The sequence below is a fragment of the Bradyrhizobium monzae genome (genome assembly GCF_021458635.1).
Lineage (GTDB): Bacteria > Pseudomonadota > Alphaproteobacteria > Rhizobiales > Xanthobacteraceae > Bradyrhizobium.
In genome coordinates this window covers 57,672-173,014 of sequence record NZ_JAIRDQ010000012.1, presented here as the reverse complement: position 1 = coordinate 173,014, position 115,343 = coordinate 57,672, and the positions used below count along the sequence as shown (strand labels likewise).

Sequence of the window (115,343 nt, the reverse complement as noted above, 5' to 3'; positions counted from 1 at the left end):
GTAGTGAGGACAGGTCTCTACCGTCACGCGCACGCCACGGGCCTGTGCCTCGGCGGCGAGCACGGGACCCATACCGACGGAGGTGTGGACCAGATGAAGCGAACAGCCGGTCTTCTCGGCAAGGAAGAGCATGCGCCGGATGGTCTCCACCTCGCAGAAGGCCGGGCGGGATTCCGTGTATGCGCCGAGATCCTGACGGCCGGTTGCCGCGATCTCCTTTTTGATCCAGGACGCGATCTGGGTGTTCTCGCAGTGAACGTTGATTACCCCGCCGGGAACCTTCGACAAGATGCGCATCGCGGCATAGACCCAGCCGTCCGTGGCCGGCACGATGCCGATCGGATTGTCAGGTTCGTAACCGAAATAGCATTTGAAGGATTTGACGCCCGTCTTCGCGATGACATCTGGAATCTCGGCGATATGTTCCTCACGCTGGATACCAAAATGAAAGCCGAAGTCGATCACCGAGTTTTCCTCGCCGATCGCTTTGCGCTCCGCGTAGAACGGCAGATAGGACTCCTTGAGATTGCGGATATAGAGAAGAGCTGTCGTCACGCCGCCGGAGGCCGCAGCCGCCGTTTCGGTGCGCATATCCTCCGCGAAGGGAAACTTCACGCCCAGATGGCAGTGCGGGTCGATCAAGCCCGGCATCAACACCCGCCCCTCGGCGTCGATGGTGCGCTTGGCGTCGGGAAGGACTTCGTCAGCCCCGGTAAGGACGATCTTGCCGTCCTTCACCGCGACGCCGCCGTGGAATTCTCCGTCGTGGCGAACCACTCGCGCGTTCTTTATGACCAGATCCGCCTTCATTGTCCTTGCTCCAGTATTGCCTCTATGCGCCGGCTGATGCCCGTCCACTGGCTGCGGCCGACGGTGATCGGTGCACGCGCGCCCATGCCGCGCGCCCAGACAACCTTCAGCCCTAGTTCGACGGCGGCGTCCCGGTCGATCGTTCCAGGAGGCGCCGCGACATCGACCAGCAGCGCGTGTTTGGGCAGCAGAGCCAGTTGATCGCGCTCGAGCAATCGTTTTGGAACGCTGCCGATAACGATGTCCATACGATGCAGGACAGAAGACAATTGTTCGAGTGTCAGCGCCTCTGCACCGGTCGCATAGGCAGCTGCACGCTGAACCGGGTTGCGCGCCGCGACGTGGACATGAGCCCCGAGGCCGACCAACGTCTTCGTCAGAAGCGAGCCGATGGTGCCTTGGCCAACCAAGCAAACGTTGGACTTGTGGATGGTGATCTGCGTGTTCTCGATGATCACCTTCAATACGCCCTCGACGATCGCCGGCCCGCGCAGCAGCATGAGATCGACGTCCCATTCGTACTCGTGCAGTGCGATGCCGAGCGCGTTGCAATGGGTCTTTAGATTGTCGTCCGCCCAACCGAGTATGATGTTGCCGGGGCGCCTCATGCCGGCCAACATCTCGCGCGTCGGAATGATCTTTTGCGGACCCTTCGGCGCGAAGAGTGCGCCCTCCGTGCTGATGCCCGGAATCGGAAACAGCGCTATGTCGGCACCCTTCAATGCATCAGTTGCGTCCGCAGCATGATAGACGCCTTCGATACCCCCATCAGGCCATGGAAAGCCGTAGGCCCGAACGGCAGCTCCAGCCCGGACAGCACAGCGAGCGATCTCCTGTTCGCGTGCGTCGCCGGCTACGATTGCGATGACTGTATTCTGCCAACTCATGGGGCTCTTACCTTCTCAATGAGCTGATCCCTGGACATGCCGGTGATGCCCATTGCTTCTGCGGTCCGGCCACCGATCCTATAGTCAGTTCCGACTGCGGCCTGCGCCAGGCGATAGAGCGACGTCGCGACGGGCACGTTGACGTCGGCGATCCGCGCAAACTCCAGGAAGGGCAGCAGGCCGTGACCGAAATCCTCCTTGTAGTAGCGATATTCGAGCGAGTCCGGTCCCTTGATACGGCGATTGGCCTCGCCGCCCGCGATTGCGGCGCGGTAGTCGGTGACATCAGTCACGTCAGCCTCCACCGTGCCGAGCAGCTTCATCTCTTCAATCAAATTCGGCAGTTCATGCCCGAATGCCCGGGCGACCGCCAAGCGCTCGCCGTCCAGTTGCCGCATGACCCGGGCGACCCCGGGCGTCATGGCATCGACATAGAAAGTGAAGTTGCCGCCGGTCGCCTCGACCCAGGCGGCGCCCAGCACCGCCCCGGGGGGGTGCAGAACCATGTTCACGTTGGAGAGGTCGGAGGCGATAACGTCACGAACGGGCGTGACGCCCGGATACAATTTCGCAGCTACCTCCAGCGCCTCCGCTCCTCCTTTGAGAGCGGCAGCCTTCAGTTGCTTCGCCCGACCGCTAATGGTGACGCCGTCAGGACGATATTTGCGCGCGACGTACGTAAGGGTCGAGAACTCAACCACCGGCGGCACTGCCCGCTCGGTGCGGGAATAGGCCTCGGCGAATTCCAGCGCCCCTCCGGTGTGGCCGGGGTTAAGCACGACCGGTTTGTTCGACGGCCAACCGGCCGCGGCGAGTGCGTTGGCTATGGCCGAGTGCGAGAAAGTCGGCAGGACCACGACCGCCACGTCGACTCCGGAGATGGCCGACTTGAGATCTGTCGAAATCAGGGTAGGCTTTGCAACTCCTTCGCCGAGCTTGCCGTCGAATGCAACGCCGCCGAGCTTGATGTGCGGTTCAAGCGTTTCGGCCGAACGCGCCCAGAAATGAACGGAGTGGCCTGCGAGAACCAATTCTGCGACCGAGGCCGCGCCCCCCGCTCCTCCCCCAAGTACCGCAACCTTCATTCTGTTCTCCGCAGATCAAAGCGCAATCCGCGCCACCCGAGGGTCAATTTTGATCACAGCTTATGATCACAATTGCGATTGTCAAGCGAGAGAATTGCGGACGCCGCATGCAACCACTCGACGGTTAGACGGGCTACGTTGCCAGTCGGAGCCATTCCGTGATGCTGGGCCCAAATTCGCCGGCAAGGCATTCGGCAACCGTCTCCGCTGTTGCGGCCGAAAGGGTCCAGCCCAGGTGGCCGTGACCGGTGTTGTAGAAGATGCCCGGCATCCTGCCCCTACCGACACGCGGCATCATGTTCGGCATCATCGGACGCAACCCGGCCCAAGGCACGACGCGGTTGGTGTCGACAGAGGGGAACAGGGCTCGCGTCCAGTCAACCAGCGGCTTGATGCGGTCTTGGCGTATGTCGCGGTTCATGCCGTTGAACTCTGCCGTTCCGGCGACGCGAAAGCGCGTAGCGCCCAATCGACTGGTAACGATCTTGGCGCCATCATCGAGCAGGCTGACCCAAGGCGCAGCTTTCTGGCTCTGCTCGTCGTCAAGGTGCACGGTGATCGAATAGCCCTTTACAGGGTAGACATTGAGACGGTCGCCGAGCATCGCCGCGAGGTCGCGGCTTGCGGAACCGGCGCATATGACAACACTGTCGGCATCGATCTCATCGACACGAGCGCCGCCCGAAGGCTCGTCACGCGAATACTGGATGCGGAGAATTTCGTCCCGAGCGATCTCCCTCACGGTGGCGTCAAAAACGAAGCGCACGCCACGTCTCTCGCATGCCTTGGCGAGACCGCAAACGAACTTGTGGATGTCTCCGGTTGAATCCGATGGGGTATAGAAGCCTCCGAAGAAGTCGCCGTGCAGCGTCGGCTCGATCGACTTCACCTCTGCGGCCGTCACTGGACGACGGTCCAAGCCCCCCTCCACGAGAATGGCATTGACCTTCAGCGCGTGTTGGAAACTCTGCTTATCCCGATAGAAGTGAAGGATGCCGCGACGCTCGTGGTCGAAGTCGATGCCCTCGCGCTCGGCAATGGCGAAGAGATGCTTGCGTGCGGCGATGGCGAGCCGTGTCGTCTCAACCGTGTTGTCGCGATAGTTCCTGATGTTGAAGATAAATTCGCCAAGCCAGGAATATTTGTGCCAGGTCGGCGCTGGATTCATGAGGAGCGGCGCATCGCGCCTCAACATCCACTTCATTCCCTTGATGATCGTGGACCAGCTGTTCCAGACCTCCGCGTTGCTCGCGGAAAGTTGGCCGCCATTGGCGAACGATGTTTCCATGCCCGCGTAGCGCTGACGCTCGATCACCGTAACGGAATAGCCGCGATTGAGAAGGGCGTAGGCGGTGGTCACGCCGGTGATACCGGCGCCGATGACGACAACATGTGGCATTTCGCTCTCCGCGATCAAAGTTGGGAAGCGGACCGAAGCCCGCGGCTTATCCCCAATCTGTCGCTGTACCTGAGAGATTAACCGCGACGGCTCGGCCGACGCGGCGGTCCCCTTCGGTGGGCACTCGAAGTGCCACTCTCCAGATCGTTCAGCTGCACGGTCACTTTTGCCTGAGAGTTTCCTGGGGGTTGCTCCTTCGGCGCCGGCCAACACCGTTCACGACGGCGACCGATCTCTCCCATGCAGCCTATTGAACGCGATAGGTTCTTCTCTTGTGCCTCCGCAATGGGAGTCGGCCTGTCAATTGCCAACGTCGTAAAGAGTCGTGGTCGTCTCGACCGCTTCGTCATGCAGACCAGCGCGCTCTACCGCCGCCGCGGCGAGTTGCCGGGCTTTGCGCCGAATCTGCGCCTCGTCAACGCCCTGCACCTTGCCGTCGACATATGACGCCTTCCCATCAACCCAAGTCTGCACGATCGAAGCGGTCGATGCAGAGAATACCAAAGCCTGCAGTGGATCGTAGAACGGCGTCCATTCGACGTGGTCCAGGTCGAAAAGGACGAAATCGGCCTTCTTGCCGATTTCCAGCGAACCGATCTCGTCGTCCCACATCAACGCCTTCGCACCTTCGATAGTCGCAGCGCGCAGTGCTTGTCGTGCGGTGAATATGTCCGGTTGCAAGCGGGCGTCCTTGAACATGCCGGCGACGAGCAGCATTTGCCGCATGAGGTTCATGTTGCCGGCGGCCGACACGCCATCGGTGCCGAGGCCGACTTTAACGCCGGCCTTCACCATCTCTGGATATTTGCCGATCGCGGTTGCACCCTTCCCCAGCTTGAATGACGAGCATGGGCAGAAGGCGACGCTGGCGCCACGCGCGGCGAGCAGACGGACCTCTTCGTCGGAAACGGCCGCGCCGTGAGCGATGACCAGGTTCCTTCCTATGCCTCCGGCCCGATCGATGCGGGTGATCGGCCAACAGCCATATTTTTTCTCGCAAACCCTCGCCTCCTCGATCGAGGTGGCGAGATGATAGGTCGTGCCGACGCCCAACCTCTCAGCCAGTTTCACCGCTCCAACGTGGAGCTCGAGGCTACACGGTTCCTTGCCTTCGATATTGACCCAGCAACGGGCACGGCCGTCGAGGGCGCCATTGTAGCGGACCACACAATCCTCGAGCACCTTGAGTGCGGCCTCGGCGTTCGGGAAGAAATGATGATCCACCATTTCCTGGGTCCAGCCGCGGGGGAGCTCGGGCGGGGGATTGTCGGCCGCGTGCCGCCCGGTGATGCCGCGAATACCGACCTTTTCCATCGCGCGAACGACGATGCCGGGATCGTATTGCGATCCCATGTCGAGAAAACACGTGGTGCCACAACGCAGCATCTCGGTGATGCCCAGCAGCGCACCCCAATATTCGTCTTCCTCGGTGATGTGAGCGTAAAATGGCTTAGCCCAGTGGAACACCCAGGCGCGAGTATTGAGATTATCCGGAAAGACCGCGCGTGACAGCGTCTCCGAAAGGTGGACGTGGCTGTCAACGAAGCCCGGGCAGACGCCGAGCATCTTGCCATCGATCACCCTGTCGAAACTGACGTTCTTCTGCCGTGCGGCCACATCATCGGCCGGACCGATATCCGAGATGCGGTCGTTTTCGATCACGAGGCTGGCGTTGCGCACGACCGTGTCGTTCTTGTCGACCGTGAAGGCGAAATTCAAGTCCTTGATCAGCGTGCGCATGCTTCTTCACCCAATGCTCTACCATCACGACCGCGCCGCCGGCCCACCGCGCCGTTACGTCGGGCAATTTGGAGCGGCCTTCAACCAAGCTAAACAGCTCGTCCCCCTCGGAGCCTCCGTCAAGCGACGGCGGCCCTGCGCACGGTCTCGCCTCTCTTGGCCGTACCCACGGGAATCAACCGGTCGGTGTCAGCGTAGTCGGAAAGCAGTTCCGATCCATTGGCCGTCACCAGCAGCATATCCTTGTTCTGCATGCCGAAGCCATGGCCGGTGTCGTAACAAAGCGGCTCGAAACCGAGGACCATGTTCTCCTCGAGCGGCGCGTCGGTGCCCGGCTTGCCCAGCACCGGCGTCATTCCGAGGTAGGGATCTTCGTGCAGGTGCAGCCCAATGCCGTGGCCCACGAACGAGATCGGCGGCAGATCGAGCTTGGCGAGCTTCGCAATGAACGCATCGTAGACGTTGCGACAGCTCGCGCCCGGCTTCACTTTCTCCATGATTTCGTATTTGCATTCGACCAGATGCGCCCAGATCTTCTCGGCCATGGGCGGCGCCTCGCCGACGATCGCCGTACGGCAGACGCCAGCCTGATACCCCTCGATGACGGAGAAGATCTCCACCCGGCAGACGTCCCCACGCTTCAAGATGCGCTCCGACGGGCCGACGTTTGGCAAGACGCTACGCTCGCCGGTCGCCACGATCATCAGCTTGAAGTGATCGGCGCCAAGAGCATAGACATTGCGGGTCAGGTGGCCGGCGATGTCCATTTCGGAATTGCCCTCGTCGACGACGGCGAGAGTGTCGGTAATGGCCTGGTCGGCAATACGAGAAAGCTTGCGCAAAAGCGCAATCTCCTCCGAGGTCTTGATTTGACGGAGCCGCGCCAGAATCGGTTCGGCACGCTCGAACTTCGCGGCCGGCATGGCCGCGAGCAAACGAGCAAAATCACCTGCCGGCAGGTAATCCATTTCGAGTCCAATGCGAGCCTGAGCAAGTCCGAGCCCCGCGAGCTGGTCGGCGAGCACAAGCATGGGATCGTCCGAGAATTCCGCCCAAATGCGCGTCGGCACGTCCGGCTGGCGACGCTTGATCGTCGACGCCTCCATATCGACGCCGAACAATGCCGAGCGGCCGTCGGCAGTGACGATGGTCATTGCATGGCGGTGCCGGATGAGCGGTTGCGAGGGGACCACGAACCCCGCAGTGTACGAGAAATTCTCAGGCGAAGAGCAAATGATGGCATCCAACCCATGCTGAGACATTGATTTGACTTGTTTCGCGACAATTTCCGCCCGCATGACTGCTCCCTTTTTTCAACTTCTTGCTGCGCGCTTAATCCCGCACGCGGTACTTTTCGATTTTCTTCTGATCGACCTCGATACCCATTCCCGGTCCGGATGGAACGACGATTGCGCCATCTGCGACCTTCATCGGTTCGGCGAGCAGATCGTCCTTGTAGTAGATGCCGGCAACCTGACCGTGCTGGAACTCTGCCGGCGTCGAAATCGGAATGACGCAAGACACGGTCACGGAGGGTGAGGCTGCGGCGAGTTGAACGTTGGCGAGATTCCCGATCCCGGTCTCGATCGAACCGTTGACGTTACAGATGATGCCGGCTGCCCGGCACACCGCCCCGACCTCCATGGCTTTGTAGAGACCACCGGCCTTTGTCGTATAGATGGACACGATTTGGATGCCGCCGGACCGAACGATCTGGATCGAATCGTGCGCATTCCACGCCGACTCGTCGGCCATGACGGGTGCGTCGATGCGGCGACCTACCTCGGCAATGCGCTCGATGCCCATGACGGGTTGCTCGACATATTTCAGTCGATTCTTCTCCATCCGACGAACAACTTGAACGGCCTCGCCAGGCGTCTTGTAGCCTTCGTTGGCGTCCACGCAGATTTCGACGGCATTGCCGGCGACCTCGCGAACGGCATCGACCATTGCAACGTCTCGATCCGGTTCGACCCCGATCTTCACCTTGATGGTTCGCACCCCCTCCTGCACGAGCTTTGCAACCTCGACGCGCGCCTCTTCGATCGAGATCAAGCCGATGGAATGCGTAACGGGCACACGATCGCGCGCCCTGCCGCCGAGCAGGGTACTGACGGGGATATCGAGCCAACGACCGGCAAGGTCGTAGGCGGCGAACTCGACGGCAGCCTTGGAATAGGGGTAGCCCCTGATGACTGCGTCCATTCGCGCGTGCAGTTCGGCGATGTTCCCGAGCTCGACACCGACTATCGCGGGAGCCAGATAGGTGTCGATCACGACTCGCGTGATCAGAGCGGATTCGCCGAAATACCGGCCGAATTCACCACCCCAGTCCTTGAGCGCCGGCGCCTCGCCCCAACCAACGCGACCGTCGCTGTCGGTCATCTTGACGATGACGTATCGACCGATCACCTCGGTCAGACCTGCCCATTTGTGCTCTCGCCGCGTCGGCAGTTGGACAATCAATGTTTCGACGGATTTGATCGTGGGCAAATGGGCCTGCCTTATTTCGTTTTGGTTTCGCGCTCAGTTTGCTATGGTCGAAACCAAGATCATTTATCGTGATCACACTTTATGATCATAAACCGTAACGGTCAAGTGTCGCAGCGACCGCATTGCGCATGGCGTAGGCGCCGACGGTCCGCGGGTCAGAGGAGGAAAAATTGACGATCGTCGAAGCAACAAACTACTTCGCCAGGCAGGATCAGGCGCCGGCGGTGCTCCAACAGCGCCGCCAGGCAAGCGGCATCCGGCGCGAACTCGGCCTGGAGCCCGGCGAGATCCTTGTCCGGCGCGAGGGAAATGGACCCGACGTCAGATGGGAGTGCAGATTTCCCTCTTGCGCAGCATACGAGGCCGATATGGCAGCTCGAGCCGGCTCAGAGGCGTTTGTTCAAGCACGCCGGGTGATGCACACGCTGGTGGAACGGTTCGAGCGACACGTCTATGAAGTCGACGACAGCCGCTAAGATGCCGGGGATCCACGCGCCTCAGCGTTAGCGAGGATGTAGAGCCCATTGGCGCATCTCGGTCTCCCCTCCTTGGCATCGTGAAGGGCCGCTCAATCGGCGAACTATCGGAGATCCCGATAGTTTGCATTGAAAATGCTGATTTTTAAAACCGCTCTAATGGTGAGAGTTTCCTCCGACAGCCGTCCGACAGAACGGAGCAAAGAGGAGCCAATGTCATTCATCCAGAACACCTGGTACGCCGCGGCATGGTCGCGTGAAATCACACGCAGCTTGCTGTCACGAACCATCGCCAACGAGAGCATTGTCTTCTACCGCAAGGAAGCCGGAGATGTCGCCGCGCTTACTGATCGGTGCCCGCATCGCTTTGTCCCGCTTCACCTCGGGAAGCTCAAAGGCGACATCGTCGAGTGCGCCTACCACGGACTGTGCTTCGATCCGAGCGGCGCATGTACCCTCAATCCACATGGCGATGGCGCGATCCCGAGGGCAGCCAAAGTCAAGAGCTACAAGGTCGTGGAGAAACATGACGTCGCGTGGGTTTGGCTTGGAGACGCAAGCAAGGCCGACGAGTCCTTGATCGCGGACTTCAGTGTTCTGACAAACCCGAAGTTTCGCACGGTCAGTAGCTACCTCCACGTCCAGGCAAATTATCAGCTGGTTTCTGACAACCTGCTCGATTTGAGCCATGGGCAGTACCTTCATCCGATGTTCAAGAATGCGGAGGGGCCGCCCAAATTCGAGGCCGAAAAGGAACCGCAACCCAATGAGGTCTGGGCGAAATTCTCGCGTCCTAATCAACTGCCGAACAAGTATTTTCAGATGCTGGGGTTTCCAGGGGACCAGCGTGGCGACCATCGCAACTTCATGCGTTGGAACGCTCCCTCGCTCCTTCTGCTTGACGTCGGCATGACGGGCGTCAACAGGCCGGTAGAAGAAGGCCTTTCAATTCCAACGTCTCATCTGCTCACTCCGGAAACAGAAACGTCGACACATTACTTCTGGGCTATGTCGCGCGATTTCCGCCAGGATGAAGATGACCTCAGCCAAGAATTGCTAAAGGCCGGCGTGGCTCTCTTCGACGACGAAGACAAGCCGGTCATCGAGGCTCAGCAGCGCATGGTGAACACCCAGGACTTGATGTCGCTCAAGCCCGTTCTTCTACAGACCGACGGCCCGGCGGTCAGGGCACGGCGGATCGTGGAGGCTCAGCTCAAAGCCGAGCAGTCGTAAGGCATAGCGTTTGACACCTGATCGCCAGACAACGGGCGACGAGTTTCTCAAGCTACTCAGCAAGCAAGGTCGATCGTTTCCGCTGGCAGACCGGGCGTCTGCCCCTCCCTGACTTGGCCGCCGCATCAGATCGGCGGCTTTTTTTTGCAGCGCGCAGCGCGAGAACCAGCTGACTCTGGCAAGGGCGGGCCATGCGGGCGTCTGTTACAGTCGATCTGACACCTCCCTATCAGTGCCCACGCGCCATGCGCGTCTGCCAGATCGGCCGGTCGTCCAAGGGTACGACGGCGCAGGCGGATCGACTCGAACGCGCGATCCGGACTCGGCTAGACGTCGAGAATCAGTTCCTCGGACAAAGACCGAGAACAACAAATTGCGATCCTGTCGTTCATTTGCTTCTCGGCGTTGGTCTGAAAGGAATCCCTGTGCTCAGGTCGTCCCGCGAGGACTCTCGTAAGGCACGTTCCACAGATTCCTTGTTCGCAGGAAAGTTCGACGCTAATTCCATTCTGCTCGAGGACCGATGCGATCGATTTGTCGCCGGGCACAACAAGTCGTTGGCCGCTTCGTGAAGCCACAACCGTGAACGACGCCCCGCCCTTCACGTCGCCAGCGGAGAAGCTTTCGGTGTGAATCCTCTCCTCGAGGCAGCCAGCCCTTCTCGCAGCGGAGACGGCAAAGTCTATGAAGCCTCTCGGTCCACATATGTAGATGCGCGTGCTGGAGCACACTCCGTTGAGATCCAGTTCCGGCTGAAATCGCTGCTCCGCCGGCCCGTCGTCAACGTGGAGCCGAAATCGCCAAGCGAACGGCGAGGCCGAGATTTCATCGACGAAAGGTGCACGATCCCGGGTCCGAACGCACAGGTGGAAGTCGAAATCGTTGCCGATCGCCTGAAGCCGATAGGCCATCGAGAGCAGCGGAGTGATTCCGATTCCCCCTGCGAGGAGGATCGCGCGCCCGCCATCCTCAACAAGCCCGAAATTGTTGCGCGGCCGTCCTATCTTAACGATCATTCCCTCGCGAAAGGTCTCGTGGATCGCCCTGGATCCCCCTCTCGAGCCCGGGTCGTTGAGTATTGCAAGTCTGTAATAGCCTGACTGGGAGGGGTCATTGCAAACAGAATACTGCCGAACGATCTTGTCGGAGACATGGACATCAACATGCGATCCGGCAGAAGCAGGCGGGAGTTCATTTGACGTTGCGGATTCGAGCTCGATGCTCACTATATCGCAAGCAACGTAGTGGACCCTGCGAATCCTTGTTTCCATCGTATGTCCTGGATCGACCATCGTTCAAATCCGACGCATGCCATGAGCGACTTGCCCGCCATCGCCGCAATCACCGCCTATGGGCTGGATGTTATTCAATTCCAGAACAGCGCGGAAATCGGTTTCCTGGAGCCCAACTATCGGCCCGATCGATAGTACACCCGAAGCACCGCGGAGATACTCCGCTCGCTGCCTTCAGCGAGCCTATGCGCCTCGAATGTTGGCAACGAGGCGTTCAACGTCGACAAGCAGGCCTGCAGACTGCTTACTGAGGTCCTCGGCCGAACGGGACACGAGTTGCGCCGCTGCGCCGGTTTCGCCTGCCATTCGATTGACGCGAACGATGTTATCCGAGACTTGGTTGGTGCCGCGTGCCGCTTCCTGTATGTTGCGCGCGATCTGGCCAGTCGCAAGGCCCTGCTGCTGAATGGCCGCGGCGATAGCCACCGTGATCTCGTTGATCGAGACGATCGTGCTACCGATACCCTCGATGGCCTCGACGGCCTCCGTGGTCGCGACTTGCATGGCTTCTATCTGCGCGGAGATTGCCTCAGTCGCCTTGGCTGTTTGGCCTGCGAGCGACTTTACCTCGTTGGCCACCACCGCGAAGCCGCTACCAGCGTCTCCAGCACGAGCGGCCTCAATAGTTGCGTTGAGAGCCAGAAGATCAGTCTGACCGGCAATATTGGTGATCAATTTCACGACATCCCCGATCTTCTGGGCCGCGGACGACAACCCATGCACAACCTCGTTCGTGCGTTTGGCTTCATCCATGGCCTTTGAAGCAATCGTGGTCGATTGATCCACCTGGCGACCGATCTCATGAACGGATGCGGAAAGCTGCTCCGTTGCGGCAGCGACTGTCTGCACATTGGCGGAGGTTTGCTCTGCGGCTGCCACGACAGTCGTCGCCTGTTCGGTCGCCTCCTCCGATGACGTCGACATGCGCTGCGACGTGATATGCATTTCGCGCGCGGCCTTGGCGAGCGTATCCAGCGATCTCCTGATCTCGCTTTCGAATTCATCGGCCGTCTTGGTGATGAACAGCCTCTTCTCAGCTTCGCTCTGCTGCCTCAACTCATCCTGAGCGTGACGCAAACGAATGGTCTCGGTCATGCTCTCCTTGAAAACCTGGACGGATCTGGCCATTGCGCCAATTTCGTCTTTTCTGTCCTGAGCGGGAATTGTCACCTCGGTCCCCCCGCTCGAGAGCTCGAGCATCGCCGTCGTCATCGCCGCGATGGGGTTGGCCACGTTACGGCTAATCAGGAGAGATACTCCGGCCACGAGCAAGAGGATGAAGAAGACGATCCCTCCCAGGCGGCGCGCTTCTGTCCAGAAGATCTGATCGATATCGTCGATATAAAGGGCGCTGGTCAGAACCCATCCGTATATTGGAACTTGAGTGGCATAAGTGAGGGTCTGCACCGGCTCGCTGCCGCCGGGGCGCGGGAAGCTGAAAGTCACGAAACCGCCGCCGCGGGCAGCGGCCGCGACCGCATCACGAAAGAAGTAGACGCCATTTGCGTCTTTCGTTTGCGTCATATCTTTGCCCTCGACGGCCTGCTTGGGATGCACTTCGAGGATGCCTTCTTTGGTCGCGGCGTAGAAGGCGTTGTCGTTGTCGTAACGCAGCATGCGAAGCAGCGCTCTCGATCGTTCACGCGCCTCCAGTTCTGACAGGCCGGTTTTGCGCCCGGCTTGGTAGTCGGCTTCGATCGCGGAGCGAGCGAGCAGGACCAGCTCCTTCACCTTCGCCTTTCTATCCGCGAGCAAGGTATTCTTCAGGGTCGATAGGCCGATGCCGGCGGTGCCGACCATCCCGAGAATTGACAACAAGACGACGATCAAGAGCTTGGTGGAGATGCGAAGAGATCCGAACATGTAACCATTCTTCCCGCGCTGGCAGAGCTGAGAGCCCATACGTTCAGGAGTTCGCTGTTGACGTCGCATGCCGCACGATCATTCGCGGCTGCCTTGAGGACACTGACGCTCGCACGGCCTGAGCGAGCAAAACATTCGCTCTTCTCCGGCACCCGACCATGCACCTGCGTAGGTGAAGGCGGACCTGGGTGGACACATCCAAGGACGAAATCCACGACGACCCACAGCGCTTCGCCTCGCCCACGACAGTCACGCCATGCCGGTCGGCTCGAAGAGACGGCGGGACCGCAACAGAAGTTTGAGTAGCTGTATATCGATCGTCGCCACCGACCTGGCGTGAGCTACTTCTTGAGTAGATCGTTGGTGTAGAAGTCTGTAACCGGCTTGTTCGGGTCGGTACTCTCGGTTGCGGACATCAATTTCAACGCGTCCGATATCGTTTTGTCGCTGATCCAGCCGGCTGGCCGACCCTTCTCGAAATTCAGCGTGGCTGAAGTTGCAACGATCTGCGCTTTTATCAGCTCGTCCGAGGGAGCCGCGCTCCAAGCGCTTTTCAGCGCGGCCGTCGCTGCCGCCGGCTCTGACTTGGTCAACTCGATTGCCTCCTCGGTCGCGGCGAGGAAGCGCCTGAGCGGTTCAGATTTTTCGGCGATTCCCTTGTCGCTCACCACGACGGCAAGCCCAGGTACGCCGAGGCCGAACTTCGGCATGTCCAACACAGGAAATTTTGTGCCACTTCGCTCTTCGATAAGGGGCAGATCAACATTGGTATAAACGCTGATGAGATCGACGCGCCTTTGCATGAATTGGGGAAATTTCACCTGCGGGTCGACTTGAACCTTACTGATCTTGTCGCAGTTGATTTTGTTGATCGCGCAGAAGACGTCTAGATAGGTCGTGGCAGGGTCTCCGACGGAGATCGCAAGCGACTTGCCTTCCATCTGCGCCGGTGTTGTCACGGCCTTGTCGGGCCACGAAATGAGGGCGAAGGGCGCTCGCTCCTGATAAATCGCCGCGAGTTTGACCGGCATTCCTTTTCCGATTGCCGAGATGGCAAATATGGCGGGAACGACCACGACATCTTCATTGCCGCGTACAAGACCTCCGAGAGCTGCTTGTGCACCCGCGCCTTCTCCGAGAACGATATCGATTCCCTTCTTTTGGTAGAGGCCTCTCTCTTTACCCAGATAGAGGAAGCCATACTCGCCCTTTAGCTTCCAGCTAAACCGGACGTTCACAGTGTCCAGGGCGGACGCTGTCGTTGTCCAGAACGAGGCGGCGATCGCGACCGCAAGAATCCCAAAAACGTGGTGCAGTTTTGGCATAAGTCCCTCCTCTTCTGGTCTCTGCGGGCAAGTGCCCGTGACCGAAACAACCCCCGATAAATTTGATCTCGTATTGTGATCACATAAGACTTAATGTCAAGCGGCTTACCCGCCCGGGCCAAGCACAAACGCCCCCAGTCGCCAAATGCGCCTCGGGTACACTCGTGCCAGGGAAGGGAGCGAAAGGGCTCCCGACAGACCATGGAAACTTCGAAGAGACCACCCATGCGGTTCCGGCACCTCGACATGAATCTGCTCGTCGCCTTGGACGCGATCCTGACCCATCAAAACATATCGCGGGCGGCCGAGCGACTGCTGCTCAGCCAGTCGGCGACCAGCGGGATTCTATCCAGGCTGCGCCAGCACTTCGAAGACGAGTTGCTGGTTCGGAACGGCCGCCGAATGGCTCTCACCCCTCTCGCAGAGGAATTGGTGGCACCGCTCCGCGCCATCCTGACCGAAACGGAAAAACTCTTGGCAATGCGGACCTCGTTCGACCCAGCAACCTCCGAGCGACATTTTACGATCGCGTGCTCTGACTATGTCTGGGCAACTCTTATCGTCGATATCCTTGCCGCATTGCGCGCTGTCGCCCCCTCGGTCAACATATTCTACCAAGGCCCAAGCACCCGCTTTTTTCGCACCGAAATCGATTTCCTGATCGTTCCGGATCGATTCATGCTGGAAGATTGTCCGTTCGCCGCCCTCCCTTCGATTAGCTACGAATGTATCGTATGGAAGGAGAACGAAAGCGTCGGAGATAGCTTGACGCTCGAACAGTTTCTCGAGATGCGTCATGCGCAGGCCTATAGCGAGCGAGCGACGTTCATAGAGGCTTGGTTCTTCAAGCAATTTGGCCGCGCTCCACAGGCCGGGATAACGGCACCAAGCTTCACCCTGCTTCCGCAAGCGCTTATCGGGACCCAGTTCCTGGCGCTCATCCCCGCGGACCTGGCTGATCGGGCAACGGCCACGCTGCCGATAAGGAAAGTGGAAGCTCCCATATCCCTCCCCCTCATGACCGACGTTCTTCAGTGGCGCATCTCGCATGAACGAGATCCCGGGCTGCAGTGGCTGCGAACCCTCATTCTCGACGTTGCCCATCGACGACGGAATTCCCGACAGATTGGCTTCCCGGTTGCGGGGTGAAGATGCAGCGGGTCTCGACCAGCGGCGCTGTTACGCCGAACGCGTCGCGGGTCGGAGCATTGTCCGAAATGAGCGTTCCTTGAAGAACGCTTGCTTCAGGGTATCTAGCAATCGACCACGTTGACGGCCAGGCCACCCAGACTCGTTTCCTTGTACTTGGTGCGCATGTCCTCCCCCGTCTGGCGCATCGTTTCAATGACGGCATCGAGGGACACGTGATGTCGGCCATCACCATGCAACGCGAGCATCGCGGCATTGATCGCCTTGATCGCACCCATTGTGTTGCGCTCAATACACGGGATCTGCACGAGGCCACCGATCGGGTCACATGTGAGACCGAGATTGTGCTCCATGCCGATTTCGGCGGCGTTCTCGATCTGCCGGTTGGTGCCACCCAGGACGGCCACAAGACCTGCTGCCGCCATGGAGCAAGCAACGCCGACCTCGCCCTGACAACCCATTTCGGCGGCGGATATCGAAGCGTTCCGTTTGTAGAGCATACCGATCGCGGACGCCGTCAGGAGAAAGATGCGGGCTTTTGCCGGGCTCGGATCCGGGAAGAACATCTCGGAGAATTTCAGGACCGCGGGTATGACGCCGGCAGCTCCATTCGTCGGCGCAGTCACGACCCGTCCCCGGCCGCGTTCTCTTCATTGACCGCGAGAGCAAAGAGGCTGACCCATTCCATCACGTGAAATGGATGTGCCGCCCCCTTTGACGTCGTCTTGAGCTTGCTGAGCAGGCCTGGCGCACGGCGCGGTACCTTCAGGCCACCAGGCAGAACACCCCCGTTGACACACCCGCGATCGATGCAGCGCATCATGGCATCGCGAACGCTATCCAGGAATGCATTGGTTTCAGTCTCCTCCCTATGCGATAGTTCGTTGGCAGCAACGATATCGGCAATCGACAAGCTGGTCCTCTCACCTATCGCAAGAAGCTCATGCGCTGACGTGAACGGGTACGGCTCACATCCAACGTTTCGAACAGCGGGGTTCCTCGGCTGGTCGCCTTCACACACGATCGCGCCGCCGCCAACGGAGTAATAGGTTTGACGAAGCAGGACGCCCGTATCCGAATGCGCTGCGAATTTCATACCATTTGAGTGCCCCGGCAGGAACTCGCCGGTGCGGAAGGTGAGGTGCTGACGCTCATCGAAGCCAACCGCATGACGACCGCCAAGCAAGATCTCGGAACGCGATCGGATCAGCCCGGCAATAATGGATATGGCTTCAGGATCAACGGATTCTGGCAGCCAGCCCGATAGTCCCAGCAGAAGGGCAATATCGGTGCGGTGACCCTTGCCAGTCAGCGCCAGCGACCCGTAGAGCTCGACGACAACCAAGCGACAGCGCCATAGATCTTCGCCCAAGCATTCGATGAATCGATGGGCCGCGCGCATCGGTCCAACGGTATGCGAGCTGGATGGGCCGATTCCGATCGTGAATAGATCGAGGACACTGATCGGACCGGCTAGGCGCCTGGACGATAAACCGGGCGTGGTGACTTGTTCGACAGTCTGGGACATGGGCGCACACCTCAATCAAGTGATTGATTTCAAATGCGCCCCATCTGTCTATTTGCCTGAGAGTATTATCCCGTCGGCGGGTGCCAAGGCACCTCTTTCCAGATGTTGTTTCGTCACACGCGGTCCTTGTTGCCTGAGAGTTTCCGGGGCGGTTGCTCCTTCGGCGTCGGCCGAAGCCGATCTCTTCCGCAAGCGACGTCTTTGGGACTCGACCTCCTGAGTCACGACATCAAAATTGTGGCTGCACTTCTCAAGTATTCTACTACGCGGCTTGGGTCAACAATGAACCGAAGATGCAAAGTCTTGCCGTTCTGCGTCGTTTACGGGGTTGACCTGCCGGTAGAGGGATTTCGGTCTGGGCGCTTTGAATTGAGCCATTGGGTCTTGTCGGTCAATCCGGAGTGCACAGCCAGCGAAAAGATACTTTAATGAATTCGTTGAGGACTTCGATTGAATGCTCCTCACAGTGCTGGCTCGCGATATCGAAGGTTTCAAGCGAATCCACCGGACTGAACTCTCGTGCTTCGCGGTGTAGGTATAGGACGCGGCGTTGGCATGGGGCTAAATGCGCATCTTGGGCCTCAACAGATCCGGGGCAGTTGCTCGCCCGACAACCAGTCGACGATTCGGCCACCGCCAAAGCTCGTCGCCATCTGCACGAAGTGATGATCGTCCGGCACCGCTTCGCCGATATCGGCGGCATCGCGACTGAGCGGGTGCGCTCTCATGGCGGCCAGCACGGCTCCGGCGACATCAGGCGACACGATCGCGACCAGCTTCCCCTCATTGGCGACGTAGAGCGGATCGAGCCCGAGCAACTCGCAGGCAGCCGCCACCCCCGGCTTGACCGGAATCGCCTCTTCCTGGAGACTGAAGCCTAGTTCGGACTGCTGGGCAATTTCGTTCAATGTCGCCGCGAGGCCGCCGCGCGTGGGATCTCGCATCAGACGGATGCCGCGGCCGCCCGCCGCCACCATCCTGGCGACCAGATCATGCAGGGCGGCCGAATCCGAGACGATCTCCGTTTCAAAGGCGAGGTTCTGGCGCTTTGACATGATTGCGACGCCGTGATCGCCAAGCGTGCCCGAGATCAGCACCCGATCTCCGACCCTCGCATTCTCGGCGGAGAGATCCAGTCCCTCAGGCACCAGGCCAACGCCCGCGGTCGAAATGAACAGGCCATCGGCCTTGCCGCGCTCGACCACCTTGGTGTCGCCGGTGATGATATGAACGCCGGCGGATTGCGCCGCCTCGCCCATGGAGTCCGCGATCATCTTGAGGTCTGAAAACCGAAAGCCTTCCTCAATAATGAAACTCGCAGACAGATAAAGCGGTCGGGCACCGGCCATGGCGATGTCGTTGACGGTGCCGTGCACCGCGAGCGAGCCGATATTGCCTCCGGGAAAGAACAGCGGTGAAACCACATAGCCATCAGTCGTCATCACCATGCGCCCGGCGCCGACGTCGAAGGCGGACTGATCGTTGCCGCGCGCCAGCCATTCGTTGCCGAACGCCTCGTGGAACAGGCCCGAGATCAACTGCGACATCGCACGGCCGCCGGAACCGTGGGACAGGTCGACGCAGCCGTGCTTGATGTCGAGCTTGCGCTGATGGGCTCTCATGACGCCCGCTTCTGCTGACGATCGCGGAAGCGACCATAGGTCCAATGCGCGGCACATGCGCCTTCCGAGGAGACCATGCAGGATCCCACCGGGGTCTCCGGCGTGCACACCGTTCCGAACAGCTTGCAGTCGACCGGTTTCTTGACACCGCGCAGGATCGCGCCGCATTCGCAGGCCGGATTGTCGGGGACGCGCAGCTCGTTCAAGGCGAAACGTACCTCCGCATCAAATCTGGCGTAGGTTTGCTTCAGCTTCAATCCGCTATAGGGCACGAGCCCGAGGCCTCGCCATTCGAACTGATCGCGCAGCTCGAAAATATTCGAGACCTCCTCCTTGGCGCGCGGATTCCCATCGCGCGTTACGGCACGGCTGTATTGATTCTCCACCTCGTTCCGGTTCTCGTTGACCTGACGCACCAGCATCAGAATCGCCTGCATCATGTCAAGCGGCTCGAAGCCCGAGATCACCACCGGCTTGCCAAATTCCTCTGCAAAGACCTCGTAGGGCTCGGTGCCAATGATGATGCTGACATGCGCGGGCCCCACGAAACCGTCGATCTCGACGCGGCGGATGCTGCGGGTGTCGGGACTCTCCAAAATGTTCTGCATCGCCGGCGGCGTCCGCACGTGGTTGCAGACCACGCTGAAGTTTTCGAGCTGCTTCTTCTCAGCGCGCCGGATCAAGATTGCGGTCGGCGGCGTCGTGGTCTCGAAGCCGATCGCGAAGAACACGACTTCCTGCTCCGGATTCTCTTCCGCGATCCGGATCGCATCGACCGTGGAATAGACCATGCGGACGTCGGCGCCACGTGCCTTCGCCTTCAACAGCGAGGCACCTTGCGAGCCCGGCACCCGCATCAAATCGCCATAGACGCAAAGGATCACCTCCGGCCGATCGGCCAGCCGGATCGCCATGTCGATACGTCCCGCCGGCAGCACGCAGACGGGACAGCCGGGGCCGTGGATCATCCGCACGTTCTTGGGCAGTATGTCCTCCAGGCCATAGCGCGAAATCGCGTGCGTATGTCCGCCGCAGAACTCCATGAAGCGGTAGGACCTCTGCGGATTGGCCTCAGACCGGATCGCCCTGGCCAATCCCAGCGCGATTGCCTTGTCCCGAAATTCGTCGGCGTATTTCACTGCATTGCTCCCTGCCCTTCGGTGCTGAGCTCACGCAAGAGCTCCAGCGTCCGCCTCACCTCATCCGGATCGATCTTGGTCAAGGCATAGCCGACATGGATGATCACGTAGTCGCCGACGGCAAGATCTTCGATCAGCGCCACCGAAATCTCCTTGGTGACGCCGTCGATCGAGACGACGGCCATCTCGTCGGGAAGGAGCTTTGTAACCTCTGCAGGTATGGCGAGACACATCAGGCGTTTCCTTCCAGCCTTTGTTGTTCGAGCATTTGGAGAGCGGCAACCCAGGCTTGGCCGAAGCTCAAGCCGCCGTCATTCGGCGGCACCTGGCGCGCGAGCTGCGGATTGAGCCCGACAGCGACGCAGCCGCGCTGCACCTCCTCGCTCAGGATCGCGTTGAGGAAGCAGCCGCCGCTCAAAACGACGGTAGTGAGGCCGGTCTCTCGTGCCGCACACGCGATCCAGTCGACACAGGCCGCGGCAAACGTGCCATGAAGCAGCTCCGTGCCTACGGTCGGACCGGGGGCATCAGCCACAAGACGTTCAAACAGCGGATACAGCGACAACACGCCTTGTTCGATTGTCCAGGCATCCTCAGCGACGCGTGTCCGGCGAACACGCGCCTCCAGCTTCATCGCGGCTTCGCCTTCATAGCTCTGCCGCGTGGAGAGCCCCAGCAATCCGGCGGCTGCATCGAACATCCGACCGGCGCTGGTCGTCGTTGGCACGTCGGGCTGGTCGAGCAGGGCCAAAACACCCGCCGCCAACGGCTGCGCCGCAAAGCGACGTGGAATCTCCGCGCCGCGCCCGAGCGCCTGAAGCACGCCGGCAGCCATCCGCCAAGGCTCGCGCGCGGCGCGATCGCCGCCTGGCATCCTGAGCGGCACCAGATGTCCGATCCGCCGGAAGCGCGCGCCCTCACATCGCAAGAGCTCGCCGCCCCAACTCCCGCCGTCGCTACCATGACCAAAGCCGTCAAGCACCAGTGCCAGCACGGGCTCGTCGATACCGTGCTCCGCCATCACGGACGCCGCATGTGCATGATGGTGCTGAACCGCGATCAGCCGGCGGCCGCTCGCCTCGGCAAAGCGGGTGGAGGCCATGTTGGGGTGAAGATCATGCGCCACGACGGCCGGCTCGACATCCAGCGTCGAGATCAGGTGCTCGATCGTCTCCTCGAAGAAGCGAATGCCCTCCACGGTATCGAGATCGCCGATGTGCTGGGAGACGAAGGCTTCATCACCGCGCATGATCGTGACAGATGCCTTCAGCGCGCCGCCCACTGCGAGCACCGGCGGCACGGCACACGCCAACCGAATCGGCTCGGGAACATAGCCGCGGGCCCTCCGGATGAATTGCGCGCGTCCGGCAACGACCGACAGCACGGAATCGTCAGCGCGCGTGACGATATCGCGATCATGGGTGACGATCAGGTCGGCAATGCCGGCGAGCCGCCGCTCCGCCTCGTCATTCTCGATGACTAGCGGCTCGCCGCCCGGATTGGCGCTCGTCGCCACGATCACCCAGGGGGAGCCGTCCGCACACGGGTGCGCCGAGTTCAGCACATGGAACACCAGATGATGCAGCGGCGCGACCGGCAGCATGACGCCGATCCGCGACAGGTCCGGCGCGATTGCCGGCGCGAGTTGCCGACGCGATGTCAGCAATACGATCGGGCGCGGCGTCGACTCCAACAATGCCAGCTCTGTTGCATCCGCGTTAGCGATCTTCGCGACAGCGTCGACTGCGGCAACCATGACCGCAAACGGCTTCCGCTCCCGCTGCTTCCTCCGCCGCAGACGCCGCACCGCCTCGTCGTCTCGGGCATCGCACAAGAGCTGATATCCACCGAGTCCCTTGAGCGCCACGATTTTTCCGCCTGCGATCTCAGCGGCGATCTGCTCGATGCCGTGGCTCAAGCGCGGACCACACAATGGACAGGCGATCGCCTCGGCATGAAAGCGGCGGCTTGCGGGATCGGCATATTCTGCGGCGCAAGCTGCGCACATCGCGAAATGCTTCATCGCGGTGGAGCGGCGGTCATATGGCAGCCGCTCGGCAATGGTATAGCGCGGACCGCAATTGGTGCAGTTGACGAAGGGGTAAAGATGGAAGCGGCTGCTCGGATTGAACAGCTCGCTCAGGCACTGGGTACAAGTGGCGGCGTCGGCGACGATCCGGGTCGACACCCTGCCCTGCTCGCTGGCGCGAATAATGAACTCGTCGCTTTCAATGGCGCCGATCCGCTGCACGGAGATCCCGTCGATCCGTGCCAGCGGCGGTTTCTCCAGTCGCAGCGCAGCGACGAAATCGGCAGCGCGCGCACCTTCAACCTCGATCACAACACCGTGCGGGTCATTGGCCACGAAGCCGCCGAGGCGATAGCGTATGGCAAGGCCATAGACATAGGGCCGAAAGCCAACGCCCTGCACGGCGCCGCGCACGTGCAGGCGGAGCCTCCGACCATCGCGCGCTGCGGCTCCGCCGCTCATCATCATGCCGATACGGCACTCAGGGATGCCGCCCTCGCCTTCTCGGCGCGCTTCCGGATCCAGGCATAGAATGCCGCAAATCCCTCTCCGGTCCGCGCCGATAACGTCAGCACCTCGATCTTTGGGTTGACCCGCCGCGCATATTCGATCGTCCTGGCGAGATCGAAGTCGAGCACAGGCGCGAGATCGATCTTGTTGATCAGCATCAACGAGGACACTGCGAACATGTTGGGATATTTGAGCGGCTTGTCCTCGCCTTCGGTGGTCGAGAGCACCACGATCTTGCAGGCCTCGCCGAGATCAAACGCTGCCGGACAGACGAGATTGCCGACATTCTCGATGAAAAGGATGCCGCCGTTGAGCCGGGGCAACCGGTCATAGGCCTCGCCGATCATGGCCGCATCGAGGTGGCAGCCCTTGCCAGTGTTGACCTGGACCGCCGGTACGCCTGTCGCCCGGATCCGCTCGGCGTCGTTCGAGGTCTGCTGATCGCCCTCGATCACGCCGATCGGGCAATTGTCTTTCAGTTCGGACACGGCGCGGGCCAACAGCGTGGTCTTTCCGGCGCCGGGGCTCGAGACCAGGTTGAAGGCGAGCACGTCATCCGCGCGGAACCGCGCGCGGTTGTCGGCCGCAAGGCGGTCGTTCTTGCCGAGGATGTCACGCTCGACCTGGATGATGCGGTCGCTGCTCATGCCGGCGATCGTCTGCTCGGCCGGGTCGGCGCCGCAGTCGAGCAGGCCGGGATCTCCGCGGTTTCGATCGTGGTGATGATGAGGGCGATGATCTTGGTCGTGATGACCGTGTCCATCGTGACCATGATCGTGATGATGACTATGAAGATGCGCGTGATCATGCCCATGGGGGTGATCGTGCCCACGCTCAATGGAAGCTTTGCCGTCACCGCAGCCGCATACTGTACACATCAGTCGACCTCCAATGCCCTGACCCGCATCTCTTCTCCACCGGTCACTTGCAATTGATAGCTGCCACAGCCAGGGCATGGCTCATAGCGCTGCTTGATTTCGACGCTTGTCGAGCAGGCCATGCACCAGGCGGTCCCAGGCGTCTCGACGATGTCCAGGGTCGCACCTTGTGCAATGGTGCGTGCGGCGACCGCTTCGAAGCAAAATTTCATCGCCTCCGGCGCAACATGGCTCAACGCGCCGATCTCGAGGCACACTGCCTTCACTTTTGGGAACGCGCGCCTGCGCGCCTCCTCCTCGACGATCTCGATGATGCCTTGGCAAACCGCCATCTCATGCATGGCCAACCTCACGGAAGCTGAGGTTAAATCCGACGCAGGGATCGAAGGAGCCGATGAGCGTACGGACGGCATTCTGCCCCTGTCGACCGGCGGCAAGGGCCGAGCCCTGCAGGCTGCGGACCAGCGGTCCACGTGCATGGAAGTTCCATTCGGTCGGAGCCAGCGATTCGAAGCGGACGATGCGGTTTTCGTTATTGCACTCGACGATTTGATAGAGCCGGCCGCGGGCGCATTCGACGGCCGCCGCACCTCTGCCGGCGCCAAGCCGGTAGCTATCGACGACGCCGTCCTCGAGCGCCTCGTCGCCCGTCTCGAGCCAGGAGCAGAGGCGCGTCACTTCCGCAATCCGCGCCTTCAGCCGCTCGGCAGGTCCGGCGCTCGGCGGCAGGACCGGCTGGCGCCGGACCCGGCGTGCCCACACACCGGTCTCGGGAATTCGACCGTGGAGATCGGGGGCATCGGAGAAGCTCGCGCCATCCGCAAGCAGCCGCATGATGACATCGAGATCATCGGCGACGGAAAGAAACGAGTGTTCGACGACCGGCTGCAGCAGCGCATGCCCATCGAAGCTCGAAAAATGCGCTGCCAGCGCGCTGCCTGGCGTCAGCGCCTCTCCTTCGCCCGCGATTCCGAGTGCAGCGAGCACCGCCTTGATGCGCGATACCGCCTCGCAACGCGCCGACACCTGCCCGCCTTCGCCGAGGAGGCCACCAAGGACGGCGGTCGCCTGCATCATGGCGCGGACCGCGGCGGCGCTCGCGCCGTCCAGGGTGAGCTGGCCGACGAACAGACCACGGAACAGTTCCGCCAGCCGCTCGGCGACGACAGCGGTGACGCGGCGATGCATGGTCTCCGGAGGACAATCCTCGCCGCGCGCGGCTTCCACCGCTCCCAGAAACGCCACCTGATGTGCAACCGAGCACGGCGAGAACAGCCGCGGCAGCACGGAGAGCTGCGACGAGACGGGCTTGCCCGCAAACAGACGCGTCAACGGCAGCCGGCTCCGGGGCAGGATTGCGACGTCGGCGATCGTATCCTTGGCGAGCCACACCGTGATGTCGATCTCGTTGCGGAAGCCGGGGTTCATTCGTGCTGCTCCGTCAGAACAGCCCGCATGAAGCTACGCCGATCGATCGCGCTTGTAGCGGTTTCGCGGCGTCGGGTCGCCTCCTTGCCGTCGGCCGGCAACATGAGTTCGTTGATGGCCGCTTCCGCCGTTGCCCGCGCAGAGGCCACGTCGGCAAACCCGAACATGGGCGAGAACAGCGAACAGCTCGCGATGCGGCCCACATGGTTGACGTCGCTGAGGATGAACTCAATATCGCCGGCCGGAAAGCGAGAGCGCAATGTCGAAGCTGAGGCCGCCGGCGCCAATTCGCCGGCCGGCATCACCACGTTCATGAACCAGGGCGTGACCATGATACCGATGATCGTGCCGTTGAACACGCGGAAGCTAACTGCCTCGACGTCGAGGGCGTCGTTGTAGATCGGCAGCTCGCGCATCGCGCGCTCGCCGATGTCCCGGTAGACGTGAGCCAGCCGCTGCCCCCAAGCTGCCGCGTCGGCGTCAGTGGCAGGCGCTTGCGCATGAGGTTTCATGACGCGATGGCCATGAATTTGGACTTTGGCGCGTCACAGTTCGGGCAGCGCCAATCGTCAGGAAGGACCGCGAAGGGCGTGCCGGATGCGATCTGCGCGACATCGTCGCCATCGGCGGGATCGTACACCGTCCAGCAGATGCCGCATTCCAGTCGCGTGCCTTCGGTGACATCCTGGCGAACGCCAAAATTCTCGAATACGCTCATTTGAAATAGGCCTCGATGATTTCCTGGAGGCGCTCAGCGGAGTCTTCGAAGTCCTCGTCAGCCGCGATTGCCACGGTCGGCACACCGCCAACCTCCAGCGTGTCAAGGATGATGGCATCCATGGCGTTGAAGAACTGCACCGACCAGACGTTGCGGATACCCGTCGAGAGCACCCGGCAAGTGCCGTAGCCGCGTGAAACGAGCTGGATCGGCCCATTCCTGATGGTGTCATGGAGGAAGCTCATGTCGACGGGGCTCATCGGCAGCAGCGTGAAATTGATGATTTGCGAGCGAATGCTCGGCCGCCAGGCCAGCGCGCGCTCGCGGATTTCCGCGAGCACCGGCAGCGCGTTCATCGCGCCTTCCGGCGCCTGCCCGATCTCGAAATCCGCAGTGGTAAGATCAGCAGCGGCGCGCTTGACGATTTCCGGGATTGCGCCGACTTCGAGGTACTCATGATTGGCGTCGATCTCGAGCCGCACGTGCCAGATTCCGGCCAGCGCCGATTCCTGGATCTGCGCCAGCGATCCGTCCGGCAGCGCGACGAAGCCGGCAACCTCACCTTGGCCGAGCACGTCCGCAATCAGCTTGCGCTCGAGATCGTTGAGATTGGCGAGCCGGAACAATCGTGTCGGCACGTCGGTCTTTTGGCTTGCGATGGCCGCTACCACTTTCGACAGCAGATCGATTGCATTCGGACAGCGCTTGGCCAGCTCCGCGCTGTCCAGCGTGGCAAGCCTCGCCAACGCACCCGCGGCCGTCAGGCGGACGCTCGATGCATTCAGGCTTGCCTCGCCGATCGAAAACACGTTGATCGGCTGCTCGGCACCTCCAGGCGCGGTCCAGAAACCCGCTTTCATAATTCGACACCCTGTGAGCGACGCTGGGGAATGATGACTGTCACGACAACACGCTCGCGCCGCACGGACGGTCGATCAGCTTGGCGATGCGGTCGACATAGACCGACCAGTCCTGGATCTTGGCGATCAATCCGAGCGTTTCGCCCTTGGCGATAAAGATCAGCGTCGGCTGCACCCGGACGCCAAAGCGCTGGCCGAGCTCGCTCTCGGCGCAACGCGCGATCACGGCACCCCGCAGCCGCCCCTGAAAAGCGTCAATCAGTTCCGGCAACACGACCGCGACGTCGATCGCCTCCATAAAACGCGCGGGATCGCCCGCCGACAACAGCACGGCCACCGCACCGGCCTCATTGGCCGCGCCAAGAAACCGATCGACACTCGCGGCATCGACCTCGGGCAGGCCGCGCCGCGTCAGATTATGCTTTCCCTGCTGGAATTCCATCAGCCCCCTGGCAAGCCTTTTTCTCTGACGTGAGAGGTTAGCAAAGCACATGTCACGATCAGTTATCGCCTTTCCTGGCCGATCTGATTGAGATAGATCCTTCATTTTCGCGTCCGCGAAACGGGATGGTTTCGAATGAAACTTGTCTTTCATCCGCGGCGGACCAACCCGAGCCGCCCGCGATGCGGGTGACATCGAGGATCGGATTTGGAAGGTCGGCCGCTGGGTCAAACCGGAGATGCTCGGGCAGTTGCGGTTCTCGCTCGATGAGGTCGGCGAAGAAACGGTTGCAATCCTCGCCACCGAGCACCGCGGTCAGCCCCTCGATCGCCTCAGCGATCAGTCGCGCCTCTGCCTCATCGAGCAGACGGATCGCGGTGTCGATATGGACGAGCACCTTGCTGCCGACCGGCAGGTCGGGGAGCAAAAGTATCGAGACACGCCGCCGCTCGCCGCGAAACTCGCATAGCGCCGAAACGCCGTCAGTCTCAACAATCGTCATCGGCAGGCCAAGGCACATCCCGCGTCTCCGGTCGCGCACGCCGGTCAGACCGGCCGCATCCTCATCTCGTAGTGCTGATGGTCGATATCGTTGGTGAGCAGCCGTTCGGACTCCAGCAGCGGCTTGCTGCGCGGACTCGCCGTCGCGCCCCACTCAGCCAGGATTGCGCAGACCAGCTCGATCGCCGGCCCGATCTGATCGCTCACCGGCTTGGTCAAAGGGCCGCCCCAGTCATCGAGATCGCGCGGTTGGCAGCCGATCAACGCGAGATGCTTCGGGCAGCGCCCGAGCAGATCCGCCGCGCTGATGACTTCCTGAAATCCTGTCTGATGCAAGCTCATCTTCTTCGCGCCCGTGAAACGTGGAACTTCCTCGTCGCGCACCAGCTTCAACTCTCCAGGCTCGAGCCCATAGTCGATCGCGTCGAACACGATCAGACGATCGGCCTCTTCCAGATAGCTGACGAGGTAGAGGCCCTGCGTCCCGCCGTCGAGAATGGTGACATTGTCCGATACGACGTAGCGGCGGTGGAATTCCTCCACCGCCCGTACGCCGAACCCGTCATCGGCCCACAGGATATTGCCGATGCCGAGCACCAGAATGCGGTCTGTTGACGATGTCGGCATAGGCCCTCGTTTCCGACTTCAGTCGCGAAATTGCCGTTCGCCGGAGACCATCGAGGAGATGATGCCCTGACGCGACATGATGTCTTCGCGGATCGCGGCATAGACGTGTGCTATGACGAACGTCACGAGCGGCCACATGCCGAGATGATGCCAAGTGTGCACATCCTGGCTGTTCGGCCAGATCGCGAACACCCAGCCGAACAGCTTGTGCTGCCAGCTATCGATTCCGCTGCCTTCCGAATAGAGCGCAAAGCCGGTGATGATCATGTAGGCCACGAACAGCGTGAAGCCCGTGAACATCCCGGTCCGCGCCAAGGGATTGTGGCCGACATACATTTTCGGCGTTTGTTCCAGGAACGCGTACCAGCGGATTTCATCCAGCATTTCGCGCCAGAACTGCTTGCGATGAGCCGGCAGAAAGAAGATCTGCCGGGAATGATGGTTGCCGACGAAAGCCCAGAAGACGCGGGTGAGGAAGAACACTGCCAGCACCTGACCAGCCGCGAAGTGGGCGAAGCGGATATAGCCCATTACGAAGTTCGCCGACGCCTCGCCCTCCACCGATGGCAACGGCATTCCGATCAGGTAGCCGGTCATCATCAGCGCGACGATAGAGAATGCATTGACCCAGTGGCAGATTCGCACCGGTGCTTCGTAGACATAGGCGGTGGGACGCCCGATCGCATGTCCACCGACCGCGTCCGCTGCGATGGCGGCGAGATCCGGCTTGGTCTTCGCGCGACGTTCAGCCGCATCCATCATGGTGCTTCACCCCTGGTTTATCTGACCTTGACGGTCGCCAATTCCTGGCCATCCGGACTCATGACGTGCGTCGCGCACGCCAGGCACGGATCGAAGGAATGAATGGTGCGAAGGATCTCCAGCGGCTGCTCGGGATTCACCATCGGAGTATCCATCAAGGAGGCCTCGAATGCGCCGATATTTCCCTTGGGATCGCGCGGCGAGCCGTTCCAGGTGGTCGGCACTACGCACTGGTAGTTGTCGATCTTGGTTTGCTTGATCTTGATCCAGTGCGCGAGCGCGCCGCGCGGCGCCTCGGTAAAGCCAAAGCCCTTGGCCTCCTTTGGCCAGCTCTCCGGCTTCCACTTGTCGACGTTGGCGGTCGAGCTATCGCCCGCCTTGATATTGGCGACGAGCTTATCCTGGAAATAGCGCATCTGGCGGCCGGCCCAAACCGATTCCAGCGCGCGCGCCGCGGTGCGGCCGAGCGTCGAGAACAGCGCCGACAGCGGCAGGTCGAGGTCCTTCAGGAATTTGTCGACCGGATCCTTGAACTCGGCCTTGTTCTGCGCGTAACCGACGACCCAGCGTGCGAGCGGCCCGACCTCCATGGCGTGGCCTCGCCAACGCGGCGCCTTGATCCAGGAATATTTGCCGCTCTCATCGAGCTGCTCGATCGCCGTCTTGGTGCCCTTCGCCTTGGGCCCGAGCACGTAGTTCGGCTCGGTGACGCCATCCCAGGGGTGCAGGCCCTTGGTCTCGTCGGGATATTTGTACCAGGAGTGAACGACGAATTCCTGGATCTCGTCGGGGTTGGCGTGGTCGACTGGAAACACCTCCGAGAGATTGCCGTTGATGATGGACCCTCGCGGCAGCTTCAGGTTCCTGGAGGAGTAGTCGTTGGCGTGTTCCGGCACGTCGCCATATGCGAGCACACTCTTGCCCGAAAGACCACCGCCATAGAGCCAATCCTTGTAGAACGACCCGATCGCCGCCACGTCAGGCAAGTAAACCTGCTCGTTGAATTCAGTTAGATGATCGATGATCGACGAGATCAGGTTCAGCCGCTCCATGTTGATGGCTCCGACCGCCCCGGTACCGTCGACATTGATCGGACAGGGTACGCCGCCGACGAGCCAGTTCGGATGAGGATTCTTGCCGCCGAATATGGTGTGGATCTTTACGATTTCCTTCTGGAAATCGAGCGCTTCCAGATAATGCGCCACAGCCATCAGATTGGCTTCGGGCGGCAATTTGTAGGCCTTGCTGCCCCAGTAGCCGTTCTTGAAAGGACCCAACTGCCCCGACTCGACGAACTTCTTGAGGCGTGTCTGGAGGTCCTTGAAGTAGCCAGGCGATGACAACGGCCAGTTCGAGATCGACTGCGCGAGCGTGGAAGTGGCCCGCGGGTCGGCCGAGAGCGCCGAGACCACGTCGACCCAATCCAGTGCGTGCAGGTGATAGAAGTGAACGACATGATCGTGCACCTGCAGCGCGAGCTGCATCAGGTTGCGGATCGAGTTGGCATTCTCCGGAATGGTGATTCCGAGCGCATTCTCGACCGCGCGCACCGACGTCAGGGCGTGGGTGCCGGTGCACACGCCGCAGATCCGTTCGGTGAACGCCCAGGCATCGCGCGGATCGCGATCCTTCAGGATGACTTCGATGCCGCGCCACATCGTGCCTGTGGATACGGCGTTCCGGATGACGTTATTTGCGTCGAGGTTGACCTCGACGCGCATGCGACCTTCGATGCGAGTGACCGGATCGATGACAATGCGCTTGCCGGAATTGTGGAGTTTGAATCCGTTGGGTGTCTGGATGCCCATCGTTACTTTCCCTGACGACTAATGAACTTGATTTGCGTCTTCGCGCTTGGAGGCGAGCCGCTTCACAGCGGTGACGGCCGCATGCACCGCCACAGCGGCACCGACGGCGCCGGCCGCAGCCATGCCGATCTGGTCAGCGTTCTTCTCGATGCCAAACTGTTTGATGTTGGTCAGGCGATCGTAGAACGAGCCCTTGTCCCAGAAGCCGTCCTCCGAGCAACCGATGCAGCCGTGGCCCGACTGAATCGGAAAGGACACGCCGCCGTTCCAGCGCACGGTCGAGCAGGCGTTGTAGGTGGTCGGGCCCTTGCAGCCCATCTTGTAGAGGCAATAGCCCTTGCGCGCCGCCTCGTCGTCCCACTCCTCGACGAACTGCCCGGCATCGAAATGCGATCGCCGATAGCACTTGTCGTGAATGCGCTGTGAGTAGAACATTTTCGGCCGGCCCTGGCGGTCGAGCTCGGGCAGCCTGCCGAAGGTCGTGATGAAGGTGACGACGCCGGTCATCACTTCGGCGATCGGGGGGCATCCCGGTACCTTGATGATCGGCTTGTTGGAGATGACCTGATCGATGGGCGTGGCCTGCGTCGGATTGGGTTTGGCCGCCTGCACGCACCCCCAGGACGCGCATGAGCCCCAGGCAATGATCGCCATAGCATCGTTGGCCATCAGCTTGAGTTTCTCGACGAACGGCTTGCCGCCGTCGATGCAGAACATGCCGCCCTCGTTCAGCGGCGGATTGCCTTCCACGGCAAGAATGTACTGGCCCTTGTGTTTGGCGCGGGTCTCTTCGAGGATTGCTTCCGCCTGATGGCCTGCGGCCGCCATGATGGTATCGTCATAATCGAGCGAGATCATCGACAGCACGGCATCCTTCGCCAACGGATGCGCGGAGCGGATGAAGCTCTCTGAGCAGCAGGTGCATTCAAGACCATGCATCCAGATCACCGGCACACGCGGTTTGGTTTCGAGCGCATTGGCGATGCGACCCGCCGCCAACGGCTCAAGCCCGAGGCTTGTCGCCGTCAGGCTGCAGAATTTGTGAAAACTCCGACGCGTGATGCCCTGCCGCCTGATCACGCTGTAAAATGTTTCCATTGCCGCGCCCATGCCCCCTCCCGTCTTCGGCTTTGACTTATCGCTGCAACAAGGACAGCAAGAAGCAGGCCAGCCGCAGCGGCGCGCGGAAACTGGGGAAATTCCGAGATGTTACGGATTTGAATCGCCCAATTCACAGCGCGCGAAGAGATCGCGACAGTGAGAAACGGAACAATTCGATTTGCAGCTGGCAACGAGGTTTACGGGAAGCATACCGAGCGATTCGGAAATATCTGCAGAGATCGTTCCCGAACTCACTTCTCCCGGAGCATGCCGCAAACAGGGAGATGCCAGACAACCGGCCGGAAGTCGTCATCTCCCTGCTCATTCTCCGGTCAATGACGCTTTCATCGAACAGCCGTTCTGCCACAACTCGCGCGAAACGCCTGATGATGCCTATGTCGGCTTGGTCGAGGCCGCGCACGGCAGCCAGGCATTGGATGGCGGCCGGCGATGGCAGAATCGAGCGCTATCAGATCAATGCGCCGACCACCTGGAATTTCTCGCCGCGCATTTCCTTCGATGCCGACGGGATGCTGTAGGCGGCACGGTCTTCAGCGTCTACGTAGTAGTCAGACTCAGGCCGAAGGCTTCTCATGAAATGAGACGGCGAAAGCTTGCTGGACGGTTTCGCCCGGAATTGGTTGGGAAAGTGCTCGGTCATTCCGGAATATTAGCGGCTATTTAGAGGAGCGGCCAAAATACGCAAATGCGTATAGCTTAACTTTATACGCGCTCGCGTCTAGTTTTAGGATATACGTATTTGCGTATATTGACTATATATACGCGATCGCGTATATTGGGGCTCGAGGTTCACATGCCGCAGCACATCGCCCGCACCGAAAAACAACTGGGAGCCATTCTACGAAGGGCTCGCAAGCAGGCCGGACTGACGCAATCCGAGCTCGGAAAAAACATTCATCTGCGTCAGGGAACCGTGTCCCGGCTTGAGGCGGGTGCACCCGCCGTTCAACTCCACACTCTCATTGAAGCGCTGGCTGCCCTTGACTTGGAATTGGTGGTTCGCCCGCGAAGTAAAGCGAGTGCGGCCGATATCGAGAGCGCATTCTAATGCCCCGTCCGAAAGCCAACGCTCCGTTAAACGTGTTCGTAAATGGCCGCCTGGTCGGCGTACTCAAGCGCGAGTCCAGCGGCGCCATCGACTTTCGCTACGACGCGCAATGGCTCTCATGGCAGTCGACCTTCCCGATCTCGCTCTCCCTGCCCCTTCGCGAGGACCGCTATATCGGTGCTCCGGTCATCAACGTGTTCGACAATCTGCTGCCGGACAGCGAACCGATACGCAGGCGCGTCGCCGAACGTGTTGGCGCGACCGGTACGGACGCCTACAGCATGCTCTCGGCTCTCGGACACGACTGCGTCGGGGCACTCCAATTTCTACCGGAAGGCATCGATCCGGGACCGGCGGGCAAGATCGAAGACAAGCTCATCAGTGACGATGAAGTCGCGCATATCATTCAGAATCTGGCGGCGGCTCCGCTCGGTCTCGATGAGGACGAAGATTTTCGAATTTCCATCGCCGGTGCGCAGGAAAAGACCGCTTTGCTGCGCCAGGACGGCAAATGGTACAAGCCGGTGGGGACCACCGCCACCACCCATATCCTGAAGCCGCAAATGGGGCGCTTGCCGAACGGCATCGATCTTTCAAACAGCGTGGAGAACGAATTCTTCTGCCTCAAACTCATTTCAGCTCTTGGTATCCCGGCAGCGAACGTCGAGATATCTGACTTTGGAGGCCGCCGCACGCTCGTTGTCGAGCGTTTTGATCGCCGCTGGACAAGCGACAAGCGATTACTCCGCCTGCCCCAGGAGGATTGCTGCCAAGCGTTGTCGGTACCGCCGACCAGAAAATATCAGTCGGATGGCGGGCCCGGACTAAAAGACATTTTGGAGCTGCTGAAAGGAAGCGATGCACCAACTCAAGATCTCACGATGTTGCTCCGTGCGAGCATCGTGTTCTGGCTCATTGGAGCAACTGACGGTCACGCCAAGAATTTCAGTATCTTTCTCGGCCCCGGAGGCCGGTTTCGTCCGACACCACTTTATGATGTGCTAAGTGCACAACCCAGTCTGGACGCGAAGCAAATTCAACCCAAGGCACTTAAGCTTGCGATGTCGGTCGGCAAGAACCGACACTACACCGTGAATGAAATCCTGCCTCGGCACTTCATACAGACGGCCGAGATCTCCGGCGTCGGGCTTGCCGTCGTACGCTCCATCTTCAAGGATCTCGCAGCAACGTTCGAAACAGCGTTTAACGATGTGCTCAAAGCCCTTCCCAAGGACTTTCCCGAGCAACTAACAAGCTCGATACGGACTGCCGCCCTTCATCGCACCAGCCTCATCGGCGAGGCCTGACATCCCTATAGCGATCTTGGCGCTGTTCAAACTCTGTCAAAATCATCTCGACGCGAGCGGCCAGACAACCGGTTCGTCATCATCTCGTCTTCCGTGGCAAAGAAATCATTGCCCTGTAAGCCGCACGAACGTGCATTCAAACAGTTCCGTGGCGGTCTGCTCATTTGCATCCTTGAAACACATCGTGAAGACGCGCCATCTGCGGACGCGGGACGCCACTTCGTCCATCATCTGCCCGCCTCGCGTCGTATATAGAGGGAAGAGCACCTCCCAATCCCGAGCGCCTCCATATCCGGGCCCGGATCAATACCGACAACTTCGAATGCGCGGCCGCGCCCCAGTTCTGGTTTTCAGAGGTCCAACACCTGTTTGGGGCTGGCGAGCGCATTGCGGCGGTCGATGATCTCGTCCGTGCCTGCTCCGCCGCCAGCTACGACCGCCTCGGAGCCGCGCGTCGGCGGAAGTGGAGCGACAAGGCACGAATCGTTGGGGAACTCGTAGCGAGCAGCGTCTCAGTCTGTTCGATAGCGCGACGGCATGTCGCCGCAGCAGTTGTTCGGTTGGCGACGTCAGTTGCGAGAAGCAGCAGGCGGAAGAAGTACAGGTTGTGCCGGCGGTGGTGGATGCCGCGGTGCCAGCGGCTGTTCTTGGCCATGAGCGCGGAGCGGTGCGCCGAAAACTCTGTTCAGACAATTGGGACCAGCTCTGTTGTTCACTTCACGGGAGCATAGAGTGCCAATATGTCGGCTGTAATTCTCCGAGAGATCCGATCATTTCCATCCTCGCCATAATGCCCGCCGTCCATGTAAATTGGGCTGGCAACATCGGAAAAGATAGTACGTAAGTCATGAATCACGTTTTGCTCCAAACTCTCATCTTCTCTCTTGGCCAACTTGCTTCTCATAAGAGAGTAAAGATCGTTTTTTCCTGGAAGCCGTTTCTCTGATTTTGAAAGCTGATCCTCTTCATATTTTGTCCTGTGTGTTTTATCGGACAACTGAGGCTCAAGGTAGAATAATGTTTTAAAGGATAAGCTCCTTGAAATAGCCTCTATAAACCGAACATTCCCTAGATAGACATCCAGAGCTCCGTCAGACAGCACGTCTAAATTTTTCGAGCACCCTGCGAGCTGTGGTTCGCCGGTGAGCAGTCTTATCAGCCCGAAGTTTTCTAACCTTATACTTATGCGCGCTTTTGCCTCCTTTTTCGGAGATATTTTTTCGAGGGTTGAGTTGCCAAGCGGAACGCCCGGTTCTCCTTCATAACAAGCGGAGAAAGCCTCAACCGATCCGCCGTAAAAGACCACCAAATCAGGAACATTCCGCTTTCTCAATTCGATAACGAAGCGAATCAAGCTTTGGGTAGTTACATCCCCAATGACTGCATAATTTGTGACTTCAGCGCGGATTCCATTTTCGGCTAACATTTTGGCGACAAGTGAGGGAATGGTGAAGTCGTCCCTAGATCCAAGCCCCCACAAAGTCGACCCACCAAAAAAGAATATTTTTAGCCTGGCACGCCTATCATCGTTGATTGCCTCGGATTCCCAAGTTCTTCTGGTGCCGTCGTCTACATTAATAAACTTCCCCCTGTAGTCCGTTTCGCGTGTTTGCGTATATGGAGCCCACGTCCGATGCTTAGCATCGGTGAGTTCTTTGAAGTACTCTTCCGCGAAGTCGGCATTCGCATATACCCCAGAATTGGCTGCAGCCTTGGCGGCACTTTGACGTTCTCTCTTGTCAGCTCTCTCGTAGTAAGAGGTCAGCGATACTTCCAGAATCGTCATTAAAAGAAGAGCAACACCAAGGATGGCCCATATTTCATTCAATAGGGCCGTCAAGCGAATGCCCCTCGTCCTCGCAACGGATGCTCTCAGCAGCGCATCATTTGCTCCCATAGGGTTTTCCGTGGAAGAGGATTCTTTCAATTTACAGACCCTCGAAAGTCTTCCGGAATTTGGGTCACCAGGACTCTCGCAATTGAGTCCGAATAGAGTCCGGCCGCTTTACCGTTTGGGTGGGAGTCCGTCTTCGTGACCCAGAGGGATTGTGGGGCTTGATTTTCCACAGCCGGAAGAAGGTCCAGAAATGGTATGCTGAGAGCTTTCACCTTGGAGGCTACGAGACTCGTTATATCTTGAAATGGATATGGGGACAGCTCGTGCAGATCCGGGTAGTTAACTACAATAAGTTTGATGTTTCGAGCCTTGCAATAGCTCGCAAGTTCTTTCAACGCACTCTGTGCAACCAACCAGCCCGGTTCATTCTCTTGGTAGAGACCGCGGTAATAGTGCTGCCAATCAGCCTTGCCGAAGTATGTTCGCATAAGGACATCGAAACGACCCGCGATGAATACTGCTGAATAGAAGTGCTCTAGAAAGAAATTCTCCGTCCTTCGCGGTGTTGGCTCTGCGTCATTGATAAAGTAGTTTAGTACGACGATGTCAGGCCTATATACGTACGCCTTTTTCATGAAGTACGTTGCTTCCATAGCTGTGTTAGCATTTCCAATCCCCGTATTTATGACCTCGAATTTTTTTTCCTTCGCGTTCAGCAGCCTTTCCAATCGGTATGATGTGACGTCTTCAGGTCTTGCGCCCCACCCGAACGTCAAGGAGTCGCCAAGCATCATGATTCGAACAGTGCCATTCGCTTTCTCTACGGAATGTTCGCGATCGCGCCAACCTGCGGAGTTGATTGTTACTGGGACCCCCATGTAAACCCCACCCTTTCCAGGGATATGTTCGTGCCCTGCACCGGGTGTGTCACTAGCCACTTTCAGGTCTTTGGCGTAACGCCACATTTCGATGTCGAAATTCGTGCCGTCTGCCTGCGTTAAACGCAGATAGAATTCCAGGAGAGCCGCAGCCATAATCAGGCTAGTCGCTATTGAAACTATTCCGAAGATTGCGTTTTTTATTCTGACATCCATGTGGATGGTTTTTCCTCGAACTGCGCGCCGACATCGTCGTACAGAAAATAGAGATCACGACCGCTGCCAGGCACACGGCTTGAACGCCTGGCGTTCTAATCAAGTTCATAGCAACAACGACAGTCCTTCATCAACGTTCTGCTCTGCTCTTCCTTCCGTAAGAGCGAATTGCCGACGGCCAGCATTTCGATTTCCGTTCCCATGAAACAGCGGAACGCATCCTCTGGCGTGCAAACGATCGGTTCTCCTCGCACGTTGAATGAGGTGTTCACGAGAACGGGGCATCCGGTTAGTTCCTTGAACTTCGATATCAGCCTGTGAAACCGCGGATTGGTCGTGCTGTGCACAGTCTGCACGCGCGCGGAGTAGTCCACGTGTGTGACGGCCGGAATTTCCGAGCGCACGACGTTCAATTTATCGATGCCGAAGAGCTGCCTTTGCTTTTCCGACATCGGCAACTGCTTCGTGCTCAGCACGTCGGCCACAAGGAGCATGTAGGGGCTGTCGGAATGAAGCTGAAACCATTGCGCCACGTCCTCTCGCAAAACACTCGGCGCAAATGGGCGGAAAGACTCGCGATACTTCACCTTGAGATTTAGCTGCTTCTGGACGGTCGGTGAGCGGGGATCAGCAATGATGGAACGTCCGCCGAGCGCACGCGGGCCGAACTCCATCCGACCCTGCATCCACCCAACCGCCTTACCGTCGACGAGAGCATGTGCGACAATGTCAATCAGTGCTTCATCGAATTCGACCGTGAATACCGCGCCGGCCTTTCCTAGACGCTCTTCAATTTCGCGCTGACTGAACTCCGGTCCGAGGTACGCGCCGTTCATGCTGTCGCCCGCATGGATGCTCCTGGGCTTTTCAAGCATGAGATGGTAGGCAGCGAGTGCTGCGCCCACTGCGCCGCCGGCGTCACCAGAAGCCGGCTGAATCCAGATGTTGTCGAAGAGCTTTTCCCGCATGAGCTTTCCGTTCGCAACACAATTGAGCGCCACTCCTCCTGCGAGGCAGAGATTTCTCTGGCCGGTTGTGGTCCGGATTTCTTTTGCAAGCCTTAGGACGACCTCCTCGGTAACGGCCTGAATGGAGGCCGCGAGATCCATCTCCCTCTGCGTCAACCCACTTTCCGGGCGCCTGGCCGGACCACCAAATAGCGTCTCGAAGCGACCATTGGTCATTGTTAGTCCGGTACAGTAGTCAAAGAAGCTCATGTCGAGGTGGAATGACCCGTCCTCCTTGATGTTGATCAGGTGCTCCTTTATCAGATGCACATACTTTGGCTCGCCGTAGGGCGCCAGTCCCATTACCTTGTACTCACCGGAGTTTACCTTGAAACCGATGTAGTAAGTGAACGCCGAGTACAACAAGCCAAGCGAATGCGGGAAGTGAATCTCCTTGTAGACTGATAGGTCCTTTCCCTTACCGATCGCAAGCGAGGTTGTCGTCCACTCTCCGACACCATCCATCGTTAACACTGCGGCTTCGTGAAATGGTGACGGGAAGAACGCCGACGCTGCGTGACTGAGATGGTGCTCTGAAAAGCGGAGTCGCCTCGACCAATCAACATCACTCCCGAGGTGCTCGTTCAGGGCCTCAGCAATCAACGTTCTTTGAAACAGCTTGTCCTTTAGCCAAACCGGCATCGACGTTGCGAAACTCTTAAATCCCTTTGGCGCGAAAGCTAGATAGGTTTCAAATATCCGCTCGAATTTGCAAAAGGGTTTGTCGTAGAAGACGACATAGTCGACGTCGGCTGGACATAGCCCTGCAGCGCGGAGACAGTAACGAACCGCACAGGCAGGAAAGCCTGGATCGTGTTTTTTCCGCGTAAAGCGCTCTTCCTGCGCGGCAGCTACCAGTTCGCCGTCTGAGACGAGACAAGCGGCGGAGTCATGGTAGTAGGCTGAGATGCCCAGGATATTCACTGGTCAAAACAGCGTGTAAACGAACGGCGCCATGACAGAGCCTTGCGCCAGAACTAGCAGAGCGGCTATGACAACCATGAGAAGAATTGGGGGGGCAAGCCACATCTTTTTGCGAACACGCATGAACGCCCAGAGTTCCTTGATGAAGAGAAACATATGCGCCTCAGAACTGGTGTGTGAAGGACTGACCTGTCGGACCTGGCGGGCTACGACTGATCCAGTAACTTGCGACCGGTCGTCGCTTCAAATGAAGCTCATCGCGCCCGAGCACGCGAGCGACGAAGGCGATCGGTACTAGAAGCCCGAAATAAATGATGCCCAGAACCAGCGGGCTGACTATCCGTCCAAGCAACTCGCCGAAGTAGAACCAGAGCAGGTTGGGCGGCGCGAGAATTCGCGGGACGGTCAATGCTATGCCGCCGAATGCGACACTAACCGCAAAGAGCGACACGTAAGCGTCAGCGACTTGTCCCTTGATGGCCGCGCATGCGCCCAACGCAAGAAAGACGGCGCAAAACGTCAGGCCGAAGCGTCGATTGGACGGCAGTTTGGCCGGCACTCGCATGCTATGCCTCCTGCTATGTGGCCGACTCACAACAATGGCCGCGCGATCTGAGCCAGACGTCCAGACGAGATCATCCCGAGGGCGACCGCTCTCGCCACGGTTCCGTTCGCCTCCGCGAAGAGCCAGCCCGTGTTGGATGGCTGCAGAATCGCTGTGACGTGGACAGGTAGATACCGCGCGAGATCATCGACAGGTTGCCACAGCGCCGCCACCCTGAGGATATCGATATTGTTGACGAGAGGCGCGACAGAGCGCCAATTCAATGGATCGATCCCGAACCATGTCCTGACCAATTTGCGCGCGAATGTCGCGGACAGAGAACGATGAAATCCGAAACCAATCGTCAGCAGAGCATTCTTCGCCGAAGCCCTCGTTAGTGCGTCCGCACAATGCAGTGTTCTGAATACCGCTGCGAGCACATTTGAGAGGTCGCACTGCCCAGCGTAGCTGCAGCGGATGAACCTAGGTCCACCGCCTGGCTCGTTCACGCGCATGCGAGAGAAGCGGACATGCCAAGCGCGGCTCTTCGCCGTCTTCTCGGAGTAGACCTTCAGCGCTTGCTCGATAAGTAGCTTATTGCCGATAGGTTGCTTAGCGTAGCCCGTGATGTCTGCGACCTTGCGAGTGGTAACGGTACTCATGCTCCCCTCGGAGTTCCCTGTTGGCGTTGACGGCGCTCGGCCCAGGTTTGGCAATGATCGTGCCAAGACTGCGACAGAGAAACAAATCCGTGCGATTGAAAGCAGATAGTGCGCGCGAGCGGCCTATCCGAAGATTGTTGTAATCCCGACCTAGCCGCAGACCGTTGTTACAAACCCGACAACATCGGGCATTAACAAAGCCTGCGTTTGCTGGTCGTGAGGACAGACACGTGCGCCGCCCACCAGGACAGCACCGGATTCGCGATTGCAGACTCGATTCGTTCGGATCGAGGTCGCCCGATAAAGCTCGAATGTAAATGGACAAAACGGACGCCTCAGCTTCTCATCCAGCAAAACAGCCGCATGAGCGTCAGCATCGCGCCGCCCCTAGGCGGGGCGCGGGATCGACTGCCGTCCTTAAGAGCGATTAACAAAGACGACCGCTTAACCTGAGGCGACGGCCGAATCGCGTCGACCAGCTACTGTCCTGAACACAATACAGAACGACTTTTTTTGGAGGCCCGTGTTGCGGAGTTGGCACGACTCTTGAGTTTCTCTCATTGCGCGGCGGCAGGAGCTGCCAACCGGCCTCACTTACTGATCTTCGCATTTGAGAAGGAGCCAACAATGAAGACCGATATGTCCCCCTATGGTGGGACCGAACTAACTCCGGAAAACGGCGACCGCAACTTCGGAAGGTGGTCTTGACCGTTTGTGGGAGCAGTTGGCGGAATGGTGGTGTAGCAGCCGCTGTAGCCATATATGCGGACGTTTGGTCCCTTGCACATAAGCCGCACGATTGGATCTGAAGAACATAAGTGCCGCAAGCGCCATCCTGAATGCGGATTAGCACCTTCCAAGGCGACTGCTGATTGTCATCAGTATTTGACTTGTGGCCTTCGAGAAGACGGCGTTCAGGCATTCATCTGCGTTGGCAATCAACAGGTTAAGTCATGGATCGTCTGGACTTCCTTCGGACAAACATAGCGAACAAGGAGCTGCCAACTTATGTCTACGGCTATCCTTCGAAGCGAGCATATCGGGCTTTTTCGCAGCCACTCCGCATAACCGATGTCGTTGAGCAGGCCAATCGCTCAAAGCAAATCAACATCTATATCCACATTCCGTTCTGTCGCTATCGCTGCACCTACTGCACGCTCTTTCTTACAACGCGCCATAGAGGGGAGACCGGGGAGTCTTACGTTGCTCGACTGGTGGAGCACATCGCTCGATATGGAGAATACTTCGGAGATCGGGAGGTTGTGAGTATCTATTTCGGCGGCGGCACTCCAACGCTTCTGACGCAGCATCAATTCGGTGAGCTTTTCGCCGCCCTCGATGCAGCATTTCCAAAACGAAGCTCGCGATGTGAGACGACGGTCGAGAGCACGCCAGACTCCTTGGACAACAACCTCCTGGATTGCTTGAAGGCACTTGGCGTCGACAGAATGAGCATGGGTATCCAAAGCATGGAACCCGGCGAGCTTGCGCACTCTGGCCGGCCATATTCGCTCCAGACCGCAAAAGCGGCAATCAACGCCCTCATCACGCGTTTTTCTCACGTCAATCTTGATCTGATCTACGGCTTGCGTGGTCAAACCCGTGACTCTTTGATCTCTTCGCTTGGCCGGGTGCTCGAGTATGAGCCGCAGACACTTTCTCTTTATCCCGTTGTTGTTCGTCCGATGACGAGCATCACTACCTCGAAGGCGCACAATCCTGAACTATTCCTCTCTGAGGCGGAAAAATATGAGGTCTACGATCAGAACGTTGCACTGATGGCGTCCAAAGGTTACCGCCAGGAATCCTTCACACGCTTCACCAGGATCTCTGGCGATCATGCCTACCAGCAGGAAGTGTCGGATTTCAAGGGAACGCCCCTGCTAGGAGTGGGGGCCGGCGCCAGAAGCTATTTTGGCCAATATCATTTTAGCACGGACTACGCCGTAGCCTCGAGTGCGGCTTCGCCCATCATCAACGCCTTCTCGGCTCGCCCCTTCGATCCCGACGCGATAGCATCGCACGGAATCAGGCTGACGCAGGAAGATCTTCGGCGTCGTTACGTCCTACTTGGCCTCACGTTGTCAGCCTTGAGCAGAAGTAATTACGCTGCTTTATTCGGACGAGCGCTCGCCGCTGATTTTGGCGAAGAACTCGAGGCGCTTGAATCTTTGCAACTCGTGAATTTGGCAGATGGGGACGCTTATCACTTGACTCGAACGGGGTTTAAGTACTCCAGCATCATAGCTCGGATGTTTTACTCCGCCAGGATGGCAGCCCTCGAGGAGCAATATCAGGCAGCGTAAGGTCCGGCATGCAAAAGATGGCGAAGGATTCACACTTCTGGTGGGACTCGGGCTACGCCGACCACGACGTGTCGTGTATGGGTGGTCCGAGTCCCGAAATCTTCGAGATAACCCCGGCTCTGCGCGCCAAGAGTGTGATTGTCGAGCTGGGTTGCGGCGAGGGGCGCAACGTCCTCTATTTGGCCCAGCTTGGTCATCAGGTCATCGCAAGCGATATATCTGAAACCGCTATCTCCAAACTCAATCGGCTCGCAGACGCTCTTGGCGTGAATATAACGAGTGGTGTCGCTCCCGTTGAAACATTCCAGGCGCCCGCTTACCTCGACGTCTTTATAGCGCACTGCGTGTTGCATTTCACCGAACGGGCCGTCTGGAAACCGCTCGTGACGGTCTTAATGGATCGGACACGGCCTGGAGGGTTTCACTGCTTCACCAACACGCTCGATCAAGCAGACCATCCTATCCCTGAGGAGAGTTTGGCATGCGGTCACAAGAAATCGTTCTCGCGTGGAGAGCTTGAGGCAATCTATGCCCAAGCCGGCTGGGAGATCTTACGGTCCGATCATTACATTAAATGGGACTCGCACCCCGGCGTTCCAATTCATTCTCACTGCATCGAGAAGGTTGTGGCTCGTAAGCAAATTGGATCTGAAACTCTCTCGCGAATGAGAGCCGAGCCCATCAAGGCCGCCGGAGTAATTCCGGCCAAACAATTTGATGCCTTGAAACTTGGCACACAATCCGCTGCCGCAATTGAAATGTTCGGTCCTCCGGCGGGCAAGCAAGTAATGACAATCACTCAGAAGACAGTTGGAGGCAACAATCAAGGAGCCATAGCCGACGGCTACATGCGAGAGGATATGATTTATGGCGATCACGGCCTTCAGTTCGTTAACGGAACGCTCGCCGGCAAGTATCGATACTTTACGCCCCCGAAGCGCTTAATCATTCGAGATGCGTGATCCTCGAACGTAAGTTCTCACTGGCCGCCTTGACCGCTGAGGGTTCTTGTCCAGCTCAAAGAACAATAATTGCAAGCTTTCTGAAGCAAGAGACGAACTATTTCGCAAGAGAGCGGTGACGTATTCAATCCTGAAACGACGAGCATGCGGCGCGCGCTTTGTGTCCGTCATCAGACGCATTGTGTTTCGAATCCACCATCCTTGAGAGGAGAAGACGACATCGCCGACGAAAAACAGCAGGCGATGCGCATCGCCTCTGCTGGCCTCGATCCTGCACACCACAAGCAGCGTGGAAGCGGCGCCAACAACATCGGCCATTCGGGCCTCGTTCCAAGCTGGCGCGCGCGTTGTGTTTCGTGAGGTGACATGCGATCTGGAGTTCTTTCTTGGGGTGCCGCAACAGCAGCGCTCGTCGCAGGCGGAGCGGTCAATTCGGCAGATCTTAAGCCGGCAGTAAACGTCCCACCAGTGCTGTGGAGCTGGACCGGAGGATATTTCGGCGCGCACGTTGGTGGCGGCTACGGCCGGTCATCATTCAGTGATCCGTATGGTCCGTCAATCTATGGGGATGTCGTCGATACCCCAGTGTTCCTGCTGGGAGGCCAGGTCGGCTACAATTGGCAGAAGGATCGCTGGGTCTTTGGCGTTGAAGTGGACGCCAGTGGCGCTGCGTCGGACGGTACAAATACCTGTCTTGCCGCCTCCGGATCTGTTGTAAGCGCAACCTGCAATGCGAGTCCAAACGTCTTTATCACCGGGACCGGTCGCCTGGGTTATGCGTTCGGCCCGCAGGGCCATACGCTGATGTATCTCAAGGGAGGCGTAGGTTGGCACCACACTCAGGGCGATGTCGTCAACAACCACGAATTTAGCTGGGCGCCACAGAATGCAACTCATTTCGAGTATGGTCGGGTCGGTGGCACAATCGGCGCCGGCGTCGAGCAGGCGATCACGCCTGCATGGTCCGTTGGACTTGAGTACGAGTATCTGTGGTTTGGTGGACCAAGTGTGGCAACCCCTCCGACCGCACGGTTTCCGCTGGCAACGGTCCCGGCCAACATCACCCACCCGTCCAGCAGCTATCATATCGGAAAAATTGCTCTTAACTATCATTTCGGTGCCGATCCGAGGACGCCGCGATGGTTCGATACGCCGCCATACGGAGCAACGCCGACTGTCAGGGCGTCGCCGATTGCCTTCACTCGGGGTTGGTCGCTGGAAAGCGGCACACGGTTATGGCTGAGCCGAGGAAGGTTTCAATGGGGCGCTGGGGGCGACGATCTCCTATCAAGGCTCACCTACCACAAACTGGATGGGATCTCCGGTGAGTTGTTCGAACGTGTCGACAGCCCCTGGGGGATCTTCCTGAAGGGCAATATCGGCCTCGGCCACTTCAACAACGGACATATGAACGATGAAGATTGGGGCATGAACTATCATGACAATCTCATTGCATATTCCAACACGACATCGGGCCAGACGAACGGAAGGTTCATGTACTACACGGCCGACGCGGGCTACGATTTCTTGCGCGGCACCACCTTCAAGGTCGGTGGGTTTATGGGCTGGACCTACTACGGCCAGAACTCTGACACGACAGGATGCGCGCAGATCGGCTCCTCGTCTAGATCGCCATGCCGTCAAGTAGTCGGCGGTAAAACGATCATGGGCAGCCAGGACACTGATTGGAATGCGCTGCGCATCGGCCTCAGCGCCGAGACCACCTTGCTCGACCGCTGGCGCGTGACCGCCGATGTTGCTTACCTGCCCTGGACAGACTTCCAGGGCCGTGACAACCATCTGTTGCGGGATTTGACGTTCTTCAGCGATCAACGCGGGAGCGGTGGCGGTGGTGTGCAGGTCGAAGGTACCCTCTCATATTTCCTCACCAACAATTTCAGCGTCGGCGTCGGCGCCCGTTATTGGGCCATGTGGACTGCAAAGCATAGCGACATACTCCCCAATCAAGCCCAAAGTGAGGGCAGCTCTCCCGTTGCCTTGTGGGTCCTTCCTGCGAACTATCGCATGGAGCGATGGGGCACGTTCCTGCAGGCCTCTTACAAGTTTGACTGAAACTGCTCGCTCACCGCTCTAAGCTTCGGAAGCCGCGACTATACATGACGAAATCGCGGAGCCTGCCGCTCGCGTCGGGCGGACAGAGAATAAAGCTGCAAGTTTTCGGGCCTTTCAAGCCCGAAAGCTTGCATTGATTTGCTCAAGGTAAAGGCCAGGCCTTTTGAGGTGTTGCAGCGCGTGAGCATCGACATCGCTCACCTGCGATGGACTAATTTCAGTGATGGTGGCAAATATTCGGTCAAGGTGGACCAAACAGGACACCGATGTCACCGACAACGCCAACGTCCAGGGTACCGAAATTCAGTATCTCGCTCTTGCGAAATATCGCCTTGAGCGATAGGCCACGTTCGTCCAAGCTTCGGCGCCGACCTCAGCCATATCGAGCGCACCGCACTCAAGACACCGCTGAGCGGCGGCAAGCATTCGTCCCAAAAACTCGAGCGAGCACAGATTCTGCTGGCCTCTGATATTACGTGCGACACTTCCTGGAGCGCAATGCCTCCACAGCTATGTAGGCTCAATGCTTCGGACCGCGATGATGTCCGTGGTCAGGTCAATCCGCGATCTCGATCGGTCTTGAAGTTGCGTGCCGGAGCGCTCGTCTGAGCTCCGCAAACTGGTGGAACATGGCAAACAGTGCAATCATTCCAGCACCCAGCTCAGCGATCGCTTGACTGGCCAACAGTCCGTTGAAACCCGATATGACTGGCAACAACAGTACGGCCGGTATGAAGAAATAGCCGTGCCTCGCCAAGGACACAATCACACTGAGGCGTGCTCTCCCGAACGACTGAAGCATCGTCGTCACGAAACTCTCAATACCAAAAAGCCAAAAAAAGAGATGGAAAACGATACAGGTCAAGACGGCAATTTCCGTGACGTTCTCGTTATCGCTGAACAGTTTGACCAAAGGTCGGGCAAAACTCACAACGGCCGCAGAATACGCAACCGAAAGCGCGACAGTCATGGACAGCATAAGCTTTGCGGCCTTCCATACGCGGGGAAGATCGCGTGCGCCCCAACCGAAACCCAAGACAGCTTGAGAGCCCATACAAAAGCCGGTGACAGGCAGTGCGCCGATCGTCAGCAATCGCACGGCTATTCCCATGGCCGCAATGCAGTCGTCCCCGAACGGCGCAGCAGCTCCGTACAAGAGCATAGAGGCAATGGCAGACAAAATGCCGGTCAAGGTGGCTGGCGCTCCTATGAACGCAAGCTGTCTGATGCGACTTGCTCGCAATGAGACGTAAGATATCTTGACGAGGACTATCCCGCCCAGCTTCGAAAAATGCGCGATATAGAGGCTAATGGCAGCGATCTGGGATACCAGCGTTGCGAGGGCTGCGCCTCGCACACCGAGGTCCAGTAAGAAGATAAAGACCGGATCGAGCACCGCGTTCAGTATGAAGGCGGTAAGCATCGTCCACATGCTGAAACGTGTGTTGCCCTCGGCTCTCACGATGAAGCCGTTGACGATGTTTAGAAGCATCAGGGAGTACCCCAACAATAGCGTCGCCGCATAGTCGAGCGCCACGGGCATGATGGTTGGAGTTGCCCCGAGCGTTACGAAGATCCGTCGCAAGTTGAGCAGTAGGAGAACCGTAAACATGATACCAATCGGAGCGGCCAGGGCCAGTGCAGTACTCGCGCCCCTACTTGCCTCCAGGTACTCACCAGCACCGAGATGACGAGATATGAACGAGGCTGTTCCAACACCGATTCCCTGACCGACTGCCGTCAGCAGGACCACGACCGGCAAGGTCATGCTGACAGCTGCGATCGCCTGCGCGCCAAGTGCACCAACAAAGATCGCATTGACGGCCTGCTGTGCCGCGTTGATCGATAGGCCAACAATAGACGGAATTGCGAGCCGCAGGATAAGGCTCGCCAGATTGGGATCCGATAGATCGATGTTCTGCTTCTTCTTTGCCATCACATCTCGATCGCACTCGACCGCCACTTCCGCATCCGGCTCATTCATGGATGACAGTGTCGCCGGCTCTTCCGAATTCGGCGATCGTCAGCAACAGCTCCTGTTGCAACACCGTGCAAAGATTACGGGTCACCTCATAACCGATCTGGGTTGGATCATACCTTGTTTCGATCTGTAGACGGCCGGCTTGATATCCAACGTCGAACCAGAGGAGGTGACTCGCGGCGGCTTCATCCATGTCTTCGCCGATCCAGATTGGAGACGGATCCTGGGCTAGGAGGCGGCGCGGAAAATGGCGCTGCAAACCCGCTCGATAGTTCAGTCCGATTTTAGGTAAGGGCAGACGATCGATCCGGCTCTGCACGGCTGGATCTCGGTTTACGAATTTCAAAACCCGAAACCCTACTCCCCTGCGCGGCAGGGCATTGCGCTGGCGGTTTATTGAACGAACACGATCGGGACGAGCCTCCGTTCCGGCGAGACTCAAGGAAAGCGGAACGAGCTCGCTGATATGGCCAATGATCTGCGATGGATCAATATCTTCAAACAGTCGACCTCGGGTCGAGGTAAGGCTATCAATCCAGAGCGAATAGTTGCCGAAAACACGTCCACAGGCGCCGGATATGGCGGCAAGAACTACGTCGATGTCCTTACAATGCGCCGATCTGGCTGCAATATTGAGCAGATCAGCTGTCGCTTCTTTGCCAATCTCCAGATGATGCTTGGCCTGATCTTCCCAAAGGACTCGGCAATTCGCGTCATCCGCGCGACCTTCAAGGCGTGCATAGTGAAGCTCTCTCGCGGTCACTTGCGAAAAGCTCGCGCCACCCGCCGACGTGGGGCTGATATGCAAATTGAACTGGTTGTAGTCGATCCTCTCCCAGTATTCGAGTTCGGCTGGCGCCTCGCTGTTCGCGTAGTGCTCAAGGCGCTTCAACCATGAAGAGAGTATTTGCATGTTGTCGGGGCCGCGCACGGCGTGGCCTGAGCCAAGGGCGTCGTAGGCCGCATCCAATGCTTCGAGGAACAGTCGATAACCTATCCCGTCCGCTACAAAATGATGCATCAGGACCAGCAGATAGTAATCGCCGCTTTCCGATGTGCGGAACACCGTGACATTAACAAGAGGCGTCTGGCCGTCAAAACGAAACATATGTTGACGTCTTGCTGAGATGCTCTCGATTGCCTTACGCTGCCGCAGGCTGGTCATTCCGCCAAGATTGATCTCCTCCACAAGGCGTTCGGCCACGGAAGCTGCGATCGTCAGACGTAGACCATCGTCGGTTCGGGCGACACGGAGCCTAAGGCCTTCGTGCCTATCCATGACATGAGCAACGGCGCGCTCCAGCAGCCGGATATCCAGGATCCCGCCGGGCAGGAAGAACAGATCGCCTATGTTGTAGTGCTCATCGAAGCCGACAAGAGGCTTCCAAGATGCGATTGCCGGGGTAACCGGCAACGAGCCGTCCGCGGAAGCGGCGGTATGGAGTGCAACCGTCGCTCCATCTGCCGCCAATTCCCTGATTGTCGGCGTTCGATAGAGTTGGTCAACAGTAAGATTCAGCCCGGCTTTGCGCGCCAACGTGACGCAGCGCACGCTTAGAAGAGAATCTCCACCGATATCAAAGAAGACCTGATCAATTCCGACCCGCTTGACGCCCAATAGATCCTGCCAGATCCCAGCAAGAATACGTTCCTTCCCCGTGCGGGGCTCGGCAGATGGAGCAGGCCCGACCTCGCGGTAAGGAACGGACGACAGGCCCGCACGATCTATCTTTCCGCTTGTCGTGAGGGGGATATTGTCAACCAAACGGAAGGCGGCGGGAATCATGTAGGACGGCAATGAGTGCTTAAGATGGGTGACAATCTCTTCCGAGCTTAGACTGTCGCGCGCGGGAATCACGCTGGCGATCAAACGACGATCGCCAACCATGCCATCTGCAGCGACCGCGGCCTTCGTGATTGCGGGATGAGACTCAAGAGCCTTTTCCACCTCTTCCAGCTCAATCCGATACCCCCGTACCTTGATCTGGTTGTCCGATCGGCCGCAAATCTCGAGAAGGCCGCTGGTTGAGATGCGGGCGATATCGCCGCTTCGATAAAGGACGCTGTACTGTCCGTCACCATAAGGATTTGGCACGAAACAACGTGTTGTCCGGTCTTGATCCCTCCAGTACCCAGCGCTTACGCAGCGTCCAGCGACGCAGAGTTCACCGGCGGCTCCGACAGGGACTCTCTTCAACGCGGCATCGAGCACGTAGAGTCTGACGTTATCGATTGGCCGCCCAACGGGGACGAGCGATGCGCCGTCGTCGGCATCCGACGTTTTGTAGACTGCGGCGTTGGACGCACATTCCGTAGCACCATAGAAGTTCCACAACGGCACGTCCGGGAAATACGTACGCCAGCGAACTGGGAGCGAAGATGGCATCGGTTCAGCGCTGCTTGTGACGAACCGCAAGGAAGTGGATCTTGGCTGCCGCTCTTGGGAGGCAATGAGGCCGGTCAGGAGTGCCGGCGAGGCAAATAAGCGTGTCGCGCGACGTCCCGCCAACGTGCTCAACAGCAGATCTGGATCCAGCAACTGCTTTCGGGTCAGGATCAGCGCGGGCACACCTCTTAGAAGCCCACCGAAGTATTCCCAAGCGGACGCAACAAGGGATGCGGACTTCTGGACAACCATCACGTCGGTGCTGTCGAACGGAGCGGTTCGCCACATCCAGTTCAGTCGATTAAGAATTGCCGACTCCGGTATGAGAACCCCCTTCGCCTTCCCGGTCGAGGACGACGTGTATATAAGGCTCGCAATTCCCTGATCTGATGGTTTGTCGCCGCACTCAGACTCGTGCGCGAGCGTGCCGCACCCTTCCAGGGTCAACAGACAAATCGACGGCAGGTCAAAACCAAGGTCAGTGGTACCTGCGTGAACCAAAAGCTTTGCCCGACTATCTCGCAGGATATGGTCCATCCGATCACGCGGATAATCCGGCGATATGGGGACAACGATGGATTGCAAGGCTCGTGCCGCAAGAATAACAGCGGCCACGTCAGGCGACCGGTCGACCAGCATGGCGACCCTGTCGCCAGCCCCCACCTCACACGCCTCCAGTAAGGACCTGATTGCTGTTACGCGCTCACGCAGATCGCCGAATGTGATTTCGCCGAAATCACCACAATATGCCACCTGGCTGCGATGAGTAGCACTGATTTGCTCGAACGCTTCGGCAAGTGGACATTCAGTCGAGTATGACTGCGCCGAGCCGTCCAACGAGTCCAGCATAACGACATCCGCCCCGCTGAGGCAGCTCAGATCCTTCACGGGCGCAAGTGGATTCTCAACGCAGGCTGCAATCAGACAGCGCAGATTATCAGCCATGCGGACGATGAGATCGCTGGAAAGGATGTCTTCGGCATATGCCAGCTGGAGGGCGATTTCATCGCCCTGATCTTGTGCGTACAAGGTCAGATCGAATTTTACATAGCCGGTGTCGTATTCGCGGAATGTCAGATCGAACTCATGCTGATCCGGTGGCTCCGCGGCCTCGGAGTACATGTTGAACATGACCTGGAAGATCGGCGATCGTTCCGTTTCGCGATATAGCCGGCTATCCCTTACCATCCAGCCGAACGGATATGCCGAATTTGCGATGGCATCGCTGACCAGGCCCTGGACGCGCAAGGCATGAACCGCAAAGGACTGACCAACATCGATCGCGGAACGAATTGGCAGCATATTCAGAAAAAAGCCGACAATCTCGGCACTGCCGGGTTGATCCCGTACGACGTGCGGTATGCCGACGATAACATCGTCCTGACCGCTGTACATCCGTAGCAGCAGCTTGAAGCACGCGAGGAGGGCTGTCGGCGTGGTGCACCTATGTCGGCGCGCAAACTCCCGCACCTGATTGGAGAGCTCGCTGCCGAGCAGCACCGCATGCGAGGCGCCACGGTGAGACTTCGTCCGCGATTGCGCTTGTCCTGTTCCAAGCGAGAGCACCGGCGGATCATCACCAATCTGACGGCGCCAATAGCTGCGTTGGCTGGCCAGCGCCTCTGGGGTCGCGTGCTGTTTTTCCCAGACCGCGTAGGTCGAAAGGGAGGCGCAGTTCTTTGGCAAAGACGCCGCGGCATGTAGGTACCTTTGTCGAAGGTCTCTGAGCAGAACAGAGATCGACCAGGCATCGATAATAATTTCGTGAGCGGTGATCAGTATCAGATGGTGGTCAGGGCGCAAACGGATCATGCGCGCGCGAAACAGATGACCTTGGCGGAGATCAAAGCAGCCGCTCAGCTCTGTTTGCCGTAAATCTGTGATCAGCTCCTCGGCCTGCTGTGCGGTGAGATGAGATGCGTCAGTTAAATCAAGATTTGCGCATTGCGGATCATCAAAAAGCTGAACCGGACCATCCTCGTCGATAAAGCGTGCAGAAAGTGCCTGATGGAAATGAACGACATCGCTCCAGGCACGGTTGAATGCGGCCAGATCAAGGAAGCCCCTTATTCGCAGGCCGCCTTGAATGATGTAGTTCCTGGCAGACGGATCGAGCTGGGAGAGAAACCATAGGTGCTCCTGAACTCGCGTCAGAGGTGCTCGCGCAAGCATTCCGTACGCGGGGGCTGTGCACGGTTTGGATTCGCCTCGGGACGCGATCGAAGCCGCAAGAGACCGTACCGTTCCATTCAGGATCAGCCTGAAATCCGTTCTCACTCCGAGCTGAGTCTCCAATTGACCCAATATGAGCATTGCTCGGAGCGAGTCGCCGCCGAGGCTTACAAACTGATCATTCGCGCCAATGTTCTCAATGCGCAGAACGCCTGCCCAAATTTGACACAGCTTGGCTTCCAGCTCTGTTCGCGGCTCCTCGAATGGCATCGGCAATAAAGGACGAACACTGGTCAGGTCCGGCAATGCTCCAAAATCGACCTTTCCGTTTCTGGTCCGCGGAATACCGCTGACGTGGATGATCCTTTCCGGGAGCATGTAGGTAGGAAGCGTTTCGGCGACAAAGTTCTGAAGCTCGGCTTCCGTCACTTCAGCCGGAGCTGACACATACGCGATTAACCGTCTCGGTCCAGTTTCGCCCTCCGCGCTTGTTATGTCTCGCGCCATAAGTTTTACGCCTGCGCAGACGGAGGCGACCGCGACAGCACCATGTACCGAATGATGAGCGCAGAGGCGGGCCTCGATTTCTCCCAGCTCAATTCTGTGCCCACGGATTTTGACCTGACGGTCCCGCCGACCGAGACATTCCAAGAGACCATCGGGACGAACGCGCCCGAGATCACCTGTCCTGTATAGGCGCCGGAACCCCGGGTTGTTGGAGAACGGGTTTGGCCCAAAGGCATCCTTGGTGCGAACATCGTCATTGACGTAACCAGCAGCGACACCGACGCCGCTCACACAGATTTCGCCGACCTCTCCCGTGTCGCACAGACGAGATCCATCGGTGACATAGGCCTCAAGGTTCGCAATCGGCTTGCCGATCGGCACATAAGTGTCAGCCACCGCGGGCGGTACTGAAACCAGATGATGCGTAACGCCGTCGGCGCACTCGGTCGGCCCGTAGTGGTTGAGAATGGGGACCTGCGGATATAAGGCAAGCCATGCGCGCGCCAGTCCGGGTGTCAGGGGTTCTCCAACCGTAGAAATAATCCGCAAACTGTCCAGAGCTCTCTCAGCCGCCGCAAGGGCCTGCAGATATTCAACAAATACTGCCAGCATTGACGGGACGAATTGAGCAACCGTCACGCCGTGCCCTTGAATTGCCTTAAGAAGAGATACTGGCGATTTCAGTGTCGCATCATCAATGATCGCGATACTGCCTCCGACGCAAAGCCCTGCCAGAAGTTGCCACAGCGAGATGTCAAAGCAATGCGATGCCGTCTGCGCGCTGCAATCCGTCCGAGTGAGGGCTAGGGCATCGATTTTTGCCGCCAAATGATTGTTTAAAGCTGCATGCGCAATCATTGCGCCCTTAGGCTGGCCCGTCGAACCAGACGTAAACAGAATGTAGGCGAGTCCATCCGCGCGCGATGATGGCACGAAAGACGAAGGCTGGCCCTCACGCAGCGCCGCTTCTATCGGCATGAATTGGGTGGTGCCTTTGCTGCTCGACTGGAACAGGCTGAGCGAATGCTGCTGGTCGGGGCCAATAATCAGAGCACAGCGGCTCTGCTCAATTATGAACGATGTGCGTGAAGCCGGTAACGATGGATCGAGCGGTAGGTACGTTGATCCGGCCTTCAAAATCGCGACGACCGCCGTCGCCCAGTCGAAGCCGCGCTCACCCCAATATCCGACGACCGCGCCCCGAGCGCCATGCTCTCGTAGCCTCCTTGCGAGGGCATCCGATCTTAGTCGCAGCGCCTCGTAGGTGAGTTCGTCTGCGCCGCTTCTCAGCGCAATCCTCTCCGGATCCGATCTTGCAAGGCGATCGATCGCCGTGATCACCTCGATCGGTGGACGTTCCACAAACTGATTTTTTTTGGATAGATCTTGGCTAGGCATACGCGTCCCCCATTCATCGCCTTCTGGGGCCCTCAAATCAGAACACCGACGATCCTGATTGAGGGTGTGCAGTGCGTCGCCCCCGGCATCGGCCGGTCATAGTGTGCCGGTTTGTCCGTTTCTTAGCTTCCCGTCCTTTGCGTTCACTACTGTTACCTCGACGATAGTCAGGGGAACGCGGCCGGACCCTAGGGCCCCGCATTGGCGTTGGCACCTACCGGATCTTGTAGTCGACACGCGTGAGTCTGCATGGCACCCGCAACCAACGGGCGCCTGGACTGTGGTTTGATGCACTCCTCATGAAAGCGGACTTGGCGCTGGCCGGACTGCGGATTTCTACGGCGCTCAAGCGGTAACATCGATTGTGCAAGAACCGATACAGACACGTGTTACCGTTTCCACGAGACCAGCGTCCTGTTCACGGCCGCTCGAGGGCAGTCGTCAAGCGTTCAAAGGCGGACGAAGGACATCTTGTCGCCAATCACCGCCAGGCCCATGGTGCTCGAGCTGCTGATCGCCACATCAAGGACTTGGCGTCGGCTCGAAGGCACAAATCAGTTGCCGAAGGTCATCGCAATTGTCGGATTCAACGGCGGTATTGAGGTCATGCACGTGCCGGCAAAACACACGGCCTGATCACCTCGTCACCTAAATCCCGAATAGCTCATCTTATTGAGCCGTCAATTCAACGGAGATTGCTTAATGATTATTGATAACGAAGAGGAAGTACCACCGGCTCTGTCGACCGGTGCGACGCATATGCTCATCGAGCTATGGGGAGCGAAAAACCTCGACGATCCGGACCTTGCGGAAGACGCCATCCGAAAAGCCATCCATGCGGCGAATGCGACATTACTCCACCTTCATGTTCATAAGTTTTGTCCGGGCAACGGCGTCTCGGCAATTGCGTTGTTGGCTGAATCGCACATGACCTTACATACTTGGCCTGAGAGGTCCTACGCGGCCGTTGATGTTTTCGTATGTGGCGACAGCAATCCTGCGAGCGCAGTGCCAGTTCTAGTTGAGGCCTTTCAGCCCGAGCGGTCGGACGTTCGCAGCTTCCGGAGAGGTGTGTCAATCAAGCCAAGCGGTTGAAGCAGATGGTCGATTCCTTGGGTGAGGGCATCGAGCTCGCTGCCTCAATCGAAAAAATATCTTGGACTAACCTCTAGCATCAAAGCTTGACCGCGGGGCTTCCTGACATATGCTTACGAGCTGGCCGTCAATATCGACCATCATTTGCACGGACTTATGGCGCAACGCCTGCCCGATGGTAGCGCCCTCATCTGCACACAACTAGCACTTGCTTCCGCGCGGATGCGCCTGGGCAATGGCTATGCCGTTTTGGATCTTCAATCGAGCGCCCTCAGGCCAGCCGCACCGCGTTCGAGCCGAGACTCAGCTCTTCGAGCTGCTTGTTCCGCACGGATCTGGCCTGGGGCACGGTGGTCGGTCGCGAGCACCACATAGACCGCCGGCAGCACGAACAGGGTGAACAGCGTGCCGATCGACATGCCAGCGACAACCACGAGCCCGATCGAGAAGCGGCTGGCCGCCCCGGCGCCGGTCGCGGTCAGAAGCGGGATCAGGCCGGTGACCATCGCGGCCGTCGTCATCAGGATTGGCCGCAGTCGGATGCGAGCCGCCATCTCGATCGCCGAGCGGCGGTCAAGCCGTTCGTTGAGCTGGAGCTCGTTGGCGAACTCGACCATCAGGATGCCGTGCTTGGTGATCAGGCCGACCAGGGTCAACAGGCCCACCTGCGTGTAGATGTTCATGGTCGCTGCACCGAAGAACAGCGGGATCAGCGCGCCGACGATCGCCATCGGCACCGAGATCATGATCACCAGCGGGTCGCGCAGGCTCTCGAACTGCGCCGCCAGCACCAGGAAGATGATGATCAGTGCGAAGCTGAAGGTGATCGCGAGCTGATTGCCTTCCTGCACATACTGACGGCTATCCGCGAGGTAGTCGTGGCTGAAGCCCTGCGGCAGCTTCTTGGCTTCGCCTTCAAGGAAGTCGACGGCCTGGCCGACGGTCACGCCGGGCATCGGCACGGCCGAGAAGGTCGCCGAGTTGAGCTGGTTGTAGTGCGTCAATGAATTCGGAGCGGTCAACGTCTCGATCGACACCACCGTCGACAGCGGCACTTGCTGGCCGGTGCTGGTCGCCACATAGTAATTGCCGAGCGCTTCCGGCGAGAGCCGCTGGGCGCGTGGTACCTGGGGGATCACCTGATAGGAACGGCCCTCCAGGTTGAAGCGATTGATGTAATTGCCGCCGCCCAGGATCGCGAGCGCGCTGCCGACGTTCTGCATGTTGATGCCAAGATCCTGGGCCTTGGCGCGGTCGACGTTCACCTTCACGGTCGGCTGGTTGAAGGCGAGATCGCTATCGGAGACGATGAACATGCCGCTCTTGCGCGCGGCGCCCTTCAGCTTCTCCATCTGCTCATAGACGGCCTGGAAGCCCGCGGTCGAATTGATCACCATCTGCACCGGCAGGCCGCCGGGTCCGCCGGGCAGCGGCGGCAGGTTGAAGGCGAACGCCTGGATGCCCTCGATCTTGCTGAGCTCGGCCTGAACCAGCGGAACCAACTGGATCGAAGAGCGCTTCCGTTCATCCCACGGCTTCAGCAGCATGCCGGCGATACCGGTCTGGGGACCGTTGATGCCGTTCAGCGCGAAGCGCAGATCGGACTCGGGAAAGCCTTGCAGTTTCTTGTCAAGCTTGTCGCCATAGAAATCGAGATAGTCGATGTTGGCATATTTCGGCGCCTTGATCACCGCGAACACGATGCCCTGGTCTTCCTCAGGTGCGAGCTCTTTCGATGTGTGCATGTAGAGGAACCCGACGAGCCCAAGGATCGTCACCGCGACCAGCCCGGTGATGGCCTTATAGTCGAGCGAGCGGTCGAGCCTGCGGCCATACCAGCGCGTGACGGCGCCGAACAACCTGTTCACCAGCTTTGCAAACCGGCCCTCTTCGGTGTTCTTCAGCAGTCCCGAGCACATCATCGGCGACAGCGTCAGCGCGATGACGCCGGACACGATCACGGAGCCCGCCAGCGTGAAGGCGAATTCACGGAACAGCGAGCCGGTGAGGCCCCCGAGGAAGCCGATCGGAGCGTACACCGCGGCGAGCGTAATGGTCATGGAGATGACCGGACCGACGATCTCGCGCGCGCCTTGCAGCGCCGCCTGCACCGGCGTCTCACCCTCCTCCAGATGGCGATGGACGTTCTCCACCACCACGATGGCGTCGTCGACCACGAGGCCGATCGCGAGCACCATGGCGAGCAACGTCAGCAGGTTGAAGCTGAAGCCGAGCGCCAGCATCAGCGTACAGACGCCGATCATCGACAGCGGGATGGTGACGACCGGGATGATCACCGAGCGGAACGAGCCCAGGAACAGGAAGATCACCACGATCACGATAATCACGGCTTCGCCCAGCGTCTTCTCCACCTCGTCGATCGACGACTGAATGAACTTGGTCGAGTCGTAGGCGACCTTCATCTTCATCGACGGTGGCAGATTGCGCTCGAGCTCGGGGAACAGCGCGCGCACACCGTTCACAAGAGTCAGCGGGTTGCCCTGCGGCGTTGCGTTCACGCCGATGAAGATCGCGTGCTCGCCGTTAAAGGCAACGCTGGCGTCCGTGCTCTGGGCTGCAAGTTCGACGGTGGCGATGTCCTCCATCCGCACGAAGCCGCCGTCCTTGGCCTTGACGATCAACTTCCTGAACTCGTTGACGTCGGTCAGGCCTGTGTTCGTCGTGATGTTCGAGAGGATGAGGTAGCCCTTTGTCTGGCCCGCCGCGGACTGGAAGTTGTTGGCGGTGATCGCGGCCGCGACATCAGCCGGGGACACGTTGTGGCCGGCCATCTTCACCGGATCGAGCCACAACCGCATCGCAAAGGTCTGGCCGCCCAGGATATCGGCGGACGCCACGCCATCGACGGTCGACAGCACCGGCTGCACGACGCGCGTCAGATAGTCCGAGATTGCCGAGCCCGACAGTTCCTCAGAGGAGAAGCCTATATACATCACGGCCGTGGTCTGGCCGGTGGTCTTGGTGACGACCGGATCGTTGGATTCCTTCGGGATCAGATATTTGACCGAATTCACCTTGGCGAGCACCTCGGTGAGCCCCTGGTTCGGGTCAAAGTTCAGCTTGATGTAGACCTGGATCGTCGACGTGCCGAGCACCGAGGACGAGGTAACGTAGTCGACGCCCTCGGCGGAAGCGACCGCCTGCTCGATCGGCGTCGTGATGAAGCCCTGGACCAGGTCCGCAGACGCGCCGGGGTAGACTGTCGTGATGTTGATGACCGTGTTCGAAAGCTTCGGATATTGCCGGATCGGCAGTACCATCGCCGCGCGCAGGCCAATTAGCAGGATCAGCAGACTGACGACGACCGACAGAACCGGTCGCTTGATGAAGATATCGGTAAAGGTCATCGCGGCGAACTCGATCTCTTTTGTTTCAAGAACGTGATCCGGTCAGACCGGATCACGCGAGTGCATTGTCAGTGGCGCGGCGGCTGCGCCGGGATCTGCGGGGCCGGGTCGGTCGAAATCGACGCGGCCGAGCCCGATTGCAGCTTGAGCTGGCCGACGGCGACGACCTTGTCACCCGGCTTCAAGCCTTTGACGATTTCAGCGCGACCATCGACCCGGTTGCCGGTCTGCACGAACGTGCGCACCGCGCTCAAGCTGGTCTTGCCGTCCTCTCCCTTTTTCTCGGCGATCACAAACACGGAATCGCCGTACAGCGTGTAGTCGACCGCTGTCTCGGGCACGGTGACCACCGCCGGCTTGTCCGGCAGAACCACCGTGGTGGTCACGAACATGCCAGGCTTCAGGATCTTCTCCGGATTAGCGACCGTCGCCTGCACCCGGATGTTACGGGTGTCGGTGGCGATCTGCGGCTCGATCGTGGTGATCTTTGCGTCGAAGGTGCGGCCCGGGTAGGCATCGACCTTCAGCCGCACCGGCTGGCCAACCTTGAGATTGCCCGAGTCCTTTTCGGTCACCGTGAAGTTCGCCCACAGCTCCGACAGATCGGTCAGCGAGACGATCGCAGTGCCTGCCGTGAGATACTGTCCGACCTCGACCTTGCGGACGCCGAGGTCGCCCGAGAACGGCGCGCGCACCAGCTTCTGCGAGATCAGCGCTTCGGTCTTGGCGATGCCGGCCAGCGCCTGGTCATAGGCGGCCTGCGCGGAATCGACGGTCGCTTGCGGACCGAACTGGCGCGAAGCCAGTTGCTTGGCGCGATCGAGCGACAACTGCGCAACGGTCGCCTGCGCCTTGTAGTTGGCAAGATCGCCCTGATCCGGCGCGTCGAACAGCTGCACCAGCGGCATGCCGGCCTCGACATGAGCGCCGGGCTCGAACTTGATCTCGGTGACGCGGCCGTTGACGTCGGCACTGACGTCGACCTGGTGCACGGCGGTAAGGCCGCCGACTGCGGTGAGCAGGTTCGGCACCACTTCGGACTTCGCCTCGGCCGCGCTGACCAAGGTCGGCGGCGGCTTGTTGTTGGCGAAGAACTGCTTGATCATCTGGCCACGCAAGTAGTTGAACCAGACGAGGCCACCGACCAGCGCACCGAGCAGCACGCCGACGATGATGAACCAGAGCACCGGCCGGACCGGGCGCTTGGGCGCTTTATCAATCGGTTCGCCCGAAATCTTGTGTTCGGCTACGATGTTCATGTCATGCACATCCTGCAATCGCCTGCCCCGGGCGCCGAAGCGTGGCCCAGATGCGAAGCAATTGCGGCGTCGTGACGTCCGCATCAGTCGCGTTCTGAATCAGATCGGAGAACATGACTTCGTCGATGCTTGAAAACTGCTTCATAATCCTTTGTCACCCTTTTTTGGCGAGGTCGCGAGAGGGAGACGCTGGCATCTTTACAGCCCAGCCTCAGCGGGCTGGCCAGACGTGAATGCTCAGACATGATCGTCTAGGCCAGTTTGAGGACCGGAAGCGATCGACCGGCTCCCTATTCGACGGTAACGGATTTGGCGAGATTCCGCGGCTGGTCGACATCCGTGCCCATCACGATGGCCGTGTGGTATGCGAGCAGTTGCACGGGGATCGCGTAGACCATCGGCGTGAAGGCGGCCGGCATGTCCGGCAGCACGATGGTGGCGAACGTATCCAGTGTCGCCTCTTCAGCGCCCTTGGCATCGGTCATGAGGACAATGTTGCCGCCGCGCGCTGCCACCTCCTGCATGTTCGAGACCGTCTTCTCGAATAAACGATCACGCGGTGCGATCACCACGACTGGCACAGTCTCGTCGATCAGCGCAATCGGCCCGTGCTTGAGCTCGCCCGCAGCATACCCCTCTGCATGGATGTAGGAGATTTCCTTTAGCTTCAGTGCGCCCTCTAGCGCGATCGGGAAGCTCGTACCGCGACCAAGGTAGATCACGTCGCGCGCTTTCGCGATGTCGCTCGCAAGCCTCTCGATCTGCGGCTCGGTGGTGAGCGCTGCCGACATCAGGCGAGGAATTTCAACCAAGCCACGCACCAAGTCGATCTCCTCATCCTCGGACAGTTCGCCGCGCGCCTTGGCGGCCGCGACTCCAAGCACGGCTAGCACTATCAGTTGGCAGGTAAAGGCTTTGGTCGAGGCAACGCCGATCTCGGGGCCGGCCAGCGTCGGCAGCACGGTTTCGCTCTCGCGAGCGATCGTCGATGTTGGTACGTTGACGACGGCGAGCGTGTGTGCCCCTTCCGCCTTGGCATAGCGGAGCGCGGCAAGCGTATCCGCCGTCTCGCCTGACTGCGAAACAAAGATCGCGAGATCACCTCTTTGCAAAGTCGATTCGCGGTAGCGGAACTCGGACGCGACATCGACTTCAACCGGAACGCGCGCAAAGCGCTCGAACCAGTATTTTGCGACGTTGCCCGCATAGCTCGCTGTGCCGCAAGCAGTGATCGTGATGCGCCGGACCTCTCTGAAGTCGAACGGCAGCTTGACCGGCAGCGCAACACGTTCGCAGGCCGTGTCGATATAGCGCGCCAGCGTCTGTCCGACCACCTCCGGCTGCTCATGGATCTCCTTGGCCATAAAGTGTCTATAATTCGCCTTGTCAACCAGGAACGACGACACACCCAATTTCAGCGTCTCGCGGTGCGCGACTGCGCCTTTGGAATCGTAGATGACGCCGATCTTGCGGGTAAACACGGCCCAGTCCCCATCTTCAAGATAAGTGATGGCGTCGGTGAACGGGGCGAGCGCAATGGCATCCGAACCGATATACACTTCGTCATTGCCATAGCCGATCGCGAGCGGGGATCCCTTCCGGGCAGCGATCATGAGATCGCAGTGCTCCTTGAACAGGAATACCAGGGCAAACGTACCGCGCAGTCGCGGTAGGGATTCTTTCACTGCTTTTTGGGGCGAGTAGCGCATCTTCAGATAGGATTCGACCAGATGCGCCACCACCTCGGTGTCAGTGTCGGAAACAAATCTAGCGCCATTCTGCTCAAGTTCGGCGCGCAACTCACGAAAATTTTCGATGATTCCGTTATGGACGACCGCGACATTGTCCGTCGTATGCGGATGCGCGTTGGACTCCGTGGGCTTACCATGAGTGGCCCAGCGGGTATGACCAATACCAGTGTGACCCGGTAGCGGATTGCGACGTAGGCTGGCCTCAAGATTTTTCAGCTTGCCCTCGGCGCGCCGGCGCTCAAGATGATTGCCGTCGAGCGTTGCAACTCCCGCTGAATCGTAGCCGCGATATTCCAGACGAGTGAGCGCTTCGATCAGCCGCTCAGCAACGGGTTCGCGCCCCAAAATGCCTACAATCCCACACATGCGGGTCAACATCCCCCAATTTCAAGAATAATGCTTTCAGAACAGCTACGCTCTTCTTGAGACCTTCGATTGAAGGTGCTCAGATTGCTGCGGATCTGGGTCGTTCGGATTCTGCGGGGCAGAACAAGCTTCGCCAGCCGAAGCGCGGTTTTGGCGAGCACGATCGAATGCCAGCATGTCGCGGCAGCAGGAGGCGGTAAGGCGCGAGCGCGTGGTGAACAGAGCGCCATCGCGTGTGCAGCCTCTATCTTCCGGCAAGGAAACAACATCGTAGTCGCGGTATGGCCGACGCGTGGACACATCACGCAAGTTGCCACTCAAACATCGATGACACTCGATGCAGATCGACGACCCGCGGGGAGTCCAGCTATCTGTCGGCATGAACTTCATCATCGTCGGCTGGATTGAGAGCCAAGCATGATGGCCCTGCCCCCTTCTCAAGAGATTCGTAAAGCGGATAGCTGGATAGAGGATTATCCATCTCGAAGCTGTCGCTCGCACATGGCACACAAAAAGAACCCCGGCCGCCTTGGGTGACCTGGCAGAAGTCAGTCTCGGAGGACGACGCTACTACATTCCGTCGGTTTCCGTCGACAGTGGTAGGCCCCACCGACCGATGAAACCGCCCAAGCACCTGGCCGCACTGAAAATGCGCTTGAGTTGATGCTCGGCAAGCACCGAAATATTCCCTCGGCTCCAGGCAAAGATTGAGCACCATTCTGATTGGCCGAAGGCTTTTCTCCAAACCGAGACGTTTTCTTATGCGGGATCTTCTAGGATTGGTAAAATCGATTATGTTGATGGGCCGCATCTACACTATGGATAGCTGTCAAAATGCGGCTCATGTCACGTTATCAATGGCGACTTCGCGGTTTCGAGATCGCCGACCTCCGTGCGAGCCAGGTAAGGCCGCGAATCAATCAAAGAGGTTTTTAAGTTCGGTATGGCGGGCTTCGTTCAAGGTGTTGTGCGGCTTCGCCCTGTTAATTGCGATGATTGCACAATGTCCCTCACGGGCCTGCCTCCCATGTTCATGCAGAGTGAGCCTTCTTATGTGGCGTCGTACATCATCAGGTCACTGCTAAAAACGGATATTGCATGTTCCTGGCGAAGCCGTTGATCAGTTTACGGACGCTCGATATCGGGCGACTTCCGTCGTAGTCGAGCCCGCCTAATCAAAATCCACGGATCGTCATGAATTCCGATGGGCCGGCACGATCTGCGCGCAGACGGTTGATCGGATGTTCCGGGTCCATGTAGCCGAGAGCCATGCCGCAAAAGAGCATCAGATGGGAAGGCAGCCCGATGAATTCCGCGACGGTCTTGTGCCAGAGCGCCCACGCCTCTTGCGGGCAGGTACTCAATCCCTTCTCCAAAGCGAGCAACATAATAGATTGCATGTACATGCCAAGATCGGCCCATTGCCCAGGCTCCATCTGGCGATCGATGGCGAAAAACAGGCCGACAGGCGCACCAAAAAAGGTAAAGTTCTTTGCAAGCTGATTGAGACGCGCAGGTTTGTCTTCGCGCGGAACCCCGATGGTGCGATAGAGATCTTCGCCAGTCTTGAATCGCCGAGTTCTATAGGGCTCCTTCAGTTCTGGCGGATAGATCTTGTATTCTGGCTGTTCGCCCATCGGGTTGATCTTGATCCGCTCGGCCATCAACGCCTTGAAGCGTGCGAGCTCTTGGCCGCCAAGCGCCCAGACATGCCACGGCTGTAGATTTCCGCCGGAGGGTGAGCGGCTGGCCGTGAGCAGGATCTCTTGGACAGTCTCCATAGGGACCGGGAAGTCCAAGAATGCCCGCACAGAGGTCCTCGAGTTCAGCGCGTCTGACACTTTCATGAGGATTTCTCCGAAGACCTAATCGAGGAGAATCGTCAGCCGATCCTGACGACCATCTTTCCTAGGGCCGAGCGGGTCGTCATTGCTTTGAACGCATCGTGGAATTCCTCGAATGCAAAGACCTTTCCTACGACCGGAACCAGTGTCTTCTTGCTCAACCAACCGAATAGCTGGGCGATGACTTGATCTCGCACATCCGGTTCACGACGACCAATCTGCGCCAGGTCGACGCCCAACAGCGCCCCTCCTTTTAGAAGAGGCAGATTGAACCGCAGCGCTGGAATAATTCCGGAAGCAAAGCCGATCACCAGGTGCCGGCCATTCCAGGCGATCGAACGGAATGCCTGCAGGCTCAGATCTCCTCCGACGGGATCGTAGATCACATCCGCGCCGTGACCGCCGGTGAGTCCCTTGAGTTCGTCACGCCACCCTTCATGCGTATAATCCACGCCCGCATCTGCCCCATATTTGATCGCAAATTGTCGCTTCTCCTCAGTCGAAGCGGCCGCAATGACGCGGGCGCCCAACAACTTTCCAACCTGAACAGCCGCTATTCCCACCCCGCCGGCGGCCCCCAGAACCAAAAGTGTCTCGCCGCCCTGTAGCTTTGCCCGGGCGCTAAGCGCGTACAGCGCCGTGAGGTAATTGGCGAAGAACGAGGCGCCGACCTCTGGCGCTATGCCCTTTGGCGTAACGAAAAGATCTTGGGCCTGTGCGCAGATATACTCGGCAAGGCCACCATTTCTGACCATGCCGATGACGGGCGTACCGGGTGCGAGGCCCCCAACATCTGCGGCCGCCTCGTCGACGATGCCCGCAAACTCCGACCCGGGCGTAAATGGCAAAGGATCTTTTGTCTGGTACAAGCCCTGCACCTTCAGGCCATCCACGAAGCCGACGGCCGCTGCCTGGATTCGAACGCGGACCATTCCCGTTGACAAGTCCGGCTTAGCCACATCCTTGATGACAATATTTTCGATACAATCAAACTTTTCGACCAACACTGCTTTCATGGCATCCTCCTGAGCGCGCCGGCCCACCGGGGGTTCAGTCGTCGAGTCACTTCTAATAGCTCCGATAATCTAGAGCGCTCTCGAGATTACTTCCTTCATCATCTCGCTCGTCCCGCCGTAAATGCGCTGCACGCGTGCGTCGGCGTACATGCGTGCAATGAGATACTCGTTCATGAAGCCGGAGCCACCATGCAGTTGCAAGCACTCGTCGATGACCTTGCCCTGCTGCTCTGACGCCCAGAGTTTAGCCATCGACGCCGTGGCTGCATCGAGTGTGCCAGAAACCAATGCTTCGACACACTGGTCGACGAAGCAGCGCGTGACCTTTGTGATCGTCGCCAACTCGGCCAGCCTGTATTTGGTGTTCTGGAATTCAGCGATCGGCATCCCGAAAGCCCAGCGTTCCCGGACGAAAGCAAGCGTGGCTTCAAGAGCGCCCTCCATTGCCGCAACCGCCATCACGCCGATAATGGTCCGCTCATAAGGCAGGTCCGACATCAATTGATAGAAACCACGCCCCTCCACTCCACCAAGCAGATTTGTGGCCGGCACCACGACCTCGTCGAAGAACAGCTCGCAGGTATCCTGCGCCTTAAGGCCAATCTTATCGAGCACGCGGCCGACCCTAAAGCCGGGAGCTTTCGCGGTCTCGACCAAAATGATCGACATTCCGCTGGCGCGCTCGGTCGGATTTGTTTTCACGACTACGAGCACTAAACCTGCAAGGAGGCCGTTGGAGATGAAGGTCTTGGAACCGTTGATCACATAGCTATCGGCGCGCCGTTCCGCACGGGTACGAATGGATTGAAGATCCGAGCCCGCACCCGGCTCGGTCATCGCGATGGCTCCGACCAACTCTCCACGCGCCAGGCGCGGCAAATATTCCCGTTTTTGCTCCTCCGTCCCGTGATTCAGCAGATAGTGGGCCACGATCGTGTGGACAGACGGATTCATTCCCGTCAGGCCGCGGCGTGCCATAGCGTCGTAAAAAATCGCTTCGTTCCGAAAATCACCCCCGCCGCCGCCATATTCGGTCGGAATGTCCGAACACAGAAGCCCAAGTGCCCCGGCTTTCAGCCAGAGTTCGTGCCCGACATTGCCTCGTTTGCGCGCCTCTTCATCCAGCGGCGCCATTTCCTTGTCGATGAAGCGGGACACGGTGTCTCGATACATCTCGAGGTCAGACTCAAGCCAGGAGGGTCGATAGTTGATCATGCGTCTTACTCATCGTTTCTACGAACGCAACAATTGCGCTCGCTGCCGCTTGAATTCGAAACAGTTCCCGGCGATGTGCGATCGGATGGCCCGCTGCAGGGTGTCCGGAGTTCTTTTTGTCCGAACTCTGGCGATTGCAGCCCGCCACGCATGCCTTTCGACACAGTCAAAGTTCAAATGCTGGGTCGGAGGCATGCGCCGCGGTTCTCTGCGACCGATCTAGTCCGCCGCATCCCCGTTGATCACATCTCCGAACAGCTCCCACTTTTCGCCGCTAAAGCGCATCAGCTGAAGTTGGCTGATCGGAGCAAAGTCAGTCGGCGACGTGTTCGCGTAGATCCCCGGCAACAGCGCCTCGGTGCGCCATTCCTTCAGGTTCGCAGCCTGCTTCATGACGTTCTCGCGCGTGAGATCGTCACCGCACTGCTTCAAGGTTTGCGCCAGCGTCTCCGCAAGTGCGTAGCCGGTGATCAGCAATATGTCGCGTTTGTTGCCTTCTGGATAGTATTTGCTCAGAAAGCTCTGAAACTCCTTCATGCCGGGATCATTGTCCCACTGCGGATCCGCCGGATCCTTCAAGTAAGTGGCAGAAATGATGCCTTGCGCGTTCTCGAAGCCGGCAGGCTTGATCACACTGCCGACCGACGCCGAAACGTTGCTGAGGATATGCAGCGGCTTCCAGTCGACTTCAGCGATCTTCCTGATTGCCTGAGCCGCAAATTTGGGAGAGCTGATGTTGACCAGCGTGTCGGCGCCCGTCGCCTTGAGCTTGACGATATGACTGTCAATCGTCGGCTCCGAAGTTTCGTAGCTTTCCTCGGCGACGATCTTCGCACCGAGCCTGTCCTTGAGGCCCTTCAGGTAATCCTTTCCAAGATCGTCATTTTGGAAGAAGACCGCGACTTTGGCGTTCGGCTTTTCCTTCAAGATATACTTAGCGTAAGCGTGCGCCTCGCTCTGGTAGGACGGTTGCCAACCCGTGGTCCAGGGGAAGCTCTTGGGGTCGTTGAATTTGGTAGCGCCGGAGGCGACGAAGAGCTGCGGGATCTTTTTTGAATTCAGGTATTTCTGGATGGCTGTGTTGTTCGCCGTGCCGAGCGGATCAAACATGAGCAGCACTTCATCGCCCTCCACCAGCTTACGCGTCTGCTCGACAGCCTTGGGAGGCGAGTACGCGTCGTCATAGCTAGTGAAGTTGATCTTGCGTCCGTTGATGCCCCCCTTATCGTTGATCATCTTGAAGTATGCGGCCTGCACTTGGCCGATGACGCCGTAGGCGGATCCCGGACCACTGTAAGGCATGAGATTGCCGACTTTGATCTCTGTGTCGGACGCACCCGTATCGTATTTCTTCTGGGCTAGCGCCGTACCCGAGGCGAGCGCGATTGCCGCTGTCGCCAGGGCAGTCGCCCCTAAAATCCTTGCAAACATGTCATCTCTCCCTGTGGGGTTTCACTTCTATTTTGCTTTGACGTTCTACTCTTGGCTCTTGATCGCGACCTGCCAGCGTGTCTGGAAGGTCATCCCAACGCTTCAATGATGGTCACGTTGGCGATGCCTCCGCCCTCACACATCGTCTGAAGGCCATATCGCTTGCCTCGAGCCCTGAGAGCATGGACCAGGGTTGACAGGAGCTTGGTACCCGAGGCTCCGAGCGGATGACCGAGTGCAATCGCGCCGCCGTTGACATTGAGCTTTGCGGGGTCGGCCTCGATCGCCTGAAGCCAGGCCAGCGGCACCGGTGCGAAAGCCTCGTTGACTTCGTAGAGGTCAATATCGCCGATCTTCATTTCCGGCCTTTGAAAGGGCCCGACGGGTTGCGCTGATCGGCTCTTCAAGCATAATGACGGGGTCGCCGGCGGTCACCGTGAGGCCAACGATACGCGCGATCGGCTTCAGATTGTGGTCCTTGAGGGCCTTTTCGCTGACGACCAGTGCAGCAGAGGCGCCGTCGCAGATCTGGCTCGCGTTGGCGGCACTGACGACGCCGTTCTCCTTCAGAAGCTTGACCGAGCCGATCGACTCCAGCGAAGCGTCGAATCGAATTCCTTCATCGACGATGTGCTCTCCCCCTTCGATCTTGAGCGGAACGATCTCGCTCTTGAAGGCTCCGGATTTCGTTGCCTCCGCCGCGCGCCGGTGGCTTTCGAGCGCGAACCGGTCCAAGGTCAGCCGATCAAACCCGTATTTCCTTGCGATCATCTCGGCTCCCTCGAACTGGCTGAAGGATTCCACGCCGAACCGCTTCTGGATGCGGTCGCTGATTGGGCCGGCTCCAATGCCTTCCTTCTGGTGCAACGAAATGTTCGAGAACATCGGAACGCGAGTCATGCTTTCCGCGCCGGCGGCTATCACTACATCCTGAGTGCCCGACATCACCGCTTGCGCAGCGAACTGCACCGCCTGCTGCGAGCTGCCGCATTGCCGATCGATCGTCACGGCCGGAACGGATTCCGGGAGCTTGGAGGCAAGCACCGCATTCCGCCCGAAGGCGAACGCCTGCTCGCCGGCCTGTGTCACGCAACCCAGGATCACGTCCTCGACGGCGGCCGGGTCGATCCCCGACCGATCGACGACCGCGTTGAGTGTTTCGGCAGCCATGTTGGCCGGATGCCAGCCGGCAAGCTTGCCGTTACGCCTGCCACCAGCTGTCCGTACCACCTCAACGAGATAAGCTTCTGCCATCGCCTGATCCTTTCATCCGTTTGAATTGCGACGAGCGGCGAATGCCGCAACCCGGCGGCGCGACTCGTCGGAGCCGCCCAACTCGGCGATGCTTCGCATCTCCCGATCGAGGTGCGCCTCCAACATGCTATCGTAGCTTTCGAGCAACAGACCGCGTGCGGCTCCAAGCGCGGCCATCGGTTCTGCGACGAGTTCTGCAGCGATTTCGGCGCCTGTGGCGGCCAATTGCTCGTCATCGACGGTCCGCGTAACGAGACCAATCCGCTCTGCCTCGTCGCTCGACACGCGACGGTTGGACAAAATGATCTCCTGAGCTCGCCGAAGGCCAACGACCCGCGGTAGCAGCCAGCTCATTCCTCCGTCCGGGCTGAGACCCAACGCAGTATAGGCAGCGCTAAAATGCGCTGAGCGTGCCGCCAACGCGAAATCGCCGATCATGGCCAAGCTCATGCCGGCTCCGGCTGCGGGCCCGTTCACGAGCGTAATCAATGGCTTTCGCATGCGCATCAGGCGCACGATCGCGGCATGCAAGGTTCCGGCTAGATCCCGCAGGAAGGCCGGCGCGTCGGCACCGGCTGCGGCGAAGGCACCGACGTCTCCGCCGCCGCAAAACAGCTTTCCTCGCCCCGTCAGAATGACGCATCGGATATCCGCATCGTCGTCGCAGCGTTCGGCGACCTGCAAAAGGGCGAGCGCCATCGCCGGGTCAATCGTGTTGCCGTGGTTCGGGCGCGACAACGTCAACGTGGCGATCTTTTCGGCGCAGGAAAACTCGACCGGAGCGCTCATGTTAGATTCTCCAATGCGCGAGCAGCGAGCGCCGCCAGCTCCGGAAAGGTCTTCCCCCGCTCGATAGCCTGGGTCGATGAGGCCGTACCGCGCAGCGCCCGGCCCGCAATGCCGTGCATGATCGCCGCAAGCCTGAAGAAGTTGAATGCGACATAGAAGTGCCAGTCCGAAATCGCTTCTCGGTCGGTCGCGCGGCAGTACCTGTCGATGTATTCCGCTTCTCCGGGGATGTTCAGCGCGGCCAGATCCGCTCCAGCAAGACCGGCGACGATACGAGGAGGCATACGATACATGATCGCGTGGTATGCGAAGTCCGCAAGCGGATGTCCGAGAGTCGAGAGCTCCCAGTCGAGCACGGCGATCACCCGCGGCTCGCTCGGATGAAAGATCAGATTGTCGCAGCGGAAGTCGCCATGGACGATGGAGGCCTCGTCCCCCGACGGGACCATTCCCGGGAGCTCCTTGACGAGACGATCCATGTTTGCGTCGCGCCCGGCTTCCGGATCTTCCTGATACTGTCGCGACCACCGGCTGATCTGCCGCGCAAAGTAGCTGCCTGGCTTTCCATAGTCGCCCAAGCCGATCGACGCCGGGTCAACGGAGTGGAGTTGCGCGATGACGTCGCACATGGCGTTGAAGTAGGATGGACGCGCTTCTCGGCCCACTTCCGGGAAGGTGGCGTCCCAGAAGATTCGGCCCTCCACGAGCTGCATCACATAGAATTCGCTTCCAATGACGGACGTGTCGGCGCAATAGCCGTAAATGCGTGCCACAGGAAACCCGACCTGCGACAACGCGCGCTGTACGCGCGCCTCGCGATCGACGGCGTGCGCTCCGGACACCAATGGACCCGGGGGTTTGCGCCGGAGCACATAGACGCCGTCTGCGGATTGAAGACGGTAAGTCGGGTTCGACTGACCTCCCTTGAATTTCGAGACGTTGAGAGGTCCTCGAAACCCGTCGACATTAGCCGCCATCCAGCGCGACAAGGAGTCCTCGTCGAGGCGATAGGCATCGGATGGCTCTGCCAATCCGAAGTTGGCGGCATCGTCGAGAGCGCTCATGGGTTCGCCTTCTGCCAGTCGCGCTTGATCTTCTTGGCGAGGGACCATTTGTGCACCTCGGTGGGACCGTCGTAGATCCGAAATGCACGAACCTCGCGGAATACCTGCTCGACGATGGTTTCGTTGGTGACACCCGTCCCGCCCATCACCTGAACGCAACGATCCGCGACCCGCATGAGCGCCTCGCTCACGGCCACTTTTGCCATCGAACTCTCGTTTGTTCCGAGCGATCCCGTGTCCAGGATGCTCGCACACCAGGAGATCATCAACTCAGCCTGTTTGAGGTCGATCTGGTTGTCGGCAAGCATGAAGCCAACTCCCTCGTGATCGATGAGCGTCTTGCCGAACGCCTGCCGGCGGTTGGCGTACCCGGTCGCAATCTCGTTCGCGCGAATGCAGGCGCCCAGCCAGCGCATGCAGTGCGACAACCTGGCCGGCGAAAGGCGGATCTGCGCATATTTGAAGCCCTCACCCGGGTGTCCGAGCATTTGATCGGCCGGGATGCGCAGATTCCGGATGGTCAGGACGGCATGACCGCCCGGCATGGAACTGTCGATCGTGTTGGGCACATGGTCGATGGTGATTGCTGGATCAGGCAAATCGACCAGGAACATGCAGGCGCCCTCCTCGGCCTTTGCCATCACGATGCCGACCTTGGCTCCGCGAGCACCTGTGATGAACGCCTTGCGCCCGTTCACAACCCACTGGTTGCCATCCGGACGGCAGGTCGTGGTCATCATCGATGGGTCGGACCCTGCTCCCCCCTCTTCGGCCGGCTCGGTCATGAAAAAGGCGGACCGCGCGCGACCCTCAATGAGCGGTTTTAGGAAGCGCTCCTTGATCTCCGGCGAGCCAATTTTGCCCAGGAGGTACATATTGCCTTCGTCGGGAGCCGCCGTATTGCATGCGAGGGGGCCAAGTGGCGATAGGCCTGTCTTGGCCAGGACGATTGCGGTTTCCGCCTGCGAGAGATGCGACCCGTCGGCCAGGATGTGTGGCGTCAATACGCCCGCATCCCGCGCCAGTTCTCGCAACTCGATGACCAATTCGTCCTTGGGACAGTCATGATGATCACGGCGAGGATCACGCTCGAACGGGACCACGACATCCCGAACGAAGCGCTCAACGCGATCGGCAATCTGTTGAGTACGCTCCACGCCAACCCCGCTCATTTGGGTGCCATTCGGATTGCGCCATCGAGGCGGATGGTTTCGCCGTTGAGCATTGGATTGGTGACGATGGACTCGACCATCTGAGCGAATTCGGACGGATGACCGAGCCGGCTCGGAAAGGGCACCTGCTTGCCCAGCGACGTCTGCGCCTCTTCAGGAAGCGACATCAGCAGTGGTGTGAGAAAGATGCCTGGCGCAATCGTCATCACCCGAATGCCATAGCGCGCGAACTCACGCGCAAGAGGCAGCGTCATGCCGACAATTCCGCCCTTCGATGCTGAATAGGCGGCTTGGCCGATCTGGCCATCGAACGCAGCAACGCTGGCAGTGTTGATGATGATGCCCCGTTCCTCACCGTCCGGCTCGGCCGTATGAAGGCGGGCGGCAAACTTCGACAGCATGTTGAAGCTGCCAATCAGATTGATGTTGATGGTCCTGGCGAAATCGCACAGCGGAAGCGCACTGCCGTCTCGACCGATCGCCTTACCGGGCGGCCCGAGGCCGGCGCAGTTGACCAGGATGCGCCCCTTACCGTGCATGCGCTCTGCTGACTCGAGCGCCTGTTCGACGCCGTCCTCGTCGGTCACGTCGACCTTGATGAATTGCCCGCCGATCGTCTTGGCGTGAGCCTCTCCCAACTCGGCGTTAAGATCCAAGATGGTCACCTTGGCGCCCGCCGCCGCGAGTCGCTCGGCCGTGGCGCCTCCGAGACCGGAAGCGCCGCCCGTGACGATTGCGGCTGTTCCCTCTATATGCATGCACCTTTTCCGTTTTCTCGAGGTTCAAATTTCGATGGCCATCGCCATCGCTTCGCCGCCGCCAATGAGCGTACTTGCGTAGCTTGCGATGACGGCTGGATCTGACACGGAGGCTCCTCAGTGCACTTCGTTGTTAGTCGCGCGCCGCCGCGGCCCTCGCGAGGTCGCGCGCAATGACCATTCGCTGGATATCCGATGTGCCTTCGTAGATCTGACAGACGCGCACATCTCGATAGATCTTCGCGATGGAATAATCTTCCAGATAGCCGTAGCCGCCGAAGGTCTGCAGCGAACCCGAAACCACCGCCTCGGCCGTTTCGGAGGCGACGAGCTTCGCCATAGACGCTTCCTTGAGGCATGGAAGAGCTGCATCCTTCATCGCGGCGGCATGCAACACGAGCTGATGAGCGGCCTCCAGTCTTGCGGCGAGATCCGCAAGACGAAACCCGACGGCCTGATGCGCGATGATTGGCGACCCGAAACTCGTTCGCTCGCCAGCGTACTTTACCGCCGCGTCGAGAGCGGCGCGTGCCATTCCCACGCATTGCGCCGCAATGCCGATGCGACCGGCCTCAAGATTGGAGAGCGCGATGGAGTAGCCGGCACCTTCCGGACCGAGCCGCATTGCATCTTCGACGAAAACGTTGTCGAACCGAATGGCACAGGTGTCGGATGCGGCCTGCCCCAGCTTGCGTTCGATTCTCTCGACGCTGTAGCCAGGACTGTCGGTGCGGACCAGAAAAGCCGAGATGCCGCGCTTGCCTGCAGCAGGATCGGTTACGGCGAACACGATCGCAAGGCCGGCAGTTCGCCCCGACGAGATAAACTGCTTCGCTCCGTTTAGATTGTAACCATGTCCCACGCGAACAGCCCGGGTCCTCAATGCGGAGGCATCCGAACCCGCTCCCGCCTCGGTCAGTGCGAATGCGCCAATCATTCGGCCAGAGATGAGCGAGGGCAGAAATCTTGCTTGCTGCTCCGGCGTGCCGTCCTTGAGTAAGCCTGAAACGACCAGACTGTTTTGAATGCTCAGAATGGTAGATAGCGCACCGTCGGCCGCGGCGATTTCAACAAGCGAGAGTGCATAGGATACGTAGTCGGCGCCGGCTCCTCCGGCCGCTTCGGGCGCTGTCATTCCCATAAGTCCAAGGCTCGCGAGCTCCTCAAACAACCGCGCGGGGTATTCCTTGGCTTGTTCGTAGTCGCGAGCGAAGGGCGCAACGCGCGCCTGCGCGAACTTGCGCACTTCGTCGCGAATAGCGGCTTGCGTTTCAGTCAGGATCACGACGCGCGCCTGTCGATTTTTCGCCCAGACGAGCCCAGGACAGCGAGCGCGACTGCGCTAAGCACTAAAGGGAAGGACAATGAAGTACTTGGCTTCATTACATTTTCCGCCGAAATGACCGGCTCCTCCCTGCTGAATTTCCGCGTTTCTGTCCCGGCGCTTAAAAGTGATATTGATGTCATATTACCGCCAGGCCGCCTCGTCAAGCCGACTCCGGAGCGCAGGGCCAAGCCCGTTCACCTGGCTTTTTATTGATGATTGTCAGCGCTCGAACGCTGTTCGCGATCCCTGGGCAGATTTCATGAACAAGCAGCGTCACGCCTGTTTGGCTGCGACACACGCGCTCGCATCAATGGCAGAACGGATGCTAGTTGGGAGCCGCGGGATCGTCTTTGGCGGCACCAAACACGCCTCGATACCAGACCTTTGCGCAGTGCGTCCCTATGTGCTCAATCTCCGCGTCGCTTGGATCTTCCGAGGCGAGATCAAATTTCATATAGGCAATCTGCTCCATCGTGGCGCCGAGCACTTCAGCAGCCATTTCAGGATCGAGTTCACGGCTTAGTTCGCCCAATCCCTGAAGGCGGGTCAGCCAAGTCGCGGTGCGCCTTACGAAGCGGCTACGTTCGCTGACATAGAGAGAAAGGAATGTTGCTTTCTCTCCGCGAGCTGCCGCCTCGCGCATGACGCGCAACAGCTTGCGATGTCGGGCATAGATCTTGAGATAAGCGATGGTATTCTCGACGAACTCGGCTTCGGTTGCCTTCAATGAGCGGCCCGACGTTCGCTTGCTCGCGACGTAGATCTCGTCGAGTAATGGCTGCAATACGGCGAGCAGAATCTCGTCCTTATTTCGAAAGTGCCGGTAGAAGTTGCCGTAAGACGTTCGAGCGATTTTGACGATGTCCTGGACCCGGGTGGCCTCGTATCCTTTGCGCGCGAATACGCGTGCCGAGGCGTTCAGCAGGCGCTGACGCATCGCCGCTCCCTTCGCGGTGGCAGGGGCTAACGGCTCCAACGCAGAATCGGTCTCCAGCATTTGCCACCCATAGCACCGCGGCCGCTTGACCACCAGCTTGGAACCCAGTAACATGACGTCAATGTCAGTTATTGGCTAGGCTCGAATCGTCATCAGTTCAGGGGCCGGGAGCTGCAGAGCTCGCCCGGCCCGTCGATGCAGCCAGTACCCCCGTGGAGGGGGGCGCCCTCGGGTGCTCGGTCGCGGCAATTCCGTTCGAAATCCAAATTTCGCCTCTCTGTAGGAAAGGCGACATTCAGGAATGTGTTGATGTATCCGGGCACCCACGCACTAACAAATCCGGACCGCCCTGCCCTCATCATGACGGCAACCGGTGAGATCGTGACATACGCCGAATTGGAGGATCGGTCTCGACGGGCTGCAAACTGGCTCTTCGACGCCGGCTTGCGGCCCGGCGACGTTGTGGGCGTACTCTCTGACAACAGCCCTTGGATTTTCGATATCTACTGGGCCACTCAACGCTCGGGCCTATATCTGTTGCCGATCAATTCTCGGCTGAGCCCCAGTGAAGTCGACTATATGCTCGAAAATTCCGGCGCGGCGGCGTTGTTCGTCGGACGTGGTGGATTCGAGACGGCATCAAAAATCGACGCCCACGAAAAACTAAGGCACCGCGTTTGTTCTGAGGGAAATCTGTCAGGTTACGAACCGTACCAGCAGATACTGGAAACCGCTCGCGCCACGATCCCGGCGTCTCAACCGCGCGGCGCCGACATGCTGTACTCTTCCGGCACGACCGAGAGGCCAAAAGGCGTGAGACATGCGTTGCCGGAGCGACAGGTTTCCGACCCTGGCGACACAATGGTGCAGATGTTTTCGTCGAATTTTGGCTTTGATGAAAGGACAATATATCTGTCCCCTGCGCCTCTCTATCATGCAGCGCCGCTACGAACCTGCGCGACCGTCCAGGCGCTGGGTGGCACCGCACTCGTTATGGACAAATTCGATGCCGAAGCCGCTTTGGCTGCCATCCAAGACTACAAGGTGACCCACAGTCAGTGGGTGCCGACCATGTTTGTGCGGATGCTCAAATTGCCCGAGTTAGTTCGGAATCGATATGACGTGAGCAGTTTGCAGATCGCGATTCACGCTGCCGCACCATGTCCCGTTGAAGTCAAGCAAGTGATGATGAAGTGGTGGGGGCCGATATTGTGGGAGTACTACTCCGCCACCGAAATGAACGGGATGACGGTGATCGGCCCCGACGAGTGGCTCCAGAAGCCCGGCTCCGTCGGTCGCGCCGTTCTAGGGAAGATCCACATCTGCGATGAGGACGGTAGCGAACTTCCAGCTGGTCAGACGGGTACCATTTATTTCGAACGCGATAGGATGCCGTTCGTCTACCATGACGAGCCGGAAAAGACGCGGGCCGCGCAACATCCGGCGCATCCGTCCTGGACCACTGTCGGCGACATCGGACACGTCGATGCGGACGGCTTACCTCTTCTTGACCGATCGCAAGGCGTTCATGATCATCTCAGGCGGGGTCAACATCTATCCTCAAGAGATTGAGAACGTTCTGGTGCTTCATCCTGCTATCGCGGACGTAGCCGTCATCGGAATCCCCGATCCTGATATGGGCGAACAGGTCAAAGCCATAGTGCAATTGCTGCCCGACACGGAAGGCAGCGAGAACTTGGCGGAAGAAATCATCGCCTTCGTGAAGAATCGTGTTGCCGGCTACAAGGCGCCCCGCAGCATCGATTTTGTGCCTGAAGTCCCGCGTTCACAGACGGGCAAGCTCATGAAGCAGGAGTTGCGTAATCGGTATTGGTCGGAGAAGGCAGCCTGACATCAAGCGCCTGGAATGGAATGAACCGCTCTGCTCTGCGGCCTCGCCAATGCCCTGTCGTAGGTATGCCGATAACACAACACAACGCCATGCTGGTCCGCAATACGCACAGTAACTATCGCTTGCCGCTCGATTCCTCAGATGCCGATGCTCTCGGCATCGAGGCTGCCCTGGCAGTGGAGCGCTTTCTCCAGCATAGGCAGGGGACCGCCCCTACCCCGATGGTTTCGCTTCCTGGCCTTGCCCGTCGTCTGGATGTCGGATCCATCCACGTCAAGGACGAAGGACAACGACTGGGTCTCGGTAGCTTCAAAGCACTGGGGGGAGCCTATGCGGTCATACAGCTTGTCCTTGGGATCGCGTCGCAACGATGGGGCCGTCCAGTCGACATTTCTGAGTGGCGCTCACCGGAAGTCGCCACAGTCGCCGCTGGAATAACCTTGACGTGCGCCACGGACGGCAACCACGGCCGATCCGTTGCACAAGGCGCTCAACTCGTGGGCGCAAACTGCGTTGTCTTTGTTCATGCTGGAGTGAGTGATGAGCGCTGCCAAGCGATCGCGCGGTATGGTGCTCGTATCGAACGTGTTCAGGGCAACTACGATGATTCCGTTGCGTCGGCATCTAAAATCGCCAGCGAACGGGGCTGGATTGTGGTCTCCGACACATCTTGGCCAGGTTACGAACGGATCCCTCACCTCGTTATGCAAGGTTATACAGCATTGCTTCGTGAGGCTCTTGGCGCACTGCCAAAGCCTCCAACCCACGTGTTTGTCCAGGCCGGTGTCGGCGGCATCGCTGCGGCGACTGCCGCTCATTTTGCGCTCGTATTCGGAAAGGACAGACCCTTCTTCACTGTGGTGGAGCCGGATCGAGCCGCCTGCCTTCTCGAGAGCGCCAAGGCCGGCCAGATCGTGAAGGTGCCGCACGACAGACCAACCGTCATGGCGATGCTTGAATGCTACGGACCATCACTTGTTGCCTGGCGCATTCTCTCGCGCGTTGCCGATGCCTTTATGACCATCGAGGACGACGAGGCGGTTACGATGATGAAGGCGCTTGCCTATCCCGTCGACGGGGATCCGGCGATCGTCGCCGGCGAAAGTGGCGCAGTAGGTCTCGCTGGATTGGCAAAGGTGGCGGGTGATCCAGCGTGTCGTTCGGAGATCGGGCTCGACTCAAATGCCCGTGTCTTCCTGATCAATACCGAGGGCGCCACTGATCCAGCGCTCTATGAGAAGCTCGTGGGCGCTCGCCCCGAGGACGTGACCGGCTGAAGCGACGAGGGAGAGCACATAGCATGCCGAGTTGTCCGACGTTTATGTGGTTTGCAGTGGCCGCGTGTGACCGCCCTGTCTGCGGCGGTCGCGATGAGACAGGGCTTTCGGTTTTTCACATGCCTTGCAACCACCGGCCATTGCATGTGGATTTCAAATACCATTCTGCACTCTGGAATGGTTCGCAATTCCTTCGCCTGTTTGCAGCTAGGATTGATAGCTGTAGTCGCCTGCTCGCGTTTCGCGGCAAACCCAAAGCGAAGTCGGAAGGTCCCATGATTCTACGGAAGCAAGTAGCTGATATAGAAGCGGCAGGCGTTCGCCGGATCGCAGACGGCAAACCTTGGTATAGATTTTCCAACCCTTTGTATGCAGCAGTTCGTCATCGTCCTGCTATGTCTTAACTCTAACTCTCCATCTAAAATTTGCCGCGACTCCCGTGAGCAGGTAAAATCGATTGTTTAGATGAAGCACATCCACACGATGGATAAATTCGCACCATGCGTTTCAACGGCCTTGATCTAAATCTTCTCGTCGCGTTCGACGCTCTCATGACGGAGCCGAACCTCACCGCGGCGGCGCGGCGAATCAACCTGAGTCAGCCGGCCATGAGCGCAGCCGTGGCCCGGTTGCGCGCCTATTTCCGCGATGAGCTCTTTACGATGATGGGCCGCAAGCTTGTGCCCACGCCGCGAGCCGAAGCGCTTGCTGCCCCGGTTCGGGAGGCTTTGTCGCACATCCAACTCTCCATTATCTCCCCCGACGGATTCAAGCCGGCGCAGTCGACTCGTCGCTTCAGGATCATCCTGTCAGATTTCATGATGACCGTGTTTCTTCGAAAGGTCGTGGACCGCGTCGCGCAGGAAGCGCCCGCCGTCTCCTTCGAATTGCTGCCACCCGAAGAGGACCCCGATCAACTTCTCCGGCGGAGTGAGATTGACTTCTTGGTTTGTCCGGAATTGTTCATGTCGCACACGCATCCCAAAATGCCCCTGTTTGACGAAAGATTCGTGTACGTCGGCTGTCCCAAGAACAAGCAGCTAGCTAAGCCGCTTACATTGGAGCGATACCTATCGATTGGACAGGTTACGGCCAGGTTTGGGCCGACGATCAGACCTTCGTTCGCTGAATGGCTTTTGCTCGAGCATGATCTCAAGATTCGCGTCGAAGTCGCTGTGCCGGGCTTTAGCCTGATCCCACCCCTGATATTGGGAACTGATCGCATAGCGACAATGCCATCGAGGATGTTCAAGCATTTCAAGAACACGATGCCCTTGCGAACGATCCAAGCTCCTTTGCCGGACTTTGCGTTCACCGAATCCGTCCAGTGGCCTGCTCTTCACAACGCTGATCCGGCGAGCATTTGGATGCGCAACATTTTTGTGCAGGAGGCCTCCCGTATCGCATGAGTTCGCCTGAACTTGAATGCGCGGCGTAATCAACCACAGCACGTGGTGATCCACGATCTATCGAGTCACCGACTTGAGACGCATCCGCGTGAGCGGTAGCCTGATTGGCTTATCTTGGGTGCCAGTGCTTGAGCCAGGCGGGATCTTCGTTGTCTACCCGGCCGACTTCGAGCAGGTTGTTCATACCGAATTCGGTGGAGGCTGCGACACCCCTTTTCTCGGAAAATGGAATCGGATGACGCCGTCCTCGATCTCCATTCGTCGACGAACGTCCCGCAGCCAGTCTTCGTTTCGCCGAAACACGACACCCTTCGCGAAAGGCGTCGCCTGATCATCAACGCTGGTTCGTGCTCGGTTCGGAGATCAGTGGCTTACCCCCGACCGAGACTGGCCCTTCTGGCTTAGCGGGTTGGACGGCTCGCTTGGCCGGGCTCGAAACGGGATGGGAAGGCGGGGGAGAAGAAGGCGCGAGAAGAACGGGGGCAGCGACGGCCGGTTTCTGCAACAACTCAATTCTCGATGTCAGCGCCTCGATCTGATCTGCCATGCGTTTCAAATCGTCCTGCTGCGCACCGATGTTACGATTGATCTCTCCAATTTGATCACTTGCCTTCTGCTGCTCGGACCGAATCTCCAAAAGTGCCTCCCTATCTTCAGGTGACAGGCCTGTCGTTGGGACGACTTCATGAGCCGACGGCTTCTCGAAAAACTCTTCGACACTGATCCAATAATAGGCTGCTCCGGCGCACAGGCCGATGGACACCGCCACGAGCGCGAAGATCGACGCAAAACGTCTTGACGACTTGTGCAAGACAGAGGGTGGTTCCAAGCCGCTCACTTGATCAATCACATTCGTCATCCCTGAGCCTGCCATTCTCATCCGTGTTGGTTTTTCTCGTGACGCGATAAAGGGCAATGGTCAAGAGCATCCGGAGCCGAGCGCGCAGCCTTGCGCAACTTTGTCTGAGCGCATGGTTTATCCCATAAGGCGCATTAACAAGCCGGCGCGGCGAGGCCCTGATACCCATATTTCCTTGAAACTGAACGATCCGAAGTTGCGATCCAAAGAGTGAGCGGTGCCAAAGGGAGTTGCCATCTTGGCAAGATCGCTCTCGTCGAACTCCAGTGATCTCCTTGCACGAGCGTTATTGGGAGCGCCTGTCCGCTTTCGGCGCTTCTTCGCCGCAAAACGGTTCGGAGCTGTTCGAGAGCGAACCAACAGCAGGGCTGTATGCCTCGCTATCCGATATTTAGATATCCAGTCGTGGCTTGCACGGGGGCCCGTCGAGTTCAGCCCGTTGTCGCGAGATGCCGGTATTTTCGCGAACAGTCAAATGCAGCTTTCCGCTTGCGCTTTGGCCTGCGAATCGGCGGCTGCATGAAAGAGATCGTGGGTTTCACTCCAGCGCTCCTCAATCGTTCAACGCTTTCTTGCGCAAGACGCGGTATCACGCACAAATGCTGCATCGTGAATAGAAAGACGCAGACTCCAAACCCGGTCTCGAGCCTAACTTTATCGCGATAATGGATAACTTACGTTGTGGGGCCCGCTTGTGCGCAGGGGCAACCGTTAACTCGCGTCCTGATCTCGTCTTCAGGGTGTGTGCATTTCATTTGAAGACTCGGACGCCCGAAGAAGGACGCAAGGTGGTAACATAATTGATCGTGGGAGAGGTCGAACAGGTGTCTATAGAATGCGAACGTTCGGCAATCATCTGCCACCGAGGCTTTTGATCGCGGCCCGGGACTCCCTTTGCCGGGATTTACCGGCGTATGGGCTGTCTTCGCGAGATGGGTATTGCATCGTCCTGCCGCCATAGGGACATCATACGCATTCGCCAGCGCAAGGATCGATCCGATGGCGATTGATCGTGCAGGCCGGCCCAATTCGAAATGGAGTTGTCAGAAATAGAAGTCACCGTCGGAGTTCTGGCCTGCAAGAATGGCTCGGCTGAGGGCCCTCCACGTTTGCAGGCTTCAATTAAAAAGCCGCGAAGGGCTTAGCTAGGCATATGCTCGATCCGGTCGTGTAAGACGCCAATGAGCATGTCCGCCTTTCCCCGTGAGAGATCAACCTCGCCTGGCGGCACGACATAGCCGCCACAATCCACCGAATGTGCTACGCAAAATTTATGCAACTCTTGCATCGGATGAATTCGGGATACGGCGCCGCGGTGCGCGTCGCCGCCGAGGATCTAGCCCCGATGGGGCCGCAGGACTACCCTGCCCACGTGGACCAGCTAAGCCGTGCAATGGCAATTTGAGACGCGGGCCAATCTCTGAGAAGCCGAGCTTCAGGTACAATGCTGAGTTGGGACTGCGGCTCCACATCGGCTGCCTTGGCGCCCCGACTTCAAGTTGGCCCCAGCCTTTTGTCGCCCCAAGGGTAACGGCTGCGTCGATGAGCGCCATCGCAACACCAGATGATCGCTGGTCAGGCACCACGTAGAGCTCAGTGATAATGCCGTAGGTTCCGCGCGCAAAGAGGGCGGCACTTTCCGATAGCATGATGAGGCCGACGGGGCGTTCCTCCGTAAAAGCAAGAAACCCCGAGATGCGCTCTTTCATGGCCAGCAGGTCGGCAACCAGTCGAGTATCTACTCCGGCCTGCACGTGACCGGCCCCAAGTTCGGCAAGCAGAGCACTGACCATCTGAGTCACCGTTGCGGCATCATCGACGGACACCTCACTCGTCTTCACCATGTCACATCCTCCACCACGTGGTTCAGCGGCAGCAACGGAGACAGAAGCTGCCGCAGCCATCAACTCAAAGTAGATATGCTGTTACTTTGAAAGTCCAATGACGCTTTCGTTCACACCATTGAGAGGTCGCTAGATTTTCACTTGGCGCTTAGCTGATGGTTCTGGCTCAAGACATAATCGAAACCTGCCTTCCCGCTGATCTACGCGAGCTTTCGATTGTAATCCGGCCTCAAGCTAGAGCGCTGTTTGGCCAACGCAACGGCCGGGTCACCAAACACATTCCGCATCCGATGCGGCGCCCCTATTTGTCGTTCGGTGGAATCCTGCTTTGCTTGGCGAGCTAGATGAGCTCGATCAAACTGGCGGCCAATTGACGCAGGTAGCATTTTGCTCCATGCGAGCGGGCCGGCGGGTGTTTAATGCGACGCCAAACAATCGTTTAAGTGTTTCACGATCGCCGGTGTCAGCACGAGGACACGATGTGAATTAGGTCAACAAAACGGCACGCATGTCGCATCGTGCCGGGTGGATCGGAGTTGTGGAGTTCGTCGAAGACATCATTCGATCTCATCAACCCACCACTATGAACGAACCGGTTGGCACCAATAGTCTCAGAGAATGAACTACGGCGCGAGTCGAAGACGCACTCATTTTTGTCGTGGTTGAAAAACCAGCTTTCTTATATTTGCGACGAACGGATCGTTTGTTTCCTCAACCACGGTTGCAGGCATCCCTCGAATTTGGGGGAAGCTAAAGAAGGTGCCGAGCTTTGGTCGAAACACCATCTTGCGCCATCTCATCGATCCTGTTCTCCGGTCGGAGTCATTCGTTGACTTGCCCGAAGCCGTTCATCGAGCCTCGTCGAGCGCGACCAGCTGTGACGTGCCGCAGTGATGGCCGCGGCGGCGTCGCGCCCGACGATCTCGGGAAGGTTTGACGGCCGAACTTGCCGATCAGGAGCACGCCTGCGCAAGCGCAGCAATGATGCGGACTGTCCGCTTTCGCGCTCTTTTTCGGCTGTCGAAGCAGGACGCGGCGCCTTGAGCCAAAATGCCGCGAAGGCGTTCCGTGGGCCGTGCCGTGCTTTTGGCCGGCCCGGCCGATCCACCTCGGCCCGGTCATCGAGGCCTAAGCGGCGGAGCATGTCCTTGCCGCGCTCATTTCGATTATCGCTGTAGAATACCTCTACCACTCTCATGGCGTTCTCACCTTCGCCAGAGCCTGGAGCAGTGACGGCACCCCTCTCCCCGTCTGCGCCCAAGATTTCAGTCCCGCGCGATCAGCGCTTGCCGTAGGTTAAGGGTGAAGCTCGCTCAGGCCTCTTCATCCAACCAGCCGATCTTGCTCCTCAGGAACCGAAAACCAAGCACCTGAAAGCTGGCACGCTCCTTGTTGTCCCTGCCATAGCCGTGGCCCCCCGCGGCTGCCTCGTACAAATAAGCCTCGTAGCCCATCACCTGCAGTTTCGCGACCATCTTGCGGGCGTGCGCCGGATGAACCCGATCGTCGCGCCGCGTGGTGGCAATCAGGATCGGCGGATAGTTTTGACTCGGTCTTGCCGCATGATAGGCAGAATACGTCTTGAGCCATTCCCACTCCGCTGGCTTGTCGGGATCACCAAATTCCGCGATCCAGCTCGCACCGGCAAGGAGCTTTGTGTAGCGACGCATGTCGATCAGAGGAATCGTGCAAAACAATGCGCCGAACCGCGCCGGATAGCGCGTGAGCATGTTGCTTATGAGGATGCCGCCGTTCGACCCACTTTCGGCGGCTATCCGCCTCGGCTCAGTCACGCCGCGACGCACCAGATCGGCGGCCACGGCCGCGAAGTCATCATGCGACAGTTTCTTGCCAGCAAGCCGTCCGGCGTCGTGCCAACGTGTGCCGAACTCGCCCCCACCGCGCAGGTTCGCCTGTACGGTCGTGCCACCACGCTCCAACCAGAGCTTGCCGAGGGCCGAATTGTAGTACGGCCTCATGGAAAGTCCGAAGCCGCCGTAGCCGCTCATATGGACCGGCGCGTTGCCGCTCTCCGCGGCGGGACCGGTCTGCACATATGGAATCCGCTCACCATCGATCGAGATAGCCTCGTGCTGCGTAACCACAAGGCCCTCGGGGCTAAACGTCTTTGGCGCCTGCTTCAGCACGATTGGGCTCGAGACACTCCGTTCGATCAGCATCAGCGAAGGCGACGTGAGCGGATCCTGGACACAGGCAAGCAGGTCGCCGTTGCTTTCGGACCGATCGCAATCGAGGGGCCACACGTCGACGACGCCGATGCCGGGAAGGCCGCGCAGCTCCTCATGGCTCCAGCCCGCAGACGAGGGCGTCCAAGTCTCGAATGAAGGTCGCAGCTCGTCGAGGATGGAAAGCACGAGTTTGCCGCTGGCCCAGAAAAATCCCTGCAGCGCGCGGCGCGGGCGCGGCGCGAAAATGACCGTGAAGTTGCGATCGCCGGCGAGAAAGGCCGACAGCGATATGCCAAGCGCGGTGTCAGGCGCGTGGGTGACGCCGGCAATCCTCCATGCCGAGCGCAATTTGACGATTAACCAGTCCCCGTGCGCCCGGAGCCAGATGTCGGAGGGAAGATCGAGCTTCACGCTCGCGCCGGTTTCGGTCCCGGGCCAGACGTCAAGATTGAAGAAGTCCAGCTGATCGAAGAACCAGACGCATGGCCTTTTTCCAGTCCGATCGACTTCGCAAAAGGCCCACATGCGATCGGGCGCCGTCTCGAACACCACGGCCGCGCGATCCACGGGTTCGCCGCGGCGCCACAACCGCACTGTCCTCGGATAGCCCGATGTGGTTGCCATGCCGTCGCCATGCGCGCTGGACAACAGCAGCGTATCGGGATCGACCCATGTGGCGCTACTCTTCGCTTCCGGCAGGGTGAAGCCGTCGGCCACAAAGCTTTTCGCATTGAGGTCGAATTCGCGCAAGACGACGGCATCGCTGCCGCCGCGCGACAGGCTCACAATGGTTCGCGGATGATCTCCCGGCAGTGAAGCCGTCGCGTTCAGAAGCCAGTCCTCACCTTCCTTTGCCGCGAGCTGGTCGACATCGAGCAAGATTTCCCAGGACGGGTTCGGCTTGCGAAATTCGTCTAGCGTGGTCCGTCGCCAGAGGCCTCGTCGATTGCTGGCGTCCTTCCAGACATTGTAGAGATAGCCACCACGCCGCGCGATATAGGGAATATTGTCCGGCCGATCGTAGATCGACGCCAGCACATCGCGATCCCGCTCGAAGGTCGCGCCGCCAAACGCTCGCAACGTCCTGTCGTTCTGCCGCTCGACAAAGTTTAGCGCGCGCCGGCCCTCTATCTCTTCCAGCCAAAGATAGGGATCATCATCGGGAGCGGAGAGCGTTGGCGCTCCAGCTTGCGACTTTGTCGGCGAGCTTGCTTTAGACACCCGTTCACTCCCAGGGCTGGCATTGGCGTTCGCTTTCGATTTGCGATCGAGGTTTGCATGATGTGGTTCGGTCGAGACACGAAGCCTACAACCTGACGCAGCATGCGATTCAAGTTCATTCTTTCGAAGTGAACGCTGCTCCGCAGATTTCATCATTGACGTTGGCGCGGCGCCCTTCAGTTCGCTGGCGAGCTGCAGTTCGTACTTGGCGCTTTTACAGTCATTCCCACGCATGCATCAGAGGGATTTCGGCCAAGACGCCGCAAGGATGCGACCCAAGGTCATACGCTGCAAATGGATATTGGCAAAAACGGGTGATGGGCGCTGACTTCTGCGTCGCCGTCAACTACCGATATTCGTAATCAAATATGACAACAGCGCGCCGTTGCTGGTCAATGACTTCTGCGGTGCAGGCTCGCGCGGCTGCTCCAGAACAATCTTCGCGTCAGCCTCTCAAAGAGTCATGCTGCGCAGCTCCGCCTAGTCGAAACAACAAAAGGTGAGCGCATCACATGAGCTAGAGGGGCGACGCATCCGTGAATGCAACACCGGATCACTAGCACGAGGGTCCGATTGCGCGGCTTACCACGATGCGGATTTACCAGGCCGCTTCGGTGACGAGCAATCATTATCGTTCCAGTACTGTGACACTGAGTGGGTGCCGTGTGAGGGCAATTGACTTGCGTCAGAATTCGAGCGGCACCATCAGTCTCCTGCTCTATTTCTGAAGGGGTCTGAAAGGCATTCACTTCCCTGAACCATGTTGGAATGAAGATTGGCATTGTCCGATGTACGACCATGTCGGAGACGCAACATCGCTTGTGCGAGCTGATCTTTGTATTTGCGAAGCTTTCTTTTTGGCACGGCTAATGCTTTGGGGAATGGGCATCGCGTTGGACCGACATAGTCCTGCGGACACGCAAAGACTCTCGATTGGATGATCGGAGAGTCTAGAGCCACCGAGAGATGAAATTTGTTCATCACTCATCCTCATTCCTGACGAACCGCAATGGAGCTTTTGAACAGCCATGCCGATCCAGCAGATGACGAACTATGTCGATGGCAATAATAGAGCCAAACGCCGAGCGCTTTATCGTGCTTTCTCCTGGGATCTTTGGGTTCGGATGTTGACACGAATCCCAACACCTTCATACCGATCGGCGGCTTGCGTTCTTGCTGCACTGCTCTCCAGTTGCAGTCTTTCGACCGGCAGCGCATTTGCCCAGACGACGCTCACGTCGGCGGCGCCCGCCAGCTTCACGCTCAGCAACGGGCTTCAGGTCGTGGTGATCCCGGACCATCGCACGCCCGTGGTCACGGAGATGATCTGGTACAAGGTCGGCTCCGCCGACGAGACGCCCGGCAAATCGGGGCTTGCCCACTTTCTAGAGCATCTGATGTTCAAGGGCACGGAAAAGCACCCGATCGGCGAATTTTCCAAGACCGTGTTTCGCGTCGGCGGCAACGAAAACGCGTTCACCTCACTTGATTACACCAGCTACTTTCAGCGCGTCCCGCGCGAGCAGCTGCCGACGGTGATGGAGTTGGAGGCCGACCGTATGAACGGCCTCATCCTCAAGGACGAAAACGTACTGCCCGAGCGCGACGTCGTGCTCGAGGAATACAACATGCGCGTCGCCAACAGTCCCAATGAGCGTTTGAGCGAACAGATCACGACCGCGCTCTATCTCAATCATCCCTATAGCCGGCCCGTGATCGGCTGGCATCAGGAGATTGAGAAGCTCGGTCGCGAGGACGCGCTCGCCTTCTATCGCCGCTTCTACGCACCGAACAACGCGATCCTGGTGATCGCGGGCGACGTCGAGGCCGCCGACATACGTCCGCTGGTCGAACGCAATTTCGGCTCGATCCCGGCCCAGCCCGCGATCCCGGCGCAGCGCGTCCGCCCGCAGGAGCCTGAACCGGAAGCCCCGCGCACTGTCACGCTGTCCGACCCGCGCGTCGAGCAGCCCGTCCTGCAGCGCTTCTACCTCGTGCCCTCGGCGACGACGGTCGCTCCCGGGGAGAGCGCGGCAATCGCCGTGCTTGCGCAGCTGATGGGCGGCGGCAGCAACTCCTATCTGTACCGCGCCCTCGTCGCCGACAAGCCGCTCGCGGTCTCCGCCAGCGCCAGCTATTCCAGCATCTCGCTCGACCCGACCCAGTTTGCGATCTCGGCCTCACCGAAGTCCGGCGTCAGCTTTGCAGACATCGAGCAGGTGATCGACGGCGTCATCGCCGACATCGCGCAGAACCCGATCCGCGCCGAGGACCTCGAGCGAGTCAAGACGCAGCTCATTGCAGGAGCGATCTACGCCCAGGACGACCAGGCGGCACTCGCGGGCTGGTATGGCGGCGCGCTGAGCACCGGGCTCTCCGTCAAGGACATCCGAAGCTGGCCGGACCGAATTCGCGGCGTCACCGACGTACAGGTCCGTGCAGCTGCGCAAAAATGGCTCGATAAGAAGCGCTCGGTCACCGGCTATCTGATCAAGGACACCAGCACAGCCAAGACTGGCGCAAAGACTACCACCAGGCGCGAGGAGAAACGTTCGTGACCCATCCCTTCCTTCACTCCCGACGCATCGTTCTGTCGTTGGCCGCCGGCGCAGCGCTCACTTTGACTCAGATCTTCCCCTCCGAGGCCGCCGCAAAGATTCAGCGCCTGATCTCGCCGGGCGGCATCGAGGCCTGGTTCGTCCAGGACGCAACCGTGCCGCTGATCGCGATGGAATATTCCTTCGCCGGCGGCTCGGCGCAGGATCCCAGGGACAAGCCCGGCGTCGCCAATCTCGTCGGCGACCTCCTCGACGAGGGCTCCGGCCATCTCGATTCCAAGACGTTCCATGAGCGGCTCGATCGCCGCGCCATCGTGCTCTCCTTCAGCGCCAGCCGCGACACCTTCCGTGGCAGCCTGCGCATGCTGCGCGACAACAAGGACGAGGCCTTCGACCTGTTGCGCTCGGCGCTCACCTCGCCGCGTTTCGACACCGCCGACGTCGAGCGCGTCCGCTCGCAGGTGATCGCCGGCCTGCGCCACGAGACCACGGATCCGACGTCGCTGGCAAACCGCAAGTTCCTGGAGGTGGCCTTCGGCGATCATCCCTACGGGCGGCAGACCAACGGCACGCTGGAGAGCGTGCCGACCATCACGATCGCCGACATGAAGGACTATGTCGGCCGCGTGCTGGCCAAGGACACGCTGAAGGTCGCCGTCGTCGGCGACGTCGATCCGGACACGCTCGGCAAACTGCTCGACCACACCTTCGGCGCCCTGCCAGCCAAGGCCAATCTGGCGCCGGTCCCCGACGTCGAAGCTGCAAAGCCGCCACAGCGCGCCTTCGTGCCGCTCGACGTGCCGCAGACCGTGATCACCTTCGGTGGTCCCGGCGTGAAGCGCAACGACCCGAACTTCATGGCAGCTTATGTCGTCAGTCACATCCTCGGCGGCGGGATGTCCTCGCGGCTCTATCGCGAGGTGCGCGAGAAGCGGGGCCTCGCCTATTCGGTGTTCGACTCGCTGCAATGGATGCAGCATTCGGCGCTGTTCATCGGTAATACTGGCACGCGCGCCGACCGCGCCGGCGACACCATCGACGTCGTCGAGAAGGAGGTACACCGCATCGCCGAGGCGGGCCCGACGCAGAAGGAGCTCGACGAGGCCAAGTCGTACCTCAAGGGCTCGCAGATGCTGGCGCTCGACACCTCCTCCAAGCTGGCCTATGCGCTGCTGCAAGATCAGCATGATCAGCTGCCGATCGATTATATCGAGAAGCGCAACGCCATTGTCGATGCGGTCACGCTGGACGACGCCAAGGCGGCCGCCAAGCGACTGTGGGGCCAGGGCCTGCTCACCGTCATTGTCGGCCGCGCACCGCAAGCCGCGGCGCTGCCTGCCGGCGTTCCGGGGCCGAAGTCAGACTGATTGGCGCACGTCGATGGCCGGGCTTGTCCCGGCCATCAACGTCAGTGACGCCGCGTTATTGATATGTATGCTTGGTAATTCTCGGCGCCCACGCTGGTACACTCTGCTCCGGGTAGTCCCGCGACATTGCCATCGCCAACCCGACATGCTGACCCGGCTTCGCCTGCGCCTCAAGCGCGGCCGGACAAAGAACAAAGCCGTCGAGCGATATCTGCTGGCGAAGCTTCCCAACTGGCAACTGTATTGACGCCGGCTGGGAGCCGGCCCTTCGTTCGAAAACGATGATCGATATCCCGATTGGGATAAGCGTCGCCAAAGACTTGCTTTGGAAAAGTGAAACCAAGTCATGAAAGCACAAGGCGCACGCCAATATGGCCCCTGACCTCAGCCCCCGCTTGCCAAAGCAGAAGCTAGATGAGGCGCAGGTTTTCGGCTGATATTTTCCCCGAGCGGCCGATCTTTGGTTCATAGCTGATCTTGTCTCCTTGTGGGAGTAGGACCAAGCCAGCCCTCTGCACCGCAGAGATATGAACAAACACGTCACGGCCGCCATCGTCCGGCGCGATGTAGCCGTAGCCTTTAGTCGGGTTGAACCATCTCACGCTTCCAGTCGCCACTGTCTTTGCTCCCTAAAAACGACACTGAATCGCGCGCTGCGATCTAGCAGCCGCGTTGCTCACCTCAGCAACTCGCGTGCCGCTCCCAACGCGCTGTGAATAGTTGTAGAAGACCGTGTGTTTGGTGCGGATTTGCGGGCTTCTTTGTCTGTCGTTCTTGAGTGCCACGCAGCGAATGTCTTCAATCCGACAACCCTGGTACGACAAAATACGGAAGGCGATGACTTCGGCCGCTCTCTCCTGTAGTCATCCGTCCTGTGTAGATCACATCACGAGACTCACTGGATCGGCTCATCCAGGTGATGTTGAAGTTCGTTGCGACTGACGTTGGCAGCGATCCAATTGACCAGCAGACCTCTGCGGACCGGGCGGGCCGCTCAATCATTGGCAGACTTGAATCTTATGGGAATGGGCCATCCACTGCCAGACCACGGAACGTGTGCACTACGTTCCAGATTTTTCTTGTGACATGCTAGGCCGGTGCATTTAGATGGATCACAGGATCGGCACCGTCGAGCCGGGATGCAAACAATGCCACAAAGACTGATCCGCGTGGCTGGCCGTTGGGACGATGGGTCGTTTCAACGTTTCTTTCATTTGCCGATGGAGAGTCGATGTCTACGAGGCAAGCGGTGTGCCAGCTGAAACAGTTATTGGGGATGCTCGCTGGACTCGCCGGCATTGTTGGGATCTCCGGTGCTATCGCAGCGAGCAATCCGAGATGGGACAGCGCACAGGGATTTGGTGCTGGAACCACGGGCGGCCTGGGAGGCGAAGTTGTTCAGGTCAACTCACTCAAAGATCTGACTTATCAATTGTGTCGTTCGTATAGCTCCGGAATCTGCAAGGACGATAGTCCGCGCGTTGTCCAGATTGTCGGGACCATAGACTTCACAGGAGCGGAAGGGCGCGGCGAGGGTCCGGGTTGCCAATACAGCAACACCTGTCAGACGCCCTACAAGGGTGAATCGCTTCTCCTCCTGGATGGGCTCGACACGCACTGCGACGGCAAGCTCAAAATGGAAGTCAGCTTCGATAAAGCGGGCAAACATCCCTTGGAGGTCGGATCAAACAAGACCGTGATTGGCGTCGGATCAAGCGCTACAATCAGGGGCAAGGGACTGCGACTGACTGGTGTGAGCAACGTCATTGTCCGCAATCTGACCATCGTTGACATCAATCCCGGCATTGTCTTCGCGGGCGATGCGATTGCGATTTCGCGAGCGAACCGGGTCTGGATCGATCATAACCGTTTTCATAACATCGGGCGCCAGATGATTGCCGGCGGCCTTGGGGAGACGACGAATATCACGGTCTCGTGGAACGATTTTGATGGCAGGGATAACTACTCCTCTTATTGCAACGGAGCGCATTACTGGAACCTTCTTTTTCTTGGCAGTCCTCAGTCGATCACGGTTGCCAACAACTACTTCCATGAGGTCTCCGGACGGGCTCCGCACATTGACGGTCTACGGTCGGTCATTCACCTGGTGAACAACTACTTCCACAACACCGAGCTGCTGCAGCGCAATGGTTTCTTCCACGCGCTGGACGCCGGACCATCTGTTCAAGGCCTGATTGAGGGCAACTACTTCGACAACATTGAAACCCCGATCAGGGCCGAGAGTGGGCACGTCTTTGGCGCGCTGGGAGGCGTAAATCGAGAAATGCAAGACCTCTGCCTAGCCATGCTTGGACGCATGTGTGCGGGCAACATCGCGAGGCCCGCGCCGCGGATCAACGGATTCCGGCTGGATGAAAGCGTCGTTAGATCTTTTGGCGCTCTTCCGAAGGCGGCTATTCATCGTCCCTTCCAGGCGGATGATGTCCCGGCATTGGTCACCGCCAACGCAGGTCCCGGCCACATTTGAATTTTCCGGTAGGATCCAGCGAACCTGCGACCGCGCGCACGCATCTGGCCGAAGTACCGCGGAATTCTCCCTCTTCCGGCAGACCAATTGCCGGTCCGTGGCAGCTGCGCTTCAAAGAGCGCCTTGAGCGTTCAGGCCAGTCGATCCTCACTCCGAGACGCATCGATTTATTTGCAAGCGCGCAACTGCCTCGAACCTTTGGCGGGTCTAGTTCAGCCTCCTGCTCGCCCAAGTCACCGTCCACGAAACACGATATTCTCCGAACTGATTGAGACCTCATCGGCAGATGCGATCGGTTCAAAAACAAAATGCCCGGCATGTGTCGACGAAAGCAGCTCTTGCTGCGCCGCGCTGCTTCGATGGGCTAACAAAAAGACTTTCGGATGCGGCGCCCTATTCCTGCTGTTGCAACCAAAGAACGCATTTTTCCATCGTGACTGCAGGGCATTTAGCGGTCTTGCGGCGCAAATAAAGGAATATCTCAGATTTGAGAGGGCTGGCGTGAGTAATTTGGATCAGCAGTCTTCCGGAGCGACGGCTTGACGCCACGCCCAAGGATCCCGGGCGGCCAGTAAGAGTGTGTTATGGGGCCTGAATTCTACAGAAAACTGGCGCAGCAGGCGCGTGATCTCGCCGAGCGGGCCGATCCGTTCACCAGGCAGCGGTTGCTGAAGCTGGCCGGCAGCTACGACGTGAAGGGCGGAAATCTGGCGCGGGCGCCACGCCCGACGGAGCGTCCGCTGCCGATTCCGCGTACCGCGCCGCCCGCATCGATCTTTTCAGGTCCGGGCGAAGCTGGATGAAGTTCGGTGCAGGCCACCCGTTCGCCGATCCGGAAGCCGCGGCACGCAAGCGATCGCCGGCGGCATCGAGCCCAACCGACGGCCAGTTCCTTTGCGATGCCAGCCGCGCCGGCGGCGTTTTCCAAACGGACCTGACATTGGCGGTTGAACGGGACTGGATCAAGCGGCATGGGTCCGGGACACATTTCAGACCGGCTGAGCACGGAATTGGATCTCAACTAGTTGTCGAGCGCGAAACCAAGCGCTCTCGCGCTCGGCTGCTTCGCTTGGGCCGACTGACCTTCTTGAATTGATCGGAAGCTCAGGCCGATCAGGCAAGCGAAAAACATCATCAACGAGCATTGGAACGATGACGGCCATGATGGACGACAATTTGGCGCGCATGCGCACACATCTGAGCGCCATCCAGCGCCACCGAAGACTGCTGAAGACCAAGCTCACCGAACACGACCGGCAGTACGTCTGCAGACGCCTGTCGGAGGAAGAGTGCGCGCTCGAAAGCTTGCGAGCGTCGATTTTTCCCATGGTGTTCGAGAGCCCCAGGCCGATGATATCGGCCTCCTAGCCGGTACGGCCGTGTCGATGGCGACGGCCTACGCGCGCAGGGGCGCCGCTATGGCACTCACGTCAACGAATTCATATATCGGCTACCGATATTGGAGCCTTTTTTAGATGCGCGGCCTGCTAATCCTCTTTGTGACCTTTGTGATTATGCTGGCGGCGCGCAGCCAGCATCAGATTGGTTTCGTGCCGCGCCCAACCGCATCCATGCCACCGGTCAATGTACCCTAGAGCCGAAGGTTTGGCGCAAACAGCGCGGATTGCGCTACAACGTGCTTCCGTCTCTCTGGGAATTCGGACCGGTTTGCGTTAGGCGGAGCCTCGCTTTCCAAGTTGTCTGAGGACCTGCAGGAAGCGGGCAAGCCATGCCTCAAGCCATGCGTCAGTTGAGGCCACTTGCGCTGCTGCGATCGTGCGCGCGCTCGTCTCATCAACAAGGAAGATTTGAGGACGGCAGTTTTGGTTTCTGACTGGATCTTGCACTTCTCCCACCCTTTCGCGAGGAGCGTGGCGAGGAGGTGTCCGGACCTCCCAAGCCACGCAGCCGCAACAGCTCAGTCGGCGAGCGGTTTTGGCATGTGCAAAACAGTATCGGTTCCCGGGCAGGTTGAATTGATCTAGCGCAAACACGAGAGCCGTTCGTCTTTAACCCAGCAGATTTGTGGATTGTCCCGGTTGTGTAATCCGAGAAGACCAGCTGCGTTTTTCTGGGCGCATTTTCACGGCCGCGCTTCAATGGTAGTGCAAATAGCGCGAGTTTCCTGATCGTGGTCCTCTTTTTCTCCCCCTGCGATGGAGTGTTGTCCAATCAAGCCTCTAGAGCACGCCCTCGAAACCAACGGGACCATGCGAGTAGACCGGATTATCGGCGCGGGCTGACGCCTGCCTTGATCCTGTGAACCTGCGGTCCGGCCGAATGTCCCTTTTGTGCGAGCGGATCAGGAAGCGTTTGCGCTTCTTCGCGCGTGGTCGGAGCGGCGGCGCTGCCGCCGCCCGTGCCGACCTGAGCGCGCGAGCACCGGCAGCGGGGCAGCGGGGATGGAGCACTCGGGCGGACCTTTTGCGGGCTCCGGACGCCTGGGGCGCGCTTCCATGAACTCCAAGACGGCGCGTCCCTTTTCCGTTATGCGCCACCCGCCGTTGATACGTTCAATCAAGGCTTGCGAAAAGATGTCAAGGTCGGGCACAAGCGAACCCAGTCGTCGGGTGCGTTCGGCCCAATCGCTACCGCTAGTCGCCAGGATCGCCATGTCGCGCTTCAAGTCCGCCATCACGGCAAACCCATCCGGATAGCTCACCAGGATCTTAAGAACCGTGACCTGGAAGTTCACGCGGCACCCTCTTGTGACTATCGCCACATCGTCGGCGCCTTCGAGAGCGCTTCGCGGCGAACCTGCCGTACACAGTCGGCCGACGTCTCTCCCCCGGTGGTTGCTCCCAGGACTTTTGAGGCGACATTGGTCCCGCCGCCGCTGTCGTACCGGGACACATACTCGCAGATCTCGTCAACAACCCTGCGCATCCGAGCAAGAATGACCACCTGAATGTCCATAAACTGGAATAATGGGCGGGCTATGCTGGTATAAATAGGACTGGCCGAAACCCAAACTACGCCTCGCGATCGCAAGGTGCAACGGCCCCTCGACGATACCTGCATAGTCCGAGTAGCCATACCGAAGCAACTCACCGACTGGGGCGCAGACCACGTCCGTTCCGCGCAGTGCCGAGTCCTTCCCACGGCATTGCTGCCGATGACAGGCCGTTGGCTCAAGACGTCAAGAACCGCCGGCCGATCGGCGCCGATCATCAACGTCCGTATGAGTTCGCGGGATCCAGGCGGCTGCCGGTTGCTGCCGATTACCCCAAATGATGATGCAGCTGCCGATCCGACGCCGACAGCGCTGTCATGACAACCATCATCATCGGCATGTCGTAGGCAGCAGTGTCACAACGGCTACGAGGCGCCATCCGCCACGCCAAGGCCGCGGCCATTGTCCGGCTTAGTTCGTTTCGGCGCAGTACTACGGCCGGAAGCGCAAAGGCCACGATCGTCGCATCGCCGGAATGATTGGCGTCTTTCCTCGGGCTCGGTGAAAGCAACGTTCGGATCGCACCAATTCGCGCGCCGCGGCGTCCATTAGGGTTTGCTTTCTACTTTTGCGTTATCGATCGCGACGATTTTGACGTCTGCCGCCGACGGCCATGCCTCGCCAGCGCCTCGACTGGCGGCAAGACGAGCGAGATCCGCTTCGTCTTCGCCAACGATCCGCACGTCTGGTCGTGACCGTCGTCCCGGACTGCGTTTCCCAACTGCCAGGCGGGTCAGCACTCGTTCGGCTGACAACCAGCTGTTGGCCGATGAGCTTCTTACGGCATGCCTACGCCGGCAGTGGCAACCTCGGTCCGCCATCCGTCCTCGCACCAACGCCACGTAGCGCGATCCACGGCAGCCGACCTCATGATGTCGCGACTGCGACTTTAGCAACCTTGAGCGGCGACGCCTTGACCGACTTGCTGGCTGGCTTGGCTGCGAATTCCATCGGCTCCTTCGTGAAAGGATTAACTCCGCTGCGGGCTTCAGTAGCAGGCTTGTTCACGACCGACATCTTGACGAAGCCGGGGATGACGAACTCGCCAGACTCGTTCAACTCCTTGTAGCCGACGGTCGCCAACTGCTCGATGACGGCCTTTACGTCACCTTTGGAAACTTGCGTTCCTTGAGCAATTGCGTCAATGAGCTGGTTCTTGGTCATCTTGGCCACGATGAATTCCTTTGTAGCGCCGAACGATACAGTGCGTGATGTATCGCCGGCTCTTTTCCTCTTGTTCGAGCACGGCAAAACTACACGAATTACTTTCATTCACTGAGGTGATGAAGTCGACCGGTTTAAAACCTATCGGAAGCAAAAACACAACGATCTTTGTTTCCAGCATTCGCTCACGCGTCACAGGTGGACGGCGCATGCCCTATTCGGTATGCAGGTCAATGTTTGAAATTGGCCGATGCAGCAGTCAGCGCGGCAATCAGAGCCAATCCCTCTCGGATCTCGCAGACGAGTGATGATCGCAGAGCGAGCCTCATTTTATTTCAAACTTCGTAACGCTCGCGCGGACAGGTCACCTCTGAAGGAAACTTGGGGCCCGCGAATACTGGTGGCGTCGGGACAGAAGCACAAAGCTGATCCCCTCTCTCTTACCGGCGATGCCCTAGAGAGATACCGAGCTTGATTGCCTTTTGACGGAGAGAACCTTCCGTCCTTTTCATAGACTTCGCGATCTTCGCTACCGGCACCCTAGCCTTGGAGTGCGCGCGAAGTTCTTTGACGTCCGCCTTCGTGTACTCGCGGCGGACTACCTTCTTCACTTTCTTCGCCATTGGAAATCTCCACTCGTTGTTGAGCGGGGCTTCTAGCACGAAAGATCAAATTAGCAATGTTGCGACGCGTCGCATTTCGTGCGATTTATAAACCGCTTTTGCGAATTCACTTCCGTCCTGATATCTGCAAAAGTGCTGCCTTCTATTCAGTCAACTACAATTGAAACACTGAAGGGTTTTCCGGACACAATGGCGGCCCGATGTTCGGAGGCGCGCCATAGTAGCGCCGTCAAGTGTGACTCGCATGCGATAGGAGCGATGTGGCACTGGGACCTGGTCGCGCGGCGCTGAATCATCTCGGTGTGCGCCTGCACTCGGATGCAGTCACTCAGGAAACGAATTCCTAGCTCACCTCGATCTCGGCGGCCTCGTTGTCGGTCAGTTTGGCAAATTCCTTTTCCCGGCCACGTATCGACAGAACACCCTTGTTCTGGTGGAGAAGCGAAATAATAGATCGACAGTGCCGCCCCGCATGTCGACGATCTCCGTCACGCTACGCCTGAACGTATCCTAAGATACCAGATATCTCGTCTCCGCCGGAAGATCTGTATCGATTGTCCTTGCCACGCCATTCATAGAGAAATTCGGCGTGAGGCGTGGCAGTGGCATCGAAGAAGCGTTAGAAATCTGCCGTCTCGTTGAAGACGCGAACACTCCGTTCGCCCGTCGCCTTCCATTTGATGAAGGGGAGCAGGCGGACAGAATAGCTTTCAAGAATCCGCTGATAAGCGTTCATGTTATCCAAAATGGCCGCGGAGACTGGAAACACCATGTTCGGCGGATCGAAGCCGCGTTCCGCCAGAACGTAATGGATCAGATAGCGATGAAGGCGGCCGTAGCGAACTTGGTGTTGAGCACAGCTTGGCATGAAAAGGCGTAATTTCCCATGAAATCCGTAACTTTTGCACCATTTGCGTGAAATATGGAGCCCCGAAGTGACAAGAGGGGTGGTGTGGAACGGCCATTTCCTTGCTGACCTATAGAGCACGGTCGTTTGGGCAGGAAATGCGCCGATGCAAACCGCGTGACATTCAGTCATCCGCACTTCTTCGGCCAGCAGCGGTGTCAGGATCAGACCATTCAGGAGGCGGTGCATTTGCGCTCAGTTGGATCGGCTCAAGCTGGGGTTTGAAGGCGAGCAGACGAGCGCCGGCCGCCCTCGCGTTTGGACCGCGGCGCAAACGACCTTTTCCAAGTCGAAGGCGTTCTGACTATCTGCGCAAATTCAGCACCGTCAGAAAGCATTCGCCCTGCTCGCGGGCGACGCGCCGGCGCTGACGGCGTACGCGCCGACCGTGATGCGTCAACGCGGCAAGCTGCGATGGGCAAAGTCTGGAGCACTCAGATTGAGCTTTTTCGGCCGCCGCGTTGAATCCCTACGACGAGCTTCCATACTCTCCGACACGGCGCGTCCTGTTTTCGGTTGTGCAGCACCCGCGGTTCGTACGCTCGATCAGCACTTATGAAAAAATGTCAGATTGGGAATGTGCGAAGCCGGTCGTCTGGGCCTCCGGCCCAATCCTGGCCGCTGGTCGCCAAGATCGCCTTGGCGTGCTGGAGGCCCGCCATCGCGGCGAGCCAACGCGTGCCCTTAAAGCGGCTCGCGCTCGCATAAACCCTCAAGTCCGTCAGCTGGCGGTCAGCTACGCTGACTATGACCCCTCGCCGGCTTGACCAGCCTTGGCGCTGTAGACGATTCACAGAGAGGAACCTGATCCACCATGGACCGCCGAACCGACCGTTACTTCGACCTTAAATAGCGCGCCGGCGATGCAAGCCGAGGTTGTCCGCTGGGCGATTCCGACGAACGGAACTGGATCGGACCAAGGTAGAGCGTCTCCTTGATGCAAAGCTGTCAGAGGTCTTCGAAGCAGTCAAAGCGATCCTACATTGATCTGGCAACGAGCCGCAGGATGTCCAGCTAGAACATCATCTAGGTCGACAGCGGAGTTCAGCTATGACGAGACCGTTCCGTGATGTTCCGAGTTTCTCGACATGAGCCGAGCTCACTTCCTGCCTCGTGCTGCAAAAGCCTGATCGTCTGGCTGCGCGCGACCTCGGCCGCTGAGGAGCGGGAACGAGCCGAGGAAGACATTTATCGCGGCACTCTCGGGCAACAATCGAGCCCGGGAACCAGGCGCTGCGCCGCACGAGACTTCCCGGCGGCATGTGACGGCTGATGATCGGAGCTTGTCCACACCAAGATCGTGACCGCTCGGTGGCGGGCGCGATCGTTCTGGTCGACGAGATCGGCCCCTCGTCGACAATTGAAGCACACGAAATAGGAGATGAATGATGCACTGGCGCACACCAAAACTACACCTGAACGAGGGCGATGGCTATTTATCTCCTGATGCCTCCCAACCCCTGAGGACCTGGACTCGGTGGCCGCTCGCGGCACTTCTCCTCGGCTTGGTGCTTTGGGGCGCTCTCTTGCTCTTCGCCACGTTCTCGTGAGCGCCATGCCACTCACCAGCTCCGGCGCTCCCGAGCGACTTGCACGAGCAAGCGTCCTCGATGGATCGAGATATCAGCCAGGTTTCGAGTTCGGCGACACGCCCTCTTCAGGGTCGAAAAAGCTATGTGCGTTTCACAAGCAATCGTTGGTTCCAGGACTGCCTCGTGCTGGTCGCAATGCCGTTGTCAGTACGATTCGCAGCTAGACGCGATCGAGCCAAGCTCGTCCCGCCATGGGCGCGACCAAGGCCGCCAGCTGCGTCGATGCGGTTGGTCGGCCCGGGCCGCATACGGAAACTGCCGAGAGCGCAACTCTCCTGAACGATCATGCAGCAGCGCCTGCTTGCGCTCTCTAACGCCAAAGGCGCAAGTTCCCGCATGACCGTCATCCGGACTCATTTAGCGCCTACGGGCGGCGACCGTGTTCATGCAGCCTGTCGCTGGAGCTGGCAGCGAGCGCACGCGATGTCCAACCCGACTTTTCTCGGAAGCTTGCGCAGCGCTTGCAGCTCCTGAAGCACATTTCGTCAGAAGGCCGTTCCTGACCGACCTCTATCCGTGTTTGTGCTATGCACCATCGAGATGCCGCAGCTTTGGAGTTCGGTTCACTCCGATTGAAGAAGATCGCGAGACATTAGTCGTGCCATCGACGCATTGATCATCGATCTGAAAAATCGGTGATGGCGTTTTGCGCGAGAACAAGGCGGCCCCCGTTCAGGTGTCGTAGTTTGGATTAATCCCGAGTGGCACGCCGGGACCTGCGCTGGTTGCGAGGTCACGCACTGCCGGGCCGTTTTCCTGTTCACCCGAGCCCAGCAGCATGGGGCAGATATGCGCACCATCACTTTCCTCTGCCCGATCACACGAGTTGTGGTTCAGCATCGGCTAATCGACGACGAAGCTGCCGAACACCAGTTTCAAGGCGTGTTTTGCCCCGCCTGTTCCCAGCTGCACTTCGTAGATCGCAAGACCGGAAAGCTGCTAGGCGGGAAGACGAATGACGGCGCGTCCTCGCAGAGCGGCTGAAGTACCCGCCGCCGAAAACTAATCCGGTGGCGATACGCGAGCATTTGGCTTCCGAGTTCCATCAGTCTTGAGGTGCAATAGTCAGTATCAGGAGAGTTCAACGGGCTTTTTGCATAGAGCCACCACGTGATCAGCCTGCTCGGCGCATTTCGTTTCCTAAATGCGTTGAAAGAACACCGGACCTTAGGCTCGCAATTTTGCACTACGAGAAAATCCGCCGGATGCCCGTGGCGGCAAGTCTCTACAGTGACATTGGGTGAACGCGGCCTGCTACCGTGTGAAGTCGGTGCGCCGGCGTAGGCTGCGGCGGCGGACATACCGGCGGCACCACAAACACCGAGCGAAGCGAAGCAATCCAAAAGTCTTTCCGCGGTAACAGTCCGGATTGCTTCGCTTCGCTCGCAATGACGAGAAGGAGAGAGGGGGAGCACTAGCAATGATCGACCACATCTCCGTCGGCGTCAGCGATCTCAAACGCTCTGCAAGATTTTACGACGCCACGCTCGCTGCCCGCGGGCTCCCGCGCCTGGTCACACTTCATCGCACAATTGGCTTCCGCAAGGCCTATCCGGAGTTCTGGATCAATCTGCGCGAGGCGATGCCGTACGTAGCACCGGAGAGCGGCGTGCATATCTGCCTGCGGGCGAAGACAACCGCCGAGGTCGATGTATTCCACGCTGCCGCGCTTGTGGCTGGCGGCGCATCCGATGGCGCACCGAGCCTCCGCCCGCACGACCGCGTGCGCTACTACGCAGCCTTCGTCGTCGATCCCGATGGCAACCGGATCGAAACGGGACGTTTCCGGCTGAAAAATCTTAGAGCTTCCGCACGATGTCCGGCGCGAGCTGCTTTTCCGCCTCGGCGATCTGGGCCACCGCCGATTTCAGCTTCGGCAGGATGTCCTCGACGCGATCGGCCTTGAGGATATCGACGGAAAAGCCGGTGCGGATGAACTCGATCTGGCGCATGTGCGACAGCAGCGAGAACAGCGGCTCCCAGAAATTGGCGATATTGGCGAGCAGCACCGGCTTGGCGTGACGGCCGAGCTGCTTCCAGGTCAGTTGCTCGACCAGCTCCTCCAGCGTGCCGACGCCGCCCGGCAGCGCCACGAAGGCGTCGGAGCGCTCGAACATCAACCGCTTGCGCTCATGCATGTCGGGCGTGACGATCATTTCCTGCACGCGGGTCAGCGCATTCTCGCGCTTCCGCAGGAATTCGGGAATGATGCCGGTGACGGTGCCGCCGTGATCGAGCACGGAGGTGGCGACCGAGCCCATCAGGCCAAGCGAACCGCCGCCATAGACCAGGCGGATGTTGTTCTCGGCGAGCGCCTTGCCGAAAGCCTTGGCGCCTTCGATGAAGTGGGAATTGGTCCCGGGACCGGAGCCGCAATAGACACAGACGGTTTTGATCGTGCTCATTGGTACCATGATGCTTTGCAGCGAAGTCTTTCGCTAGTCCAAGGTGTTGCGTTGAATGACGGGAGCCAGTTTCCATCTGAACAGGCAAGCTTTGGGTTGACGACTCCTGATCGCAAACGGCGCTCTTCAGCAACGCGACCGCACGAGCAAATGTGTTGCATCTTCGTCCGGGGCAACGGATCTCCTGGCCAGATTGCAGACCTGAATTCTTTGACGTGTCGCTTCATTGCAGCTTCGATTGACGTTCGCAGGTGTCGGCCAGAGAGACAAGCTTGTGTCGTGCACCGATCGGTCCATCTTCAACCGATCAGAGGTGTTGGCCACCATTGATCGGCACTTCGACGCCGGTGATATAGCTGGCGTCATCCGAGCACAGGAAGAAGATGACCTTAGCGACCTCTTCAGGGGTCCCCACCCGGCGCAGCGGAATGTTCGGTACGACCCGTGCTTCCGTATCCGGTGACAAAATATCCGTCTTGATCTCGCCCGGGGCGATTGCATTCACACGAATTCCATGCGGCGCGTAGTCGTGAGCCATCTCGCGCGTGAGACACGCAAGAGCGGCTTTCGAAGTCGCGTAGGCACTGCCGGCGAAGGGGTGCACCCGCGAGCCTGCAATTGAGGTCACGTTGACGATCGATCCAGACGCGGCTTTCAATTCGCCAAAGAGCCCCTGCGCAAGCAGAATTGGAGCCACCAAATTGAGATGGAATACGTCCATCCAGGTCTCGATCGATGTCGCCAACGATGTTAGTCGTGCGCCGCTCGTCGTCTTCGGTGACATCGCTGCGTTGTTGACCAAGGCGTGCAACGGCGCGCCCGCGAGGCGCTCTTTAACCTCGGTGATAGCGCGCGGCAGCAACCGATGCTCGCTGAGGTCGAGCTGGACATGATTGTCGGATGCGGCCTCCCAAGGACATCGCCGGGCATCGATCGGTTGCCGCGCGCAGGAGATGATCCGCCAGCCTGCTTCCGAAAACAGCTTTCCGGTGGCGTAACCTATCCCACGCGATGCTCCGGTCAGCAGCAGCGTCTTTCGGTCTCTCCGCCGGCCGCGTGCCTTGTCCGATTTGAATGAACTGCCCTCGTTGTCAACCGACATTCGTCTGGCGACCGCATCCTTGTTCGGCAGATCGGCCCTCAAACACGCCTCCTATCAGGTTACACTCAACCTTCTTGGTGCAGGATTTGGGCCATCTCTACCGACAGAGTGATTCACGCGTGTTGCGAAGCCAGGCCGCGTGGTTTACGACCTGCTTGGCGAGTTCCAGACATCAAGTCCGTTGGCTTTCCGACAGCGGCAACGCGAGGACCGCGGCAAATGACCTTCACTCTTTTCGCGCACAGCTGCGCAACACTTCGTTGCGTAGATCTGGGCTGAACGCGCGAGTGAAGGTCCTGCCGATGTTGAATGGCGCCGCACGCGGCTCGTCCCGATCCTCGCGGAGCTATTAGCAACAGGAGGGATGGCACCCATCCGGCCATCCAGTAGTGCCTGCCAATTCAAGACGCCCGCTCGCTGGCAACCCCAGCGGTTTATACCGCTGCTCTTGCCCCAATCCACCAAGGGGCATTCGAACGCGGGCGCCGAGGAATAGAAGGCCATCCTCAGGCGTCAACAGCCTCAAAGTACCTGGCGTAAGGTCCCTCTTTGAATTGGCGACGCAACTCATCAAAATCCTCTACGGTTTGGTCGAGCGGCCGCACTTCCTGGCGCTGAAGTTTGACGCGACCGGAAACATTCCGCATACGAACCCCGAGGAATTCCCAAACCAACTCCAAGCACAGGTGCGGCTCGCGAAGAAGCGTCTCATACTCCAGCTCGAGGATGTTGGTCGACGCGAAGGACTGCCTGATCCTATCGTGGAACTCGGCGGTGGTCTTGAAGTAGGTTTCGCAGGTGCTGACGCTTAGGCTGACGAGTGGCGGTTGCGAGTCGTCGCTATCAGAGCTGTATTTCAGCCATTCACCGGTTTGCCTCGCCTGCACGAGTGAGCGGAGCGATTCCAGCGGGTTTCTACGACACACGATGACCTTAAGGCGTGGCCAACCGGCCAGCTCAGCCATCATCCCCGGACGGTCATGAAACTGCGGTTCGTTGATCTTGCAGCCAACATGAGTCACGTCGATTTTGTCGCTCGGCGTTGGATAGCGCAAGTAGGCGCACTCCAGAAGCTCACGATCGCTACGTAAGAGCCGCGCCTTGTCGGGCCAATTTGGATCATACTCATTGAGCAATTCCCCGTTGCTCACCACGTTCGGATGTTCATTGAGCAATTCTTCCAGATAGTGGGTGCCGCTCCTCGGCATCGCGAGGATGACGAATGGCTCAGGCGATCGTTCCGATTTCAACATTGTGACAGCTCCTGATTGACTCGGTCGAGACAGTTCGGCCCCTAACCAATGAGGCTAGATCAGCCCGCACGTGATACTATCGTTCACAAGGCGGATATATCGGTGAGATACGAGCATTCTTGCCGCTGGCTTCCACACCCGCAAATTTCCGCAGAACTGATTCACACTATGTGGGGCATGGTTTGTTCAACGCATCAGCCGGCGGCGAAGCAGCAAAGCCGATACGACGAACGCGACCACAGTGTATAAGCAAAGTACGCCCACATGCAGGCCGACGCTGCTGGCGTCCCGGTCCAGCATTGCCGGCCGAATGAGGTCAATCGAATGTGCTAAGGGCAACGCCTCTGCTACGCGCTGCAGCGCGATGGGCAGTTGAGCAACGGGAAAGATCGCGCCGCACAAGTACATCATAGGTGTGAGAAAGAGGGTCTGATAGAACACGAAGTAGTCGTAACTGGGCGCGAGCGCTATCACAACCATGGCGAGGCTGGCGAAGGCAACACCAGTGAGCGCGATAGCTGGCAGCGCATAAGGGATGGACGGCCACGCCGCATAGCCCAGCGCGGCGGCTACAATCGTAATTCCCGTTCCTGCCAGAACAGCCTTTGTCGCTGCCCACGCCAATTCACCGAGAACGACGTCGCCAAGCGTGAGCTCCGTGCAAAGGATGGCGTCCCAGGTGCGCTGGGCGTTCATCCGAGCGAAGGCCCCATAGACGGTTTCAAAGGTCGCCGAAATCATCGCGCTTGTCGCGACCATCCCAGCCGCCAGAAAGGCGACGTATGAAATGCCATCGACTTGGCCGATCATCAGTCCCAGGCCGAAGCCGAGACCGAACAAGGCGCTCATGGGCTCAGCGAGGTTTCCCAGAAGCGATGCCAGCGCCGCTTTGCGCCAAGCCATATAATTCCGGCGCCATACGGCGCTCCAGTTCCACGCATTGGCGGGCAGAGCCGCCGCATACTGCTCCCACATCATTCAGTCCCTCATCTCCCGACCGGTCAACCGTAAGAAGACGTCCTCGAGGTTCGGTGGCCGCTGAAGCAGACGAAGACCGGTCCGCCCACGCAGCCGCGCGAGCACCTGCTCTGGATTTGGCGCATAGCAAAAGAGCGTCTCGCCGCTGATTTCGGTGCGTTGAGCGAGCGGCTTGATGAGGCCGCAGAGCTCGTTCGGATCGCCACCGTAGACCTCAATGACTGGGCAACCGATCTGTTCGTCGATCAATGTGTGTGGCGGCCCTTCGGCGATCTTGCGTCCTGCCTCGAGGACGCACAGGCGATCGCACAATCGCTCCGCCTCCTCCATGAAGTGCGTCGTCAGAAGAATCGTCTTGCCGCGCGACAGCAGCGCGCGCAGCCGCTCCCAAATCAAATGCCGCGCATGCGGATCGAGCCCGGTGGTCGGCTCATCCAAGATAAGGATATCCGGATCGTTGATGAGCGCCCGCGCCAGCGTAAGACGCCGCTTCATGCCACCGGACAGTTCGGTCACCCGCGCGTCTGCCTTGCTCTCAAGGCGGGCGAACTCGAGAAGGGACGGAGTGATCTTCTCGACATCCTTTGCTGTCATCCCGAAATAGCGCCCGAACACCAGCAGGTTTTCGCGTACGGTGAACTCGAGATCAAGATTGTCAGCTTGCGGAACGACGCCGATGCGCTTGCGCGCCAATCGAGCGCGTGCCGGCACTTTCTCGCCGAGCACGGTTATCTTGCCAGCCTCGGGCGTGGACATCCCGAGAATCAAACGCGCAATCGTGCTCTTGCCCGCGCCGTTCGGTCCCAACAGGCCGAAGCACTTTCCCGATGCCACCGTGAACGACAGCTGGTCGACGACCACCTTCTCGCCATAGGACTTTTTCACGGCCGTGAAATCGATAGCCACGTTCGATACGCGCCCGGCCCCCCTGTCAGCCGGCGTGACCGGCGCCGGCTCCATCGCGATTGTTTGCCTCGAGATTGGCGCTGCTTCGACGCCGCCAAGCATTTTTTCTATTCCTTCTGCTACAGTTTGTCGGCCGGACCAGCTCGCTGATCTCGCCTTCAACAACCGCAATGCGATCCGTCTGCGATACGGCAACTCTGACATAGTCATTTGTCAGCCTCCGAAGCGGGTTGCTTATGCAGACGGCCTCCGAAAGCTGGCGATCAAGCAATCTTCGTTATCCGACTCACCTTGGCAGTGGATACGCTCGACCTCGACCAGCGCTTCATTCAACATGGCGATGACGGTCTCTGCACCGGCCGCGTGTCCCCAGCGTCGGCAGATGTGGTCACGCGCCGATCCGAAAACCACAAGCCCGCCTGGCGCGAGCATTCCTACCAAGTTGTCGACCGCCGTGCGCATCTCCAGCGTGTCGCTGAGGTAATAGAGGACTTCTGCTACAACAATAAGGTCGAACCGCTCTGGTGGTGAAAAGTGTTGGAGGTCAGCGACTTTCCAGCCGATGTGTGACCATCTCTCCGTCCGGTGACGTGCGCGGCTAATGGCCTGCGGCACGACGTCGACGACCGTGAGCCGTTTGCAGTGAGGCGCGAGCATCTCGGTGAATGCGCCCGCAGCGCAACCGACCTCCAACGCACTTGTGATGCTTTGGCGGGAGAGCGACATCCGAAGCATTTGCGTGTATCGCTCCCGCTCGAACGGATTCGCGTCCAGACGCCACGGATCATCGGCGACCATTTCTCGCTCTAGCAACTGATAGTTCTTGTCTAGGCTCACGAGCTTCTCACCTCTTTGACGCGCACAGTTACGCGTCGCCTCCAGGCCTGTCAGGTACCGTCAACGTCAAACGCATGTGCACGTGTAGCCGTTTCGCCCATCGACGGTGCAATACCCGAATGGCCTGTGGCATCTAACCTGGCGCTCTGCCTCGGCGTGCTGGCCTGACCTTCACCTGAATCTGGCATATTGGCGGACTTGCGCGACAACCAGTCACTGTTGCTCAATGTGCACAACGCATATACCTTCACAGGAAGTAACAGGAACATGCTAATCGGTTTGTGTAGAGCGAAAGCGAGAAAGCGAAGCTGTCGGGCACGAAATGCTGCCAAGCTGCAGCGAACCATGGTCATTGACGCGATGATCAGTACCGTCGGCCACGGCAACTCGCTCGTCAGTGCGATTTGCGCAAGCGCGGTCAGTATTGAAACGCCGAGCAGAAGCGGAAGGAGGTTCTGCCCCGCAATGTCCAGCGTGATGTAGAAGTCGAGGCGTGGCAGCAGGGGTAGCGCAAGCGCTGTATCCCGGAAGGTACTCCGTGCCCAACGCAATTGTTGACGCAGATATGGCACCAGCCTATCCGGAACGACGGTTGCTGCGATCGCATCAGGAACGTACTCAGTTCGAAATCCGGCCGCGAGCATCAGGATCGTGAGATGGCGATCCTCGCCAAAGTCGCTTGGCTTTCCTCGAAAATACTGCGTCTCGTACTCGTGGAGGACCAAATCGAGCGCCGATCGGCGATACATGGCGCACGGGCCACAGCAACACAAGACGGCTCCGAAGCGAGCTTCCGCCAAACGCTCTTCATTACAGGCCAGCCAGTACTCCATATCTATCAGCCTGGTCAGCCAAGTGCCGCTTCGATTGCTGGCTGTGAGCTGCCCCATAACAGCGCCAACCGCTGGATTTTGCATCTTCCGGACAAGCTTGGTCACCACGTCGACGGCGATTGTCGAATCTGAATCGACGTTGAGAACCAAATCGCCGGACGAGCGGCGCAGCGCTGCAATTTGCGCCTTGCGCTTGCCAACATTCTTTCCCAGCCACATGAAGTTGAACCGCGGATCATCTGTGTAGGCGTCCTGTACAGGCCACAGGTACCTACGATTTTCCGAGCCGTCATCTACCACGTACACCCGCACTTGCCCTTCGTAGTCTTGGCTTGCGATCGACTCCAGGCACGCCGCCAGCGTGCGCGGGTCCTCGTTAAAGCAGGGCACGATCACATCGACGCTCGGCAGCGGGCCGGTCTCGGAAGCCTCGTCAGTCGGGGACGGGATCTGTGTTCGGAGCGCATTGAGCGTCTGCATGCTCCTGTAGATGGCGGACAGCAGGGCATAGGACGACACGGCGACAACGCTTGTTGTGGCAAGCAGATTCATGGGGGCGGCTCTTTTTCAATGAGACTGAGGAAGTGAGCAGATGGCGAATCCTTGCTCGCCCAATGCCGGAATAAGCCGGGAAAGCGCCTCGAGGGTCTGATCGCGACCGCAATCGATGGCTTGTTCGCGCTCGACGGGAGGACATCCGTCGTGCAAGAGCACAACAGCACCGGGCCGGACCGACGCTAGTACCGCGTCAACAATCGCCGGAACCCCGGGACGAGACCAGTCTCTCGGGTCTACTGACCAGTGCAAGGGAACCAGTCCGGCTTTGGTCGACATCGTGAGTACCTGGTCAGTCCAGATGCCATACGGAGCACGTATGTGCCGCAGTGACGCCTCGGGACAAACCGTCCTGATGACGTCGCTCGCCGACTGAATCTCATGTTGCACCTCAGGTGGTTCGCATCGGGAGAGATCGGGATGTGTCATCGTGTGGTTTCCGACTTCATGCCCTTCTGCGATTATTCGTTGGATCAGTTTCGGGTGAGCTGCCGCGCACGTCCCGATGACGAAGAAAGTCGCCAGCACCTCGTGCTCGGCGAGAACATCAAGGATAGACGCCGTCCAACGTGGATCCGGGCCGTCGTCAAAGGTCAGGTAAACGTTACGATCTCCGGTGGCGCTAACGTGCTCGCTTCGCGCTTCCGGCAAGCGGCCGGGGCAGGTCACAGCTCTGGCCCGTTCCGATCGATCATGGTCCCGACCGGCCATTCGCTTATCGGACGTCCGATTGGGAAGACCAGAACCACCAAGTCGTCGTCGGTACGGGTCGGCGGCAAGTCCAGATGAATATCCGGCCGCGTTGAACGCACGCTCACTCCCGGCAAAATCGTCGCGAGACCCTGACGGCCGACCAGCTTGGTCACATGCTTCTGTAACGCCTGCCGTACTGCACCAAAGCCAAACGGGACCGCGAGCTGCTGCAGCACCGGATACATCACCCGCATTGAGTGCGTGATCCCCAGCCCCTCCAGATCCGGACGAACACCGTACAATCCTAGCTCAGCCACGAGCAGGTCGACGTCCCCGACTTTGATGAAGCGGCGCAGTGCGCCGATATGAGCTGCGATGCCGTGCGCATCGTAGCCGATGACACGAATCTCGGGCCTCGCGCCGGCCCAGCTTCGTCCGCCATCGAACGGTTTTGCATTGAATTCACCGGTCGGCCCGTACGTCTTACGAAAGAATTCGGACAGTTCGATGTGTTCAGCAAGTTGCAACTCGTTTTCCCAGCACACCCTCCACCGGACTTTGGAGTGCGTGGAGAACACTCCTGTATCGTTGGATATGGCAATGTTCATGGTGGTCCCCGTTGCGACGTTCGAGATCTGATCTGGTACTTTGTGCACGCGAGTCACTCATTCTCGCCGGGCGCATTCATGCGCCAACGGGAGAGGTTGACGCGCGTCGCCTGGATCCAGTGCTCACCGTTCGGAGAAGCCGCGTTCACGATGGAAAAGACCTGAAGATGACATTGAGGCGCGGCGCCATTCGCATGAGACCGGGCGGATATTTCAGCAGCGCTTTGAGCGGTTCGCCTTCGAGCCGCGATCCATTTGGACGCGTCGCCAGCGCGCTTGACATCCGTACGCGGACCGAGGAACGGCGGGGTCGCGTTCGACACGTGCCGCGATGGATGCTTGTAGGACGCTAGAAAATCCCTCTCGGGGCTGGTCCAACGATTAATAATCATTGTGGTACGCCTCACTCCGATCCGATGTTTTTGGTATCTCGCACCGCATCAAATTGGTAAAATCGATTGTTTCTATGGTAGCCATCCACCGATTGGATATTTCCCACCATGCGTTTCAAAGGGCTTGATCTGAACCTTCTCGTCGCGCTCGACGCTCTGATGACGGAGCGCAATCTCACGGCGGCAGCGCGCAGAATCAACTTGAGCCAGCCGGCCATGAGCGCGGCGGTTGGCCGGTTGCGTTCCTACTTTCGCGACGATCTATTCGCGATGAGGGGCCGAGAACTCGTCCCGACACCACGCGCCGAGGGACTCGCCGGCCCAATTCGCGAAGCCCTGCTGCACATCCAGCTGTCCATCATTTCGCGGGACGCGTTTAACCCAGCTCTATCCGACCGCAGGTTCAGGATCGGCGTTTCTGACTTCGTCATGGTCGTGTTTTTTCAGGCCATCGTGGAGAGGGTCGCACGGGAGGCTCCTGGCGTTGCGTTCGACTTTCTGCCCCTCGCCGACGACCCCGATGAGCTTCTCCAGCGCGGCGAGATTGACTTCCTTGTCTTGCCGGAAATGTACATGTCGCGCTCCCATCCAAGAGCGACGCTGTTCGAGGAAAAACTCGTATGCGTGGGGTGCCGGAGTAACAAGCAGCTCTCACGCAAGCTGACGTTCGAGAAATACATGTCGATGGGGCACGTAGCGGCTAAATTCGGGCGTACCCAAAGGCCTTCGATCGAGGAATGGTTCTTGATTGAGCACGGTCTCAAGCGACGCATCGAGGTTGTCGTGCAGAGCTTCAGCATGATTCCACCCATGCTCCTGGGCACTGGTCGTATAGGCACGATGCCCTCGTTGCTGGCCAGACATTTCGGAAAGACGACGCCCCTGCGGATCGTTGATCTTCCGCTGCCAATTCCGTCTTTCACAGAGGCCGTTCAATGGCCGGCCCTTCACAATACCGATCCGGCAAGCATCTGGATGCGGACAATATTGTTGGAGCAGGCTTCGCGCATGCCATCGGTGCGCGCGACTGCAGCAACTCGAAAGGCCTTGGTAGAGCATTCGCCTTCCAAGTGAATGGAACACTATTGCAAAATTCAGATGTGAACTGAAAGCGACCTGCTAGTGAACGTCGACAGAAGGAGCCAAACGTTCTCTTGTTGCATCTTCGCGTTCAACTGTTGCGCCCGCCATCCGAGCCGGCGCATGACGCCGAGCCGAGAGCGATGGGCTGCGCAGACGCAACACACTCGGGCTGCCGACGGCGCCAAGTGTGTTGCGTCAACATCACCCAGTCGCCGCTAAAATTTGACGACGCCCCGCTTTGGTGATAGCCGCGCAGTCCCGTCGTTCTCATCGACATGGAATGTGTCGCTTGCGATCGTCTCTAGGAATGGAGCCAACATGTCATTGGTCTCTGACAGTGCTGATCGATGTCGATCGACGACGAAATTGCGAATCAGTTGGTGTGACTGGCGAAGCGCAATTTGCGGCCGATTCACATGTCGAACACGCCAGGGGCTACACGGACGTTCAAGTTGATCTCGTTCCAGATCATGCGAAAGCCGCCTCGCGCCTGCGCCAGCCGGTGTCCCCCCTGAACTCACCAGCGCGCAGATATCAGCCGGTCATCCGGCTCCGGTATCCGCATGGGCACCGGAATGATAGTTCGAAAGTCCTTGGCCCAAAAGAGCGCCCGCTCTCCCTCAATGACAGGCCGCAAACCTCCCGTTCTCATCGGTCGTTCTCGCTTGCCATCACCGCGCTCCGCCGGCGCCTCGCGGTGATCGTTCAGGCGCCGCGATGCGCTGACCCGAACAGTTCGCCGTCAGTTTCGCGCACCAGTTAGCTGGGGATTCCGCAGAGCATTCGATTGTTCAGATTCGTCTGGCATCGGCTGCCTGGATTTCAGGCAAGGCAAGTCCGTCGCTGTTGCACAACCGCGTCACTTGAGTGCGTATCGCGCCTTCCTCGCTGAACGGCGCCGCTCTGTCGTCTTTTCGCCCAACGGCGCAGTCAAGCGCCTCGGCCAGCTGACGATCACAAACAGGGAGCCGAACATTGGTGCAGTATAGTGGTGTCTACGATCCGGAAGATCTCACGGTCCTCGGCGCGATCTTTGATAAAGCCATCGCGTCATTGCCGGCATCTATGCGAACGCCTGAAAACCGGATCACAATCGCCAAACTTGTTTTGGAGCGTACAGCAGCAAGCCAATCCGGCTTGGCGTCCCTTATGCTCTTGCTCGACGCCCTTCCATCTGCCCACTCGGTTGAGCGGCGATCGGAGCAGAGCCAGCCTGCTTGCGCCAGAATGGACGACTGCCCAACCAGCTAATTCAAGTAGCTTGATTCTCACGTGACGTCAGGTTGTAGGCTTGCCAATTGAACATCATGATCAAAGCTACACCACGAAGGCGTCGCTGGCGCATTGGAGAACTTGCGGAGGCTACCGGGGTAACGGTACGCACGCTGCATCACTACGAGCACACGGGTCTGCTCAGCGCGTCCGAACGCACGGACGGCGGTCATCGAATGTACGAACGCGAAAGCATTCAACGGGTGTCGCAAATTCGCGCGCTGCGCGAGCTCGGCTTTTCGCTGAATGATATTCGCACGGCAATGGGAGGCAAGACGTCACTTACTGACCTCCTGCGCAAGCATTTGGAGCAAATTGAACTTCAGGTCACGCGCACGACCCAGTTGCGGGATCGTTTGCGTAACATGACGACGGACTCTGACACGCAAGTCAGCATGCATGAGCTGCCTGCTGCTCTGAATGCAGCTTCGCGCGCTGAGGCGCGCCCCCAGACTCCACGATGCACGTGCGCGCTCGGCGCTGATCGAGAAGAGCGCTGGCGAAAGATCCGGGATGAGTTGCGCGATTGTGTCGATCGTGGCGAGCACCCTTGCAGCGAGCGGGCCGCTGCCGTGGCGCTGAAGGCGCGCGCGCTCATCACAGAAATTGCGGGGACCGACCCGGCGGCCTCAACCATGCTGAAAGTTCTTGCGCGACTGAGCACGCCGCGCAACCTGGCCGGCTGGAACCACAGCCTGATGCAGTACCTTGATCTCGCAATGGCCGCATTGCAGGACAGGCACTGACGCAGCCGCCGACTCAGATGCGTCCTTCATTTAAATGATTGGCGGCCGCACGTCGCGACTGCTGCGTTTCCGGCTCGGCCTCTTCCTTCCGTGCCTCCTCATCAACCTAGTTGCTGTCGCTCCTTCTACGAGAACCGCTCGCGACATCGAGAGATGCGTCTCTCGAACAGGCTTGAATCGGACGTAACGTCAGATTGTACGATGGAACAAGCTGCGTTCTCGGCGTTCGACAAGCAATGAAGGATCTTTATGGCCCTACCAGAGTCTGATCAGCGCGTTTGCGCCGACCGCGAGTGCGGTTCGAGCCAGCTTTCGTCTGACCCTGCCCGAGTGCCTGCCGGAAGAACGGATCTCTGGGGCATCCTTCGGCCCATCTTTCGCTTACCACGGCACGCGCGCGAGCACCGGGCGGAGAACGGCTCACAGCAAGGGCCGCCGGTCCGACGGCTGTCATTGTTCGACGCCTCAGCAGAACTTTTTCAAGGCAAAACCAGCCACAAACTCAAGCCCGCATGGACTCTCATAATGTCAATCCATGGCGCCATTTCTCTCGCAGCTATTGCACTCCTTGCTTTGATGTCCGTTGCATCTGCGGCCGACGTCAATATTGCTGTGGCAGGACCAATGACTGGAAGCAATGCTGCGCTTGGAGCGCAGATGCGGGACGGTGCTGCTGCCGCCGTCGATGATTTGAATGCGTCAGGCCTCCTTCCAGAAACGAAGGTCGCGTTGAGCGTCGCCGACGACGCGTGCGATCCCAAGCAGGCGGTCGTAGTCGCCAATCGGCTTGCATCAGATCAGGTCAAGTTGGTCGTTGGCCACTTTTGTTCTTCCTCGTCGATACCGGCTTCCAACGTCTACGACGAGGCGCAACTTATTCAGATATCGCCAGGATCCACCAATCCCGCGCTCACAGAGCGTGGCATCAAATCCGTGTTTCGTATCTGTGGGCGCGACGACCAGCAGGGTGTCGTGGCGGCCGAATATATCCGACGGCATTTTCCCAACACCAAGATTGCCGTCCTTGACGACAGGAGCACCGCTGGCAAAGGCATCGCCGATGTCGTCGCGGCTCATCTTCGGGAGGTTGGGGTATCGGATGTGAAGCGACAAAGTTACGTGGCCGGGGAGAAGGATTACATGGCCCTGGTTTCGAGGATGAAAGCGGACGGAATCAAACTTGCTTACATCGGTGGCTACTACAATGAGATCGGGCTGATCGTGCGCCAGGCCTCAGAAGCAGGTGCAGGTATGACCGTGATGGCCAATGATCCTCTGATGACCCACGATTTTTCGATGATCGCGGGCAAAGCCGGAAACGGAACACTGTTCACCTTTATGCCGGATCCCACCAAGAATGCTGAGGCGGCGAGCGTCGTGGCACGTCTCAAGGCCTCCAACCGGTCTTCGGAAGGTTATTCGCTTTACGCCTATGCGGCTGTGCAGGCATGGGCGAAGGCCGCAAAGCGCGCCGGCACTTTTGATTCACCGAAAGTAGCAGCTGCGCTTCGTTCGCAGCCAATTGACACGGTGATCGGTGCCGTCCGGTTCGACGCCAAGGGCGACAATTCGGCTCCCGGCTTCATTGTCTACCGTTGGCAAGACAATATCGTCGAACAGGCCGAGTGAATTGAACGCAACTCATCACGGTTCGATGGGTTCATTCAGCCGCTCGATACCCTGATGCACATGTCAAGGGGACGCGCGCACGCTCGTGTCTTTCGCACCCCGTAACAGGACTTCCTCGGCACTCTCACTAGTCGAGCCAGCTGGTCAACTGGTGCGGTTCTCCGCGCTTGTTGACCAGGGCCGCACCACACCAAAACGGAGGCTCTCCAATGCGTAAGATATTTGTAGCTTGTAGCATGCTTGTTTTCGCTGAAGCTCAAGCCAGTGCTCAACATTCCCACCTGCTTGCCGCGGTGGAGGAACATGCCGCGCCAGGTGAGGCTGATGATCGATCGCCCCAAGCAATGTCTGCATGGAAGCCATTTGAAACGCCAGAGGCTCCAACCCCGGTTCCGACTGATACCGCGGAGCTGGGGTCCATTGACGCGACCGTCACGTTTCTGGCGGACGTTTATGGACCCGCGCCACAAACAACGCAGCGTCGCACTCTTCGTTATGAACAAGCCAAGAGATATATTGACGCGCATCCAGGTACGCCTGGCGTGCTGTTCATTGAAGACGTCATCGATCATCGTGGCTCGAACGGCGTAGCACTGCAACACGAACTCGAGTATCGGGAGACACCGGCTCACTATTACGTGGGCGGTGGGACCTTAAATGACACAGTATTCGGGTTCGTTGACGGACCGTATCCTCCCGTGTGGACGATTGAAGCGGCACCGGTCTATTCCAGCCTCATCTATGTTGATGCACAAGGCAACGAGACGTACGTTAGCGAGAGCAAAGTCCGGCAGATGAACGATCTCGCCCCCGAGCTGCTGGATGAGATGATGCGCCGCCAGGATGCGGATCGACGTTATCATGCCAGTCAAGGCTTTCTGGCAGATGAGATTCAGCGAGCCGCGGATAACGGCGACAACTTGCGGCTGGCCCAACTCACCGAGCAGCAACAGCAATCACAAGCTGCGCATTGTGCGGCGATGCAGATGCGTCAGCAGCGCGACGCGGAGATCGATCGGATGTATGACCTCAACTTGAAGGCCGACGCCGGTACGATCAGCGCTCCCGAACGAGGGGAACTCGACAACTTCTCCAAGCGATCTGAGTTGATCGAATCGACTGCACCGATTTCTGACCGCGATGCCGCCGGTCCTCCGCCAACCAGCTG

At 58.9% G+C, this 115,343-nt stretch carries 89 protein-coding genes, 5 pseudogenes and 2 riboswitches (2 of these 96 cut by a window edge); of the genes and pseudogenes, 27 read left to right on the top strand and 67 right to left on the bottom strand.

The genetic code is table 11. The features are described from left to right. From K3F49_RS32775 to K3F49_RS32745, 7 genes are all read right to left on the bottom strand, one after another. A protein-coding gene (locus tag K3F49_RS32775; RefSeq protein WP_234685014.1) for a dihydroorotase crosses the window boundary here: on the bottom strand, positions 1 to 810 show its 5' portion. It extends 537 nt beyond the left edge of the window; the window shows 810 of its 1,347 coding nt (coding positions 1-810); the start codon lies at positions 808 to 810; its stop codon lies beyond the left edge, outside the window. Next, positions 807 to 1,697 carry a dipicolinate synthase subunit DpsA gene (locus K3F49_RS32770; RefSeq protein WP_234685013.1) on the bottom strand — a complete coding sequence of 297 codons (891 nt, stop codon included), beginning with the start codon at positions 1,695 to 1,697 and terminating at the stop codon, positions 807 to 809. Before K3F49_RS32770 ends, K3F49_RS32775 begins: the two co-directional genes overlap by 4 nt. Next, positions 1,694 to 2,782: an NAD/NADP octopine/nopaline dehydrogenase family protein gene (locus tag K3F49_RS32765; RefSeq protein ID WP_234685012.1), complete on the bottom strand. Its 1,089-nt coding sequence runs from the start codon at positions 2,780 to 2,782 to the stop codon at positions 1,694 to 1,696. The genes K3F49_RS32770 and K3F49_RS32765 overlap by 4 nt, the downstream gene beginning before the upstream one ends. A gap of 133 nt (positions 2,783 to 2,915) precedes the next feature. After that, the gene (locus K3F49_RS32760; RefSeq protein ID WP_234685011.1) at positions 2,916 to 4,181 is read right to left on the bottom strand and encodes a D-amino acid dehydrogenase; all 1,266 of its coding nucleotides are present in this window, start codon (positions 4,179 to 4,181) and stop codon (positions 2,916 to 2,918) included. A 147-nt stretch (positions 4,182 to 4,328) separates the two neighbouring features. After that, a riboswitch (glycine riboswitch) is annotated at positions 4,329 to 4,432 on the bottom strand. 49 nt (positions 4,433 to 4,481) lie between these two features. Further along, positions 4,482 to 5,921 carry an amidohydrolase family protein gene (locus tag K3F49_RS32755; RefSeq protein ID WP_234685010.1) on the bottom strand — a complete coding sequence of 480 codons (1,440 nt, stop codon included), beginning with the start codon at positions 5,919 to 5,921 and terminating at the stop codon, positions 4,482 to 4,484. Between the two features lie 119 nt (positions 5,922 to 6,040). Continuing rightward, the gene (locus K3F49_RS32750; RefSeq protein ID WP_234685009.1) at positions 6,041 to 7,219 is read right to left on the bottom strand and encodes a M24 family metallopeptidase; all 1,179 of its coding nucleotides are present in this window, start codon (positions 7,217 to 7,219) and stop codon (positions 6,041 to 6,043) included. A gap of 34 nt (positions 7,220 to 7,253) precedes the next feature. Beyond that, positions 7,254 to 8,387, bottom strand: coding sequence for a mandelate racemase/muconate lactonizing enzyme family protein (locus tag K3F49_RS32745; protein WP_234685079.1), 1,134 nt, complete (start codon positions 8,385 to 8,387; stop codon positions 7,254 to 7,256). 197 nt (positions 8,388 to 8,584) lie between these two features. On the opposite strand from K3F49_RS32745, the gene K3F49_RS32740 reads away from it, so the two are divergent. Then, positions 8,585 to 8,890: a hypothetical protein gene (locus tag K3F49_RS32740; RefSeq protein ID WP_234685008.1), complete on the top strand. Its 306-nt coding sequence runs from the start codon at positions 8,585 to 8,587 to the stop codon at positions 8,888 to 8,890. A 213-nt stretch (positions 8,891 to 9,103) separates the two neighbouring features. Then, positions 9,104 to 10,123: an aromatic ring-hydroxylating dioxygenase subunit alpha gene (locus tag K3F49_RS32735; RefSeq protein ID WP_234685007.1), complete on the top strand. Its 1,020-nt coding sequence runs from the start codon at positions 9,104 to 9,106 to the stop codon at positions 10,121 to 10,123. A gap of 326 nt (positions 10,124 to 10,449) precedes the next feature. Here K3F49_RS32735 and K3F49_RS32730 read toward each other — a convergent pair whose 3' ends face one another. The 3 genes from K3F49_RS32730 to K3F49_RS32720 all read right to left on the bottom strand — a co-directional run bounded on the left by K3F49_RS32730 (position 10,450) and on the right by K3F49_RS32720 (position 14,603). Next, complete coding sequence (locus tag K3F49_RS32730) at positions 10,450 to 11,394, bottom strand: PDR/VanB family oxidoreductase (RefSeq protein ID WP_234685006.1); 945 nt, start codon at positions 11,392 to 11,394, stop codon at positions 10,450 to 10,452. A gap of 204 nt (positions 11,395 to 11,598) precedes the next feature. Then, positions 11,599 to 13,278 carry a methyl-accepting chemotaxis protein gene (locus K3F49_RS32725; protein WP_234685005.1) on the bottom strand — a complete coding sequence of 560 codons (1,680 nt, stop codon included), beginning with the start codon at positions 13,276 to 13,278 and terminating at the stop codon, positions 11,599 to 11,601. Positions 13,279 to 13,619: 341 nt separating this feature from the next. Further along, entirely contained in the window at positions 13,620 to 14,603 is a 984-nt protein-coding gene (locus K3F49_RS32720; RefSeq protein WP_234685004.1) for an ABC transporter substrate-binding protein, read from the bottom strand. Between the two features lie 225 nt (positions 14,604 to 14,828). Here K3F49_RS32720 and K3F49_RS32715 point away from each other — a divergent pair, with 225 nt between their 5' ends. Further along, positions 14,829 to 15,752 (top strand): LysR family transcriptional regulator, encoded by a 924-nt coding sequence (locus K3F49_RS32715; RefSeq protein ID WP_234685003.1) that lies wholly within the window; start codon positions 14,829 to 14,831, stop codon positions 15,750 to 15,752. A gap of 104 nt (positions 15,753 to 15,856) precedes the next feature. On the opposite strand, the pseudogene K3F49_RS32710 reads toward K3F49_RS32715, so the two are convergent. From K3F49_RS32710 to K3F49_RS32630, 17 genes and pseudogenes are all read right to left on the bottom strand, one after another. Then, positions 15,857 to 17,280, bottom strand: a pseudogene (locus tag K3F49_RS32710) (L-serine ammonia-lyase). Positions 17,281 to 17,390: 110 nt separating this feature from the next. Continuing rightward, positions 17,391 to 17,479: riboswitch (glycine riboswitch) on the bottom strand. 382 nt (positions 17,480 to 17,861) lie between these two features. Continuing rightward, positions 17,862 to 18,902, bottom strand: a complete 1,041-nt coding sequence (gene hypE, locus K3F49_RS32705) for a hydrogenase expression/formation protein HypE (RefSeq protein ID WP_234685002.1) — start codon at positions 18,900 to 18,902, stop codon at positions 17,862 to 17,864. Then, positions 18,899 to 20,041: a hydrogenase formation protein HypD gene (gene hypD / locus K3F49_RS32700; protein WP_234685001.1), complete on the bottom strand. Its 1,143-nt coding sequence runs from the start codon at positions 20,039 to 20,041 to the stop codon at positions 18,899 to 18,901. Before hypD ends, hypE begins: the two co-directional genes overlap by 4 nt. After that, positions 20,038 to 20,274: a HypC/HybG/HupF family hydrogenase formation chaperone gene (locus K3F49_RS32695; RefSeq protein ID WP_234685000.1), complete on the bottom strand. Its 237-nt coding sequence runs from the start codon at positions 20,272 to 20,274 to the stop codon at positions 20,038 to 20,040. The genes hypD and K3F49_RS32695 overlap by 4 nt, the downstream gene beginning before the upstream one ends. Beyond that, entirely contained in the window at positions 20,274 to 22,532 is a 2,259-nt protein-coding gene (hypF, locus tag K3F49_RS32690; RefSeq protein WP_452101140.1) for a carbamoyltransferase HypF, read from the bottom strand. The genes K3F49_RS32695 and hypF overlap by 1 nt, the downstream gene beginning before the upstream one ends. 2 nt (positions 22,533 to 22,534) lie before the next feature. Then, the gene (gene hypB, locus K3F49_RS32685; protein ID WP_234684998.1) at positions 22,535 to 23,458 is read right to left on the bottom strand and encodes a hydrogenase nickel incorporation protein HypB; all 924 of its coding nucleotides are present in this window, start codon (positions 23,456 to 23,458) and stop codon (positions 22,535 to 22,537) included. Continuing rightward, positions 23,458 to 23,799, bottom strand: coding sequence for a hydrogenase maturation nickel metallochaperone HypA (hypA, locus tag K3F49_RS32680; protein WP_234684997.1), 342 nt, complete (start codon positions 23,797 to 23,799; stop codon positions 23,458 to 23,460). The genes hypB and hypA overlap by 1 nt, the downstream gene beginning before the upstream one ends. Continuing rightward, positions 23,792 to 24,886, bottom strand: a complete 1,095-nt coding sequence (locus K3F49_RS32675) for a nickel-dependent hydrogenase large subunit (protein ID WP_234684996.1) — start codon at positions 24,884 to 24,886, stop codon at positions 23,792 to 23,794. Before K3F49_RS32675 ends, hypA begins: the two co-directional genes overlap by 8 nt. Beyond that, positions 24,883 to 25,398 (bottom strand): [NiFe]-hydrogenase assembly chaperone HybE, encoded by a 516-nt coding sequence (gene hybE, locus K3F49_RS32670; RefSeq protein WP_234684995.1) that lies wholly within the window; start codon positions 25,396 to 25,398, stop codon positions 24,883 to 24,885. The genes K3F49_RS32675 and hybE overlap by 4 nt, the downstream gene beginning before the upstream one ends. After that, positions 25,395 to 25,604, bottom strand: a complete 210-nt coding sequence (locus K3F49_RS32665; RefSeq protein WP_027544465.1) for a rubredoxin — start codon at positions 25,602 to 25,604, stop codon at positions 25,395 to 25,397. Before K3F49_RS32665 ends, hybE begins: the two co-directional genes overlap by 4 nt. Next, on the bottom strand, positions 25,601 to 26,464 hold the full coding sequence (locus K3F49_RS32660; RefSeq protein ID WP_234684994.1) for a hydrogenase expression/formation protein: 864 nt from the start codon (positions 26,462 to 26,464) through the stop codon (positions 25,601 to 25,603). The genes K3F49_RS32665 and K3F49_RS32660 overlap by 4 nt, the downstream gene beginning before the upstream one ends. Beyond that, a pseudogene (locus K3F49_RS32655) lies at positions 26,461 to 26,906 on the bottom strand (hydrogenase accessory protein). The gene K3F49_RS32660 and the pseudogene K3F49_RS32655 overlap by 4 nt, the downstream one beginning before the upstream one ends. 232 nt (positions 26,907 to 27,138) lie before the next feature. Next, positions 27,139 to 27,426 (bottom strand): annotated as a pseudogene (locus K3F49_RS32650) (HypC/HybG/HupF family hydrogenase formation chaperone); the annotation flags it as partial. Positions 27,427 to 27,452: 26 nt separating this feature from the next. Then, the gene (locus tag K3F49_RS32645) at positions 27,453 to 28,034 is read right to left on the bottom strand and encodes a HyaD/HybD family hydrogenase maturation endopeptidase (RefSeq protein WP_234684993.1); all 582 of its coding nucleotides are present in this window, start codon (positions 28,032 to 28,034) and stop codon (positions 27,453 to 27,455) included. An 18-nt stretch (positions 28,035 to 28,052) separates the two neighbouring features. Next, a complete protein-coding gene (gene cybH / locus K3F49_RS32640) occupies positions 28,053 to 28,796 on the bottom strand; it encodes a Ni/Fe-hydrogenase, b-type cytochrome subunit (RefSeq protein ID WP_234684992.1) in 744 nt (247 codons plus the stop codon). Positions 28,797 to 28,813: 17 nt separating this feature from the next. Further along, a complete protein-coding gene (locus K3F49_RS32635) occupies positions 28,814 to 30,604 on the bottom strand; it encodes a nickel-dependent hydrogenase large subunit (protein WP_234684991.1) in 1,791 nt (596 codons plus the stop codon). A gap of 18 nt (positions 30,605 to 30,622) precedes the next feature. Further along, positions 30,623 to 31,714 (bottom strand): hydrogenase small subunit, encoded by a 1,092-nt coding sequence (locus K3F49_RS32630; protein ID WP_276575435.1) that lies wholly within the window; start codon positions 31,712 to 31,714, stop codon positions 30,623 to 30,625. A 275-nt stretch (positions 31,715 to 31,989) separates the two neighbouring features. On the opposite strand from K3F49_RS32630, the gene K3F49_RS32625 reads away from it, so the two are divergent. From K3F49_RS32625 to K3F49_RS32615, 3 genes are all read left to right on the top strand, one after another. Continuing rightward, the gene (locus tag K3F49_RS32625; protein WP_452101138.1) at positions 31,990 to 32,244 is read left to right on the top strand and encodes a nickel-dependent hydrogenase large subunit; all 255 of its coding nucleotides are present in this window, start codon (positions 31,990 to 31,992) and stop codon (positions 32,242 to 32,244) included. Between the two features lie 275 nt (positions 32,245 to 32,519). After that, a complete protein-coding gene (locus K3F49_RS32620) occupies positions 32,520 to 32,774 on the top strand; it encodes a helix-turn-helix domain-containing protein (RefSeq protein ID WP_234684990.1) in 255 nt (84 codons plus the stop codon). Next, positions 32,774 to 34,081 (top strand): type II toxin-antitoxin system HipA family toxin, encoded by a 1,308-nt coding sequence (locus K3F49_RS32615; RefSeq protein ID WP_234684989.1) that lies wholly within the window; start codon positions 32,774 to 32,776, stop codon positions 34,079 to 34,081. Before K3F49_RS32620 ends, K3F49_RS32615 begins: the two co-directional genes overlap by 1 nt. A 712-nt stretch (positions 34,082 to 34,793) precedes the next feature. Here the strand turns inward: K3F49_RS32615 and K3F49_RS32610 are convergent. The 6 genes from K3F49_RS32610 to K3F49_RS32585 all read right to left on the bottom strand — a co-directional run bounded on the left by K3F49_RS32610 (position 34,794) and on the right by K3F49_RS32585 (position 40,149). Then, the gene (locus K3F49_RS32610; RefSeq protein WP_234684988.1) at positions 34,794 to 35,978 is read right to left on the bottom strand and encodes an SGNH/GDSL hydrolase family protein; all 1,185 of its coding nucleotides are present in this window, start codon (positions 35,976 to 35,978) and stop codon (positions 34,794 to 34,796) included. Positions 35,979 to 36,004: 26 nt separating this feature from the next. After that, positions 36,005 to 37,012: an SGNH/GDSL hydrolase family protein gene (locus tag K3F49_RS32605; RefSeq protein ID WP_234684987.1), complete on the bottom strand. Its 1,008-nt coding sequence runs from the start codon at positions 37,010 to 37,012 to the stop codon at positions 36,005 to 36,007. A gap of 95 nt (positions 37,013 to 37,107) precedes the next feature. Continuing rightward, the gene (locus tag K3F49_RS32600) at positions 37,108 to 38,943 is read right to left on the bottom strand and encodes a carbamoyltransferase family protein (protein WP_234684986.1); all 1,836 of its coding nucleotides are present in this window, start codon (positions 38,941 to 38,943) and stop codon (positions 37,108 to 37,110) included. A 3-nt stretch (positions 38,944 to 38,946) separates the two neighbouring features. Next, positions 38,947 to 39,099, bottom strand: a complete 153-nt coding sequence (locus K3F49_RS32595) for a DUF5989 family protein (RefSeq protein ID WP_234684985.1) — start codon at positions 39,097 to 39,099, stop codon at positions 38,947 to 38,949. A 7-nt stretch (positions 39,100 to 39,106) separates the two neighbouring features. Then, positions 39,107 to 39,508, bottom strand: a complete 402-nt coding sequence (locus K3F49_RS32590; RefSeq protein WP_234684984.1) for an SxtJ family membrane protein — start codon at positions 39,506 to 39,508, stop codon at positions 39,107 to 39,109. Between the two features lie 26 nt (positions 39,509 to 39,534). Further along, positions 39,535 to 40,149, bottom strand: a complete 615-nt coding sequence (locus tag K3F49_RS32585; protein ID WP_234684983.1) for a hypothetical protein — start codon at positions 40,147 to 40,149, stop codon at positions 39,535 to 39,537. 953 nt (positions 40,150 to 41,102) lie between these two features. Between K3F49_RS32585 and K3F49_RS32580 the strand changes: the two genes are divergently transcribed. Continuing rightward, positions 41,103 to 42,455, top strand: coding sequence for a coproporphyrinogen-III oxidase family protein (locus K3F49_RS32580; protein ID WP_234684982.1), 1,353 nt, complete (start codon positions 41,103 to 41,105; stop codon positions 42,453 to 42,455). A gap of 17 nt (positions 42,456 to 42,472) precedes the next feature. Further along, positions 42,473 to 43,417 (top strand): methyltransferase domain-containing protein, encoded by a 945-nt coding sequence (locus K3F49_RS32575; RefSeq protein ID WP_234684981.1) that lies wholly within the window; start codon positions 42,473 to 42,475, stop codon positions 43,415 to 43,417. On the opposite strand, the gene K3F49_RS32570 is transcribed toward K3F49_RS32575, so the two are convergent. Then, complete coding sequence (locus tag K3F49_RS32570) at positions 43,397 to 43,735, bottom strand: hypothetical protein (RefSeq protein WP_234684980.1); 339 nt, start codon at positions 43,733 to 43,735, stop codon at positions 43,397 to 43,399. The two genes, K3F49_RS32575 and K3F49_RS32570, sit on opposite strands and share 21 nt — an antisense overlap. 48 nt (positions 43,736 to 43,783) lie before the next feature. On the opposite strand from K3F49_RS32570, the gene K3F49_RS32565 reads away from it, so the two are divergent. Next, positions 43,784 to 45,490: an outer membrane beta-barrel protein gene (locus K3F49_RS32565; protein WP_234684979.1), complete on the top strand. Its 1,707-nt coding sequence runs from the start codon at positions 43,784 to 43,786 to the stop codon at positions 45,488 to 45,490. A 556-nt stretch (positions 45,491 to 46,046) separates the two neighbouring features. Here K3F49_RS32565 and K3F49_RS32560 read toward each other — a convergent pair. Continuing rightward, positions 46,047 to 47,426 (bottom strand): MATE family efflux transporter, encoded by a 1,380-nt coding sequence (locus K3F49_RS32560; RefSeq protein ID WP_346657373.1) that lies wholly within the window; start codon positions 47,424 to 47,426, stop codon positions 46,047 to 46,049. Between the two features lie 40 nt (positions 47,427 to 47,466). Beyond that, entirely contained in the window at positions 47,467 to 53,934 is a 6,468-nt protein-coding gene (locus tag K3F49_RS32555) for a non-ribosomal peptide synthetase (RefSeq protein ID WP_234684977.1), read from the bottom strand. Between the two features lie 471 nt (positions 53,935 to 54,405). Here K3F49_RS32555 and K3F49_RS32550 point away from each other — a divergent pair, with 471 nt between their 5' ends. Both K3F49_RS32550 and speD read left to right on the top strand, forming a co-directional pair. Next, positions 54,406 to 54,570, top strand: a complete 165-nt coding sequence (locus K3F49_RS32550) for a hypothetical protein (RefSeq protein ID WP_452101137.1) — start codon at positions 54,406 to 54,408, stop codon at positions 54,568 to 54,570. A gap of 66 nt (positions 54,571 to 54,636) precedes the next feature. Then, the gene (gene speD / locus K3F49_RS32545; protein WP_234684976.1) at positions 54,637 to 55,029 is read left to right on the top strand and encodes an adenosylmethionine decarboxylase; all 393 of its coding nucleotides are present in this window, start codon (positions 54,637 to 54,639) and stop codon (positions 55,027 to 55,029) included. A 257-nt stretch (positions 55,030 to 55,286) separates the two neighbouring features. Here the strand turns inward: speD and K3F49_RS32540 are convergent, their stop codons facing one another. The 13 genes and pseudogenes from K3F49_RS32540 to K3F49_RS32480 form a co-directional block, all read right to left on the bottom strand. Further along, entirely contained in the window at positions 55,287 to 58,397 is a 3,111-nt protein-coding gene (locus K3F49_RS32540; protein WP_234684975.1) for a multidrug efflux RND transporter permease subunit, read from the bottom strand. 68 nt (positions 58,398 to 58,465) lie between these two features. Further along, positions 58,466 to 59,656, bottom strand: a complete 1,191-nt coding sequence (locus tag K3F49_RS32535) for an efflux RND transporter periplasmic adaptor subunit (protein WP_234684974.1) — start codon at positions 59,654 to 59,656, stop codon at positions 58,466 to 58,468. A gap of 290 nt (positions 59,657 to 59,946) precedes the next feature. Continuing rightward, entirely contained in the window at positions 59,947 to 61,773 is a 1,827-nt protein-coding gene (glmS, locus tag K3F49_RS32530) for a glutamine--fructose-6-phosphate transaminase (isomerizing) (protein ID WP_234685077.1), read from the bottom strand. 1,175 nt (positions 61,774 to 62,948) lie between these two features. Beyond that, complete coding sequence (locus tag K3F49_RS32525) at positions 62,949 to 63,620, bottom strand: nitroreductase (RefSeq protein WP_234684973.1); 672 nt, start codon at positions 63,618 to 63,620, stop codon at positions 62,949 to 62,951. A gap of 35 nt (positions 63,621 to 63,655) precedes the next feature. Then, positions 63,656 to 64,633: an NADPH:quinone oxidoreductase family protein gene (locus tag K3F49_RS32520; RefSeq protein ID WP_234684972.1), complete on the bottom strand. Its 978-nt coding sequence runs from the start codon at positions 64,631 to 64,633 to the stop codon at positions 63,656 to 63,658. Positions 64,634 to 64,702: 69 nt separating this feature from the next. Continuing rightward, positions 64,703 to 65,848 (bottom strand): acyl-CoA dehydrogenase family protein, encoded by a 1,146-nt coding sequence (locus K3F49_RS32515; RefSeq protein WP_234684971.1) that lies wholly within the window; start codon positions 65,846 to 65,848, stop codon positions 64,703 to 64,705. A 219-nt stretch (positions 65,849 to 66,067) separates the two neighbouring features. Then, a complete protein-coding gene (locus tag K3F49_RS32510; protein WP_234684970.1) occupies positions 66,068 to 67,279 on the bottom strand; it encodes an ABC transporter substrate-binding protein in 1,212 nt (403 codons plus the stop codon). 89 nt (positions 67,280 to 67,368) lie between these two features. Then, positions 67,369 to 68,533 (bottom strand): annotated as a pseudogene (locus tag K3F49_RS32505) (acetyl-CoA C-acetyltransferase). Positions 68,534 to 68,545: 12 nt separating this feature from the next. Beyond that, the gene (locus K3F49_RS32500; RefSeq protein ID WP_234684969.1) at positions 68,546 to 69,322 is read right to left on the bottom strand and encodes an enoyl-CoA hydratase/isomerase family protein; all 777 of its coding nucleotides are present in this window, start codon (positions 69,320 to 69,322) and stop codon (positions 68,546 to 68,548) included. Further along, on the bottom strand, positions 69,319 to 70,386 hold the full coding sequence (locus K3F49_RS32495) for a phosphotransferase (protein WP_234684968.1): 1,068 nt from the start codon (positions 70,384 to 70,386) through the stop codon (positions 69,319 to 69,321). Before K3F49_RS32495 ends, K3F49_RS32500 begins: the two co-directional genes overlap by 4 nt. Beyond that, positions 70,383 to 71,558 (bottom strand): acyl-CoA dehydrogenase family protein, encoded by a 1,176-nt coding sequence (locus K3F49_RS32490; protein ID WP_234684967.1) that lies wholly within the window; start codon positions 71,556 to 71,558, stop codon positions 70,383 to 70,385. The genes K3F49_RS32495 and K3F49_RS32490 overlap by 4 nt, the downstream gene beginning before the upstream one ends. After that, positions 71,555 to 72,316 carry a 3-hydroxyacyl-CoA dehydrogenase gene (locus K3F49_RS32485; protein WP_234684966.1) on the bottom strand — a complete coding sequence of 254 codons (762 nt, stop codon included), beginning with the start codon at positions 72,314 to 72,316 and terminating at the stop codon, positions 71,555 to 71,557. The genes K3F49_RS32490 and K3F49_RS32485 overlap by 4 nt, the downstream gene beginning before the upstream one ends. A 133-nt stretch (positions 72,317 to 72,449) precedes the next feature. Further along, positions 72,450 to 73,601: an acyl-CoA dehydrogenase family protein gene (locus tag K3F49_RS32480; protein WP_198033740.1), complete on the bottom strand. Its 1,152-nt coding sequence runs from the start codon at positions 73,599 to 73,601 to the stop codon at positions 72,450 to 72,452. On the opposite strand from K3F49_RS32480, the gene K3F49_RS32475 reads away from it, so the two are divergent. After that, complete coding sequence (locus K3F49_RS32475; RefSeq protein WP_234684965.1) at positions 73,581 to 73,856, top strand: hypothetical protein; 276 nt, start codon at positions 73,581 to 73,583, stop codon at positions 73,854 to 73,856. The genes K3F49_RS32480 and K3F49_RS32475 overlap by 21 nt on opposite strands. A gap of 112 nt (positions 73,857 to 73,968) precedes the next feature. On the opposite strand, the gene K3F49_RS32470 is transcribed toward K3F49_RS32475, so the two are convergent. Then, positions 73,969 to 74,640, bottom strand: a complete 672-nt coding sequence (locus tag K3F49_RS32470; protein ID WP_234684964.1) for a TetR/AcrR family transcriptional regulator — start codon at positions 74,638 to 74,640, stop codon at positions 73,969 to 73,971. A 249-nt stretch (positions 74,641 to 74,889) separates the two neighbouring features. Here K3F49_RS32470 and K3F49_RS32465 point away from each other — a divergent pair, with 249 nt between their 5' ends. From K3F49_RS32465 to K3F49_RS32450, 4 genes are all read left to right on the top strand, one after another. Then, positions 74,890 to 76,152 (top strand): AMP-binding protein, encoded by a 1,263-nt coding sequence (locus K3F49_RS32465; protein ID WP_234684963.1) that lies wholly within the window; start codon positions 74,890 to 74,892, stop codon positions 76,150 to 76,152. Then, on the top strand, positions 76,109 to 76,432 hold the full coding sequence (locus K3F49_RS32460; RefSeq protein WP_234684962.1) for an AMP-binding enzyme: 324 nt from the start codon (positions 76,109 to 76,111) through the stop codon (positions 76,430 to 76,432). The genes K3F49_RS32465 and K3F49_RS32460 overlap by 44 nt, the downstream gene beginning before the upstream one ends. An 89-nt stretch (positions 76,433 to 76,521) precedes the next feature. After that, positions 76,522 to 77,709 (top strand): diaminopropionate ammonia-lyase, encoded by a 1,188-nt coding sequence (locus K3F49_RS32455; RefSeq protein WP_234684961.1) that lies wholly within the window; start codon positions 76,522 to 76,524, stop codon positions 77,707 to 77,709. A gap of 500 nt (positions 77,710 to 78,209) precedes the next feature. Next, positions 78,210 to 79,118 carry a LysR family transcriptional regulator gene (locus K3F49_RS32450; RefSeq protein ID WP_049823368.1) on the top strand — a complete coding sequence of 303 codons (909 nt, stop codon included), beginning with the start codon at positions 78,210 to 78,212 and terminating at the stop codon, positions 79,116 to 79,118. A gap of 334 nt (positions 79,119 to 79,452) precedes the next feature. Here the strand turns inward: K3F49_RS32450 and K3F49_RS32445 are convergent, their stop codons facing one another. The 4 genes from K3F49_RS32445 to K3F49_RS32430 form a co-directional block, all read right to left on the bottom strand. After that, on the bottom strand, positions 79,453 to 79,977 hold the full coding sequence (locus K3F49_RS32445) for a hypothetical protein (protein WP_234684960.1): 525 nt from the start codon (positions 79,975 to 79,977) through the stop codon (positions 79,453 to 79,455). A 1,271-nt stretch (positions 79,978 to 81,248) separates the two neighbouring features. Continuing rightward, a complete protein-coding gene (locus K3F49_RS32440; protein ID WP_234684959.1) occupies positions 81,249 to 81,821 on the bottom strand; it encodes a GNAT family N-acetyltransferase in 573 nt (190 codons plus the stop codon). A gap of 796 nt (positions 81,822 to 82,617) precedes the next feature. Further along, positions 82,618 to 83,019 (bottom strand): hypothetical protein, encoded by a 402-nt coding sequence (locus K3F49_RS32435; RefSeq protein WP_234684958.1) that lies wholly within the window; start codon positions 83,017 to 83,019, stop codon positions 82,618 to 82,620. A 115-nt stretch (positions 83,020 to 83,134) separates the two neighbouring features. Continuing rightward, positions 83,135 to 85,465 (bottom strand): prolyl oligopeptidase family serine peptidase, encoded by a 2,331-nt coding sequence (locus tag K3F49_RS32430; protein ID WP_234684957.1) that lies wholly within the window; start codon positions 85,463 to 85,465, stop codon positions 83,135 to 83,137. A gap of 890 nt (positions 85,466 to 86,355) precedes the next feature. Between K3F49_RS32430 and K3F49_RS32425 the strand changes: the two genes are divergently transcribed. Beyond that, positions 86,356 to 87,789 carry a M16 family metallopeptidase gene (locus K3F49_RS32425; protein ID WP_234684956.1) on the top strand — a complete coding sequence of 478 codons (1,434 nt, stop codon included), beginning with the start codon at positions 86,356 to 86,358 and terminating at the stop codon, positions 87,787 to 87,789. Then, positions 87,786 to 89,156, top strand: coding sequence for a M16 family metallopeptidase (locus K3F49_RS32420; RefSeq protein ID WP_234684955.1), 1,371 nt, complete (start codon positions 87,786 to 87,788; stop codon positions 89,154 to 89,156). Before K3F49_RS32425 ends, K3F49_RS32420 begins: the two co-directional genes overlap by 4 nt. A gap of 410 nt (positions 89,157 to 89,566) precedes the next feature. On the opposite strand, the gene K3F49_RS32415 is transcribed toward K3F49_RS32420, so the two are convergent. After that, a complete protein-coding gene (locus K3F49_RS32415; RefSeq protein ID WP_084302129.1) occupies positions 89,567 to 89,773 on the bottom strand; it encodes a cold-shock protein in 207 nt (68 codons plus the stop codon). A 614-nt stretch (positions 89,774 to 90,387) separates the two neighbouring features. On the opposite strand from K3F49_RS32415, the gene K3F49_RS32410 reads away from it, so the two are divergent. From K3F49_RS32410 to K3F49_RS32395, 4 genes are all read left to right on the top strand, one after another. Continuing rightward, complete coding sequence (locus K3F49_RS32410; RefSeq protein WP_234684954.1) at positions 90,388 to 91,644, top strand: pectate lyase family protein; 1,257 nt, start codon at positions 90,388 to 90,390, stop codon at positions 91,642 to 91,644. Between the two features lie 584 nt (positions 91,645 to 92,228). Then, positions 92,229 to 92,447, top strand: coding sequence for a hypothetical protein (locus tag K3F49_RS32405; RefSeq protein WP_234684953.1), 219 nt, complete (start codon positions 92,229 to 92,231; stop codon positions 92,445 to 92,447). Continuing rightward, positions 92,444 to 92,740, top strand: a complete 297-nt coding sequence (locus K3F49_RS32400; protein WP_234684952.1) for a hypothetical protein — start codon at positions 92,444 to 92,446, stop codon at positions 92,738 to 92,740. Before K3F49_RS32405 ends, K3F49_RS32400 begins: the two co-directional genes overlap by 4 nt. 65 nt (positions 92,741 to 92,805) lie before the next feature. Then, complete coding sequence (locus tag K3F49_RS32395; RefSeq protein ID WP_027544430.1) at positions 92,806 to 93,012, top strand: hypothetical protein; 207 nt, start codon at positions 92,806 to 92,808, stop codon at positions 93,010 to 93,012. A gap of 934 nt (positions 93,013 to 93,946) precedes the next feature. Here the strand turns inward: K3F49_RS32395 and K3F49_RS32390 are convergent. The 3 genes from K3F49_RS32390 to K3F49_RS32380 form a co-directional block, all read right to left on the bottom strand. Then, positions 93,947 to 94,339, bottom strand: a complete 393-nt coding sequence (locus K3F49_RS32390; protein ID WP_234684951.1) for a hypothetical protein — start codon at positions 94,337 to 94,339, stop codon at positions 93,947 to 93,949. Positions 94,340 to 95,464: 1,125 nt separating this feature from the next. Beyond that, positions 95,465 to 95,770 (bottom strand): HU family DNA-binding protein, encoded by a 306-nt coding sequence (locus K3F49_RS32385; protein WP_234684950.1) that lies wholly within the window; start codon positions 95,768 to 95,770, stop codon positions 95,465 to 95,467. A gap of 1,233 nt (positions 95,771 to 97,003) precedes the next feature. Continuing rightward, positions 97,004 to 97,480 (bottom strand): hypothetical protein, encoded by a 477-nt coding sequence (locus K3F49_RS32380; RefSeq protein WP_234684949.1) that lies wholly within the window; start codon positions 97,478 to 97,480, stop codon positions 97,004 to 97,006. A gap of 2,823 nt (positions 97,481 to 100,303) precedes the next feature. Here K3F49_RS32380 and K3F49_RS32375 point away from each other — a divergent pair. Further along, positions 100,304 to 100,686 (top strand): annotated as a pseudogene (locus K3F49_RS32375) (VOC family protein). On the opposite strand, the gene K3F49_RS32370 reads toward K3F49_RS32375, so the two are convergent. The 9 genes from K3F49_RS32370 to K3F49_RS32330 form a co-directional block, all read right to left on the bottom strand. Beyond that, on the bottom strand, positions 100,683 to 101,288 hold the full coding sequence (locus K3F49_RS32370; RefSeq protein WP_234684948.1) for an LOG family protein: 606 nt from the start codon (positions 101,286 to 101,288) through the stop codon (positions 100,683 to 100,685). The pseudogene K3F49_RS32375 and the gene K3F49_RS32370 sit on opposite strands and share 4 nt — an antisense overlap. 307 nt (positions 101,289 to 101,595) lie before the next feature. Then, positions 101,596 to 102,390, bottom strand: coding sequence for an SDR family NAD(P)-dependent oxidoreductase (locus K3F49_RS32365; RefSeq protein ID WP_084302125.1), 795 nt, complete (start codon positions 102,388 to 102,390; stop codon positions 101,596 to 101,598). A 506-nt stretch (positions 102,391 to 102,896) separates the two neighbouring features. Beyond that, positions 102,897 to 103,643, bottom strand: a complete 747-nt coding sequence (locus K3F49_RS32360; RefSeq protein WP_234684947.1) for a sulfotransferase — start codon at positions 103,641 to 103,643, stop codon at positions 102,897 to 102,899. A gap of 186 nt (positions 103,644 to 103,829) precedes the next feature. Continuing rightward, positions 103,830 to 104,618 carry an ABC transporter permease gene (locus K3F49_RS32355; protein WP_234685076.1) on the bottom strand — a complete coding sequence of 263 codons (789 nt, stop codon included), beginning with the start codon at positions 104,616 to 104,618 and terminating at the stop codon, positions 103,830 to 103,832. Positions 104,619 to 104,621: 3 nt separating this feature from the next. Further along, the gene (gene nodI / locus K3F49_RS32350; protein ID WP_234685075.1) at positions 104,622 to 105,581 is read right to left on the bottom strand and encodes a nodulation factor ABC transporter ATP-binding protein NodI; all 960 of its coding nucleotides are present in this window, start codon (positions 105,579 to 105,581) and stop codon (positions 104,622 to 104,624) included. 180 nt (positions 105,582 to 105,761) lie between these two features. Beyond that, positions 105,762 to 106,364 (bottom strand): nodulation methyltransferase NodS, encoded by a 603-nt coding sequence (gene nodS, locus K3F49_RS32345; protein ID WP_452101136.1) that lies wholly within the window; start codon positions 106,362 to 106,364, stop codon positions 105,762 to 105,764. Positions 106,365 to 106,414: 50 nt separating this feature from the next. Further along, on the bottom strand, positions 106,415 to 107,749 hold the full coding sequence (nodC, locus tag K3F49_RS32340) for a chitooligosaccharide synthase NodC (RefSeq protein WP_234684946.1): 1,335 nt from the start codon (positions 107,747 to 107,749) through the stop codon (positions 106,415 to 106,417). A 15-nt stretch (positions 107,750 to 107,764) separates the two neighbouring features. Next, on the bottom strand, positions 107,765 to 108,463 hold the full coding sequence (gene nodB, locus K3F49_RS32335) for a chitooligosaccharide deacetylase NodB (protein ID WP_234684945.1): 699 nt from the start codon (positions 108,461 to 108,463) through the stop codon (positions 107,765 to 107,767). Beyond that, complete coding sequence (locus K3F49_RS32330; protein WP_234684944.1) at positions 108,418 to 109,053, bottom strand: NodA family N-acyltransferase; 636 nt, start codon at positions 109,051 to 109,053, stop codon at positions 108,418 to 108,420. Before K3F49_RS32330 ends, nodB begins: the two co-directional genes overlap by 46 nt. A 500-nt stretch (positions 109,054 to 109,553) precedes the next feature. Here K3F49_RS32330 and K3F49_RS32325 point away from each other — a divergent pair, with 500 nt between their 5' ends. The 4 genes from K3F49_RS32325 to K3F49_RS32310 all read left to right on the top strand — a co-directional run. Beyond that, positions 109,554 to 110,519 (top strand): LysR family transcriptional regulator, encoded by a 966-nt coding sequence (locus K3F49_RS32325; protein WP_234684943.1) that lies wholly within the window; start codon positions 109,554 to 109,556, stop codon positions 110,517 to 110,519. Between the two features lie 1,316 nt (positions 110,520 to 111,835). Continuing rightward, on the top strand, positions 111,836 to 112,546 hold the full coding sequence (locus K3F49_RS32320) for a MerR family transcriptional regulator (RefSeq protein WP_234685073.1): 711 nt from the start codon (positions 111,836 to 111,838) through the stop codon (positions 112,544 to 112,546). 525 nt (positions 112,547 to 113,071) lie between these two features. Then, positions 113,072 to 114,175, top strand: coding sequence for a branched-chain amino acid ABC transporter substrate-binding protein (locus tag K3F49_RS32315; RefSeq protein WP_234684942.1), 1,104 nt, complete (start codon positions 113,072 to 113,074; stop codon positions 114,173 to 114,175). A gap of 209 nt (positions 114,176 to 114,384) precedes the next feature. Beyond that, positions 114,385 to 115,343: the 5' portion of a hypothetical protein gene (locus K3F49_RS32310; RefSeq protein ID WP_234684941.1), read on the top strand. Its footprint extends 220 nt past the window's final position; only the first 959 of its 1,179 coding nucleotides appear in the window; the start codon lies at positions 114,385 to 114,387; the stop codon falls past the right edge of the window.

Excerpts from the sequence above, each read along its gene's own strand:
- K3F49_RS32525 (WP_234684973.1), bottom strand. The coding sequence starts at position 63,620 with ATGAAAGTGTCAGACGCGCTGAACTCGAGGACCTCTGTGCGGGCATTC.
- K3F49_RS32645 (WP_234684993.1), bottom strand. The coding sequence starts at position 28,034 with ATGCCGACATCGTCAACAGACCGCATTCTGGTGCTCGGCATCGGCAAT.
- K3F49_RS32555 (WP_234684977.1), bottom strand. The coding sequence starts at position 53,934 with ATGCCTAGCCAAGATCTATCCAAAAAAAATCAGTTTGTGGAACGTCCA.
- K3F49_RS32560 (WP_346657373.1), bottom strand. The coding sequence starts at position 47,426 with ATGGCAAAGAAGAAGCAGAACATCGATCTATCGGATCCCAATCTGGCG.
- K3F49_RS32635 (WP_234684991.1), bottom strand. The coding sequence starts at position 30,604 with ATGGGCATCCAGACACCCAACGGATTCAAACTCCACAATTCCGGCAAG.
- K3F49_RS32585 (WP_234684983.1), bottom strand. The coding sequence starts at position 40,149 with ATGAGTACCGTTACCACTCGCAAGGTCGCAGACATCACGGGCTACGCT.
- K3F49_RS32370 (WP_234684948.1), bottom strand. The coding sequence starts at position 101,288 with ATGAGCACGATCAAAACCGTCTGTGTCTATTGCGGCTCCGGTCCCGGG.
- K3F49_RS32380 (WP_234684949.1), bottom strand. The coding sequence starts at position 97,480 with ATGCACCGCCTCCTGAATGGTCTGATCCTGACACCGCTGCTGGCCGAA.
- K3F49_RS32465 (WP_234684963.1), top strand. The coding sequence starts at position 74,890 with ATGTATCCGGGCACCCACGCACTAACAAATCCGGACCGCCCTGCCCTC.
- hypA (WP_234684997.1), bottom strand. The coding sequence starts at position 23,799 with ATGCATGAGATGGCGGTTTGCCAAGGCATCATCGAGATCGTCGAGGAG.
- nodB (WP_234684945.1), bottom strand. The coding sequence starts at position 108,463 with ATGGCCGGTCGGGACCATGATCGATCGGAACGGGCCAGAGCTGTGACC.
- K3F49_RS32395 (WP_027544430.1), top strand. The coding sequence starts at position 92,806 with ATGATGGACGACAATTTGGCGCGCATGCGCACACATCTGAGCGCCATC.
- K3F49_RS32485 (WP_234684966.1), bottom strand. The coding sequence starts at position 72,316 with ATGCATATAGAGGGAACAGCCGCAATCGTCACGGGCGGCGCTTCCGGT.
- K3F49_RS32405 (WP_234684953.1), top strand. The coding sequence starts at position 92,229 with ATGGGGCCTGAATTCTACAGAAAACTGGCGCAGCAGGCGCGTGATCTC.
- K3F49_RS32495 (WP_234684968.1), bottom strand. The coding sequence starts at position 70,386 with ATGAGCGCTCTCGACGATGCCGCCAACTTCGGATTGGCAGAGCCATCC.
- K3F49_RS32435 (WP_234684958.1), bottom strand. The coding sequence starts at position 83,019 with ATGAGAGTGGTAGAGGTATTCTACAGCGATAATCGAAATGAGCGCGGC.
- K3F49_RS32605 (WP_234684987.1), bottom strand. The coding sequence starts at position 37,012 with ATGGATGTCAGAATAAAAAACGCAATCTTCGGAATAGTTTCAATAGCG.
- K3F49_RS32620 (WP_234684990.1), top strand. The coding sequence starts at position 32,520 with ATGCCGCAGCACATCGCCCGCACCGAAAAACAACTGGGAGCCATTCTA.
- K3F49_RS32565 (WP_234684979.1), top strand. The coding sequence starts at position 43,784 with ATGCGATCTGGAGTTCTTTCTTGGGGTGCCGCAACAGCAGCGCTCGTC.
- K3F49_RS32360 (WP_234684947.1), bottom strand. The coding sequence starts at position 103,643 with ATGTTGAAATCGGAACGATCGCCTGAGCCATTCGTCATCCTCGCGATG.
- K3F49_RS32400 (WP_234684952.1), top strand. The coding sequence starts at position 92,444 with ATGAAGTTCGGTGCAGGCCACCCGTTCGCCGATCCGGAAGCCGCGGCA.
- K3F49_RS32355 (WP_234685076.1), bottom strand. The coding sequence starts at position 104,618 with ATGTGGGAGCAGTATGCGGCGGCTCTGCCCGCCAATGCGTGGAACTGG.
- K3F49_RS32615 (WP_234684989.1), top strand. The coding sequence starts at position 32,774 with ATGCCCCGTCCGAAAGCCAACGCTCCGTTAAACGTGTTCGTAAATGGC.
- K3F49_RS32330 (WP_234684944.1), bottom strand. The coding sequence starts at position 109,053 with ATGAACATTGCCATATCCAACGATACAGGAGTGTTCTCCACGCACTCC.
- K3F49_RS32720 (WP_234685004.1), bottom strand. The coding sequence starts at position 14,603 with ATGCCAAAACTGCACCACGTTTTTGGGATTCTTGCGGTCGCGATCGCC.
- K3F49_RS32520 (WP_234684972.1), bottom strand. The coding sequence starts at position 64,633 with ATGAAAGCAGTGTTGGTCGAAAAGTTTGATTGTATCGAAAATATTGTC.
- K3F49_RS32500 (WP_234684969.1), bottom strand. The coding sequence starts at position 69,322 with ATGAGCGCTCCGGTCGAGTTTTCCTGCGCCGAAAAGATCGCCACGTTG.
- K3F49_RS32625 (WP_452101138.1), top strand. The coding sequence starts at position 31,990 with ATGCCAGACAACCGGCCGGAAGTCGTCATCTCCCTGCTCATTCTCCGG.
- K3F49_RS32630 (WP_276575435.1), bottom strand. The coding sequence starts at position 31,714 with ATGGGCGCGGCAATGGAAACATTTTACAGCGTGATCAGGCGGCAGGGC.
- K3F49_RS32760 (WP_234685011.1), bottom strand. The coding sequence starts at position 4,181 with ATGCCACATGTTGTCGTCATCGGCGCCGGTATCACCGGCGTGACCACC.
- K3F49_RS32660 (WP_234684994.1), bottom strand. The coding sequence starts at position 26,464 with ATGAAAGCGGGTTTCTGGACCGCGCCTGGAGGTGCCGAGCAGCCGATC.
- nodI (WP_234685075.1), bottom strand. The coding sequence starts at position 105,581 with ATGGAGCCGGCGCCGGTCACGCCGGCTGACAGGGGGGCCGGGCGCGTA.
- K3F49_RS32750 (WP_234685009.1), bottom strand. The coding sequence starts at position 7,219 with ATGCGGGCGGAAATTGTCGCGAAACAAGTCAAATCAATGTCTCAGCAT.
- K3F49_RS32425 (WP_234684956.1), top strand. The coding sequence starts at position 86,356 with ATGTTGACACGAATCCCAACACCTTCATACCGATCGGCGGCTTGCGTT.
- K3F49_RS32770 (WP_234685013.1), bottom strand. The coding sequence starts at position 1,697 with ATGAGTTGGCAGAATACAGTCATCGCAATCGTAGCCGGCGACGCACGC.
- K3F49_RS32410 (WP_234684954.1), top strand. The coding sequence starts at position 90,388 with ATGTCTACGAGGCAAGCGGTGTGCCAGCTGAAACAGTTATTGGGGATG.
- K3F49_RS32320 (WP_234685073.1), top strand. The coding sequence starts at position 111,836 with ATGATCAAAGCTACACCACGAAGGCGTCGCTGGCGCATTGGAGAACTT.
- K3F49_RS32765 (WP_234685012.1), bottom strand. The coding sequence starts at position 2,782 with ATGAAGGTTGCGGTACTTGGGGGAGGAGCGGGGGGCGCGGCCTCGGTC.
- K3F49_RS32715 (WP_234685003.1), top strand. The coding sequence starts at position 14,829 with ATGCGGTTCCGGCACCTCGACATGAATCTGCTCGTCGCCTTGGACGCG.
- K3F49_RS32570 (WP_234684980.1), bottom strand. The coding sequence starts at position 43,735 with ATGGCCGATGTTGTTGGCGCCGCTTCCACGCTGCTTGTGGTGTGCAGG.
- K3F49_RS32325 (WP_234684943.1), top strand. The coding sequence starts at position 109,554 with ATGCGTTTCAAAGGGCTTGATCTGAACCTTCTCGTCGCGCTCGACGCT.
- hypB (WP_234684998.1), bottom strand. The coding sequence starts at position 23,458 with ATGTGTACAGTATGCGGCTGCGGTGACGGCAAAGCTTCCATTGAGCGT.
- K3F49_RS32365 (WP_084302125.1), bottom strand. The coding sequence starts at position 102,390 with ATGTCGGTTGACAACGAGGGCAGTTCATTCAAATCGGACAAGGCACGC.
- K3F49_RS32445 (WP_234684960.1), bottom strand. The coding sequence starts at position 79,977 with ATGACGAATGTGATTGATCAAGTGAGCGGCTTGGAACCACCCTCTGTC.
- cybH (WP_234684992.1), bottom strand. The coding sequence starts at position 28,796 with ATGATGGATGCGGCTGAACGTCGCGCGAAGACCAAGCCGGATCTCGCC.
- K3F49_RS32510 (WP_234684970.1), bottom strand. The coding sequence starts at position 67,279 with ATGTTTGCAAGGATTTTAGGGGCGACTGCCCTGGCGACAGCGGCAATC.
- K3F49_RS32515 (WP_234684971.1), bottom strand. The coding sequence starts at position 65,848 with ATGATCAACTATCGACCCTCCTGGCTTGAGTCTGACCTCGAGATGTAT.
- K3F49_RS32595 (WP_234684985.1), bottom strand. The coding sequence starts at position 39,099 with ATGTTTCTCTTCATCAAGGAACTCTGGGCGTTCATGCGTGTTCGCAAA.
- K3F49_RS32455 (WP_234684961.1), top strand. The coding sequence starts at position 76,522 with ATGCTGGTCCGCAATACGCACAGTAACTATCGCTTGCCGCTCGATTCC.
- K3F49_RS32470 (WP_234684964.1), bottom strand. The coding sequence starts at position 74,640 with ATGCTGGAGACCGATTCTGCGTTGGAGCCGTTAGCCCCTGCCACCGCG.
- K3F49_RS32535 (WP_234684974.1), bottom strand. The coding sequence starts at position 59,656 with ATGAACATCGTAGCCGAACACAAGATTTCGGGCGAACCGATTGATAAA.
- K3F49_RS32575 (WP_234684981.1), top strand. The coding sequence starts at position 42,473 with ATGGCGAAGGATTCACACTTCTGGTGGGACTCGGGCTACGCCGACCAC.
- speD (WP_234684976.1), top strand. The coding sequence starts at position 54,637 with ATGATTATTGATAACGAAGAGGAAGTACCACCGGCTCTGTCGACCGGT.
- K3F49_RS32580 (WP_234684982.1), top strand. The coding sequence starts at position 41,103 with ATGGATCGTCTGGACTTCCTTCGGACAAACATAGCGAACAAGGAGCTG.
- K3F49_RS32730 (WP_234685006.1), bottom strand. The coding sequence starts at position 11,394 with ATGGAAACAAGGATTCGCAGGGTCCACTACGTTGCTTGCGATATAGTG.
- K3F49_RS32610 (WP_234684988.1), bottom strand. The coding sequence starts at position 35,978 with ATGGGAGCAAATGATGCGCTGCTGAGAGCATCCGTTGCGAGGACGAGG.
- hybE (WP_234684995.1), bottom strand. The coding sequence starts at position 25,398 with ATGAAACCTCATGCGCAAGCGCCTGCCACTGACGCCGACGCGGCAGCT.
- K3F49_RS32430 (WP_234684957.1), bottom strand. The coding sequence starts at position 85,465 with ATGCGTGGGAATGACTGTAAAAGCGCCAAGTACGAACTGCAGCTCGCC.
- K3F49_RS32450 (WP_049823368.1), top strand. The coding sequence starts at position 78,210 with ATGCGTTTCAACGGCCTTGATCTAAATCTTCTCGTCGCGTTCGACGCT.
- K3F49_RS32460 (WP_234684962.1), top strand. The coding sequence starts at position 76,109 with ATGATCATCTCAGGCGGGGTCAACATCTATCCTCAAGAGATTGAGAAC.
- K3F49_RS32540 (WP_234684975.1), bottom strand. The coding sequence starts at position 58,397 with ATGACCTTTACCGATATCTTCATCAAGCGACCGGTTCTGTCGGTCGTC.
- K3F49_RS32695 (WP_234685000.1), bottom strand. The coding sequence starts at position 20,274 with ATGTGTCTCGCCATACCTGCAGAGGTTACAAAGCTCCTTCCCGACGAG.
- K3F49_RS32665 (WP_027544465.1), bottom strand. The coding sequence starts at position 25,604 with ATGAGCGTATTCGAGAATTTTGGCGTTCGCCAGGATGTCACCGAAGGC.
- hypE (WP_234685002.1), bottom strand. The coding sequence starts at position 18,902 with ATGAGAGCCCATCAGCGCAAGCTCGACATCAAGCACGGCTGCGTCGAC.
- K3F49_RS32440 (WP_234684959.1), bottom strand. The coding sequence starts at position 81,821 with ATGGTGAAGACGAGTGAGGTGTCCGTCGATGATGCCGCAACGGTGACT.
- K3F49_RS32725 (WP_234685005.1), bottom strand. The coding sequence starts at position 13,278 with ATGTTCGGATCTCTTCGCATCTCCACCAAGCTCTTGATCGTCGTCTTG.
- K3F49_RS32675 (WP_234684996.1), bottom strand. The coding sequence starts at position 24,886 with ATGAACCCCGGCTTCCGCAACGAGATCGACATCACGGTGTGGCTCGCC.
- K3F49_RS32590 (WP_234684984.1), bottom strand. The coding sequence starts at position 39,508 with ATGCGAGTGCCGGCCAAACTGCCGTCCAATCGACGCTTCGGCCTGACG.
- K3F49_RS32735 (WP_234685007.1), top strand. The coding sequence starts at position 9,104 with ATGTCATTCATCCAGAACACCTGGTACGCCGCGGCATGGTCGCGTGAA.
- K3F49_RS32755 (WP_234685010.1), bottom strand. The coding sequence starts at position 5,921 with ATGCGCACGCTGATCAAGGACTTGAATTTCGCCTTCACGGTCGACAAG.
- glmS (WP_234685077.1), bottom strand. The coding sequence starts at position 61,773 with ATGTGTGGGATTGTAGGCATTTTGGGGCGCGAACCCGTTGCTGAGCGG.
- K3F49_RS32315 (WP_234684942.1), top strand. The coding sequence starts at position 113,072 with ATGTCAATCCATGGCGCCATTTCTCTCGCAGCTATTGCACTCCTTGCT.
- K3F49_RS32490 (WP_234684967.1), bottom strand. The coding sequence starts at position 71,558 with ATGAGCGGGGTTGGCGTGGAGCGTACTCAACAGATTGCCGATCGCGTT.
- hypF (WP_452101140.1), bottom strand. The coding sequence starts at position 22,532 with ATGAGCGGCGGAGCCGCAGCGCGCGATGGTCGGAGGCTCCGCCTGCAC.
- nodC (WP_234684946.1), bottom strand. The coding sequence starts at position 107,749 with ATGAATCTGCTTGCCACAACAAGCGTTGTCGCCGTGTCGTCCTATGCC.